This window comes from Butyrivibrio sp. VCB2001 (genome assembly GCF_000423965.1).
Taxonomy (GTDB): Bacteria; Bacillota; Clostridia; order Lachnospirales; family Lachnospiraceae; genus Butyrivibrio.
Window position 1 is genome coordinate 1 of record NZ_AUIZ01000016.1, and the last position, 98,257, is coordinate 98,257.

General features: G+C 42.5%; 101 protein-coding genes, 1 tRNA gene and 3 pseudogenes. 12 read left to right on the forward strand and 93 right to left on the reverse strand.

Annotated features, from left to right (window positions below):
• Positions 1-175 (forward strand): annotated as a pseudogene (locus tag G589_RS22440) (IS110 family transposase); the annotation flags it as partial.
• A 162-nt stretch (positions 176-337) separates the two neighbouring features.
• On the opposite strand, the gene G589_RS0113320 reads toward G589_RS22440, so the two are convergent.
• The 6 genes from G589_RS0113320 to G589_RS0113345 all read right to left on the reverse strand — a co-directional run bounded on the left by G589_RS0113320 (position 338) and on the right by G589_RS0113345 (position 4,006).
• Positions 338-634, reverse strand: coding sequence for a HigA family addiction module antitoxin (locus G589_RS0113320; RefSeq protein WP_026522485.1), 297 nt, complete (start codon positions 632-634; stop codon positions 338-340).
• A gap of 102 nt (positions 635-736) precedes the next feature.
• On the reverse strand, positions 737-1,174 hold the full coding sequence (locus G589_RS0113325) for a hypothetical protein (RefSeq protein WP_026522486.1): 438 nt from the start codon (positions 1,172-1,174) through the stop codon (positions 737-739).
• A gap of 155 nt (positions 1,175-1,329) precedes the next feature.
• Positions 1,330-1,527, reverse strand: coding sequence for a hypothetical protein (locus G589_RS0113330; RefSeq protein WP_026522487.1), 198 nt, complete (start codon positions 1,525-1,527; stop codon positions 1,330-1,332).
• Between the two features lie 15 nt (positions 1,528-1,542).
• A complete protein-coding gene (locus G589_RS0113335) occupies positions 1,543-1,770 on the reverse strand; it encodes a hypothetical protein (protein ID WP_026522488.1) in 228 nt (75 codons plus the stop codon).
• Positions 1,771-1,871: 101 nt separating this feature from the next.
• The gene (locus tag G589_RS0113340) at positions 1,872-2,549 is read right to left on the reverse strand and encodes a class I SAM-dependent methyltransferase (protein ID WP_026522489.1); all 678 of its coding nucleotides are present in this window, start codon (positions 2,547-2,549) and stop codon (positions 1,872-1,874) included.
• Between the two features lie 53 nt (positions 2,550-2,602).
• Positions 2,603-4,006 carry an RNA-guided endonuclease InsQ/TnpB family protein gene (locus tag G589_RS0113345; protein ID WP_026522490.1) on the reverse strand — a complete coding sequence of 468 codons (1,404 nt, stop codon included), beginning with the start codon at positions 4,004-4,006 and terminating at the stop codon, positions 2,603-2,605.
• Between the two features lie 96 nt (positions 4,007-4,102).
• Here G589_RS0113345 and tnpA point away from each other — a divergent pair, with 96 nt between their 5' ends.
• Entirely contained in the window at positions 4,103-4,588 is a 486-nt protein-coding gene (gene tnpA / locus G589_RS19995; RefSeq protein WP_051192390.1) for an IS200/IS605 family transposase, read from the forward strand.
• A 248-nt stretch (positions 4,589-4,836) separates the two neighbouring features.
• On the opposite strand, the pseudogene G589_RS0113355 reads toward tnpA, so the two are convergent.
• From G589_RS0113355 to G589_RS0113370, 4 genes and pseudogenes are all read right to left on the reverse strand, one after another.
• Positions 4,837-5,154 (reverse strand): annotated as a pseudogene (locus G589_RS0113355) (carboxymuconolactone decarboxylase family protein); the annotation flags it as partial.
• A 1-nt stretch (position 5,155) separates the two neighbouring features.
• Complete coding sequence (locus G589_RS0113360; protein ID WP_026522491.1) at positions 5,156-6,211, reverse strand: aldo/keto reductase; 1,056 nt, start codon at positions 6,209-6,211, stop codon at positions 5,156-5,158.
• Between the two features lie 18 nt (positions 6,212-6,229).
• Positions 6,230-6,772 carry a flavin reductase family protein gene (locus G589_RS0113365; RefSeq protein ID WP_026522492.1) on the reverse strand — a complete coding sequence of 181 codons (543 nt, stop codon included), beginning with the start codon at positions 6,770-6,772 and terminating at the stop codon, positions 6,230-6,232.
• Positions 6,773-6,816: 44 nt separating this feature from the next.
• Complete coding sequence (locus tag G589_RS0113370) at positions 6,817-7,434, reverse strand: TetR family transcriptional regulator (protein WP_026522493.1); 618 nt, start codon at positions 7,432-7,434, stop codon at positions 6,817-6,819.
• Positions 7,435-7,622: 188 nt separating this feature from the next.
• Here G589_RS0113370 and G589_RS0113375 point away from each other — a divergent pair, with 188 nt between their 5' ends.
• Positions 7,623-8,579: a succinylglutamate desuccinylase/aspartoacylase family protein gene (locus G589_RS0113375; protein WP_026522494.1), complete on the forward strand. Its 957-nt coding sequence runs from the start codon at positions 7,623-7,625 to the stop codon at positions 8,577-8,579.
• 18 nt (positions 8,580-8,597) lie between these two features.
• Here the strand turns inward: G589_RS0113375 and G589_RS0113380 are convergent, their stop codons facing one another.
• From G589_RS0113380 to G589_RS0113410, 7 genes are read right to left on the reverse strand one after another with little or no spacing between them, the layout of a single operon-like run.
• Positions 8,598-9,338, reverse strand: coding sequence for a DUF4198 domain-containing protein (locus G589_RS0113380; RefSeq protein ID WP_026522495.1), 741 nt, complete (start codon positions 9,336-9,338; stop codon positions 8,598-8,600).
• Between the two features lie 20 nt (positions 9,339-9,358).
• A complete protein-coding gene (locus tag G589_RS0113385) occupies positions 9,359-10,120 on the reverse strand; it encodes a class I SAM-dependent methyltransferase (RefSeq protein ID WP_051192391.1) in 762 nt (253 codons plus the stop codon).
• Positions 10,121-10,158: 38 nt separating this feature from the next.
• Positions 10,159-10,899, reverse strand: coding sequence for an ABC transporter ATP-binding protein (locus tag G589_RS0113390; protein ID WP_026522497.1), 741 nt, complete (start codon positions 10,897-10,899; stop codon positions 10,159-10,161).
• Between the two features lies 1 nt (position 10,900).
• Positions 10,901-11,623 carry an ATP-binding cassette domain-containing protein gene (locus G589_RS20000; protein ID WP_035776143.1) on the reverse strand — a complete coding sequence of 241 codons (723 nt, stop codon included), beginning with the start codon at positions 11,621-11,623 and terminating at the stop codon, positions 10,901-10,903.
• A 2-nt stretch (positions 11,624-11,625) separates the two neighbouring features.
• Positions 11,626-12,444 (reverse strand): ABC transporter permease, encoded by an 819-nt coding sequence (locus tag G589_RS0113400; protein WP_026522498.1) that lies wholly within the window; start codon positions 12,442-12,444, stop codon positions 11,626-11,628.
• Positions 12,444-13,367: an ABC transporter permease gene (locus G589_RS0113405; RefSeq protein WP_026522499.1), complete on the reverse strand. Its 924-nt coding sequence runs from the start codon at positions 13,365-13,367 to the stop codon at positions 12,444-12,446. Before G589_RS0113405 ends, G589_RS0113400 begins: the two co-directional genes overlap by 1 nt.
• Positions 13,360-14,955: an ABC transporter substrate-binding protein gene (locus tag G589_RS0113410; RefSeq protein WP_026522500.1), complete on the reverse strand. Its 1,596-nt coding sequence runs from the start codon at positions 14,953-14,955 to the stop codon at positions 13,360-13,362. Before G589_RS0113410 ends, G589_RS0113405 begins: the two co-directional genes overlap by 8 nt.
• 180 nt (positions 14,956-15,135) lie before the next feature.
• Between G589_RS0113410 and G589_RS0113415 the strand changes: the two genes are divergently transcribed.
• A complete protein-coding gene (locus G589_RS0113415; protein WP_026522501.1) occupies positions 15,136-16,323 on the forward strand; it encodes a cation:proton antiporter in 1,188 nt (395 codons plus the stop codon).
• Positions 16,324-16,458: 135 nt separating this feature from the next.
• Here G589_RS0113415 and G589_RS0113420 read toward each other — a convergent pair whose 3' ends face one another.
• From G589_RS0113420 to G589_RS21295, 10 genes are all read right to left on the reverse strand, one after another.
• Complete coding sequence (locus tag G589_RS0113420) at positions 16,459-16,965, reverse strand: hypothetical protein (RefSeq protein ID WP_026522502.1); 507 nt, start codon at positions 16,963-16,965, stop codon at positions 16,459-16,461.
• A 168-nt stretch (positions 16,966-17,133) separates the two neighbouring features.
• The gene (locus G589_RS0113425) at positions 17,134-17,877 is read right to left on the reverse strand and encodes a tetratricopeptide repeat protein (RefSeq protein ID WP_026522503.1); all 744 of its coding nucleotides are present in this window, start codon (positions 17,875-17,877) and stop codon (positions 17,134-17,136) included.
• A gap of 11 nt (positions 17,878-17,888) precedes the next feature.
• Entirely contained in the window at positions 17,889-18,308 is a 420-nt protein-coding gene (locus G589_RS0113430; protein WP_155832549.1) for a hypothetical protein, read from the reverse strand.
• A 207-nt stretch (positions 18,309-18,515) separates the two neighbouring features.
• Positions 18,516-19,097, reverse strand: coding sequence for a TerD family protein (locus G589_RS0113435; protein ID WP_026522505.1), 582 nt, complete (start codon positions 19,095-19,097; stop codon positions 18,516-18,518).
• A gap of 31 nt (positions 19,098-19,128) precedes the next feature.
• A complete protein-coding gene (locus G589_RS0113440) occupies positions 19,129-20,181 on the reverse strand; it encodes a cysteine protease StiP family protein (protein ID WP_026522506.1) in 1,053 nt (350 codons plus the stop codon).
• The gene (locus G589_RS0113445) at positions 20,171-21,289 is read right to left on the reverse strand and encodes a phosphoribosyltransferase domain-containing protein (RefSeq protein WP_026522507.1); all 1,119 of its coding nucleotides are present in this window, start codon (positions 21,287-21,289) and stop codon (positions 20,171-20,173) included. Before G589_RS0113445 ends, G589_RS0113440 begins: the two co-directional genes overlap by 11 nt.
• Positions 21,290-21,348: 59 nt before the next feature.
• Positions 21,349-22,314 (reverse strand): HpcH/HpaI aldolase/citrate lyase family protein, encoded by a 966-nt coding sequence (locus tag G589_RS0113450; RefSeq protein ID WP_026522508.1) that lies wholly within the window; start codon positions 22,312-22,314, stop codon positions 21,349-21,351.
• The gene (locus G589_RS0113455; protein ID WP_026522509.1) at positions 22,311-22,958 is read right to left on the reverse strand and encodes an HAD family hydrolase; all 648 of its coding nucleotides are present in this window, start codon (positions 22,956-22,958) and stop codon (positions 22,311-22,313) included. The genes G589_RS0113450 and G589_RS0113455 overlap by 4 nt, the downstream gene beginning before the upstream one ends.
• Before the next feature lie 159 nt (positions 22,959-23,117).
• Positions 23,118-24,119 carry an ATP-grasp domain-containing protein gene (locus G589_RS0113460; protein ID WP_026522510.1) on the reverse strand — a complete coding sequence of 334 codons (1,002 nt, stop codon included), beginning with the start codon at positions 24,117-24,119 and terminating at the stop codon, positions 23,118-23,120.
• Between the two features lie 37 nt (positions 24,120-24,156).
• Positions 24,157-26,370 carry a GH25 family lysozyme gene (locus G589_RS21295; RefSeq protein ID WP_051192392.1) on the reverse strand — a complete coding sequence of 738 codons (2,214 nt, stop codon included), beginning with the start codon at positions 26,368-26,370 and terminating at the stop codon, positions 24,157-24,159.
• A gap of 161 nt (positions 26,371-26,531) precedes the next feature.
• On the opposite strand from G589_RS21295, the gene G589_RS0113470 reads away from it, so the two are divergent.
• Positions 26,532-26,714 carry a hypothetical protein gene (locus G589_RS0113470; RefSeq protein WP_026522511.1) on the forward strand — a complete coding sequence of 61 codons (183 nt, stop codon included), beginning with the start codon at positions 26,532-26,534 and terminating at the stop codon, positions 26,712-26,714.
• A gap of 91 nt (positions 26,715-26,805) precedes the next feature.
• Here the strand turns inward: G589_RS0113470 and G589_RS20010 are convergent, their stop codons facing one another.
• The 28 genes from G589_RS20010 to G589_RS0113615 all read right to left on the reverse strand — a co-directional run bounded on the left by G589_RS20010 (position 26,806) and on the right by G589_RS0113615 (position 64,154).
• Positions 26,806-28,125, reverse strand: coding sequence for a glycoside hydrolase family 3 protein (locus tag G589_RS20010; protein ID WP_081669053.1), 1,320 nt, complete (start codon positions 28,123-28,125; stop codon positions 26,806-26,808).
• A gap of 11 nt (positions 28,126-28,136) precedes the next feature.
• Positions 28,137-29,159, reverse strand: coding sequence for a C-type lectin domain-containing protein (locus tag G589_RS0113480; protein ID WP_026522512.1), 1,023 nt, complete (start codon positions 29,157-29,159; stop codon positions 28,137-28,139).
• A 33-nt stretch (positions 29,160-29,192) separates the two neighbouring features.
• On the reverse strand, positions 29,193-30,131 hold the full coding sequence (locus G589_RS0113485; protein ID WP_026522513.1) for a hypothetical protein: 939 nt from the start codon (positions 30,129-30,131) through the stop codon (positions 29,193-29,195).
• A 17-nt stretch (positions 30,132-30,148) separates the two neighbouring features.
• Positions 30,149-30,310, reverse strand: coding sequence for a hypothetical protein (locus G589_RS21960; protein WP_155832550.1), 162 nt, complete (start codon positions 30,308-30,310; stop codon positions 30,149-30,151).
• Positions 30,307-32,343 carry a hypothetical protein gene (locus tag G589_RS0113495; protein ID WP_026522514.1) on the reverse strand — a complete coding sequence of 679 codons (2,037 nt, stop codon included), beginning with the start codon at positions 32,341-32,343 and terminating at the stop codon, positions 30,307-30,309. Before G589_RS0113495 ends, G589_RS21960 begins: the two co-directional genes overlap by 4 nt.
• Before the next feature lies 1 nt (position 32,344).
• Positions 32,345-34,996, reverse strand: coding sequence for an ATP-binding protein (locus tag G589_RS21300; protein WP_051192394.1), 2,652 nt, complete (start codon positions 34,994-34,996; stop codon positions 32,345-32,347).
• 19 nt (positions 34,997-35,015) lie between these two features.
• Positions 35,016-37,202 carry a hypothetical protein gene (locus G589_RS0113505; protein ID WP_026522515.1) on the reverse strand — a complete coding sequence of 729 codons (2,187 nt, stop codon included), beginning with the start codon at positions 37,200-37,202 and terminating at the stop codon, positions 35,016-35,018.
• Between the two features lie 40 nt (positions 37,203-37,242).
• Positions 37,243-39,516, reverse strand: coding sequence for a lipase family protein (locus tag G589_RS0113510; protein ID WP_196811888.1), 2,274 nt, complete (start codon positions 39,514-39,516; stop codon positions 37,243-37,245).
• 135 nt (positions 39,517-39,651) lie between these two features.
• Entirely contained in the window at positions 39,652-40,842 is a 1,191-nt protein-coding gene (locus G589_RS0113515; protein WP_026522517.1) for a hypothetical protein, read from the reverse strand.
• An 11-nt stretch (positions 40,843-40,853) separates the two neighbouring features.
• Positions 40,854-42,461, reverse strand: a complete 1,608-nt coding sequence (locus G589_RS0113520; protein ID WP_026522518.1) for a TRAFAC clade GTPase domain-containing protein — start codon at positions 42,459-42,461, stop codon at positions 40,854-40,856.
• Between the two features lie 30 nt (positions 42,462-42,491).
• Positions 42,492-43,166 (reverse strand): hypothetical protein, encoded by a 675-nt coding sequence (locus G589_RS0113525; RefSeq protein WP_026522519.1) that lies wholly within the window; start codon positions 43,164-43,166, stop codon positions 42,492-42,494.
• 12 nt (positions 43,167-43,178) lie between these two features.
• Complete coding sequence (locus G589_RS0113530) at positions 43,179-45,038, reverse strand: hypothetical protein (protein WP_155832551.1); 1,860 nt, start codon at positions 45,036-45,038, stop codon at positions 43,179-43,181.
• A gap of 18 nt (positions 45,039-45,056) precedes the next feature.
• Positions 45,057-48,503, reverse strand: a complete 3,447-nt coding sequence (locus tag G589_RS0113535) for a tubulin-like doman-containing protein (protein ID WP_026522521.1) — start codon at positions 48,501-48,503, stop codon at positions 45,057-45,059.
• 39 nt (positions 48,504-48,542) lie between these two features.
• Positions 48,543-50,552, reverse strand: a complete 2,010-nt coding sequence (locus tag G589_RS0113540) for a vWA domain-containing protein (protein WP_026522522.1) — start codon at positions 50,550-50,552, stop codon at positions 48,543-48,545.
• 29 nt (positions 50,553-50,581) lie between these two features.
• Entirely contained in the window at positions 50,582-51,160 is a 579-nt protein-coding gene (locus G589_RS0113545) for a TerD family protein (RefSeq protein ID WP_026522523.1), read from the reverse strand.
• A gap of 70 nt (positions 51,161-51,230) precedes the next feature.
• Positions 51,231-51,851, reverse strand: coding sequence for a TerD family protein (locus G589_RS0113550; protein ID WP_026522524.1), 621 nt, complete (start codon positions 51,849-51,851; stop codon positions 51,231-51,233).
• Positions 51,852-51,853: 2 nt separating this feature from the next.
• The gene (locus tag G589_RS0113555) at positions 51,854-54,532 is read right to left on the reverse strand and encodes a calcium-translocating P-type ATPase, PMCA-type (RefSeq protein WP_026522525.1); all 2,679 of its coding nucleotides are present in this window, start codon (positions 54,530-54,532) and stop codon (positions 51,854-51,856) included.
• 36 nt (positions 54,533-54,568) lie between these two features.
• Positions 54,569-54,886: a helix-turn-helix transcriptional regulator gene (locus tag G589_RS20020; RefSeq protein ID WP_051192395.1), complete on the reverse strand. Its 318-nt coding sequence runs from the start codon at positions 54,884-54,886 to the stop codon at positions 54,569-54,571.
• A gap of 237 nt (positions 54,887-55,123) precedes the next feature.
• On the reverse strand, positions 55,124-55,705 hold the full coding sequence (locus G589_RS0113565) for a TerD family protein (protein WP_026522526.1): 582 nt from the start codon (positions 55,703-55,705) through the stop codon (positions 55,124-55,126).
• Positions 55,706-55,718: 13 nt separating this feature from the next.
• Positions 55,719-56,804 carry a toxic anion resistance protein gene (locus tag G589_RS20025; protein ID WP_051192396.1) on the reverse strand — a complete coding sequence of 362 codons (1,086 nt, stop codon included), beginning with the start codon at positions 56,802-56,804 and terminating at the stop codon, positions 55,719-55,721.
• Between the two features lie 6 nt (positions 56,805-56,810).
• Positions 56,811-59,087 carry a YceG family protein gene (locus tag G589_RS0113575; protein ID WP_026522527.1) on the reverse strand — a complete coding sequence of 759 codons (2,277 nt, stop codon included), beginning with the start codon at positions 59,085-59,087 and terminating at the stop codon, positions 56,811-56,813.
• Positions 59,088-59,089: 2 nt separating this feature from the next.
• Positions 59,090-59,326, reverse strand: coding sequence for a hypothetical protein (locus G589_RS0113580; RefSeq protein WP_026522528.1), 237 nt, complete (start codon positions 59,324-59,326; stop codon positions 59,090-59,092).
• Positions 59,323-59,535 carry a hypothetical protein gene (locus G589_RS0113585; protein ID WP_026522529.1) on the reverse strand — a complete coding sequence of 71 codons (213 nt, stop codon included), beginning with the start codon at positions 59,533-59,535 and terminating at the stop codon, positions 59,323-59,325. The genes G589_RS0113580 and G589_RS0113585 overlap by 4 nt, the downstream gene beginning before the upstream one ends.
• Before the next feature lie 851 nt (positions 59,536-60,386).
• Entirely contained in the window at positions 60,387-60,941 is a 555-nt protein-coding gene (locus tag G589_RS20030) for a tyrosine-type recombinase/integrase (RefSeq protein ID WP_081669055.1), read from the reverse strand.
• Positions 60,932-61,699, reverse strand: a complete 768-nt coding sequence (locus tag G589_RS21305; protein WP_051192397.1) for a DUF5688 family protein — start codon at positions 61,697-61,699, stop codon at positions 60,932-60,934. The genes G589_RS20030 and G589_RS21305 overlap by 10 nt, the downstream gene beginning before the upstream one ends.
• Before the next feature lie 557 nt (positions 61,700-62,256).
• On the reverse strand, positions 62,257-62,868 hold the full coding sequence (locus G589_RS0113605) for a zf-HC2 domain-containing protein (protein ID WP_026522532.1): 612 nt from the start codon (positions 62,866-62,868) through the stop codon (positions 62,257-62,259).
• Complete coding sequence (locus G589_RS0113610) at positions 62,856-63,338, reverse strand: RNA polymerase sigma factor (protein ID WP_026522533.1); 483 nt, start codon at positions 63,336-63,338, stop codon at positions 62,856-62,858. The genes G589_RS0113605 and G589_RS0113610 overlap by 13 nt, the downstream gene beginning before the upstream one ends.
• 165 nt (positions 63,339-63,503) lie before the next feature.
• Complete coding sequence (locus tag G589_RS0113615) at positions 63,504-64,154, reverse strand: hypothetical protein (RefSeq protein ID WP_155832552.1); 651 nt, start codon at positions 64,152-64,154, stop codon at positions 63,504-63,506.
• Here G589_RS0113615 and G589_RS0113620 point away from each other — a divergent pair.
• From G589_RS0113620 to G589_RS20040, 3 genes are all read left to right on the forward strand, one after another.
• Entirely contained in the window at positions 64,133-64,669 is a 537-nt protein-coding gene (locus G589_RS0113620; protein ID WP_255344699.1) for a DUF6040 family protein, read from the forward strand. The genes G589_RS0113615 and G589_RS0113620 overlap by 22 nt on opposite strands.
• Positions 64,670-64,782: 113 nt before the next feature.
• A complete protein-coding gene (locus G589_RS20035) occupies positions 64,783-64,977 on the forward strand; it encodes a hypothetical protein (RefSeq protein WP_035776149.1) in 195 nt (64 codons plus the stop codon).
• The gene (locus tag G589_RS20040; RefSeq protein ID WP_051192398.1) at positions 64,978-65,556 is read left to right on the forward strand and encodes a hypothetical protein; all 579 of its coding nucleotides are present in this window, start codon (positions 64,978-64,980) and stop codon (positions 65,554-65,556) included.
• Between the two features lie 183 nt (positions 65,557-65,739).
• On the opposite strand, the gene G589_RS0113635 is transcribed toward G589_RS20040, so the two are convergent.
• The 5 genes from G589_RS0113635 to G589_RS0113655 all read right to left on the reverse strand — a co-directional run bounded on the left by G589_RS0113635 (position 65,740) and on the right by G589_RS0113655 (position 71,301).
• Entirely contained in the window at positions 65,740-66,918 is a 1,179-nt protein-coding gene (locus G589_RS0113635; protein ID WP_026522536.1) for a cation:proton antiporter, read from the reverse strand.
• A gap of 12 nt (positions 66,919-66,930) precedes the next feature.
• Positions 66,931-67,719, reverse strand: a complete 789-nt coding sequence (locus G589_RS0113640; protein WP_026522537.1) for an SDR family NAD(P)-dependent oxidoreductase — start codon at positions 67,717-67,719, stop codon at positions 66,931-66,933.
• Positions 67,720-67,953: 234 nt separating this feature from the next.
• Positions 67,954-69,171, reverse strand: a complete 1,218-nt coding sequence (locus G589_RS0113645; RefSeq protein ID WP_026522538.1) for an iron-containing alcohol dehydrogenase — start codon at positions 69,169-69,171, stop codon at positions 67,954-67,956.
• Between the two features lie 212 nt (positions 69,172-69,383).
• A complete protein-coding gene (locus G589_RS22490) occupies positions 69,384-69,806 on the reverse strand; it encodes a GtrA family protein (RefSeq protein ID WP_026509192.1) in 423 nt (140 codons plus the stop codon).
• A 7-nt stretch (positions 69,807-69,813) separates the two neighbouring features.
• Complete coding sequence (locus G589_RS0113655) at positions 69,814-71,301, reverse strand: radical SAM protein (RefSeq protein ID WP_022766317.1); 1,488 nt, start codon at positions 71,299-71,301, stop codon at positions 69,814-69,816.
• 162 nt (positions 71,302-71,463) lie between these two features.
• Between G589_RS0113655 and G589_RS0113660 the strand changes: the two genes are divergently transcribed.
• Together G589_RS0113660 and G589_RS0113665 are read left to right on the forward strand one after the other, a co-directional pair.
• Complete coding sequence (locus G589_RS0113660) at positions 71,464-72,048, forward strand: TetR/AcrR family transcriptional regulator (protein ID WP_026509191.1); 585 nt, start codon at positions 71,464-71,466, stop codon at positions 72,046-72,048.
• A gap of 86 nt (positions 72,049-72,134) precedes the next feature.
• A complete protein-coding gene (locus G589_RS0113665; RefSeq protein ID WP_022766315.1) occupies positions 72,135-73,088 on the forward strand; it encodes a M14 family metallopeptidase in 954 nt (317 codons plus the stop codon).
• Positions 73,089-73,106: 18 nt separating this feature from the next.
• On the opposite strand, the gene G589_RS0113670 is transcribed toward G589_RS0113665, so the two are convergent.
• The 21 genes from G589_RS0113670 to G589_RS0113765 form a co-directional block, all read right to left on the reverse strand.
• Entirely contained in the window at positions 73,107-73,847 is a 741-nt protein-coding gene (locus G589_RS0113670) for a DUF4198 domain-containing protein (protein WP_022766314.1), read from the reverse strand.
• A gap of 56 nt (positions 73,848-73,903) precedes the next feature.
• Positions 73,904-74,740, reverse strand: coding sequence for a class I SAM-dependent methyltransferase (locus G589_RS0113675; RefSeq protein WP_255344700.1), 837 nt, complete (start codon positions 74,738-74,740; stop codon positions 73,904-73,906).
• A gap of 28 nt (positions 74,741-74,768) precedes the next feature.
• Positions 74,769-76,400 carry an ABC transporter substrate-binding protein gene (locus tag G589_RS0113680; RefSeq protein ID WP_022766312.1) on the reverse strand — a complete coding sequence of 544 codons (1,632 nt, stop codon included), beginning with the start codon at positions 76,398-76,400 and terminating at the stop codon, positions 74,769-74,771.
• A gap of 32 nt (positions 76,401-76,432) precedes the next feature.
• Positions 76,433-77,197: an ABC transporter ATP-binding protein gene (locus tag G589_RS0113685; protein ID WP_022766311.1), complete on the reverse strand. Its 765-nt coding sequence runs from the start codon at positions 77,195-77,197 to the stop codon at positions 76,433-76,435.
• The gene (locus G589_RS0113690; protein ID WP_022766310.1) at positions 77,198-77,983 is read right to left on the reverse strand and encodes an ABC transporter ATP-binding protein; all 786 of its coding nucleotides are present in this window, start codon (positions 77,981-77,983) and stop codon (positions 77,198-77,200) included.
• Positions 77,984-78,838 carry a nickel transporter permease gene (gene nikC, locus G589_RS0113695; RefSeq protein ID WP_022766309.1) on the reverse strand — a complete coding sequence of 285 codons (855 nt, stop codon included), beginning with the start codon at positions 78,836-78,838 and terminating at the stop codon, positions 77,984-77,986.
• Positions 78,831-79,775 carry a nickel ABC transporter permease gene (nikB, locus tag G589_RS0113700; protein WP_022766308.1) on the reverse strand — a complete coding sequence of 315 codons (945 nt, stop codon included), beginning with the start codon at positions 79,773-79,775 and terminating at the stop codon, positions 78,831-78,833. The genes nikC and nikB overlap by 8 nt, the downstream gene beginning before the upstream one ends.
• A gap of 433 nt (positions 79,776-80,208) precedes the next feature.
• Complete coding sequence (locus tag G589_RS0113705) at positions 80,209-80,346, reverse strand: helix-turn-helix transcriptional regulator (protein WP_022766307.1); 138 nt, start codon at positions 80,344-80,346, stop codon at positions 80,209-80,211.
• 176 nt (positions 80,347-80,522) lie between these two features.
• Positions 80,523-81,098, reverse strand: coding sequence for a hypothetical protein (locus G589_RS21310; protein ID WP_155832553.1), 576 nt, complete (start codon positions 81,096-81,098; stop codon positions 80,523-80,525).
• Positions 81,055-81,348: a hypothetical protein gene (locus G589_RS0113715; protein ID WP_026495860.1), complete on the reverse strand. Its 294-nt coding sequence runs from the start codon at positions 81,346-81,348 to the stop codon at positions 81,055-81,057. Before G589_RS0113715 ends, G589_RS21310 begins: the two co-directional genes overlap by 44 nt.
• A 2-nt stretch (positions 81,349-81,350) precedes the next feature.
• A complete protein-coding gene (locus G589_RS0113720) occupies positions 81,351-82,400 on the reverse strand; it encodes a replication initiator protein A (protein ID WP_026522539.1) in 1,050 nt (349 codons plus the stop codon).
• A gap of 21 nt (positions 82,401-82,421) precedes the next feature.
• A complete protein-coding gene (locus tag G589_RS20050; RefSeq protein ID WP_022766303.1) occupies positions 82,422-82,817 on the reverse strand; it encodes a replication initiator protein A in 396 nt (131 codons plus the stop codon).
• Positions 82,807-83,727, reverse strand: coding sequence for a ParB/RepB/Spo0J family partition protein (locus tag G589_RS0113730; protein ID WP_026522540.1), 921 nt, complete (start codon positions 83,725-83,727; stop codon positions 82,807-82,809). The genes G589_RS20050 and G589_RS0113730 overlap by 11 nt, the downstream gene beginning before the upstream one ends.
• 15 nt (positions 83,728-83,742) lie before the next feature.
• Positions 83,743-84,525 (reverse strand): ParA family protein, encoded by a 783-nt coding sequence (locus G589_RS0113735; RefSeq protein WP_026522541.1) that lies wholly within the window; start codon positions 84,523-84,525, stop codon positions 83,743-83,745.
• Positions 84,513-84,764, reverse strand: coding sequence for a DUF6462 family protein (locus G589_RS0113740; protein ID WP_026522542.1), 252 nt, complete (start codon positions 84,762-84,764; stop codon positions 84,513-84,515). Before G589_RS0113740 ends, G589_RS0113735 begins: the two co-directional genes overlap by 13 nt.
• A gap of 2 nt (positions 84,765-84,766) precedes the next feature.
• Positions 84,767-85,132, reverse strand: a complete 366-nt coding sequence (locus G589_RS20055) for a DUF6462 family protein (protein WP_022766300.1) — start codon at positions 85,130-85,132, stop codon at positions 84,767-84,769.
• A gap of 633 nt (positions 85,133-85,765) precedes the next feature.
• Positions 85,766-86,986, reverse strand: a complete 1,221-nt coding sequence (locus tag G589_RS0113750; RefSeq protein ID WP_022770063.1) for a site-specific integrase — start codon at positions 86,984-86,986, stop codon at positions 85,766-85,768.
• Positions 86,987-87,151: 165 nt separating this feature from the next.
• Positions 87,152-87,334, reverse strand: a complete 183-nt coding sequence (locus tag G589_RS22445; protein WP_334290988.1) for a DUF6462 family protein — start codon at positions 87,332-87,334, stop codon at positions 87,152-87,154.
• Positions 87,249-87,971, reverse strand: coding sequence for a hypothetical protein (locus G589_RS22135; RefSeq protein ID WP_022770064.1), 723 nt, complete (start codon positions 87,969-87,971; stop codon positions 87,249-87,251). Before G589_RS22135 ends, G589_RS22445 begins: the two co-directional genes overlap by 86 nt.
• 245 nt (positions 87,972-88,216) lie before the next feature.
• On the reverse strand, positions 88,217-88,375 hold the full coding sequence (locus tag G589_RS21965) for a hypothetical protein (RefSeq protein ID WP_022770065.1): 159 nt from the start codon (positions 88,373-88,375) through the stop codon (positions 88,217-88,219).
• 401 nt (positions 88,376-88,776) lie between these two features.
• Positions 88,777-90,270, reverse strand: a complete 1,494-nt coding sequence (locus G589_RS0113765) for a radical SAM protein (RefSeq protein WP_022770067.1) — start codon at positions 90,268-90,270, stop codon at positions 88,777-88,779.
• 145 nt (positions 90,271-90,415) lie between these two features.
• Here G589_RS0113765 and G589_RS0113770 point away from each other — a divergent pair, with 145 nt between their 5' ends.
• Positions 90,416-90,964, forward strand: a complete 549-nt coding sequence (locus G589_RS0113770) for a TetR/AcrR family transcriptional regulator (protein WP_022770068.1) — start codon at positions 90,416-90,418, stop codon at positions 90,962-90,964.
• Between the two features lie 107 nt (positions 90,965-91,071).
• Here G589_RS0113770 and G589_RS22345 read toward each other — a convergent pair whose 3' ends face one another.
• The 12 genes and pseudogenes from G589_RS22345 to G589_RS0113825 all read right to left on the reverse strand — a co-directional run bounded on the left by G589_RS22345 (position 91,072) and on the right by G589_RS0113825 (position 96,500).
• Entirely contained in the window at positions 91,072-91,206 is a 135-nt protein-coding gene (locus G589_RS22345) for a hypothetical protein (RefSeq protein WP_022770070.1), read from the reverse strand.
• Entirely contained in the window at positions 91,184-91,357 is a 174-nt protein-coding gene (locus G589_RS22495) for a helix-turn-helix domain-containing protein (RefSeq protein WP_081669057.1), read from the reverse strand. Before G589_RS22495 ends, G589_RS22345 begins: the two co-directional genes overlap by 23 nt.
• 182 nt (positions 91,358-91,539) lie before the next feature.
• Positions 91,540-91,638, reverse strand: a pseudogene (locus G589_RS22450) (metallophosphoesterase); the annotation flags it as partial.
• Positions 91,639-92,331 carry a TVP38/TMEM64 family protein gene (locus G589_RS0113785; RefSeq protein ID WP_022770073.1) on the reverse strand — a complete coding sequence of 231 codons (693 nt, stop codon included), beginning with the start codon at positions 92,329-92,331 and terminating at the stop codon, positions 91,639-91,641.
• A 36-nt stretch (positions 92,332-92,367) separates the two neighbouring features.
• On the reverse strand, positions 92,368-93,102 hold the full coding sequence (locus G589_RS0113790) for a GNAT family N-acetyltransferase (RefSeq protein WP_022770074.1): 735 nt from the start codon (positions 93,100-93,102) through the stop codon (positions 92,368-92,370).
• 4 nt (positions 93,103-93,106) lie between these two features.
• Positions 93,107-93,298, reverse strand: a complete 192-nt coding sequence (locus G589_RS0113795) for a hypothetical protein (RefSeq protein ID WP_022770076.1) — start codon at positions 93,296-93,298, stop codon at positions 93,107-93,109.
• A 33-nt stretch (positions 93,299-93,331) separates the two neighbouring features.
• Positions 93,332-94,129 carry a putative ABC transporter permease gene (locus G589_RS0113800; protein ID WP_022770077.1) on the reverse strand — a complete coding sequence of 266 codons (798 nt, stop codon included), beginning with the start codon at positions 94,127-94,129 and terminating at the stop codon, positions 93,332-93,334.
• A gap of 57 nt (positions 94,130-94,186) precedes the next feature.
• Positions 94,187-94,831, reverse strand: a complete 645-nt coding sequence (locus G589_RS0113805; protein WP_022770079.1) for an MBL fold metallo-hydrolase — start codon at positions 94,829-94,831, stop codon at positions 94,187-94,189.
• 20 nt (positions 94,832-94,851) lie between these two features.
• Positions 94,852-95,406, reverse strand: coding sequence for a thermonuclease family protein (locus tag G589_RS0113810; RefSeq protein WP_022770080.1), 555 nt, complete (start codon positions 95,404-95,406; stop codon positions 94,852-94,854).
• Positions 95,381-95,629, reverse strand: a complete 249-nt coding sequence (locus G589_RS0113815; RefSeq protein WP_022770081.1) for a hypothetical protein — start codon at positions 95,627-95,629, stop codon at positions 95,381-95,383. Before G589_RS0113815 ends, G589_RS0113810 begins: the two co-directional genes overlap by 26 nt.
• A gap of 80 nt (positions 95,630-95,709) precedes the next feature.
• Positions 95,710-96,363, reverse strand: a complete 654-nt coding sequence (locus G589_RS21685; RefSeq protein ID WP_026512608.1) for a histidine phosphatase family protein — start codon at positions 96,361-96,363, stop codon at positions 95,710-95,712.
• A 64-nt stretch (positions 96,364-96,427) separates the two neighbouring features.
• Positions 96,428-96,500, reverse strand: a tRNA-Ala gene (locus G589_RS0113825).
• Positions 96,501-96,626: 126 nt separating this feature from the next.
• Between G589_RS0113825 and G589_RS0113830 the strand changes: the two genes are divergently transcribed.
• The gene (locus tag G589_RS0113830; protein WP_022770083.1) at positions 96,627-97,817 is read left to right on the forward strand and encodes a cation:proton antiporter; all 1,191 of its coding nucleotides are present in this window, start codon (positions 96,627-96,629) and stop codon (positions 97,815-97,817) included.
• Positions 97,818-98,257 lie beyond the last annotated feature (440 nt).

Genomic DNA, 98,257 nt, shown 5'->3' on the forward strand with positions numbered 1-98,257 from the left:
GTTTAACGCCACTATTTACGTCTGCCATTGGGATTCGACATTCAATGCTTACCTTGCAAAAAAGCGAGCCGAAGGAAAGCACTACTATGTTGCTGTATCCCATGCAACGAAGAAGCTCGTGAGACTGATATATCAGCTTGAGAAATCTCATCAGTCATACAACAAAGCAGCTTAACTAATTCCATACAAATCTTCTTTCAAGAGCATCTAAAACGATGCTCTATTTGTCATGCAGTTTTCAAGGTGCTGAATACGATGAATAAGTCATCGTCGCTATATTTAAAACATTTCTGTTTTAAAACATTTTTATTGACTTTCTTTAATAGTTAGTCTTGTGTCAACCTTCTTTTACTGCATTACGAGGAAAAGGAATAACATTTGATGGCTCGTTTTGCTGAGCAATCCATAAAGTCAGTTTCTGTTGCATATTCATCCAGCTCTCTGGAGAGGTATTAGTTGCCTTGCTTATCCTTATCGCCATTTCAGGACTGAGAGATGCCTTCTCATTAACAAACTCAGACAATGCTTTTCTGCTCACTCCAAGCATCCTTGCAGCATCAGTAACTGTTAAATTTAACGGTTTCATTACATCTTCCAAAAACACACTTCCGGGATGTGTAGGTCTTCTAGTCATATCTCTTTCCTCCTTCCTCAGTGATAATCCATATAATCTACGAGATAAGCATCTTCGCCTTCAAAATATAACCCGTAACGTTACAGGTGTCAAATCACCTTTCTATTTTTTCTTTTTCAATTCATTAAACTTATTCATATATACTGCAGCTCTGCAATAGAACTTTAACTGCTCTTCTCCGTCTTTTGTTATCGTGGCTCTCTCAATCCCCTTAGCTGTACCTTTTTTTACTGCTTCATTGAACATCTTGCCAAGGCGTGCCCTAACCTGTGCAGGAGATTCCTTGATATCATTCTCGACAAGAATCTCGCTTACATCAGAAAAAGTTGGTAAATCCGACAATGTAAACTCTTTATCCATTTTCTTGGCTTCCTTGATCATCTCTCCCACTGCTACTGTATAGTCGTATGTAGTTCTCTTACTGAATTTCTCTTCAAGCATCCCATAAATGTAATAGTTAACTGTAATGTTCTCTTTCTTGGCCGCTCCCTCAATGCGATCATATAAATCCTGCGGAAGTGACAGATTAACTCTTGGCATATTTTCATCCTCCTATGAGTGTTGTGCAATACTGTTATAATTATTCTATGAGTGTTGAACACATATGTCAACAATAATTTTTGGCATATAAAAAACTCCTCTTAGGAAAAATCTGTATATCCTAAAAGGAGTCTAATATAATCATGCTCAAACCATCATTTATAATCAGCTGACACATCCAAAAAGTCCCTGTCTCCATTGATATAATCTGCGTATGCTGTCTCTGCGTCTTTTCCGCGGAAAACTTTGCAGAGTCCACACATATCGCAGTCTGCGATGCAGGGAAATCTCTCTTTTATATATGCTCTGCGCTCTTCTGCCGTAGAGTCTTTTATCTCGGGTGCACTTCTCATAGGCCTTAGGTCCTCTTAGTGAATCTGTCTGTCCTGGCGGTACTTCTCCATGTATTCCATGTTGATTTCGCGTATCTCTTTTTTGCCATCAATATAGTCCTGATAAATATCCCACGGACTTCCTCCGCCGAGCCAGCAGGACGAACAGTTCTCGCATCCGCCTCCGCAGTCGAGGGAGTTCTTTATTATCTGTTCGCGTTCTTCTTTTGTTGTGTCTTTTATCAGGATTGATTTTCTTTCCATTAGCATCACCCTCGTGGACATGCCATGAACCTTTAATATGCCTCAGCTTCATTATACCAGCTTTAACCCTGTGTGACACCCTTTACTGTATTATCCCTTCCTCACTTCCTACACTTATAATACGCAATTGATCCATCCGTGTGGCACTCGACCTCAGAGTACAGTTTGTGAAGGACCTTGAGCAGATTCTCTTCAGTAAGAAACGGCGGTGTGAACCAGCCTTTCTTTGTCAGTATGTTTTTTACCAGCCAGTCAGTACGCCCTGATTTTCCTTTGATATAAAAACATCCGATGAAGCTTCCACCCTTTTTCAGGACACGGTACGTTTCACGAAACGCTTTTTTCTTGTCCGGAAAAGCATGAAAACCATTCATGCTAAGAACCACATCACATTTTCCGTTTTCAAACGGCAGCTTTCCTACATCCCCTTGAACAAATGAAATATGGCTGCAGTCACTGAGCCTGCCTTTTGCCTGATCCAGCATATCTTCGCTGTAATCCAGGCAGATGATATTTGCCTTAGTCAGGCTCTTCCACTTCTTCTCTGTAAATACCGCAGTGCCTACAGGAACATCCAGAATCGTTCCGTCAAAGTCTTCGGGAATATATGATAATATCTTGTTTGCAACCTCGATATCATCAGTTCCGCTCCAGAAGAAGTTTATATAAAGTTTGCTTAAAAAGCTGCCCTGGGTAAGTACGTTGTCATAGATATTCTTAGAGGCATGGTATGCGCTCTTTATCCTATCATCCCCAGCTCCAAATACCGATATATTCATACTTTGGCCTCCATGAACTCCCCTCACCGACTCCACGTCGGAAAGGGTTTCTGTTATGCCGCATGGCAGCATGAACCTGTAGGATGCTCTATGCATCCTGCAGAACAGGGCATGTCCACTATGCCCCTATCCCATTGGCTTACCTTTGGGAATACTTTCCTTAAGATGTTTGCAGCTCCATTTATGTCTGCATTTGTTATTGTACCATCGTAGTGCCTGTATAGCCCTCTCTGTATCCTTTTTCCTGAAAAAGAGTAGCTTTCAGGGCTATTCTTTTTATACACAGGGATATAGTCCTTTGCAAGATAGTCTGCCTTGGATGTGTAGCTTTCTTCTGTGAGGACAAATCTTATACCATATTCAGCAAGTTTGTATCTGAGCATGTCTGCAAATATCAGCATTGGTATCTGCACAAAGTTCTGGTTATTGACATGTCCTATACCTATCTCTTGTTTCTGGTATGTATTATGTCCCATCACTACAACGTCCACATGGTTATCCCTTGCATAGTCTGCAAGCTGTCTGCTCACCTTATGGAACTGATCCTTTATCCTCCTGTTCCTCTTTTCAGTAAGAGCATTCATCTTTCTTGTCCTGTACCTGTTGTTACATATCATGGCACAGGAAGAGAGTCTTTTCATCTCTTTGTTGTAAAACTGGTTGATTGACTTGATCCCCCCTCCCTTTATCACAAATGGTCTTGCACCAAAAGTGTTTGCTACAGCAGCTATGTTGTCTGTTCCCGGGTCGATAGCCATCACCCTCAGGTCCTTCAGATCCGCTACCTCCGAAAGCTCAGAGAGGATATCCTTATCAGCCATGGGGATTATCCCTTTATCAGGCACTGAAAGGACTACATCCAGGACAAAACTGTTTCCGCCGGGCTTTATACGTACTTCCTTAAGGCGCACTTCTTCCGAGAGCTGGCCAAGAGACAGCCTATCCTTTGTCCCCGGAAACTTTAGATACCCATCCTTGATCCTGCATATCTGATTAGTCAGGACAGCTGTCTTGAATGATCCCTGTGACATATATCCCGGCATCTTGGGGCGACCAGTAAATGCCCCAGGATTCCTGCCATATACTTTTACAGCTTCAAAGAAAGACTTATAGTCTCTGAGAAGAAGTTTCAATATCTGCTGATTAGCCTGCGCTGGAAGGGCATAGTATGCCTTATCCCTTGTAACCTTCAGCAGATGGTCCAATGCATTGTATGATAGCCATTTGCTATCACCAAGATATTTAGTCCCTGAAAGGTTCTCCCTTACAAGTCTGTACACTATCATCTGATTTGGAAAAAGAGGCTTGAACTCAGCCATTGAATCAACTGATGACGAATACTGCCTTAAGATGAAATTTGCCCTGTTGTACAGAATGGCTGATGATCTGCAGATATCCCTGCAATAGTCATAGAGTATGTGGTTTTTGCTTATCCGGTATTGCCTTGTTCTGTACACGGTTGAAAGTTCCTTATCAGTATTCTATAGTTAGTATTATAGCACACTTTTCAGAAATAAGCAAACGTATGTTCTCTTTAGATATGGAGTAAATTTATGCAAAAATCAATAGCAGAATCAGATATCCTGAACGAGTACAGAAGAGGCTCACATTCCGTATACAAACTTACTTACCATGTGATCTTTGTAACCAAGTATAGGAAGAAAGTGATCACAGATGAGATCGGTGATTTCATGAAGAATTACGCCGCTTACCTCTGTGGACGCATGAACAGCGAACTCATTTCCGTTGAGACAGATGTCGATCACATGCATCTGCTGATCTCCATGCCACCTGATGTGGCTCCTGTAAAACTCATCAACTCGTTAAAATCACAGCTATCCAAAGAAGTGAGAAATACATATAGAACACACGTTGAGAAATACCTCTGGGGAGATTCACCTTTCTGGAGTGCAAGTTACTTCTGTGCCACTACAGGAAGTGTTTCTCTTGATACTGTTAAGAAATACATTGAAGATCAGCGAACAGAAGAACACAAACGTAAATACATTAAGACGGGGAAATACAAAAAGAATAGCTAGTGCGATTCATCCCACAACCGATTTCATCGGAAGGGGTTTTCTCGCACGATGTTTATAATCACAACATGTACCCGGCAATAACATGAGCGTTTTACCGGACATATTCCCCATTTCTTCAAATTGCATTTTTCATACTCCTTTTGGCTTATTAGTTAGCGCATGCTAACCAAAGTATATTTTACTACTTTGACGCCAAATTCCAAGTAGCATAGAGCTATCGTCAGCTCTTTCAGTAACCTTTATTCGTTCCATATCTCTTTTGCCAGGCGGAATACTGCCCATCCCTTCGGCCAGCCAACGTACATGGTGGCATGGGTGATGATGGCTGCGATCTCTTCCTTGGTAACGCCGTGTGCCTTGGCATTCTGAAGATGGTACGAAAGAGATGAATCCGTGATACCTGAAGCCATAAGCGAAACTACAGTGATTATGCATTTTGTCTTAACATCAATCGCTTCTTCATTCCAGACTTCCCCAAAAAGGACGTCATCATTTAAGTGCGCAAACATTGGTGCAAACTCACCAAGCTGCTCTCTTCCTGCTGTCTGTACGATTTTCTCTGCCATCTTATTTCTCGCCTCCTAATATTTTCTGTGCGCCTGTAGTCCACACGTGTTTTTTCGACGCATCAGTTCTTTTATTCTGTGCCATAACACCTGCCAGCGAATGAGGAACATATGGCTCTTCAAGGTACTTAAGTTCCTCGTCTGAAAGTTCCAGATCCACTGCCTTTGTTGCGTCTTCGATGTGGTGAAGCTTGGTTGCTCCGCACACAGGAGCTGTCACCTTGGTCAAGAGCCACGCCAGCGATACTTCTGTCATTGTGACGCCATGCTTCTCTGCAAGTTCTGCCACGCGACCTATGATCACTGCATCCTGCTCTGCTGTAGTATCATATTTAAACTTCGCATAGGTGTCCTCAGCTGCGCGCTTTGTATTGCCTTCGCCGGGCTTTCTTGAAAGTCTTCCGCTTGCCAGTGCACTGTAAGGAGTAAGCGCGATATTCTCTTCTTCACAATATGGAACCATCTCGCGCTCTTCTTCACGGAAAATAAGATTGTAATGGCCCTGGATTGAAATAAATTTAGCAAAGCCCTCTTTTTCTGCCAGCGCATTAGCCTTGGCAATCTGCCATGCAAAGCAGTTTGAAATGCCGATATATCTTGCCTTACCTGCTTTCACGATGCGGTTTAAACCATCCATAATGTCATAGAGGTCTGTATTCCAATCCCACATATGATAGATATACAGATCCAAATAGTCCATTCCAAGATTCTGAAGGCTTGTGTTTACCATGTTCTCAATATGCTGCTGGCCGGATATTCCTTTTTCAATTTCTTCCGGTGTTCTGGGAAGAAATTTTGTGGCAACAACTACATCTTCACGCTTTGCAAAATCCCTAAGAGCACGGCCGACGAACTGCTCGCTGGTTCCGCTCTGATAAGCTATCGCGGTATCATAGAAATTAACGCCCAAATCGAGACCTCTTTTGATGATCTCTCTGGAATGCTCTTCATCAAGTGTCCAGCTGTGCTGTCCCTTTGTAGCATCTCCAAATCCCATGCAGCCCATGCAGATACGTGATACGTTTAAGTCTGAATTACCAAGTTTTGTGTATTTCATCGTCGTGCTCCTTTCTGTCTACTGCATCTTTCCACAGTTTCCGACCTTGTCTCCGGTAACGAAATACTCATAGGTCGGGAATTCAAACAATACCGGTTTAAAGACATGGTAATTGATCTTGTCCTGTTCATTCAAAACAGCTTCGTCTGCATATGTCGCAAGAATCTTGCAGATAAAGTTGTCAAAGTTTTCCAGTTCATAGTTTCCATCGACTTCGCATTCAATGGATACCTTTGCTTCATCAATGATAGGAGCTCCATTTTCACCCATAGTCCATGCAAAAGCTTCGGACTTATCTTCTTTGTTTCCGCTGATTGTTCCCATCTTGTCTGCCTTGGCAAGCCATGACTCATCAACTACATTTACGGAAAGCTTTTTGTTCTCGCGGATACCATTGTTGATATAGTGAGCCTGTACCAGAGATACCATCAGGTGACTGTGCGCTACTGTTCCGGCATGAGCCACAAGGGTCCATGTAGGTTTATCATTTACCATTGCCCCAACTACGATCACAGGGCTGGGATATAATGCAAGTGTTGCTCCAATATTTTTCTTTGACATATTATTCTCCTTTTCTTTGTTGTTTTGCATGAGTTTGCCTTGCTTTACAAAAGCTTCAGCAGACAGTTATTGGTTATCTCAAAAACGGACTGATATACATAGTCCACATTTGCCTGTTTCATGGCTTCCTGCTGCTTGTCTGTTACAGCAGTGTATGGATATATACCAAACATAAACGGGAAAAAGACATATATGATATCCCGGATCTCTTTTTCCGATTTCTCAGGACAGAACTTGGTAAGTATCATGCCCACGTTCTTCAGTGACTGACCATAAGCCACCTTAAAAGATATGAGAAGTTCATGCCTGCTGTTTGCCTCCATGTCGTAATTGTTCATGGCAAGGAGCTTTAAGAGCTGTATTCTGTTTGCGAGGGACGATGCAAGTTTCTCAGCGATCTGCTCCTTCGTAAGGCTTTCATTGTCCTGAAGGATAGACTCAAGTTCCTCATTCCATCTCACATACTCACGTTCAAACAGCGCAAGGAATATCTCCTCTTTTGTCTGGAAATAGTTATATATGGTGGGTCTTGAAAAAGAGGTTTCGCTCCCGATCTCTTTAAGTGTTATGTCCTTAAAGCTCATGGTTTGATAGAGTTTCTCGCAAGCGTTTATGATTTCTTCTTTTCTTGCTGCGGTTCTTTCTGGGGATCCTTTTGGCATATCTGTACTCCATATTTCCTATTCTGACACCGTGTCAATTTGAATTATATAGTTATTCTGACATCGTGTCAAGATACATCCCTAAAGTTTATTCTCTTTTTATAATCTTGCAAACAGCAACCCCCCGGGGGGCTTGAAAGCCCCTCTCATATCATGATAACCTTGCCTCTGAAGCGAGGTTTAAGACTATGGAAAAAATCAGTATAGCCGGACACGAACTTACCTCCGGCAAGACGATAAAAGATCATATACATGTCGGCGGAACTGAGATACACATTCCCCACATCATCATCTGCGGAGAAAAGCCGGGCAAAACCGTTCTTGTCACAGCTGGCATTCACAACGCAGAATATGTCGGCATTCAGGCAGCTATTGAGCTCTCTAATGAGATTTCTCCCAAAGACCTTTCAGGAAATCTTATCATCATCCCCTTAGCCAACAGGTCAGGTTTTGAAAACAGAACCATGTCCCTTGTTTATGAGGATGGCAAGAATCTCAACAGGGTATTCCCGGGAGACAAGGATGGTTCAGCCGCCGATCGCCTGGCAAGCCTTCTGTTTGATGTTTTTATCAAAAACGCTGATGCTTACATTGACCTGCACAGCGGAGACGGATACGAGACTCTTATCCCCTACGCATACTACGTGGGAGCTTCTCCTGCCAGCGATATTGCAAAAAAGATGGTAGACTGCGTCAACGCCTCCTACTGCGTAAAGAGTACCTGCACCACCGAAGGCGCCTACAACACAGCCTCCATGGCCGGAATCCCCAGTGTTCTAATAGAGCGCGGTCAGTTAAGCCTGCTTCCAAAGGATGAGGTACAGGCAGACAAAGAGGATGTGCTGAACATTTTGAAATTCCTTGGTCTTATTGAAGGAGAGTACAAGACATATCCCAAGACAGAACTCAGAGAATTCAGTGATGATGCCCCATTCACCGGCTGCTGGTATCCGGAGAAAAAGGTGGGAGAGAAATTTTCAAAAGGTGATATATTTGGTGAGATAAGGGATTACTTTGGAAGCCCCCTTCACACAGCCATTGCCGATACTGACGGAGTTCTGATCCACCAGTGCTCGTCTCTTAGCATAATCAAGAATGGTCCCATGGTGACCTACGGAGTAATACAAAAACAGGATGCATGTTAAACGCATCCTGTTTTTGTATTACCTTTTAACGTATGTGAATGTTGAAGCTATCTCTTTGCTGTCATAGATTCCGGGAATCCCTTCCGCCAGCGGAGTTCTTGTAACGGCCATATACACACCCTTTTTCTCCACTGAGAAGAATATCCTGCCTTCCTCATCTGTGTTCAGGATTCTCTCAAAATACTCTTTTCCATCATAGAACACAACAACTACCGTGGATCCCCTAAGCGGGAATTTGTCGTGAATAAGCTTTAAATGAAGCACATCGGTGTCTGCTTCCCAGGGATCGGGAACGAAGCTTACTCTGGACTCATGGATAAATTCGGGAGTTCCCTTCTTATCTCCAACGGTTATGTTTGTCACATATATCTGAGGATAGTTCTTGGCATCAAGAATATCAGGATATGTCCTTCTGTCGCCCTCGTAATACACGTCTTTTTCATCTCTTACATAATTGTTGTCATAGATACACATAAGGGTGTAAATGCCCTCAGAAACTGGCGTAAAGCGAAGCTCATAGTAGTCTCCCTGCTCATCGCCCGGGCCCTTTACCGGTGTTATTGCTATTCTGTTTCCTTTTTCATCTGTGGCAAAGGCTCTTATCTCATCAAGGCGAAAGAATCCGTCCGGCCTCATGTGATGTCCCCACCTCATTATTCCGCAGACTTCTTCCCCCGGCTCATATACACTCTTGTCAGTGATTATCCAGGCTTCGTGGCCATATACCATCATATCTGTAGTATCAATTCCTCTTCTCATCTCAAACTCCATTCATATTATTAGACTATTGCTTTCTGCGCCTTTACCAGAAACATCCTGTCAGGCATATAAAACTGGTCTTTCTCGCTATAGAGTCTGTCTCCCGCCCCAAGATCAGTAACTATATTTTCATAACCGATTTTTTCAAGCGCAGCTTTGTCCCACTCCGGTCTGTCCAAAGTGCTGATAGATAACATGTGGTAAATATTGTGGCACTCCTCTACCATGGCGTCGGTCACATTTTTGTGGGCAAGGTTTTGCATCTGATCATAGTGATGAAATCCCTTTGCATACTCCGCATCATACACAAGCAGCATTCCTCCCGGCTTTAACACTCTGTGCCACTCCATGTAGGCTTCCACCGGATGCGGAAGTGTCCATACAAGATTTCTATTTATCACCAGGTCAAAAGAGCTATCGGCAAAATCCAGTTTTTCTGCGTCCATAACCATAAGGCGCGCCTTTGCTCCATGGCGCGAAAGCAGCTCTTTTCCCTTCTCGATCATCTCAAGCGTAAGATCCACCCCAGTCACATCAAAATCAAAATCCGACAACACCATTTCGAAAAAGCCGGCTCCGCATCCAACGTCCAGAACAGACAACTTATCATCAGCTGAAAAGTGCCTTAAAAACTCCGCCTGCCACAGCTGTTTTTTCCTGCTGTGGATCTCCTCGTGTTTGTGCTCACTAAAGCTCTCAGCTCTCTTTGACCAATAGGTCACTACTTTATCTTTGATATCTTCAGCTTCCTCCTCAAAAGGAATCTGCATAAGTTTAGTCATATTACTACATATACCCCAATTATCTTTCTAATACTAAGTTATTCGATCAGATTCTCGAGTAGTTCTTTTGTGTACTCATGTTGTGGATTCCCGAGGACTTTACCGGTCTCTCCCTCTTCCACACACTCTCCGTTTTTCATTACCATTATCCTGTCGCACAGCATGCTCACCAGAGCAATGTCGTGGGAGACAAATATGATCGACACCCCTTCTTTTTCCCTCAGCTGCTGCAAAAGAGCTACTACCTGGGCCTGAGTTGTAACATCCAGCGCACTTGTTGCCTCGTCGCACAAAATAATCCCGGCATCAGAACACAGTGCCCTTGCAATTGACATTCGCTGGCACTGTCCTCCGGACATGCTTCCTGCCTTTTTCTCCAAAAGACTCTCATCAAGCCCAACGGCCTCAAGGATTCGTGACAGTTTTTCATGGTCACAGCCCTTTGTAGCTTCCACAACGGCTTTTTTCATCTTCATTCTTGGGTCAAAAGACATCTGGGCATCCTGAAATATCATCTGCAGAAAAGTTCCGGCAAAGGCCGGCGACTTACCTGTATACTCTGTTCCCTTATAATAAAGATTTCCACTATCAGGCTTTTCCAGGCAGCTGACATGACGAAGAAGGGTGCTCTTTCCACTTCCGCTCTCGCCGACGATTCCAAGGATCTCTCCATTTTTCAGGAAGAAACTCACATCCTTTAAAGCCTGTAATTTTTTGCCTTTATCAACGTAGCTTTTATTTAGATTTTTTCCTTCTAAAATTATATCTGAATCCGGCATATCAGCTCACCTTCAGTCTTGGTACGGCCTTCAAGAGATTCTTTGTGTACTCGTTTTGTGGATTCTCCAGGATCTCTTTTGCAGGGCCATACTCAAGCATCCTGCCACTTTTCATGATTCCAATGTAATCAGCCATTTTGGATGCAATACCCAAATGGTGGGTAACCATCAAAATGGTAGTACCCTTTAGTTTGTTGATCTCAAGAAGCTGCTCCACAACCATCCCTGCTGTTTTAACATCCAGGGCGCTTGTAACCTCATCGCATAATAAAATTCCCGGCTCCAAGAGCATTGTTGTGGCAATGGCCATACGCTGGTTCATGCCCCCTGACAGCTCATAAGGCCTTGATGCAAGCGCTCTTTTAGCATCATTAAGTCCCAGGATTTGGAGTGTATTCTCAACTTCATCTATTTTAAAGTCGATGTTATTACTTTTTAGCGCCTCCATTATCTGTGCCTTGTAAGTCCTTATGGGATTAAAAGATCCACCGGGATTCTGAGGCACAATGCCAAGTAAAATGTCTTTTTTAGTCTCTATACTTCCGCATGTTTTAGTCACGCCTCCAAAGCCATGAATAGCCTTAAGAAGCGTAGATTTACCGCTTCCGCTCTCGCCGACGATACAGACTCTTTTACCTGCTTCCACATCAAAAGAGATATCATTTATAACACTCTCATCGCCATAGCCGGCAGAGAGATTGTTTATCCTAAGTATTGTATCCATGCTTAATCCTCATCTCTATATTCCATGACGCAGTCCCCAAGATAGTTAAATACTATGATGGTGACTATGGTAGCAATTGCCGGATACAGCACAGCCCAAGGTGCTATCTGTATATACGCCCTGGACTCATTGATCATTGATCCCCACTCAGCAGTGGGTGGCACAACTCCAAGCCCCAGAAAAGACAGGCCCGAGATACCTATCATAGTGGTTCCTATCTGTGTAAGGGCATTTGTAAGAAGTGGTGCTATTATATTGGGAAGTATGTGGGCCATCATTATAGCCGGCCCACTCTTTCCCGCCAATTTCGCAGCCTGCACGTAGGGGCAATTCTTTATGGCAAAAGTATGACTCCGTGCAAGTCTGGCAAAACCGGTCCACATAGTTATTCCCAGCGCGATCATGGCACTTGAAAGTCCTCCTCCAAGAATGCCCGCAACCGCGATGGCTACTACCATCTGAGGAAATGCCAGCATAATATCGGCAATCCTCATCATAATTTCATCCAATATTCCGCCATAATATCCGCTAAGTACTCCGATAAAGCTTCCAAGGATAAAAGAAATCGCAACCAATATAAATGTAGCTGCTATAGTTGTCCTTGCTCCATATAAAACTCTTGAAAACACGCATCTTCCCAGGTTATCTGTTCCAAACAGAAATTCCCCGGACGGAGCTGACCTTATGGCTGATGCGCTTGTTGCATATGGGTCATTAGGTGCGATAACACTTGCGAAAAGAGCTATAAGCACCCAAAGCAGTGCAACACCTGCAGATATTATTACTTTTATTCTGTTAATCTTTTTCCGTTTATGGTTCATTAAAAAGACCTCGGATCCAAAAGCCTGTAGGTAATATCAACTATCAGATTTATAACAACATAGATTGTTCCCATAATAAGCACAAAGCCCATGATCACAGGGTAGTCCCTGGCTGTTATGGAATCCATCACAAGTTTGCCGATACCCGGCCATCTGAATATATTCTCAATAACAACACTGCCTCCCATCAGGGTTCCGATCTGAAGGCCGATTATTGTAAGTATATGTCCAAGGCTGTTTCTAAGGACATTGTTTATAAGAATAAATCTGCCCTTAACCTTTCTGGACTTCATTCCCACAACATACTCTTCTCCAAGCTGATCCAGGAGTTCGCTCCTAATCTGTCTTGTAAACCTTCCTGCCATGGGTATTGCCAGAGAAAGTGCAGGCAGCATAAGTCCTTTGATACTTCCATCTGCAATTACAGGAAATACCTTGATATGTATGCAAAACAGATACATCAAAAGTACTGATATCAGGAAATTCGGAAGGGAATTACCTATAAATGAAAGGAGCCTGACGATATGGTCTACCAATTTCCCTTTTTTGACCGCTGACCATATTCCCAGTGGAAAAGAGATTATAAGCGCCAAAAGCAGACTGGTTAAAGCCAGTCCACATGTGTTCTTAAGCCCTTTTATCAGTTTTGGTGCAACGGGAAGATCATCCTTAAAGGAAACACCAAAATCTCCCCTTAGAACATTCGAAAGCCACTCCGCGTACCTAACGATAAAGGGGCGGAGGAGGCCAAGCCTCTCCCGCTCCGCTTGCAGTATTTCTTTTGTGACCACCACACCCTGGGAGGTGAGTCTCTTTTCCGCAGGGTCACCGGGAGCCAGATACATTATGCCAAACACAAGAAAGCTCAGCACTAAAAGTATCAGGGCAAGTCCCAGGATCCTTTTAAGTATTTGTTTAGCCATTAATGTCAGTCTCTGCATCTACTCCATAGAAATCGAAAGGAACATACTCAGCAAATCCGCTTACGCCCTTGCGAAGAACTGTAGTGTTATTGAAAAGTCCAACATATCCGAATGCATTGTCATCTATAGCAATCTGAACAATCTTGTTGGCAAGCTCTGCTCTCTTTGCAGTATCTGTCTCAGTTCTGAGCTGCTCAATCATGCTCTGGCATTCAGCACTCTCAAATCCACCCACATTGTAGTAAGCTCCATCTGAAAGAGTTGAGTCAATGAAATAGAGAGGATCACCTGACTTATCAGCGATCATGCAGTAAAGAGCAAGATCAAAGTCTGCGTTAGCAATGTAAGTAGCATCAGGATCTTCCTCAACTCTAAGTGTTGAATCAATGCCAACAGCCTTAAGCTGCTCCTGGATCAGGATTGCAAGAGTATCAAGAGATCTTGCTGCATAGTATGCAATGCTGATGCTGAGCTTATTACCATCCTTCTCGTAGATGCCGTCTGCTCCAAGTGTATAACCATCGGCCTCCAAAAGCTCTTTTGCCTTGGCTGTATCTACTGCAGGAACATTTACCTTGCCATAAGCAGCTGATGTTGAGAATGGTCCAACTGCTGCAGATACTGTACCTGAAAGGTACTCTGCAATCTTGTCCTTATCAACAGTGAGGTTGATTGCTTCTCTCACAGAATCATCAAGTGTATTCTCATTGAGAATGTAGAACTGGAGACGTGCACCTGGAATTGAAACTACATCGTACAGATCAGGACTCTGGTTATAAACCTCAAGAGCTGCTGATGAAACGCTGTTGTAGCAGTCAATCTCGCCGCTCTGCATAGCAAGGAGCTTGGGATCATCCTCCTGCATGTAGTAGAATACAGCGCCGTCGAGCTTAACATCTCCGCCCCAGTAGTTTTCGTTCTTTGCTACTGTTACGTCTCCCTCAGGGATAAACTCTGTAACAACAAATGGTCCTGTGCATACAGGTGCGTTGTCAAAATCTGTTGTTGCATCAAGATCGATCATTCCGCACTCGGGGCTTGCAAGGTCGTTCTTAAGAGTAGGATAAACTTCCTTTGTATCGATAACGATTGTCTTGTCATCTGTAGCAGTCATTTCAAAATCGCCAAGATAAGCAAATCTGCTGTTCTCTGCAGCAAGACGCTGAAGGTTTCTGATGACCATATCAGCTGTCAGAGGGTTTCCGTTTGAGAACTGAACTCCATCATTAAGTGTAATTGTCCATGTGCTGCCATCTGCAACTGCGTCCTTAGCAAGGCATGGAACAGCGCTCATGGTCTCGTCGAGCTTAAACAGTGCCTCTGAAACTCCATAAATAGATGTGTACCATCCATAGTATTCCTTGTGTACATCAAGACTTGGATAAGCAAAAGATGCTGCAGCGTGAAGAATCTTTTCACCTGTAGCTGTAGACTGACTTGCGTCAGCTGTCTGATCATCAAATGTTGTCGCCTGTGTTTCAGTAGTTGTCTCAGTTTCTGTTGTCTGTGTGTTTGCACCTGAACCACAAGCTACCATTGATAGTGTCATGGTTGCAGCAAGAAGTGCTGCTAAAAACTTTTTCTTCATAATATAGTATCCTCCATTGTGCCTGAATTACCTCACACAATGGAAAGGATAGCATTGTGAAATCCGCTCCACAAGCCCCCTGGGGGGTTATTACTACGTTGGTTATAGTTTTTTAACTTGATTTTGAGACGAAAAAGTATCATACTCATTTACTAGCGTTATCAATAAGGAGGTATATATATGGATACAATTCAGATACTCAGAGATCTTTTTATCATAATCGTCATGGCAAAGTTATTCGGACTGATCGCCAGAAGACTCCATGCGCCACAGGTTGCCGGTGAGATCATCGCAGGTCTTCTCATAGGTCCAACATTGCTTAATCTTGTTAATCCCAGTGATTTCCTGTCGGGCATGGCCGAAATCGGTGTGATTCTTCTGATGTTCAGCGCCGGACTGGAAACAGATATCGATAAACTCAAAAAATCCGGCCTAAAGGCAACAATCATTGCATGCACCGGTGTTGGAGTTCCGCTTGTTCTTGGAACGCTCCTGTACATGGCCTTCTATGGCGTTGCAACTCCCGGATCAACCGAGTTCATAAAAGCACTCTTTATAGGAACTATTCTTACAGCTACTTCCGTGAGCATAACAGTTCAGGTTCTAAAGGAACTTGGAAAGATTTCCACAGAAGTGGGAACAACAATCATGAGCGCCGCAATCATCGATGACGTAATAGGAATCGTGGTTCTTACAGCTGTTCTTGGTCTGAAAGATCCAAATGCCAATCTTGCAGCTGTTTGCTTAAAGACCGTAGCCTTCTTTGCGCTTTCGGTTGTTGTGGGAATTATCATCTTTAAGATAATGTCAAAAGCAGAAGCTAAATGGCCTCATACCAGAAGAATCCCGATCATGGGTCTGGCACTTGCCTTTGCGATGTCTTATGTTGCCGATAAGTACTTTGGAGTAGCTGATATCACCGGCGCCTATGTTGCAGGTATTATTCTCAGCTCTCTGGACAACTCAGAGTATATAGACAGAAAGATGGACATAAATTCATATATGTTATTCGGCCCCGTATTCTTTGCAAGTGTGGGACTTCAGACAAACCTAAGGTCTGTTGACATGACAATCCTTGCATTCTCGGCAGCATTTGTTGTCGTTGGACTCCTCGGAAAGGTTGTAGGCTGTGGCATCGTAGCTAAGCTCCTTAAGTACAACACTTCTGACTCGTTAAAGATTGGTGTCGGTATGATGACCAGAGGCGAAGTTGCACTTATCGTGGCTCAGAGAGGGCTAAAAGCTGATATCGTTGACAGCAGATACTTTACCGCAGTAATCCTGTTGATAATATTAAGCTCAATTCTGACACCTTTACTATTGAAGGCTTTATATGCCTCAGATGACAAAGCTAATTCTCCTACTTGAGTTAATCGCCTATAGAACTGATATTGTACTAAAATAAAAAGGTCCGCTTTCTATTAAGAAAACGGGCCTTTTAATTTCAGTTTTAACAAGCAATGCTATCACTTTACTCTTCTTCTCTAACGCTTATCTTTTTATTCACCCAATAAAACTTATGACCAATCCCACAAGAGCCGCAGGAATCAGTGCAAATACCAGTCCAGGAAATATGGCCCCTTTTAGATGAAACCACTTCTGATGGTAAGCTTTATCCATATGTTCTGTGCCCTCAAGCCTGAACATCTTCATGTTTGCAAATAGTATCCAATCAAGGAAAAAAGTATCATACGCTCCAATCCATACCATTAGTCCAAAAGCAATGGCAAACCCCTGCCAAAATGTAACTGCTCCGGCCAACTTCGCACATATGATAAGAATTACAGTGAATAGTATTATCCCGCAAGATTTTGCCATCACTACCTTTTTTGACTTGTAGGATACATCCACCCTTTCGTGAGTCTTAAAGTATTCCTCCTGTATATCCGGTGGATAGTTATGGATGCATGCAGGGCTGTATATCCTATCCCCATGATATGTTGCAAAAAGGATTGTCGTAAATAATACCGCAAATACTATCGCCTCAACTACAAATACGTACCAGACCATTCACACACTCCACCTATGTTTTCCTTCTAATACATGATATCACTTTTTGTTAGCCAACGTTAACTTCATGTTGTAAAAATATCTGTATGCTTCATTGTGCTTCTTCCTGCTCTTTTTCAGACTGCTGATCCTAATGGGTGACCTGTCATGCATCTACTTCGGTATTTTTTATATTGATATGTATCCATCATCAAGTAAGTCTTCTAATCGTTCTATATCCTGCTCCTTTAATCCAACAGGTACTCCCATCTTTTCAAGCATTACCCTAGCGCGCGAATCCTTCTTGTTAATATCCGCAGCTAAACGATATAAACTGATTGCCATATCTTCGTTTTTTTCTACATAAATCCCCTGAGAGTACAATACTGCCAAATTACAAAGACCGGAATAATGATGTTGTGATGCCGATTTCAGCAACCATTCCCACCCTTTTTTCCTTCTCTTCTCATCATAATGTTCACATAAATCAGGGTCATCTTCGATACTAACCTGGCCTCTCAGATACATTGTCCCAAGACTATTCTGTGCATGCGGATACCCAAGCATGGCTGAATCACGGAACCATTTAAACGCTTCGTGCTTATCTGCACCCACATATTTTCCATGGAGATAATGATATCCCATTTGAAACTTGGCATCGATGCTCCCAACTTTCGCGGCCCTATGAAACCATTCAAAGCAATCCTTAGGAGAAATATAATCTTTTTCCTGATCATGTATGATTCCGAGCCAAACCATCGCATTTATTTCACCTTTTTCTGCCTCTTCAACCAGGATATTATATGCCTCTTCCCTACTAAGTACTGATTCATCGTTTTCAAATGCTTTTAAGCATTCCTTCACTTTAGCATCATTTCTATACCCTCTGACTTTATACTCAGTATTAAATACATTCTCGTCGGATTTATTCAATGTTGGCCTCCTCACCTCAATATCTTATGTATAACATCAGAACAAGCCACTAACACCACATAGATACAATCAGCAAGCACTTTAATATAATTGATTCCAGCTGCACTCAAGAAAAAAATGTTGAAATTGCTCACAAAATAAAAAAACATGAATACGCCGATAAGAAACATATAGGCCTTTATTCCTGAAAACTCAGCCTTATTTCTGTCATTATCCAGGCATTTTCTATAATCGATATAAGAATAAAATTCAACAATCGGGAACAGTTTGACCCCCAGCTCCATTGCTTTTGCACCTTTATCGATGGCTGTAACTACCGATTCAGATATACTGAGCAATGCCCCTAAAAGATGACCAAATAATAATCCCAGAAAAAGCAATAACCATGTTCCTTTGATACTTTGATAATTAAAGCAAAAGAAAATGAACATCTACCATCACAGGGGGACAATCACTATTTCTAAAACATATTGAGAGCATTGATTGCAACCGTAATCAGGAAGTATTATAACTACTAAGGTAAAAAAGGGTGCTCTCAAATTAAAGCACCCTTCAACCTTCATATGTGTCATTTTTTCAAATAATACTGCATAAATATATCTTCCCTATGAAAAGCATTTTTTACAAATCTCAAATGGCTAATGTCTTCTTTTTCTAATAACATTTATTATATCCTCTTTCTTTTTGACATCATTTAAAGCTTTTAATTCATGTACATAATAGTATTTCCCTTCATTACAGATTATCTTTCCAATACTAATAGCTTTGTCACCCATGCCACTAAATGATTTTCCATACAATTCTGTCTTACTTTCACTATCATTGATACTAATTGATATATGTGATAGTTTACCGGTCTTCACCTGATTTTTATCCTTGAAAGTATCTAATGTAATTATAACTGCGTCACCTTCGGATAAACCACCTAGATTGACGCTAATCTGTTCCTTTTCTCCTCCCTTTACTGCATTATCACCATGATGCACAATTACGCTATTAATCCCAGTGGGATTTTCATAGTTAATTACCTCAATAATATCAAACATTTCTTTATTATTTTTCTTTACTAAAAAAGCTGATGTGTCGCAATCAATATCACCACTATCCTTATTAAGTAGTCCCGTAAGCATACCTCCAGCACGTTGACGGTCGTATTGGTTCCAATTAATGCTAATAGTAATAGTTCCTTTACTATGAAGCTCTACCGCTGTTTTATCCATTACTCTATCACCTCTTATAAACTCTATACTGCTATACATCTGATAATTGCTTAATTAAGCCACAACACTTATAATTGTTTAATCTAGTATAATATATCGCCACTTTTTTTTCCAATGCTAACTGCAGTATATGCTTTAGCTCCTCGCATTCCTTATATCGCTCATCAATAATGATTTTCCATGGAACTCGACGCAAAAGAACTCTCGTCGTTTCTCCAATGCCTGGTTTGATATGGTTTACATCGGCGATCCCAAATTTTTCTGCAATACTCCTGATATCATCAATTGCCTCATTAGTTGTACTTTCTTTTTCTCCAGCTTCGGGATTACTACGAAACAGCTCTTCAATACGGTGTATAAACTCATATGTGCGGTCTTCTTCGATGAGCTCTTTATAAAAAAGTGCGCCATGGAATTCGTCAGCTCCGATAATGTCGCTTCTTAAAAACGTTCTACTAATTAAACCACATACTGTACTGTTCAAACAAGAACTAGGAATCAGTATGTCGTCATGCGTTCCACATAGATCAGTTATATATGCTGGATCTGCCACCACAGCCAATTTACCCGAAACGCCATGGAAAGAACTGATTTCTTTTTTTAATTCATTGTAAATCACTCCCTTTCCGGTCCATCCATCAACAAACTGAATACTAGCGGCACAATGTTTCTTCAATATGTATTCCATGGCGTTTCTGTCAATTCCTCTATCTCTAATGATTGAAATCGAGTAATGTGGACAGACATAAGCATATTTTTTTCTTATATATCGACTAATCAGAACTCCAATTGGAGTTCCGGCCCTGGCCAGGGATACGATTACTACGTCATTTCCCTTTTCATTCACTATTTTTTCTGAAACCCGAACAATCGCATCGGCTACAGTCTGACCAAAAACATCCAAGGACCTAGTGTAAATCCTTATATACTCATCAGACGGCTTATATTCCAGTGGAAGCATCTCAGAATAATGAATACCGCTTTGTATTTTCTTCTCTCTCTCTTCGGTTGGAAGCGGCTCAACCAAGCCCGTGATATCCTTGAGCAAAAGCTCTACATCTACATCATTAAAACTACTTCTCATATTCACATCCATAAACGTAAACAGATTTGTTTCCAACACTCTTAATGACAGATACCAAGTTCCTTATTCCATCTCCTTCAGTAATTCCGTCAGTAACAACAATGACCTTATCATAATGCGCCAGGTTATATATATATGTTACCCTGTCCTTCTCATAAAAGCTAATCAGTTTATATCTTGAATTTAATGGGTAGCCCTCCTGAGATGATGGTATTATCGGACTTCTAGTCGTTGAGTGTATCTTGACATCGCCGACAATTCCACTTTGAATAAGGTTCTTTCCAAGACATATGGTCAGAAACATAAATTCCTCGGTTCCTATTATACAGACCGTATCATCTTCATCAAAATCGCAACCTCGTATTATTTCGTCAGTAGCTGCCTGCATGTCATTTAGATACATTTCCCACAGCACGGGTTTCCTCGGATTTATCGAGAGAGAGACACATCCTGCAGCTATTTTGTCATCATTACTGTCATACTCACAATCAGGATTACTGATCTCATCTACCTTTTCTGCCAATTCAGCCTTGTACTCATGCGGTATTCTGATCACGTATTCACACTCAATACCACGGCTCTTTAGTTCAGTGATCCTCTCATCAGTCATGCTGTTGACAAAAGAGGCAATGATTAATTCTCCCGAAAAGCTGTATTTTTCTTTTATCTGATCTATCAGCTTGCAGACAGTATTTCCCGTTGTGATCTCATCATCTATAAGTATGATCATATCGACAGAGGACACAGCTTTATCAAGTCCATCCATATCAAGAAGCTGAGCCTTTGCATGACTGTGAGATTCTGTGAAGTAAATGTATTCATTTGTATCCCGGTATTCCCTAGTAGTATGTTCAAAAAAAACGACATTATTGAGATATACGCACACTGCTGCCGAAATGCCCGTTGCCGTCTCTGCAAATCCTATGACCATTTTCCGCTTATCTGAATAATCTTTGTTTATTTCCTCCGCCAAGCATTTGCAGAGCCTGTCGACCTCCTCCGGATTAGCAGGGATATGCTTCCCCTGCAGAGGGTTTACAAATAAGTAGGACCTCTTCCTGTTCTTTTCTCTTTTTGCTATTCTTACCAGTTCGTCTGTTCTATACATCTCAAATTACACCATGTTACGCAATGAAAAACACATCAGGTGCCACCCTCCATCTCCTATCAGCTTATTCCGTAAATCTTTGAGAGCATCACTGTCTTGATTGCCCAGTTTCCATGAGTTTTAACCTCATTCATCCTTTCACCGTTATAGCTCTTTCCCACCAGCAAACCTCTCTCATTCCAGTTCAGGATCTCTTTTGCATCTTCATAGTCCTTTTGCGACACCTTAAGCGCCTCATTGACGACACCTATCTGTTTTGGATGGATAACTGTCTTGCCAATGAAACCATTCAGGCGGTCCAATTTGAGCTCATTCATGAGGCCTCTCTTCCACTCCTCGTTATCACTTGAGAAAAACTCCCAGACAGGCCCTGATACGACGTATTCTCTTGAAAATACGGTGAGAATATCTCCGAGAAGCTGCCCGATAGGCAGGATATCATATATCGTTTCATCATAATGCCTTCTGGCCGCAAACTCATTTGAGAAATCATTGCCGCCCACCCTGATATTAAGAACATATTCCTTAACTGAATCTATTTTAGTCTTTACTTCCTCAAGGACCTTGTGCCTTGTGGAATAGTTGATAAGATCTCTGCTTTCAAGTATCGGCATCATGTAAAGAGTCTTTTCCGAAGACTCATTTATTCTCCTGACAGCCTCATTATATGCATCAGCGTTGTCGACGGAATACTTTGGAAAAATGAAGCCGCTAATCACATCCACACATGGCTTTAATTCTCCGCAAAGCTGATTTAACTGTTCACAGCTCCTTACCCGTATAAAAATCTTAGGCAGATAAAACTCCTTTTCTTTTCTCTCCTCCATTATCTTCTTCAGAGTGTCTGTCAGCTGTTTCTCTGCAACTTCAACGCTGTCATCTGATATTGTGTCTTCAAGGCACAGTGCCAGCGAATACGGTTTTGAAAACTTCTCCGCAATGACATCCTCCGCGATCTTTATGCTCAGTGCAGGAGTGTAAAGCAGCGCTCCTACACTGTACTTCTCTTCAATGTTGTCAATCATATCCTCTTGCCTTTCATATTGTATTCTTCCAGAAACCTGCATATGGGAAAAGAAATGTCGTCTCCGTCAAGTTCAATCCCCGGTGCAGTGACATACTTAAGAATTTCTTTTGGCGCCAGCGCATAATCCGCTTCGTTGAGCATCGGTATATCGATCCGACAATCACCTGCTGCAATTACGCGATCAGCTGAAAACCTCTCCACATATCTTTTTACTGCGGTCCCTTTATCTATGCCCCTGATAAACAGGTACACTTTTCTGGCATCATATTCAGAGACTATCTCGTCTGAACCGATAGCATCTACAAGCAGGTCATAAACAGCCTTTGGATCGTCTGCCGTGGCGTAGCACATATATATCTCAGGCCTCTTAATGTCGCCTATGCTGCCGATTGACGCAAATATCTCTATGGCCTCTTCGAGATATTTTTCGTATGGCGCCACCATTTCATAAGTCTCGTCTGTCCAGCTTTTGTCTTCATTACCATCGATCAGCAGCTTGCCACCATTACAGATGATGGCATGCCGGGCGTGCAAAATATCCATGAAAACAAGCCTTCGATACTGCGCCTCACTCCGTGTGCTTACCGGCACAAATCTAATTCCGTCCAGATTAATAAGAGAGTTATATGTAAGCAATGTCATATAACTCTGTTCTCTGCCTCTTAGATATTCTATTGGAATTTTCTCCCCAGTCAGCTCATGCCTATGGGAATAAATCAGTGTATTGTCCAGATCTGAAAAAAGTATTTCCACTACCGTTACCCTCGGCCGTCTCTATTTTGGATTGAATGATCTGCCACATCATTCTATCACTATAGGCGTTAAAACCTGAGAAACCATCTTTCTTTCACAGTTATTCTGCCATGATACGCTCTCACCAAGCAGTTCCCGCAGAGCTATCTGCGGAATGTTAACGTCGCTGGCATGGCAGGACATATGTATCCCTCCGGACATTCTGGTGTTGACTTCAAGAAAATACGGAACGCCGTTGTAGTACTTGAACTGTATATTATAGGGACATCTCAGCTGTGCCTTCTCTTGGAAGCGCTCACAAAGGGAGATGATGTCCTGATCATATTGCAGCACTTCATATTTTTCGTAGCTCTTGACTCTGGGCAGAGTTATCAGCCCCTGTCTGGTGTTAAGACAGTCGACACTTACCTCTTCATCAGGAAGGAACGGCATTATCATCACAGGCGCAAAGATTTCTCTCTCAGAGAGAGCGTCTACTGCGTCATCCAGAGTCATTCGCGTGTTCTGCTTTTTAAACAATGCGGTGTAACCCTTTCGCTGATTATCTATAAGCCTGAAGCTTTTTCCACCCTCATCTTTTACGAACTTAAAACACACCTGTGGATGATCCTCAAGGAGCTTGTTATAGGCATCAATAAACGCATCGACATTGTTGACAATATAGTAGTCGGGCACATTGCCGATGCCGTTATCCTTGTAATATCTGTAGGCCTCTTCCTTATGATTAAGCACATTGACGATGCCAAAGTCATCCAAAAGCACCCTGATGCCTTTATCTTCAAAGCGCTTTTTGTGTTCGGATATTTTCAGCATTCCCCTGCGGGGCATGAACACATCGATGCTGTGTTCTTCACAGAATTGCAGGCAGTAATCAACATACGCCTCGTCTTTCAGTACCGGTTCTGTGTACCATTCGTCGCAGTAGTTTCTTATCACCGAATACTCATTCTCATTGGTTCCTACAATATATACAGGCAGGTCATCCTTTCTGAGTAAGCCGATGATATTTACTGCCGTGCTGAACCAGTGGTTCATCCAAATCCTTGTCATTTTCACCCCAACCGGCCACTTTGATGACCGCTTTTCCTCAATCATATTTCTTCAAAAACTGGATATCAAGATCCACCTTTGGTCCGATACCTGGAATATTGCCGTTGTTAGCATACTGCAAAAATTCGCAGCGGAACGGCGGTTCCTCGTTCAGGTCATAATCTCCGTACCAGAAAGTATATTTGTCCAACTCTTCAAACACAGCTCTAAACTCTACCCACTGATCCTTGTTAAATGCGACTGCAGGCTCATATCCTGTGGCAATAATCGTTTCACAGAATGCCACAATATCTTTTGATATCTGCTCATTGCTGAGGTTGTTGGCCCTGCCATCTCCATTCACTCTGTTCACCGCTTCGATTGCGATCGGCAATTCGATGGAATATGGCTCAATAGCTTTGAGAACAAATTCAGCCTCTTCTCTGGCCTCTTCTTCAGTAATTGCCTGTGAAAAGAAATAAACGCCCACGTCAATGCCTGCAGCCTTGGCATTTCTTATATTATCTTCAAAATTCTTGTCCAAGCTGATATTGCCTTCTGAGCCATATCCTCTGAATCCGGTTCTGATATAAGCAAATTCGATCCCGGCATCCCTGACCTGCTGCCAGTCAATGCTTCCCTGGTAATAGGACACATCTATGCCAAGTCTTGAATAATAATCTGCGTCATCATACACAAGTGAATCGCCGGAACGTGTAAATCTGTTTATGTTGTATTGTCCGGCATCTGGAAGGTATGCGTCAAAGCTGTCCGGGAGGGTCCCTTCGTTTGTTACTGTACCTGTATCACCTTCAGTTGCATCAGCTGCACTTGCATCACCAGCATTCCCGACATCAGTTGAATCTGCAACTTCGATATTGTTATCTCCCGAATCATAGTCTGCAGTGTCGTCTATGGTTGTATAGGTCCACATAGTAGAATCAATAAACAAATATATACCATAGCCGATGAAAATCGCAGCCAGTACACCGACAAAAATAAGAAGTGCTTTTACATTAAACGGCTCCTTCTGCCTTTGATACTGATAAGGCTGTACCACTTCATCCTCTTCCATGTCCTTGAAAACCGGAGCATTTGAAGGTGCTCTCTTGGGTTCATTTTTCGGAACAGGTTGAGGAGCAGGCGCAGGTTGAGGCGCCGGTGCAAGGCTAACTACAGGTGTTTTCTCTATCTGTACTGTCTTAGGTTCAGGCATAGGAGCAGGCGCGGGAGCTTCAGCCTCAGCGCGTTTCGAAGCCGCCCCTGAAGCAACGCCGTTTTCACCATTATCCCTGTTCTTCTTAAGGTCAACTTTGGAGCCGCTGTCCCCGGTTTCATTTGCGGGAACCGGAGTAATATCTTCCGGCTCCGGATTTTTTATTTCTTCTTTCCAATCTGTGATCTGAGTTCCCCTGCTCCACTCTCCGCAATGCTTAACATCGCTTCCCGAGGTTGAAACAGAGAATACACAGCCGTCACCATCGAAGAGTCCGTCAGAAAAATCTCCCACATAGAGCTCTTTTCCATTGTGAGGAGAGTACAGCAGTCCCTTGCCGTTTGCTTCGTCGTTCTTCCAAACTCCGATATATATTGAGCCATCCAGGTATTTGTACAATCCAAGGCCTTCCCTTGAACCGTTTATGAATTCACCGTAGTAGACGCTTCTGTCCGAATAGTACATTGCTCCTTTGCCGTTTCTGACGCTTTCGTCCCGATAACGGCCATAAAACAGTACACGATTTGAATCATTCTTGAGGATAAGTGTTCTGACTTCTGAGGATTCTTTTTCCAGATTACCAAGAACGGTTCCATCGAGACGGACTATCACGCCGCCGTTGTCCTGTCGGCTGTTTTTCCAATAGCCGGAGTAGATCCTTCCGTCAGGCCATGAAAAAGAGCCTTTTCCGTTGAAGAGCTCACCCTTCCAGTCGGTCCATTTGCCGCAGAATATCTTCCCGTCTTTATGAAGGCCTATGCCGCGTACCGGCTTGTTTCTCTCAGAGGTTCCCCAGTATAAAGAAAACGGATCTCCCTCGGGCTTGATGATCACGCCCTCATCGATCTGCTTGTTGTCCGCCCAGACACATATGCGGATGCGTCCGTCGTAATAAACATAGGCACCAAATCCGTCAAAAGCTCCCTGTCTCCAACTTCCGTAATACATCTCGCCATTTGGATAAAGCTTTAAACCGATGCCGTCATAGTTCTGACCCAATACATCCAGATTCCCGTAATATATTTCTTTTTCCGATACCTTAATAAACTGCTTCACTAACTCTTCCTTCTCAACTAACGATTAAGCCCTTGTCCCCCACAGCAATTGCTTCATCAATAGTATAATAACTTGATATTTCTTTCTCAAGGTGTAAACTATATTTATGTTAGTAAGTTACCAGAAAATGTGTATGAAAACAAGAAACGGGGGAAAAATGTATGGGAATGTCAAATGATGAGTACAACAATTACAAGCGCCGGATTCAGGACTGCTACTATCATGGGACAAGAGAAGACTGCGAGAGAATTTATTCTGAGATAATTGCCCGCTATGGCTACTGCGATGACCTTTATGACCTCGATAAATATCAGGGACACTGGACAATTCTTCCACCCAGATAATTCTTAAGAGCAATAAAACTAATAAAACTACTATGCGTATCTGATGCTCATATCATCATGCACATAGTAGTTTTTTATTCACAGTAGTTTATCAGCTGTCTGCAGCGATCTTTTTTGAGATGATCCTTCTGACGGAATCATCGATTCTCTCTTCCGAGATCTCTCCATCCCTGACTTTTTTCAAAATCACGGCGTGGTACACTTTAAAGTCACCCGGCGTCAGGATCAGGTCAACTCCTGCGTTTACAGCAAGAACGGCAGCCTCTTCATTGGTGTAGTTAACTGTGATCGCTGACATGTTCATTGCGTCTGTAATGATCAGGCCTTCATATCCCAGCATATTTCTGAGCACATCAGTGATCATGTAATGCGAAAGAGAGCATGGAGTATTGTCTCCGAGAATCTCCGGTACGGAAATATGGGAGACCATCACCATATCTGCCCCGTCGCTCTGCGCTTTAGAAAACGGAAGCAGTTCCACCTCCATCATCTCATCCAGAGTCTTGTCTGTACCGGAAAATCCGGTATGAGTATCCCCGCTGGTTGCCCCATGTCCAGGGAAATGCTTGTAAACACCCAGCACTTCATTATTGTGTAGCCCTTCGAGGTACTTCCTTGAATATTCCGCAACCACTTCGGCATCACTGCCAAAAGAGCGATCGCCGATCACAACATTGTCAGGGTTGGTCAGCACATCGCTGACCGGAGCAAAATCCACATTAAATCCCAGTTCCGACAGGTAACTACCAATGACATTTCCTGCTTCATAGGCCTCTGCGGCATCAGCTATCTGAGCCACCGGCTTGGTCTTCTGTACAGTGAAAGAAGGATTACCTGCTATCCTGGCTATTCTGCCTCCTTCTTCATCAACACATAAAAACAGAGGCACCCCCTCTATCTCCATCCCATAGGTCCGGACTACAGCCAGCATGTTTTTGGTCTGCTCTGGGTCCTGAATGTTCGGGCCAAAATAGAGGATCCCGCCTACAGGATACTTTTCCAAGCAGTTCCTTGTACGCTCTCCGGCACTTGTGACCTGGCCGACACCGGTTAACTGCTCCGGATTAAGCACAAACATCTGGTATATCTTTTCTTCGAGCGTCATCTCTGACAAAATCTTCTCTACTTCATCCGACTTATCATTTTCGGCGACTTCAGCTGCTGCCTCATCAATGTCTTCTTCCAGTGCCTCAGCTTCTTTAGCATCACGCTCTGTGGCTTCCAGCACATCCGATTCGACATTTTCCGGAATATCAGGTTCTGCGACTGAATCTAATTTCTGTTCCTCATATACCGGATTAGGTTCAGGTGTCTGCTCCAATTGGTTTCTCACAGCAACTGCCATTACCAAAAGCAACACAGACATGCATACTAAAGCGATACATACTCTTCTAATACTTGAATATCTCATAGGAAATGTCTTTACTCAAACTCACAAATATATGCCAGTCTTCCTCTGTAATAGCTTTCAGACAATGATAACACGTCGTTTGTAACATCGTTCCACACCCAGGTCTTAAGTGATGCTGGGTAGAGTATCGACATATATGACTCAGTTATTTCTTCACCGTTGACGTTGTCCCTAAAACTGGGCTCGCCAGGCAACCAGTACGCATTGAGTTCGCCGTTGTTAAGTACCTCGTCGAAGGGTTCTTTATCAATGTCAACCCAGTGATATTCCTTCGAATCGGCATCCCTCAGTCCGCCAAGGTATGCCACTCCTTTGAAATCCTTGGCATCCAGAAGCGCCTTTACCATTTCGCTCTCTTCCTCAGAATTGATCCTGCAAAGATAACCGCCTCTTCTTATACAATCCTGAAAGGCCTCTTCCCAGGTCACATCAGCAACAATTACCTCGTAATCATGTATGGCGGTGTCATCAGTTTTTGCAGAAGTAGTAACTTCCTGCAACGACGTATCAGAATCACCGTTTTCCGGCGATGTCGCAACATCATCCGCAATGGCGTTGTCAGTGTTTGTAATATCGGCTGACACTTCTGCTGCGTCTGCCGACTCAGTATCGCTTACCTGCGCCACAGTATCTGAATCTGACACATAGGTTTCATCCCCGCCACCATTCACATCGCTTTTGCCACTTCCCCTGAAAGTGGATACAGCTACGATGATCAGAATAATTGCAAGTATCGGTATCAGAAACCCCAACATCAGTATCTTACTCTTCTGGCCACTACTGCCGGTGCGGTAATCATCCTCACGGACCGGCAATGGGCCTGCTCCAGTGCTGTAATTATTCTCACGGGCTGGCATTGAACCTGTCCCTGTGCGGTTTGATCCGATTCCACTAGTTTCGGTCACGCCTGCAACAGAGGCGTTTTCCCCCTTGGACAGATTTACTTTCCTGCGAGGTAAGGGTCTCTTTGACAGATTGACCTTTTTAGACAGACTAACTTTATCTTTTTTTTCTTTGTTTAAATCTATAGCCATTTTGTCTCCTTCACAATTAGGATGTGATCAGGCTCATTTAATCTTCAAAAACAGTCTGATCACCACAAACAGGATCAGCAGCCCCATCAACAGAGGATAGATCAGCCCTGCGCCGATAAAGCATATAATAATTGCTATCTTTTTGCTGACCGGAGTTCTCTTTACCAGACAAAAGCCGCCTATAAGCAGGAGCACTATACCTGCCAGCTGCATCCTTGGATTATTCGTAGTCGTCAGCGTGCCTCCTCTTCTATCTGCGGCTGGGCCGTTATCTGTCTGAGTGTTTTCGATAGAAGTTGACCGGTCATTACGTCTTGATCCGCCCGATATCCCACCGGCCAATGCCACGACGGAAAGAACAAGGAGCGCAACCACAAGAAGCGTGATCAGCCTTACTGCCATGGCAGAGAGGGAGAACCTTGATTTCATTGTAAAGCCGTAGTTCGAGCCTTCAATCTTGTTCGCAAGGATAACCCCATCGTGCATCTTCTTTCCATGGACTATAACCGGTGTATTGTTGGTCAGAAACGAATATTCCACGTTGCCGTAATACATAACGGAATGACCGCCTACACCTGCGCCAGAATACGCGTCCTGGGAAAAAAGCGAGAACACATACTGGTTGCTTGCCGAGGAATACGGTATTCCATGCAGCAATGCATTAAACCATCTCTCTATAAAACTTCCATGAACAGGATTGGTCATAAGGTTCTGGACTATGCCTGAATATGTTCCGCCGCTGCTCCTTTTTTCTTTCTGCTGTGCAGTATTTCCCCCAAATGGATACGGATCAAGAGCGCCAGTATTATTTTTGGGTCTTATCTGCGGATTATTGCCATTGCCCAGATAATCCGGTTTTGGTTCTTGTGGTTTTAAGTAATCCGGAACGCTCTGCTTCATCTGACATGAAATACAGATCTCACCAGGCTGATTCACGAATGCCTTCTTACATATAGGACACTTTGTACTCATATTTTTCCCCGAATCTTTTATCTTCTTTCTTTTAATGACTCCCTTGCTGACTTCACGTCAGCAATAAACTTTTCAAATACTTCGTTTAATTCTGCGGGCATATTGGGATCATGGATCCAATTGCCCTCCCCATCCGTTGAGATGTACTTAACCAGTTCATCCGGTGGCATTATTATCATCTTTTCACCTCCTGATATTTCTCATATACTCTTCTGGCAAATGCTCTGGGATTCTTTCTTGTCTCTACTTCGGATATTGCCTCGGCAAAACACTCGCCCCAGTCACTAGCGCCGTATATACTGATGTTCCTTGCAAGATCTCCCGAACTTATATCCAGTTCGTTCATGCTCTCACGACACATGTTTGTAACAATGTCGTTTTCATCATATGCCCTGCACAGATCGTCATAGGCTGCTCTGTCCTTCTCTCCTAATTCGATGCCTCGTTCTTTTGCCAGCATCTGCAAATGGAGAATGTGGCCCATTTCATGTTTTAATATCGCATCCTGTCCGTGTCCTGAGAACCATGTCTCACCCTTCCAGTTGGGTGTCTCCATGTTGCTCACCTTAAACTCCATACCCCGATGTCCAAACTCATCGACACTGACATTTACTTCTGTAGCATATCCGTTTTCAGTCATACGAGGGCCTGCACAGGCAAAGACTCCCGGTTTTAGCTTTGCGGCACTGATCCTGGTGATGTAGCCCTTCAGTTCCGGATAACTTGCACACATTTCTTCAACATCCCGTGCGATTACTTCCTGGTACTTATCCAGAACTCCATCGAGTTCTACATCTGTGATACCACAGTCCTCCAGTCGACGACGAATGACCTCATTTGTAGGTGCCAGCTCTTTGAGTCTCTCAAGGCCAAAGAGTTCCTTGTCGGCGTCATCTGCCGGAGCTTCTGTCTGTTCTGCAGTGACCACTTCTGAAACCTGTTCGGGAGCGCCTTCCAGGACTTCTATATTTTCTTCCTGAACCACATCAGTAACCTGTTCGGGAATGTCTTCAAGAACCTCTATCCGCTCTTCTTCAGAAACCACTTCTGAACCTTGTTCCGGAGTGTCTTCCAGGACCTCTATATCTTCTTCAGAAACCGCATCTGTACCCTGGTCTGGAGTATCTTCCAAGACCTCTATATCTTCTTCAGGTCCCATTTCTGCAGCTTGTTCGTGAGCGTCTTCCAGAACTTCTATCTCTTCTTCTGAAATCGCCTCTGCAGCCTGCTCCGGAGTGTCTTCCAGAGTTTCTATCTGTTCTTCTTCCAGGGTTTCTATCTCTTCTTCCAGAGCTTCTATCTCTTCTTCAGTAACATCCTGTGGTATCTCCGGCGAAACCTCCATAGAGGACTCTTCCATGGAGCTGGCTTCATCTGACAGATCCTGCGCCTGCTCAGTGCTCTCCTCGGCATTTTCAGACGCTTCTCCTGTACCCACCCGTCTGACTACAATTTCTTCAGGTTCAATGTACTCTGATTCACCGGAACTGTCTGTTTCAGTTGTGCTTTCCGCGTCATTTTCGTAGGTGGTCTCTTCCACCTCGCCTTTTTCAAGGTCCGGGTCCTCAACCTCAACAACTTCTCTTCCGACAACTTCAGCAGATCTGGGAACAGTCGCAGAGATTTCGGCATCTTCATCGTTTATGTCGAAATCGCCTTCTGCAACCACCTCTGAATCAGCCTCCATCTCAAGATGGACCGTGCCCTTTAGTTCTTCATCTTCCGTAAACTCAGCGCCTTCCGGATCATTTATGTCAGATTCATCTCCGGTCTCAGGTTCATCTCTTACCCAGTCATCCTCTCCAGCACTATCCGCAGCACTGTCCACAGCATCACCGACAGCCTCTGCACCGTCCCTGAACCAATCATCATCTCCCGAGCTGTCATCTGCGCTCTCGTCCGCTTCATAAGCATCCCTTACCCAATCGTCATCTTCCGGACTGTTGTCAGAAGCATCTGAGCCTTCCATGCTTCCTCCATTCCTGTACTTCTCATATTCTCTGACCATCTCCTGAAGCACATCGGCTCTGCGACGGGCACCTTCCCTTATGACAGTCTCCTCGTCATACCCCTTGTCACGCAGATCATCCCTAAAGAATTCTGCCGCAGTATCTGACGCATTTAACGCTCTTTTATACCACTCGGTCTCGTTAAATCCAGGGCCTGAAAATCTGTTTAGAGTTTTCGGTTTATCATAATCTCCAGGTCTCATATCAGTCCCTCCACGGGCGTTTAGCCATCCAGTAGACAAGGATCATTCCAACCTGTAATTCATCATCCAGCCCAAGGCACTTCATGACCTTCCCTATCATGCACGCCTTGCTGCTGTCATCTTCAATCGGAATCCCCAGTTCCTTACACATATGTCTTGTAAATGATTCCAGTGACGCAATATTCAGCCCTTTTTCCAAAAATCTATCCTTGTACTTACCCGGTCTGAATTCCTCTATTGAGTCAAACACCTCTTTTTCAGGGCATTTTTTCAACTCGCAATATGCACATGCCATTGAACAATGCTTCTTTTCTGAAACTGCACCTGAAAGACTGCTTGCGATCTTTTCATTTATGGATCTTATTATCTCTTCTCTGGTCTTCGTGCCTTCAGTCCTTACCAGCGGCATTCTCACAAGCTTGGGTCTGTTATCACCTTCGGCAAACACCGCAGCACATCCCCTCTGCAGAGATGACAGGAAGTTGATCTGCGACTCGGTCATGTGCATCGAAGCACCTATGCAGTTTCTGTCCTCTTCCATAACCGTGCGATGGACAATCTTGAGGTTAGTATTCTTTATCGTATCATTGGCAAGTTTTGTGGGAATCTGATCGGCAATGATGATTCCCTGACCAAAGCTTCGGATCTCAGCAAGCATATTGCAAAAGAACTCAACGGCCTTTGCCCTGCTGTTGTTTCCATCTCCTTCAGATACGTTTTTCAGCAGTCGGTGCGCTTCCTCTATTACAAGAACTCCCTTAAGGTCAGGGGAGGATCCGCAGGATTTTCTGTACTCATATAACTGAACCAGCAAAATACCAATCACGAATGCCTTGGTGTCATCATCGCCGATATCTTCCAGCTCAAATACAGTCGGATTGTCGAGAAGCCACGATATAGGAATACTCTTGGGAACATCCAGAAGGGCTCCTTTTCCTCCTATACGAAGCGAGTTGATCCTCGTCTGCAGGGCAGCCTTCACATTTGACTGAACCTCTTCGGCGTATCCCAATCCATTCATCACAAAAGGGATCTTATAATACAGCTGTTCAAGGGTAGGATAATCTGAGAATCCGCGCTTGTTTTCGCCAGAGTACAGGTCCCATCCCTTGTCTTCATAGACTTCATAGACCGCTCTCTCAAGTATCTGCGGCATGGGTGCATACATCTCAAAAGAAGCGTTGAAGGTGGACAGGAGATAATCTATATGTGTCTGAAGAGCTATCCCCGGCATCACTTCAAAGGGATTCAGTCTGTACTTGACTCCCTGGCTTGTTTCATTGCCCAGAGTAAAGACTTTCAGATCTTCATAATTCTTTTTCGCATTGGTGTTTATCTTGGAATTGACGAGCTCAATGTATTCTCTTTTGGCGGATTCGATGACCAGAAAGGGAACCTGATTTCTGCACCAGATATCATGAAGAATGGCCTTCATGGTATTGGTCTTACCACCGCCGGTTATTCCTATTATGAGAGCGTGTCTGGACAGATCGTTAAACGGAATTGCATAGTCTGCCCCGCATGATGAGCCGTTCCGGCCTGGGTTAATGATGGTTCCGACGTACAGACGGCGGCCATCGATCCTGTTTCTCATAACAGAATCAAACTCTACATAGCTGTCTACGTATAAGCCCTGAATTTCCTTTTTGGGGAGCATGAAGTACTTTCCCAACTCCCTGCTGCTCATGATCGTCTGATATGCGTGATTGTAAAAAGGGAATCTTTCAGCCACACGATACAGTGGATGAAGCTTTTGACTGTCATCTTCCTTCACGATGGAAGGTACACAGTAATCAAATATTCCTGCACTCTGATCAAAATCGATACATGTAAGTTTCTCAAGCCGTCCTAAGGTATTGCCCAGATAGTTGGCAAGGACGCTGTTTTTTATGCGCAGAAGATCACTGTTGTTATCTGTTGAATAGTAATAACTTACGGACCACAGTCCGCAGCCGAAGCCGTCATAAAGCAGCTTCTGAACACGGGATAAGTGATCCTGATACTGTTTCTTTTCCTCATTGGTATATGATATAGACTGCCCTAATTCGTTGGTCCTCTGGGCATTGATCTTGCTGCTGTTGTCCACCAGCATCGCATCCACCTGTCCCATAGCCAGATTGGTCAGTTCCTGCGGCATGCGATCGGCGATGAGCATCAGACTGAAGCTGCTGCCCATCATGGCGCGGCAGAGTCTGTCTATTGGCAGCATCTGGGAGGCCAGCGCCTTTTTCCCGCTTTCCACATCATATATATCAGGCACGCCTGCTATCACGCCTGAATATCCCCTGCTTATGGGGATGTCGGAGAACTGTATATTATCCGAAATATCAATGCCGGGAATGGTCGAAATGAGACTGCCCTTCAGCATCGAGAGCAGATCCTCATCATCGGTTATTCCATAGTAAAACTCTATGCCTCCGTTGGCCGTGCCGGTTACGATCAGACCCACAGTGCATGAAGGCACCATACAGCCACTGAGCACATTCTTAAAAAGCTCAAGATACTGTTCATCATTGTAGTCATTCGCAAAATCCGTGATGCCGCGAATCCTGAACCACCACAGATCTTTACTTTGAAAATCACTTTCGAAAACTTCTATCGTAGAGTTTTCCTGAAGATATCCCCTGCACAGAATATAATCGTCCTGATTCATTGATATTCCTCGCTATCGATCATTGTAACACAACAGTCAGGCTGCCGTTCATGGATAGATACATGGTCTCAATTGTTGCAGAAATCTCTGCCGGACCTGATGAAGGGAAGAATCTTGCGGTGAAAAGAATTTTTCCTTTCCCATCACCTTCGAAATTCATAAATTCCATTCCCTCACTCAGCCAGGCGTCTCCTGCTTTATGCATGATTCCCTTTGGCAGCTGAATGAAAGTCGACCCGGGAATGTATTCAAGTGCTTCCGGCAGTTTTACAGTTATCTTTAAGTCCTGCTGACTGGCGCTGTTCGTAAAGTCGATCATAATGCTGACCTCCTGGCCAACATCTGCTCCTATGCTCTTCTCCTGCCAGCCATCTGGCGAATTTCCGAATACGCTGATCGATATCCTGCTTCTCTTACGCTTCTTATCTGCTCCCGGCAATTCCTGATTCATCAGGCTTTGGGCATCGCTTTCGGTGCCGGATGCAATGTTTTCTTCCATCTGCGACACTTCAGGCATCTCAGGCATTTCAGGCACTTCAGGCTCCTTTGGCGCTTCATTTACCTTGGGGACTTCAGTTTTCACAGTGCGGGTAAAGGACGGGCTTGCACCATCTCTTTTTCCGCTTGAATGGATCACAAAAGTCACGTATCCTTCATCACCTGCGCGCAGAACTCCATCTAGTGCGTCCGTTCCCAACAACACTCCGTCTTCAGAAAAAAGAGTATGCGGCAGCACATGACCATTCATTGCTCCATTACCGGCGATCCTCGCAGAAGCGATCTTATAGCTGATGGACATATTCTCGTTGGCCATAAGTCTGATCCCATCCCATACTACCGGGGTATCGGAGTTTTCCGAAAGAATCATCGCACTTACTACTCCAGGCTGACCCATGGAAATCTCTTTTGAGTAGAAAGCCTTTAATTTAACTTCATTGGCAACCCCGCTTTCATTTGTAGAGTCATTGTGATAAAACAGTCTGACTTCATAGTCACAGCCCGGATTTATCTGGATTTCTCTGCTATAGGCATCATTCTCATCCGCACGGATGCCTACAAATCTGAATTCATCTTTTCCTGCAAATGAATCCACTGAATTGATGGTCGCGGCTTCAATGGAATCCCCCATGCTGTATACCTGTCTGTCAGGGCCGGGGGAATCAATGGATTCCAGCACAATGTCCGGCACTCCAAGCTTCCAGGACATTTTGCTCCTGGAGCCATCAGCCTTCACGGTTTCACCCTCTCCATCCTTCAGATCTGCGCTAAAGCTGCCGATGTAAAACTGGCCGTCGCCAAGATTAAGCAGCCCGTATCCGGATTTTTCTCCGTTTTCATAGGAGCCGGTGTATATGAAATCCCAGACTCCTTCTTTTCTGCAAAGCATACATCCTTCGCCGTGGAACCTGGAATTTTTGAAAATACCGACATAACATTCGGTAGAATCCGCAGTCACTTTCAGGCTTATTCCCTGTCCATGAAGGCTTCCGTTCTCCCAGTTGCCAAAGAGCATCTCTCCCTCAGGGGTGCGATAAAGACCGTAGCCACTCTTCTGGCCGCCTACCATCTCACCTGAAAAGAATTCCACACCTTTGTAAAAAAGAATTCCATCAGCATTTCTTACCTCTTCATCAGAAGCCTGTCCGTAGAAGAACTGTTTTTCTGAATCCTGAGGCCATGACTTGGCTTCGAAACCCTTTCTCACATTGCTCAGAGTCCCTACCAGCTTACCGTCTTCTCTGTCGGGTCTTCTGATAACTCCGCCTATATCTGTGCCGCCCTTTTTCCAATGTCCGGCGTAAATTCGCTGGTTGGCCCACATTAAAGCACCTTCACCGTTAAAGTCATCCTTCTGCCACTCATTGAAAATACCGCTGTACATCCTTCCATCACGGCAGATCAGCGTGCCTTCACTTGGCTTGCCGGCTTCCATGGTACCGAAAAACAAGGTAAAAGCACTTCCCGCAGGCCAAACAAGTAAAAACAGCTCATCAGAGGCATCTTCTGACCATGTGCCCACCTTAAGAGCGCCGTCGGGATCTCCAAGCATGCCAAAACCGTTGCGCAGACCACCAGTCCATCCTCCGTAGAAGAGCGACCCGTCGCGTTCTCTTTTCAATCCCATACCATTGATTGTGCCTGTATCAGACAATTCTCCGAAGCACCATTCCTTGTCTGATAAAATATGCAGATCCTTATTGCTCATTTGATACTTCCTTCCGTGATAAATTGACTGGAATAAGCTGTCACTTTCTTTTCAGCTTTTTGCCGCATCCCATGCAGGTGCGTATTCCTATTGGATTTGAATATCCGCATTTTGGACATATAATATCACCTGACACTGATATTCCGCTACCCATAGTATTATTCTGCGGCTTAGTCTGAGACAGATCACTGCCATACCCATAGGTCGGGGCGGCCACAGTGTCCTGCTTTTTCGCTTTACTCCTGGTTCTCTTAACCAGTATCACAATTATTGCTAAAACTATTATTCCCAGTGCAACTAATAGTACTACCAGCCAGTTGATTTTTGCAAGCCATGCGGACAGGCCCGTCTTCTCCGAAATCTCCTGTCCATCCTCCATAACTTTAGCTGTGGGATTACCATTGCGATCGACCACATAAAGTTCTGAGCTGATGGTCTTATTATCCTCCGGACTCAGTACTACATGGTCTTCAAAAGTTTTTCCCTTTTTTAATTCCACATCATAATATGCCTTACAGTCGTACGCTTCACTGCCCAGCATATCGGTTTCGACGGCGGCATAAGTCATGGTGCCGCTGTCGCTTCCTGTCAGCTTTACTGACAGATCTACACCATCTTTGATAAAGATCAGTTTTTCGCTCCCCTGATTCAGTATAACAACATCTCCCAGTGTGGATTCATGGTAGTTTGGAACACCATCCACAACCGAAGCGACTATATTTCCTGATGAGTCTGTAATCTCTACATCAACCGGACACAAGAAGAACAAGAGAATGCCTTTTATTGCTGTGAACAGAACTGATAAACCAATGGCTGCCTTGGCAATATTTGACTTGGTGACAACGCCTTCCCAGGTTTTCATGTCACCATCGCCCAAAGGATCCCCTCTGTGTTCATGCATATATTCCACATACTTCTTTTGATCGTGAAGCGAGAAGTCCATCCCCTTTGAGTCGACTTTATCCCAGTCACTGCTGAACCAGTAACTGCGCCCAAACTTACCCCAGTCTGTTAAGGGAGCTGACATTCCATCACCGGATGCTCCCTGGATCTTTACGTCAGGGTTGTTAAATAAAGAATATATGTCAGTCGCGGTGTCGGAGGCATTTCCAAGCATGTCTCCCAGAACTCCCGGAATCCATGCAACAGGGTCGTTGGCATTGGCGACATTAAAAATGTTGTCATGATCACCCAGCCAGTTCCAGCCTGTTCCGATATTGCGCGCAACATCCGGACACGCAAAGTTGTAATCATATACGTTAAGCTTTGGGACACCGTTATCAGATATCAGTACCGAAACAAGATTTGCAACGCCGGCGCCTCTGCTGTGCCCCGTCAGAACGTAGAATGTATTGTCTTTCGGCAAAGTGTCACCGTATAATTCCTGAAGTGTCTTAAAGACCTCCTTGGCTGCTTTGTCAAAGCCTTTGTGCCATGATATTCCGGTCTCAGCTTCTCCAAGATTGAAATTGCTCCTCCAATCCTTGGAAGAGATGGAATCATTATCAGCATAAGAACCCCGGATGGTTACAAGTATCATCGTTCTTCCATCCCAGGTCTGCTTCTTACCTATGGTGTAAGCGACTGAATCATCACCGTAGCGCTTGTCATCCCAATCCAGGTAATAGTTGTAAGTTTTGACATCACCTCTGTCAAATCCGAGGTGATCATAGTTCTCCAGGGTGCACTGCTTATAATATGCACCGCATGACAGCGACATCAACATGTCAGCAAGTCTTGGGTTATACACTGTTGAAGCTGTCTCAGAACACAGCTCTTCAAGGCTGTTGTGAAACTGCGCTTCAGTAAACTGAGGACTTGCTCCTTCCTTTAGATCCTGAAACTCATCCTCGTCGTCATGCCCATTCTTGTCTGTATACAGAAGCGGTTCCATCTGCGGCGGATCGGCATTCATATACTCAAGAGTTTCCTCGTATGTAGCCAGCGGCTTCCAGCTATCCTCATGGGGGTATTCGGAGAGATTGGCATAGACCTTGAAGTCCGTCTCCATTGAACTTGCGCCCTTAAGCAGGCCAAGAAGCTGATAGCCAGCCTTCCAGTAAGAACTCCAGTCAACAGGTGTCAATGTGGCCTGCAGCGTCACTGTTCCGCTTCCTTTTTCAACTTCCTGACTTGCATATAAGCTGTAAGAGTGCGGTTCTTGCGTATTAAAGCCAAGATACACAATTCCGTGGTCGCGGGACTCTAGATTATATTCAACAATCGCAGTAAAAGTCATTTCTGTAGTATAAGATCTATAATAATTAGGACTTATTGCGATTATCTTTACATAATCATTATCCGCTGAATGCACAGTAAAATAATCCATTCTTAGTTGAGTCAAAAGAATAGAAAGCAATAGGATAACTGATAGAAATCGATTCAATACTTTATGGTACTTATCTTTCATTCTTTTATATCTCGCTTTTTATATGCAAGTAAAACACTATTATAGAACCTTATTAACAAGTGTAACAAAATCCTCTGTAACAGCTCCTTCAAGCCTGTTTCTCATCACGCTCTTAACTTCGTCTCCAAACTTGATCCCGAGTCTCTCTGCATTATTAAGGAATTTTATAGCCGTACTTTCCCAGTTTTTTGAGTTACTTACCGGTAAAACCATCCAGCTGTATATAATCCCTGGCAAACGGTCTGCCTTTTCATGTTCTTTCGTTAATAAGCTGTATGAAAGATTTATCACTTGCATGGTATTTAACTGTGTATCTCCCATAATTCTCAGACATGTTTCTATCGCATCATATAATGCTTTCTGGTTTCCCTTATGAATAAACTCCATTATTTTCTCTATAAATGGATTTCTGTCTCTTATTCTTTTTTCTACCACATCAGACATTACATTGTTTTCCCCTGTAACAGGGTTTATATATGGCACACCATCCGGTGTTTCATAACAAAAAATCATCTTTGAATTATGTTGCTCCAAGTGCAACAACGTTGAACAATTCAGCAAGGGTCGCATTGAATAAGGTACAGCAATATATGTCAAATACATTAAATTCCATGCATATTTCTCAGATCCGTCTGTTTTGATATAAAGATTTTTATCTGTGTTAGTTGCAAGTAAATGTGAATACACTGCCAACATATACTTCATGTAACTATTGTCATCCAAACCGCACGTTTTTAGTGATTCTTCTACACCGAATGGTTCTCTAAGTATTAATTCTCCATAAATATCATCTGGAACAGCTCTTTTGATAAGCTCACGATTTAACTCTCCTGGTGTTGATCTTATCGCAGCTTTCTCCTCATCAGAAATACGCTTATCTGAAAAATTTGCACTACTTATGCGCAGAATATTATTAGGATTTTTCAAAATTTCATAGGCATTAGTAAAAATATATCCATGAGAAAAAGAAATTGGTCGTCCCTGACTGTCTGAGATACTGTACTGTGTCCTTACCAGGCCAACAGCATCATTTCTGCAATAAATCTCAAACATACATGCAGGGTTCTCACTTGCCCCCATGGGTACAGTCTTATTCGAAGACAATCCAGCATTTGTCCGCTCTACAAGCGAAAAATCCTCAACCAGTGATTTTGGTGTGTCCGATGATATGTTGACAACTGCCCACCCCGTATCAGGATGGGCATAGCAAGCTTGATAATAATCACTCATTATTATTCACCTTATATTTCATACATTAAACTTATCAGATAATCTTCCGGTGGTTCAATTTGTGTTTGTTTCACAATTTTTTGCCCACTGTTCTCTATCTTTGGTATGTCACTAGCTTTTACCCTCATTACTTCTTTGTGGAAAAGCTTCGTTTTAATCTCTATTTCATACCAGTCTTCAGGAGGATCCTGAACCGGTTTTAAAATCGGTGAATGCGACTTAATATATCCCAATTTGCAGAATATCCAGAAAAGAGGCTCAGCTATACGCTTAGGCGTTGCAGGTCCCACCAGATATTGATACAACTCACCGCTTGCCTCATCCACCCTAGTTTCAGTGCCACATCCCGTTGCAGAAAAGGCAAAGAAATTGTATGTGGAAAATCCTACACGCAGGGTCGCCATAAGCGGTCCCTTGGTCAATTTTCTTATCTCCTGACTAAGCTTATTGTATTCATCCGCATTAAACTCCGGAATATAATCCTGAGTCCTTTGGTCTCTGAGCGGTGTCATGTCACTGTCCACTATCTTATTTGCATCTGGATCTTTGATATACGCAAGGAACGTATCGCTCTTTGAGACACATACAGCCAGTGGTATAGAACACTTTTCATTGCTCGGCAGCTTAAGAAATACATTGTGTATTGTGTCCAGCACAACCTGCGGCGCCATTCGCATTCTGCTGTCAACTGGAACATTTTTGGATTTCAGATCCAGCTGTTTTTGTGGATCTATGAGGAGCAGGATAGCATTTGAATTCTGTACAAATTTGCCATATTTCACCATTGCCGTCGGACTCTGACAATCTTCTCCCGCAATATCATATAGAACAATAGTTTCGGTCTGAACAGAGGTACTGGTAACCGAACGGGACAGGTCATATACCATGGGCTGTGAGAATCTACCTTCCACGGATGCCGGCGGCAACGGCCTACCCTCTTCCACAGGATTGCTCATAATGAAATTGGCAATATCCGTTGTTGCGGTTGCAGTCATATTGAGATTTGCCACTGCCTCCTGTATTCCGCTGAGGAGTTGAGACAGATAAACTGTTTTTCCCGATCCGGTAATTCCAATTACGGAAATAAATTTCACATTGTTCTTTCCGTAATTTATCGGAAGAGGATTGTGACAGTGAGGGCATACTCTTCTTCTCGTCTCCTGCCCAAATCTGTCTACTGCAGAAACAGCCATTCCATCTCCATCAAAGCCTAAATACTGATCAACACCTGAAGCCTCTGGATTAACTACCTGAAGTGATTTCTGATGTTCGGGATTTGATGGGTTAAGGATTGGCAATTGATACACCTTGCAAGGAAGCTTAGAGTCTATTCCATACGCCTGCTCAGTTGTTTCGCCATAGTTTTTCCACCACGCAACATAAAGCGGATCATCCTTTATAAGGAATGGCTTTCTCTCCGCTGTCTGCTGCATAAGGCGTGGCTTATCCTGATCCGGAACGACTCCGGGCGTCTGGAAATCTTCTTCCTGATACCCCTCATCATTTAAGTTGTTCTGATCAAAGTAAGACTCCATCCTGAAATGAACTTCTTTGTGTGAAAAGGTTCGAAAACAATATGGACAAACAATTGCCTGCTTGTAATCAGTATAAATATCCATCAGTTGACCTCTACTATTCTAATTAGCTTTTTAATTTTTCCTCAGTTCAAGTCCGGACACCATGGAAAAGAACCTTGGCATTCCGGCAGCGCCATCGATGTAGAACTTCCCGTTTTCTATAAGCTTACCTGTTACAGGATAACTCCATTTGTCATCATCAAATCTGTAAACAATACTTCCATCCTGATAATTGGGTATCTGATCGAATTCAACTGCGTAATACATGCGGTTTGGCTCTTTTTTGCCAAAGAATCTTGGCGCCCCGCCCCCATCGCTTACCTGTGTGATGCGATAGCCCACTGTAAGCGCAATGCTTGCAGTGCACGACATTTCATCATTTGGAATGTAAATGATATATTTACCATTCTCTTCGTTGCATCCAAACAGCGTATACTCAGCTATCTGGCTCGGCAGATCGATAGCATAGTCGTTAACTCTGTATTCACTCCATTCGATCAAAGAGAAGTAAGTTCCCTCAGTAAGCCTTTCATTAGAAGCATTTATCAACCTGTCCTTTTTGTCGATCAAAGCTTTTTGTATATCCGGATTATTCAGATCCACCTTGCCACTGGGAACGCGGGAAATCAGCAAAAAATATTCACAGTCCTTCTCATCAAACTTCAGTGTGAAAACTTCTCCGCGCCTCTCAATTCTCGGGTTCTTCGCAGTTGCTGTTCCGTCGTATTGGCGAAATTCTATATCCATCTTTGAAGCTCCTTATGTAAGATTACTTTGCTGACATTCATAGAATTGCAAAATCTTAATGGTATTGTTGTTGCTTGAGTCAAAGAAAACATTATTAGAATTCTCAGAGACGTTCTGCTTTATACTTCGAAAAAGTTCAGTCTCATTTCCATCACTGTCTTTCTTATTGACAATGGTAATCTGCTTCTTTGGATTCAATGACAACGAAGTCTTTAACCTTATTTTTTTATCGAGGTCGGTATAAAGCGTGTTGGTGATCTGCTTATGTATGTCATCAGGGTTTTGCCCCATTCGACTTACCATTTCCTGCTCTAACGGCATCCTGAAGACCGCCTTGGCGGAAAAGATTTCCTCTGCGGCCTTTTTAAGGCTGTCCAGGATTTCCGACCGCTCATTACCATTTGAACCTATACTCTCTAAAAGCCTGTCTCCAAGACCGCTGGAAGCACTCTGAAGCGCATCTTTTGTGATTTCCGAATAATACTTCTCCAGATCTTCATCATCACGATAGTATCCCTGCTGGAAATCCTGAAGAATGTTTTCAAATTCTTTTGTGCTGGTTACCGACTTTTTCTGCAATGACCTAAATTCTTCCTCACATATAGGAAGTGCCCAGTTAACAAAATCAGCATGAATCTTCTCATAAATATAGAAATCTATTTTTTCTTTTCCTTCGGGCTCAACGGGCCTTAGATTTCTCACCAGTTCCTGGACGTTGGACACTGTGAACACATTGGAAACTGCTGCTGTCGACAAATGCTGCTTAACAAATTTCTGTACATAGTCCTTAAGTTCTTCCTTAAGCTCGTTGTCAAAGAGGTCCAGGGAAGAAATGAAAGTCCCGCAGCTGCCCAATGTTTCGGCATCCACTGAGGAGAAGCTCTGAGCTGCCAGGTCGAATCCTCCAAGATGCTGCCTTGGCAAAAACCTTATGTCCGCAGCAGTTGGTATCTTCTCAGAAATCTCATCACGGAAAAAGCTCTCCAAAAACTCCGCCTTACCGTTCTCAACGCCTAGTGCATCGCACAGGTCATCAAATGAAAGCGTTGCGGCAGATGTACTGCCTTTATTGGCAGATTGTTTGTCGATCCATTTAAGAATCGAATGAAGAACAATGTCACATATTGAGTCATTGGGCCTGTTTATTTCTGAAAAAGCAGCTGTCAGATAGCATCCCTCTCCCGGAGGATAGAACAAATCCATATCAGGAGCATATCCTGCTCCTGTACCGTTCAGCAGTACCATTATCCATCCCGCCATGGAATAATTCTCAAGCATCCTCTTACCACCGAGCAGACTTCCGTTGCTGAGTCTGTTGCTCAGAAGGAATGTCGATTTGTAAGGGCGTGAATCATTTGCCAGCATATCAGCTAAAAAGGCTCTTATCTCTGAAGCGATCTTCTTACACTTTGTGGATTCATCCAAAAACAGGATACTGGTAGTCAAAATGCCGTCAGATATCAGATCTTTGAATATGCTGATGCTTTCAAATCTTTCCTTAAACTGGTCGATACTTTCACAGGATGTAGTGCTGTGCAGCATTACAACGCAAATGTTGTCCATTTCACGGAAAGTATTGTCAGCCGTATACATGTTGTCTATCCGTTCCTGGACATCGTCTTCACTTAAGCTTTCATTCGAGTCAGCATCCAAAAAGCTGTTTCCATCCATGCATATCTGAACAATGTCATTTTTTCTGTTTCCCCATGAATGCTGTAAGATCGTATCAATCTCTTTTTTAGCCTCTATCGCGTCAGTATCAGCATAGACTATCATCATGGGTATGCGGGGCATATTGTTAATATTGCCCCGCCGAAAACTCTCTTCCAACTCGTCTGAAAGAACCGCTTTTAACTCTTTTAAGTCTATCATTCGTTTACCCTTTGCGCTTTACATAAGACCATACATAAGCTTAAAGTTTTCTATTCCCTGTCTGAACTCCAAAAGAAGATTAACAATTTCATCTGTCTGTTCAGGAAGCTTCATTGCCTGCTGCTGCATAAGGCCAAGATATCTGTCAGAGAAGGTTTCAAGTAACTTGTCGCAGCTGTCCTGCATAGCTGCCTGCCATGCGCCAACATCGCTGAGCCTTGCATCTATCAGATCATTTATCTTGCCCTTCTCCTCATCAGTCATAGCTTTATATGTAAGATATGCCTGATAAAGCGGTACATACTTACCTGCTGGCTCCATCTTGGGATCACTCAGAGCCACTTCGTTGGTCATTCCGAACTTCATCTCAGTATATGAGATCTTAGGAATATTTACTGAGATGACGCCTGAATACAAACCATTAAAGAAGTTTTCTTTTGTGCTCACTGTGCTCTGAACATTCTTCTTGCCATGTTCGAGTTCTACAATGAGACTGTCAAGTTTCTCTTCTTTTGCCAGCTCATTGCTGATGGCATCTGACATCTCTTTTGAGTCAATCACATGATCTTTACGAACCTTCTCCTCGTGGCCATATGATCCGTCATTGGCAATTGCAGTGATGGTAGCAGGCTCTCTGTTCGCCTTGAACTCAGCAATCTGAGTAGAAACCTGTTTCATTTTGTTGACATCGCCACTTGAAATAGCTGACTCTGCAGCGCTTACAAGTTCATCTATTGCGGGCCATGTAACCAACTGGTACTCACTGCTTGACAGAGGACTCTGTCTTACTATGCCCTTCTCAATTGCCAGGTCATAATTCTTTGCCCTGGTCTCGATCTCTTCTGTTGTATCGTTGTTGGTGCTGTAAGGCACAAGATCCGGAAGTGTTCTCCAGTCTCTGGCATCTCTGTCTGTCAGCTCATAGAGATGCTTACCAATGGTCTTATCAGCGCGGTACTCCTTGCTGTAATCATTTACTCCGTTATAAGCATAGATCGGAACTCCGCATAAGCACTTGAGCAGGAAGATCCTGTCCTTCAACTTGCTGGGACACTCTGTAAGATATGATTCCGCATTAACAAGCTTATCGGATGCAGTCAGAATCACAGATGCTGTATCCGGTATGGAAATATATCCAAGCGGCTGTGCAACCGAAATATCAAAGCCTGCTGATTTCCAGAACAGTGCTTCTGCCTTGTTCTTAAGAGGCTCCAGAATATCCTTGTAAACGAAATTAATGAGCTTGTCCTGATCCTCAGTATTAAATCTGATCTTCAGGTAATCAGTCAATGTTTTGCCTGTGTATTCATCAAATACACCCACGAGGTACTTGGAAACTTCCTTGGAGATCTTGTGCTCATCGCCGTTGTTCCAGATCTTGGGCTGATCAAAGAGGAACGTATGGAAGTTCTGCGCCTGGACCTCTGACTTTATGGATGCAACTGCCGCATCCAGTGATTCCTTCATGTCCTGTACTCTCATAAGAGGAAGTACGAAGGGATCAGCAATGGCATCAGTGAGGTCGTTATTAGACAATGTCAGATAATTCTCATGGAATGTATCAAACAGATTGCGGCTTACAGTCTGATAAACTTTGAAATGATCGTCATAAAGCTTGATAAACTGTTTGATCATCACCGGCATCATGGCAACCATCTGCTCAAGCACCTGGATGTAGCTGTCAGTTGTGAAATATGCTGCTACTGCAGCTATAAACTCCTCAAAGTTTTTCTTCTTGTTGGATAAGATTCCGCCATGAAGGAATTCATGCCTTGCAGTCTTTGCAGCCTGAATTCTAAGGGTGATATCACCACGTACTGAGTTCAGGTCATTTTCAGCCTGCTTCTGAATACCCCTGAGGTGATTGACCAGGTTTGTAGCCTGTGCTCCGTTAAGTACATCTGCGGCATAGAAAGGTCCATACTGCGGATCAATAAGAAGATTTCTCAGCGCAAAGAACGCTCCTACTACCTTGGAGGCGCTGGTCTGATCTTTCTTTATCTCATCGATTGACCAGTCATTGGTCATTGCGTGGTAATTTGTTGTTACCTGGTTGAGCATGTTTGACTGAAGTCTGTCGCGGTATGGCTTCATGATAATATCAGGAAGAATAATTGTTGTAGGAAGCGCCAGATCTGATTCGTCCATGCTGGTGAACTGCTTGTAATCAAGATCTATAGGAGGCATGCGATAGTTGGTTCCTGAGAGAAGCGAATCCTGCAGCTGCTGATATGTCAGACCGGTTCTCTCTGCAAACTGTGCAACTTCCTGATCTGTAGGCTTGTGCTGGTTAACTCTGGACATCTCTTCAAAGAGCTTACTTGCAAGATATGTAGTAATCTCCTTCATTGGAACGATGGCGTTAGAAGCACCCAGTAAGCAGTACTGATAATTGGCACCGGCTGTCTTATTAACCATTTCCATGGACTTGAAATAGTTGGCGATATGTGAAGTCATTGTAAGAGCGTCTGCACTGCCAACAGCGTCCGGTTTTACCAAAAACTGCATTACAAAATCAGATACAACATTCATTGCATAGGCGAAACCGTTTTTCAATGTGGTACCTGTAATGTCATGTGCAGAAACAAGATGGCATACTTTTACAGGAGTATCCTGAACAGGCCCGATATGGAAACCTTTGTACTCCTGATCCCACTGGCCGTGGTTATTGTGGAAGTTCATGCAATAATCCAGTTCCTTCATTGCAGCAAAGCCGTTGGCCTTGATATATCTGGAAACCGCACCACCTTCCTCAATGCTGGGATTGCTTAAGTTTACATCCGGAAGGAAAAAGTATCCGCAGGTAAGAGCTTTTCCTTTTAATGCCAGCCTGTCAAGAGCCTCCTGAACGAGGTAGCATACATCAAGAAATGTTCCTGAACCTGTTCCGCCGCCCATACCGCTGAATATATGAATGATTATCTCGCTGTCACCGGGCAGCTCTCTTGCTGCATCCTGAACAATACGCTGAATTCGAGAGATGAACTCTGCAGATTTTTCAAGTATAAGCAGACGACCGATCTGTCTGACACCGCCCGCACCGGCAGTTGCAGAAAGAATCGAAAGGCCGCGCTGTCCCTTTTCTCTGTTTTCTGTCTTGAGCCAGTTACACTCAGGTGTGTTTGCCAAAGTCTTGGTCTTGGATAAAAGACCATTTATATCTCCGGTAGAAATAGAAAAGAACTCCGTAGTCTCATCAAGAGAATTAAACGCCCCATCTGCCCCAAGGGAACTCTTGTCAGAATCAACAGCAAGAAAACGAATGTGTGAATACTGAGGGATTGTTGCCTCTGGATCATCAGGCTGTAACCTGCTGTAAATCTGTTTTTTCAAGTTGCGCAGGCATGCCACACCTGTTCCGCCAAGTCCAATAGCGATGGTTGCACATTTGTTCTGCTCATCCTGTTGAGAACCACTGATAACTCCTCCTCCGGTACTTAATAGTAACTGTCGATATGTTGCCATACCCTGCCTCCTTCTCTGTTTTTCATCTTGTGTCTATTCTCAATACCCCAAAGCATTGAGTTTGTCGCTTTTAAATACTACCATGATACCTTTTTCCATTTTATCATCTCCGCAGATCCTGACTTCCATACCGTCTCCGCGGATTCTGAACTTCTTAGTAGGGCCAACAGCATAATCTGTATATACAGGCTTCTTACTGATGAACCAGATTTGTGCGTTACCTCCGTCGCACTGGAATTTACATCCTTCAGGTAACGAGGACAGATCAAGACTGAATTGTGCCAGTGGAATCTGGCCTCTTCCATGATCTTTTATCTGAGGCGGATACCTTCGTGACTTGTCAAAGTTAGAAACAGCCAGTGTACCTATAAGAGCTTTCCCCATTGCGATGCGAATCACTACGATAACAGCTACTATAGCGATCAGGATTCCGACTAACGCTACTATTGCCATGATGATTCCAATGTTTGTAGATGTGAATCTCACGTCAAATGTGCAATATGCCCCATAAGGATCTGCCCCCTTGACGGTAAATGAGCCTTTGGGAATACTGAATTTGTTCACAGTGAGCTTTGTTCCGTCAAGCGTGTAGTCTTCTTCATTGAATGCAGAAGATTCAATGGTATATGTTACAGCCTGCCCTTCCGGATCTGTTGCAGCATCTTTAAGATCAAGGCTGGCCGTTCCGCCGATTACGGGCCAGATATTTGCATGAGCAGACAGCTCTTTTTCCGAAGCAACAGGTGCTGTATTGTTCACGCTTATCTCAAATTCTTCGTCTGCAGCAGCCTCCATATCATTATTGGCAGCTTTTACGGATATATAGTAAGTTCCCTCTTCGGAAACATTCATTTCATATTCAAAACCGTTCTGGCCTATCCTCATGGGATTTTCTTTTACCTGGTCACCATATTTAACGGTCGCGGTGGCAGTCATATCGGTATATCTTGAAGTATCCGAAACAATTCCTGCCGAAGTACCAATCTGTGCTATAACTTTGACGGTATCTCCAAGATGAACCTCACTTGGAGCATCCATACTTGCCACAACATAGAAATTGGAATTGTAAAGAAGTCGCAAACTGATGACCGTATCAGGATCACCAAATGCTACTGCCTGCCATCTGCCTCCGACAGGCTCCTGAACCTTGATCAAAAGGAAATCAGCACCATTTACAAGTACTGCGCCATCTGTTCCCCCCTTGTAGTGCTTGCCGCTTGGATCTACAAGTTCACAATCAGCAAGGCTTCCCTGGAACAGTACATTTATTTCCTCGACGCCGACACCCGGGATGTCAAAGTCTGTTGACACCGTGCCATCACTGCCGATCACCAGCTCAAGATTCGCAAAGTCCATGTCCTCAAAAGAATTGAAGATCAGCTTGTTAAACATGGTCTCGATGTCATTGAGGTCCTCCGCCGATGTTACTTCAGCGAATTCTCCTCCGGTAGCTTCTGCAATCTGTCTCATCTCTTTCGAATCGGCTGCGCCATTGACATTAAGGCAGATTGTGAAGATCTTGTACCCGGCCTTTCTTGCCCTGTCAATTGCATCTGCTTTCATTGCAATTGACTCATTATACTGCTCTTCATCCGGCATATCTGTGTTTCCGTCTGTAAGGAGGATGATTGCCGAATCAAGATCTTTATTCCTTCCGGAATCCAACATATTAACAGCTTCTATCAGTCCTCGTCCTATATTTGTATAGTTTGAGTACTGCTGATCTGATATGTCGGCAAGCAGCGCATCCTTTGCCACCTGTCCGTTTATGGCTTCAATATTACTCGAGTCCACAAGCTGCTCACCAAAGGACACGCTCCCGACATAATTGCCTTCATTAGCCATTTCACCCAGGAAAAGGCGAATTGCCTCATATCTGTTGTTATTAGGGTCTGTTTGTTTCATGGATCCGCTTTCGTCCGTAACAAACACGACATTACTTCTATGCAGGAACTGATCCAGATCTTTATCATCCGCATAGACATTGAGATTAAATCTGCTTAATAGCAATAAAACTCCAATGACCACTGCTGCAATTCGTTTTCTCATTTTCTTCTCCCAGGCAAATCACTCATTTTTCACTCGGCATCAATACCATAGTTAGCACAAACGGATGCAAGGCCTCCCTCGAATCCCTGTCCCAGTGCATGGAACTTCCACTCACTACCGCTTCTGAAGATCTCTGCTGCCAGAACTGCGGTCTCAGTGGAGAACTCTTCCTCAAGGTTGTACTCGATAACTGTTTCGCCAACTTCATCATCAGCATTATTGATCTTGGCTACACGAACGTATGCATCCTTAACCTGGCCGAAAGTAGGTCCCTGATCATAAATGGTTACAACGATTGCAATCTTATCTACATAAGCAGGAACTTTGCTGAAGTCAACAACGATCTGCTCGTCGTCTCCCTCTTCGCCGTCTTCCACGTTGTCGCCTCTCTCGTCACCCTTTGAGAAAACTGCTCCGCTGGGGTGTGTAAGGTTTCCATAAAATACAAAATCCTGGTCATTTGTGCAAAGACCGTTGGGTCCTAACAGGAAAGCAGAAACATCAAGGTCAAACTTTGCTCCCCAGCCAAGCCCTATAAGTGCCATCTTCATGCTCTTTTCAAGAGACACCTTCTGTCCTTTTGTAACTTTCTGTAAATTAACTGCCATTTCTTGTACCCTCCTCGAAATATAGATTTATTTTATTTTTAAGAAATTACGATTCAGCGTCATTCAAGGATCACGCAAAGGATTGAACAACTTCTACCAGTGATTGAACCCTTGCATGAGAACCGTCTGTGACGAATTCCCATCCTGCGTCAGTCCTTCTTAATGCGCCTGCGATCAGAGCAGTTTCGTTGTTGTAATTCTCATTCAGATCGAACCTGCACAGCTCTCTTCCGGACTTGGCATCAACAACTCTGATAAAGGCATTCCTGAGCATTCCAAAGTGCTGATTTCTATTAAAGGCCTCATAGATATTAACAGCGAAGACAATTGAAAATACATCTGCCGGAACTCTGTTAAGATCCACAAAGATCTGTTCATCGTCTCCCTCACCGGCGCCCGTGAGATTGTCACCCTGGTGAACAATCGATTTGGACGGATCCGAAAGATTGTTGTAAAACACCGTGCACTGCTTGATATCTCTGAGCGGAGCGTTCAGAACCTTGCCGTTTGCAGCAAGCATTATTGCGAATGCATCGCAATCGATGTCCATGGGCTTGCCGCCAAACAATGTAGCAAGGAAGCCCTTGTTCTTCTCAACCTCGTCCCATCCGAGTCCTACCATTACCTGTGACAGTCCCGCCTGCTCCTTGGATAAATTAATTTTTTGCCCCTTTGATAAACTTACTGACATACTTATCCCTCCTTTGCTGTTCCCATTATAGTTTTACGCAACAGATCTACCGGAATCATTGTAAATGCAATCAGGAATACAACTCCCCATCCCACTATTCCAAACGGAGTGCAACTGAACATTGAGCTAAGGAATTTAAACAACAACAGCGGGATCAATGCTGCATTAACAATCAAAGCCTGTGCTACTACTATAGCGAGCCATACTTTCATAAAGCCCGGATTATCTTTTAATCCCTTAAAAATACCGAAGCCGTCATCTCTTACATTGAAGCCGTTAAACAGCGCAGCCACAACAAACAATACAAAGTAAGCAGTGTAATGCTGTTCACGTGTTCCAAACAGATTAGCCATAGTAGGTGATTTCAGGAACCAGAAGCTGACAATAGTCATCCACAAAGCCATTATCAGTATCTGAGCTGCCATAGGCTTGCTTATGATGCTCTCGTCTCTTCTTCTTGGCTTTTCCATCATATACTTTTCAAGAGCCGGCTCGTTACCAAGCATGATAGCTCCAAGGCTGTCCATTACCAGGTTTACAAACAGAAGGTGAGTAACCTTAAGCGGTTCTACAATGCCAAAGAAAGGACTGATGGCACTTACGATTACTGCGGCCACATTTATAACCAGCTGGAACTTGCAGAACTTCAGAATATTGCGATAAATGGTTCGCCCATAGAGAATCGCATCCTTGATGGATCTGAAGTTATCGTCAATGATAACAATCTCACCGGCTTCCTTCGCAGCCTCTGTTCCACTGCCCATGGCAAATCCAACGTCAGCACGCTTTAATGCAGGTGAATCGTTTACTCCATCGCCGGTCATTCCAACAACCAAGTTCATTTCCTGGCAAAGCCTTACCATTCTTGATTTGTCCGTCGGCAAAGCACGGGCTATAACCCTGATATCCTTAATGATGGCCTTGACCTCATCGTCGCTCATGGAATTCAATTGAGCAGAAGTCAGTGCCCTGTCACTGTCTGACTGGATAAGTCCGGCATCCTTGGCGATTGATACCGCTGTTTCAAGTCTGTCACCGGTTATCATAACTACCTGAATACCGGCAGTCTGTACTTCTTTTATTGCCTCTTTAGCTTCAGGTCTTACATCATCTCTGATAGCAACAAAACCGATAATCACAACATCGTCATTGATCTCATTCTCGGTAAAGGGCTTTTTCGAATAGCCAAAAGCAAGTACACGCATAGCTCTTGAAGCATATTCATTGATCTTCTCATTTACAACATCCGGGAACAGATCAGTTTCAGTTCCATCGGTCTTTAAACCTTTTTTGGCAACTGCCAAAAACTTCTCGGGAGCCCCTTTATAAAATACCTGACCCAGCTCTCTTATCTCAACCTGACTGAACTTGTTGGCAGAATTGAATCCCTGTGACAGCCCAACACTGTAATCAGTTGCTTTGTCTGTACCATTTGCAAGGAAGTTATAGGATTCTTCTCCCAGGAATCTCATGAGAGCCTGATCTGTCGCATTTCCTCCAATAACCCTGTGCTGTCCGTCAAACATGGACGCTGTGTTCTTGCCTATAGCAATATCAACGAGGGACTTAACTTTTCCATAGTTCTTGATGTCTGCCAAAGGTATGTTGGCACCGTCCGGTGTGAAGAACTCAACTACTTCCAGACTGCCTTTTGTAATAGTACCTGTCTTATCACTGAAAAGGATATTCAATGAACCTGCTGTCTCAATACCAACTGCCTTTCTTACAAGGACGTTGTGATCGAGCATTCTGCTGGTATTCTGCATAAGAACCAGAGAGATCATCAAGGGCAGTCCTTCCGGTACTGCACATACAACAATCAGAATCGCAAGGGAAACTGATTCGATGACGTTCATCAATATGTTGCTCCAGCCCGTTGCAATATATGCACCAAATCCACCTGCTTTAAAGATGAAGTAAGCCATATAAAGAACAACTATTACCACTGCTGATACATAGCCGAATACTGATATCTGGTTGGCCAGTTTTGAAAGCTTTACCTTAAGTGGAGAATCAGGTTCATCTTCCTGCATGTCCTCTGCCATCTTGCCCATCATGGTTCCAAGGCCGACTTTCCTGACATCAAGGACGCCTTCTCCATCAAAGACAACGGCCCCTCTGAACAGAGAGTACTTATCAACAAACACTTCACCCGTAAGCTCCTCGGGAAAGACTGTCTCAATTGATGTGGCTGTCTTCTTGCACTCTTCTGCCTCACCGTTCAGGACTGAGTTATCGATTCTCAGATCACCATCCACAAGAATTCCATCGGCGGGAATCTTATCACCGGACTGGAGGATTATCTTGTCTCCAACAACGACATCATCTACCTCAACTACCGTTATAAGACCGTTTCTGTATACCTTACAGGTGTCCTTTTTTGTGCTGTCTTTCAGCTCTCTATACTTGGTATCACTGGCAACTCCGGTCTTCGCGGTAACAAATGCAACGATCAAAACAGCAACGATAGTTCCTATCGGTTCGTAAATCTCCGCATGACCAAGGAAAAACATGACAAGCATTATCACTACTATCGCAAGCAGTATCCTGATCATCGGGTCATTAAATGTTTCCTTGAACTCCTCCCAAAAAGTTGTCGGTTCTGAATCAGGAATCACATTCGAACCATGTTTCTTCCGTGACTCCTCAACTTCTTTGTCCGTCAAACCTACAAATTTCATATCCTTTTATTCCATCCTTTCATTTAGCCGGTTTTTTTAATCCCGGTTGCTTTTGTTTAAAAGATTCTTAAGCGAATCCGGAAAAGCTCCTATGTTCTGGAGCATAGGACTGGTCTTTTCATTGTTGTCGAAGAATAGTATCAGCGAAAGAAATGTTCCCCATGTCATTCTTCTTTTTTTGGTTTCTATTGATGAATATGTCTGCCTTGAAACCCCAATAATATCACTCAGTTCTTCTTGTGACAGCCCGATTTTCGCGCGCAAAACAGGTAGTTCTTCCGATAGTATATCGATCAATTTGTCCCTGTCCACATCTGCTACGCCAACTTCTTCATATGCAATATTATTCGTCATTCTTATACCCCGTCATATCGAAAATGCGCACTGTGGCGGATTACATTACCATATGCTCATTATTTTACACTTTGTCCAATGGATATTCAATACGATCCACATATATTTTAGTTTTTTTATCACATTCATGATTTTAGTTGTAACAATTGCACAATGGCAAAAAACATCTTCCAATAAAAAAAGCCAGAGAGTTTATCTCCCTGGCCTTTACCGTTCATAAATATTCATGATCAGTTATCAGTTTGCATCTATGCCGTAATGAGCACACAGCGCTGACAATCCGCCCTGGAATCCGCTTCCTATCGCATTGAACTTCCATCCGCCGTTGTATCTGTATAACTCTCCGACAACAACAGCTGTTTCTATAGAAAACTCTTCTCCCAGATCATATCTGATGAGCTCAGTATTAGTTGTCTGATCTACGATACGAATAAAAGAGTTGGATACCTGTCCGAAATTCTGCCTTCTCTCCTCAGCCTCATAGATAGTAACTGAGAATGCCACCTTCTCTATATTAGCCGGAATTTTGCTCAGATCGATCATGATCTGCTCATCATCGCCTTCACCCTCACCGGTCAGATTGTCTCCCATGTGAGTAACCGAACCGCTTGAATGTGAGAGGTTACCATAGAAGATAAACTCATTTCCGGAAGGACACAGACCATTGGCACCTGTCATAAATGCCTCTGCATCCAGATCAAACCCTGCACCGGTATCAAACGAATTGACATCCCATCCCAGTCCTACCATGATTCTTGACAGACCCGGATTACTTTTTGTCAGATCAACCTTTTGCCCCTTACTTAAACTTATGCTCATTTTAAATCCTCCTTCATTGAAGTGTTTGTTCACTCATTACTTCTTTATTATACTCTGATTTTATAAATTCCAGCTTATTTTTATCTTCCAGCCTTTTCTCAGCCAGGCTGTTCTGAAGTTCTTCCGTCTCACTTATTCCCGTCGTTATTGTCTTCCAGGAGCTTTCAAGCGCATCCAGATTTTTAACATTCATTCTTTCAACATTCATGTCGCGAGCATTCTGTGACAGTCCCGAGGGATTGTTCTTCGCCATCTCCCTGGCTTTTTTCTCCAGCCTTTGCATTGCATCAGACTGTATTCTATTTTTCTTTAACATGATAGCCTGTGTAAGCGACTGTTTGAATACCGGAAGAGTAACGATAAAAGCCGCATCGATCTTTTTGATCAGGTTGGAATTATTGAGCTGCATCGTCTTTATCATAGGGATCGATTGCAAAGCCACCGTCTCAGTCAGCCGCAGATCATGAATCCTGCGTTCCAGCATGTTCAGAGCAGTTTTTAAACTTGCGATATCAAACTGTATTGCTTCATTTCCTGTCTGCCGCAGCTCCGCTTCTTTCTCGCCAATTACCGCTTCAAGTTCTTTGCATCCCTGCTCACCGGCCAGGACATATTTCACCAGCTGGTGATAGCTCTGCACATTGGCCTCAAACAGATCATCCAGCAACCGGTTTGCGCGCTGTATTTCTTTTTCATATTGCCTGAGCTGAACGTATATCCTGTCCACTTCATCTCCCAGGCCATAATACTTTGCCAGCAGCTTTTCGATTTTATTCGAACCATTACCAAATATCTTTGTTAAAAAACTATGGTCTTCTTTTATCTCCGATATATCAAAACGGGACATTATTCCGGCCAGAGTCTTAAACAGTTCACTTGGAACACCTACAGTGGAGGATCCCAGGCTTTTTAAGATATTATCAGAAGACTTGGAAATTGCTTCTGCCGCCTTAGCTCCGTATAAGGTGATCGATTTAAGATTGAAAACCTCTATCTCAGAAGTCATTGTTTCAAGCTCATCCGATCTTTCGAATTCGCTGCTCAGGCGTCGTCTGTCTTCCATTATATCGTAATTTTGCGCAAGCAACATCTCATCCATAGCGAGTTAACCCTTTTTAAATATGCGATTTATCCAAAACGTACCATTCTTGTGCTGTGCAGATTCAATATCGGGAACCGACAGATCATACAGATATTCTCCTATCTGGTGCTCCTCAAACATTTTAACATTAAAAAACTTTTCAACAGTCTGATATCCCGTCGGCACAAACATCAAAACGTCAAATCCCACCATGCTCAAAAAGGCGATGAGGATGGAGTCCTCAAGGCTGATCACTGTTTCACCGACATTGATATAGATCAGTTTGGGATTCTTTTTTGTAAAATCAAATTTGTGTATAATCCGCAGCAATTCCTTGTCAAGATTCAGTACAGTGGCAACTGTTGTATACTCTGTACCATTTTCACCAGTCCCCTTCAGAATCTTGCGGTCAATAAGTAACTGTAACTTGTTCAGCAAATGCTCCTGCATCTCTTCCCTGAGGAAACCATACGGGTAATTTTTATAGTTCTTAATCTTCTCTTTCTGAAGCTTGCCGTTTCTTAAGAACTCTGTAGCAACAGATTTGAGAAGATTTGGTGCATTATGCTCTATAAAAGGAACGTTTTGGATCAAAAAAACATCGTCTCCGGTCAGTTCTTTAATGCTGCTCCAATACTTATTTATATCAGCATTTTTTACCCCTGATACTTTTGCGAATATGACAGGAATATCCACCACATCATCATTTACTGCAAAACCCTGTCTGTACTTCTCCTCTTCATTCCACAGCAAGGGTATCTCTTCATACATTGTTCGAAGAATAATGGCATTGGCCTTTCCATACTGCTGATTTCTGTACATGCCTGAATCCCTGTACATCAGTACATCCAGCTCACGTTCTGCCTGATAGGCCGATGTGCCCACCTGGAACAGGGTTGTGTCAACAGGGAATCTTTTTACCTCCATACTCACAGGCTTTTTAATTTCCAAAAGTGCCGGGTCTTCAACAATACACTCATCATTCAGATTTGGAACAAAAATTATTGTGTCTAGCGGCAAACGAGACAGCATCCTCAAAAACAGAGCTTCATTCTCCTTTGTGCAGCCGCCAAGGTATAGAAATGAATTGATATTTGGCATTTTCCAATTGGAAAACAAGCTGAAAATATAGCGATTTATCCAACAGATCAGATAGACTCCTTTGCCTAAAAGCTTATTCAGATTCATGTTCTCCATTCCAGACTCCATGATCATGATATCCAAAAAAGCTTTTGTGACAATCCTCTGAAGTTCCGCACTCTGGGCAAATCTGATATTCTGGACCAGATCCTGCAGCAGATCTTCCTGTCTTGTATATGAACTTTTTCTTTGAACCTTGGCTATTTCATCTATAGTCGGTACCGGAATCCCATCTTCCACTACCGTGACTGCTCTTCCGCTATCTTTTAACCCTTTGTAGAGGTTGTATAGCTCATTCAGATATGTACAACCATCACCAGCTCCATAAACCACGGAAAAGATATTGTAAAAACACGCGCCATCGTTCCCTCTCCCGCTTGGAGAAATCAGCGCTGCCTCAAACACATTTTCATTAGAGATCCATGTATTTGTACAATTATGAAATGCAGGAGCTTCGCCATATAATCTGTCTATGCGCCCCTGTTCCAGCACTTCTTCTCTTACACGTTTCAGGCTATAATTTTCAGGAAACTTAGTCAGTCCATTCCCCAGAATCACGTCAGAGTACACTGAATCAGGATCAATCTTCAGATAATTCGAGTCCCCGTTATATTGAAGGAGCAGAACATCACAGCCCGCTTTTGACAGAATTGAAAAAAACATTAATTCATAATTACTAACATCGCCTTCATATAATACTTTGGGCACTGCAGCATTTCCAATCTTGGAAACTACGCCCTCAAACTTATAGTATAACCAGCACATAAATTTGATGAATGCATTCTTTAAAATATTATCATTCTTCCCCTGAAAACGAAGTTCATTCAAGCACTCAAATATCGCCTCCGCAATAGTTCCTGCCTGAATATCGCTTAACCTTGGCATCCACTTCTTAAGAGCAGGCGAAATAAAAGCCGGGCTCATCTGAAAATCTCTTCCCATAGTCTCCGTGTAATAGGCAAGGCTTTTATCATCGGGATTCTGTATTTTGCCTTCTATTATTATGCCGTTTTTCTGGGCTGCCATGAAATACTTATGGATAAACCGATCCATTTCCTCATTATATCCATTGATCCGATAAAAATATACGCCGCGTTCCGGTCTATCATTAAGACCGACAAAAAAATCATCAATAGTCTTAGCTTTCACATGCTTTATCATTATTAATCCTCTGTAAACTCTTGGGTTACAACACTTCCGTAGACATGTCTAAACTCATCTATACCTTCTCTAAATTCCTCAAGAAAAGAGACAATTATTTCTGTTGCCTCAGTCAACTTCATCGCCTGTTGTTTCATCACCTCAAGATACCTATCGCTGAAAGTTACCGATAGCTTGTCACAGCTATCATTAATCACATCTCTCCAATTTGTGAGATCATTCACTCTTTCCTCTGTCAACCCAATAATCTCTTTTTCTCTTCTTTAGACAAACCAATATAAGTAACGAAAGCCTGATATAAGGGTACATACTTACCTGCAGATTCCATTCTGGGTTCTATTCCTGTGATACCAAGACCAATCGCTCCACAATTATTCTGTTCATCTTGTTGCGAAGTAGAAAACACTCCTCCACCATCGCTTAACATAAGTCTTCTATAGCGTGACATTATGCTTCCTTCACCAACTATACAACCGCGTCAAAATACATTATACCACTTGGGAGCCTCATAAAACCTTTTCCTTCTTCTCTATTAGTAATGTTTTTCATCATAACATTGTTATATTTCCATGCGCTTGCACTTCAAAAAATATCTCACAGCGTTTTTTGAGTGGTTCTAAGATGTCATTATTAATTCAGGATTATTCTTATGTAAAAACTTATATAAAATCAATTCTTTTAACACACCAGAGGGGCTTTCTGACAGTATTAATAATAGTAGGTTCAATTTACAATTGAGTTATATATTGTTTGCCTTAATCCAATAATGTAAATTTCCACGCATCAGAACGATGAGTGGAGCCACGAATCAGAAGTGTGGCGCGGGGAACAGCCCCCTGAATCAAGAATACGAGCGCAAGTACTGCCAGAAATACAGGCGCGCCTGATAATCAAGAATACGGGCGCCACGAGGGCGCCCGAAAATTTGCACAAGAAGGTTTTCCAACCATCTACGCATATCCTAATCAATAGTAGATTTATCAATTATTTTGAAGACTTCAGAGTCGGGATTTTTTCGACCGCTTAAGCATCTGGAAGCATTTGAGATCATATACGAGCATCTATCTTCATTACTGTACTTTTGGGGTTACGCATTTGAGAACATCTACGTTCATTTGACTTCCCCACAGATTTGTCAGCTGTTTGTCAAAGGCTGTATCAGTCACGATATTTCGTACTTGTTTCAGCGTATACTTTCCGTAGACTTTTGCGCTTTTCCTTTGAATAATTATGCTCGTTTGTCAGAATGTTGTTTTGTCAATTTTGGTTTGTCAGAAAAATTCTTTTCGGAGTACCATTTTAGAAAACGCCATTAAGCTTTGCTGCAAGCTTATTGATTGATTCTTTGTTTCTCCGATCTGACGAATCAGCATAGATTTCATATGTAGTAGAAATCTGTCTGTGTCCCATCACTGCCTGGATCACTTTTGGATTGTCCTCCACCTCACAGAGCCTTGTAGCAAACGTACGTCTCAGATAGTGGCATGTGAAATGCGGAAGTATTATCGGTTCCCTATCTTCCCTAACAGCATCAATCTCTTCCTCATGATTGTAATCATTGTAGATTCTTTTAATTGCTTTATTAACTGAGGCAGCGCTCATTACTGAGCCATACTTGTTTTGGAAAATAAATCCCGAATATCCGTCTACTACAGTCTGATTGTACCCCTTGCCTGCAAGTTGGTTTTCCTTTTCAAATTGGAATGCTTCTTTAACAGCATCCATCATAGGGATTATTCTACAACCTGCTTTGGTCTTAGGTGTTGAGATCCTTAGCTTTGATGTGCGTGAACCCTTCTGAGGGTAGTACGACAGTGTATGATTAACATCTATCCATCCCTCTTTCAGATCGATGTCCTGCCAACGAAGGCCAGTGCATTCTGACCTCCAACTCTTTCAGAAGCCTTGTCCATGAAATCCTCATAAGCCAGAACTCCGGCTCCGTGAACGTTTCCTTCTACAGATGCAACAAACATCTGCTCCTGCTCAGGTGGAATGTTAAGACCAAGCATCTCAAGGTCCTCAACTCCCATCTGCTTGGCAAGTACTTCTGCCATGCCCTCGATAACAAGAGGTCTGATCTCAGGAGCATTCTTCACAGCATCCTCATGGAGCTGGTCTGCAGTGATTCCGTAATTATCAATCATCTGATTTGTCACAAGGATTGTTCCTGTGCCCTGGGCTGTATCTCCGATCACGAAGCGATAAACCACTGACATGTCCTCAATATCCTTATGAGGAACAGTCTCAAGCAGGTCCGCATTTCTGTCTTTGGAAACAACCTCCATGGCAAGTGAATCCTTCATCTTGCTGTAATCACTGAATGCATCCACATCAAACTCAGGTCTGGACTTAAGAGCGTTGTCCGCCATATCAGCAGCTCCCTCTACAATAGAATCGTAAGATCTTCCGTCCTCATACTCCTTGTAAAGAGCTGTTGCGTTAAGATTTACTCCGATGATGCTGTCCTCCGGCTTTACAGTGATTGCCTCGTAGGTCTCGTTCATCTTATCTACAGTTCTGGTCTCTACCAGTGTGTCTCCACCGTTTCTTGCATCAAGCGCTTCCTTAACGTCCCTTACCAGATTGTCCTTAAATGTTTCAAAATCCATGTTGTTTTCCTCTCTCTTTTCAAATAATTTTTGACACGAAAAAAGCACCGGTCATGACGCATTCGTCACAACACAGTGCTGGAACATAAAACATATTCTTTTGCAAAAGAAAAACGCCTCGTGGTTCGGACTTCATTTTGTAATCCGTATCACTTGGCGCATTATAATAATATCATGCCTAAAATCGATTGAAAAGTGACGCGAGGGGTAAACTTGGGGTAATATCAGGGTAAACTTGGGGTAAAGTTGAGGTAAACTTTTTCAAATCTCAACAACTAACTGAATTAAGCTCGCTATCATCTGGTTCATATATCATACGAATATCTTTACGCCTGCTCCAGATCAGTAGCCAACTGGAAAACATAGCAATTGCCCCGCCAATTGTGACGCGCCATCTATAATCAAGAATCTCACCAAGAACCCCCATCAAAAGTGAAAAGACACTTGCTCCAACTGTGATCAGCACCCCTTCGAAAGCATTACCGAATAAAAAATGTATTCTACATAGCCAATAAGCATATGTCGCAGTACCCTTTACATAAAACATTGCCAATAATTTACTCAGCTACCCCATATATAACTTCGATATTTGTAGTCTCTATTTCCAGGCATTGTGCAGCAATTTCTCTGATCCTGCTTTTCATCTCAGCATCTTCAATGTCGGCTTTACTAACAATATAAATGCATGCTTCGTTTATACTATTATCATTAGCATTGCAAGCCATATCCAACCGTATATTAGTAATATTATCATTATCCAGAGCCTTAATCTGCTTTTTCAATTCTATCTCTTTATTATGCAATTCGACAACTTCAGCTGACGCCCCAGTTTTATCAGAAAACTCTCCTGAAACCATATCCTGTTTCATAGCGTCAACAGTGCTGAACAGTGCCACAACGGCAATGAGTGTGACTATTATGACTGCAACACCAACTGCTATATTTCGTTTTCTACGTATTTCCTTTCTTATAGATTTTATTATTTTCTGATCATGCCGGGATCTTTCAGCAGTAAGTGTAGCCCCATCTTTAAGCTGACTATAGTATTTCTTACAGCCTTCACATTCAGCTATATGATTTTCGACTATTTCTTTACTGTCATTCGAAAGTACATCGTCCACATACAGTGGAATAAGATCTCTTACAACGTTACAGGTTATTTTTCCCATTTCTGCATTTTCTCCTTAATAATCAGCCTTGCCCTATGATAAGTGACACGTGCCCAGCTTTCTGTTTTACCAAATAATTCTCCAATATCAGAAAACGGCAACTCTCCAAAAGTCCTCAGTGAGAATACTTCTTTGTATGGTTCTTTCATATTATGGATAATATGATGCGCTCTTTTCGAATCTGCTCTGAAAAGAATCCCCTCTTCTATTGAAGTTACAGGTTCTCCATATTCATCCGGCAATTCCTCAAGTCTTGCGTTGGCCTTTGTATAATTCAAATATGTATTCTTAGCAATCTGGCACAGCCATACTTTTATACTCGAGTCACCGCGGAAACCATCTATCTTTTCCATTGCCTTAAAGAACGTCTCCTGCGTAATATCCTCTGCCACAGTCTGATTTCTGGAGATGGTCATAATATACTTATATACAACCGAGAAATACTCGTCATATATGCTCTCGATATCCATCGCTTTTTCTCCTCCTGTATATATGACAATCTAAAATGCAAAACGTTACAGCCCTTGGTAATTATTTTTGAGTTTCTCTTATTTCTCCATGCTCTGCTATACAATAAGAACCTTCAGCAAACAATTACTGAAGGTTCCCTGTCTTCCCAAGTACGGGCTTATAGATCATAGATCTTCTGATTTTACATCCTGCAGCCAGTCCATAGAACATAAGTATTCATAAAAAGTCCTGTATTCTGGAACCAGCCATTTTCCTTCGACATACTCTATCAGATCCGAATCGGCACTATACTCTTCATCGATGCACTTCCCATGTAAATACAATGAAGCGCTGCTATCTCCTGCCCAATAATCCCCGGTTTCAACATCAAAAACAAGCGTTTTATACTGTTTTCCCTCGTCAGGCAGTCTATCCTCATCTACAAGATCAAGCACAATAAAGTGGTAGTGCTCGTTTAGAGCAGCTTCTTCTCTAAGAATATCCAGGCTTTTACTCACGCAGCTAATCATATAATTATCTCTGTTTCTTTGAACGTTCTTATAAGTGCGATATATAGCTTCATAATTGTCATTACGCCTATAGAAATCATTTAGGTCATATTTCATGGTGTGCCTGAATATTCTGGAATCCAGATACCACTCTTCCTCCTCCTCATCATATTCTTCTGTCAATGATACAAATGAACATTTGTAAACTTTAGGACATTGAATCTGTTCATCTTCAGAAGAATTTGCTGATAGTGAAAAATTCTTTCCGCATCCAATCAATCCTATGCTCAATGATAATATGGTAATTGCCAACAATACTCGCTTCATACTTTTTCCCCATTAACGCCGAGAACAAAGCTCTAAAATCTGATCTTACCCTAAGCATTATCTACGCCGCTCTCGTGACCCTGCTATCCGCCATGAAGTCTACCGCCTTCGTGGCGGACTTCATGGATTTTCTCGAAAACGTTAGGAACATCGCAGTAAGCTACCTGACTAAGATAACAGAATCCGGTGAATCAGCCGCAGAGATATGCGATGCAATAACCAATCCTGTTATCAGGAATATAATCCATCAGCTGATAGCGTCCCTGGTATCTGCATCGATTATTATCATAACCGGAATAGTACTAATCGTTCTGATAAGCGGATATGCCACCTGGTATAAAAAGAAAATCTTTGATAATATATCGGTACTGATTACGACGTTTACGCTCCTGGTTACAATATTCTTGGCTGACGAAATCAAAATACTGCTACCTGTAAATCTTATAGCCATCAATCTGATCGTACAGCTACTATATAACGGAATAAGAGCCTATATGCCAGCCGATAAGAGCTGAGCTAGCATTGTCTCAGAGCGAAAATATAGTTTGAACTTTCTTTAGTTTTTGACTACAATAAAGTTGAGTAAGTAGGTAAATGAACCGATAAAATAAATGGAGGAGGTGCTGATATGGCTACATCAAGCATTTTTCATAACGTGGTTATAAATGACCCTAAAAAAGCTGATGCTTTTATTTCGGCGATAGAAGCATCTATAGCTGATCCGTATAAAAGGAACGAGAAAACACCAGTTACAAAAGTTGAGTCTGATCCAAAAAAGATATCTCACATCCTTGATATGTGGAAAAAGGAAGCTGTAAACTGAATGTCTCTTGTAGTATTTAACATACTTGATCTTATTGATTTGGGTGGCAGCGATGTTATCGAACACAAGCTTGCCACCTTTTCATCGCCCAAGAATCCTGAAATTGAAGACTTTATCCGTAATAAGGCAATAAGTTTTGCCACAGGTAAACTGTCAATCACATACCTTGTAAATGATGATGACACAGGAAATATTCTTGGATATTTTACATTAACACATAAATCAATAATTATTAACGGTGAGAACCTCTCCGCCACATCCAGAAAAAAGCTGGCAAGATATTCCCGTATGGACGTATCCACCGGCAATTACATGGCCTCATCATTCCTTCTTGCTCAGTTTGGCAAAAACTATGCACTGGATGAAGCTGACAGAATCGACGGAGCAGACCTTATGAAGCTGGCTACAGATGTCCTTGTTAATATCCAACGTCAGATTGGCGGCGGAATCGTTTATCTTGACTGCGAAGACAAACCTGAATTAACATCATTCTATAAAAGACAAAACTTCAAGGAATTTGATGACAGGTTTTCTCCAGAAGACAATCAGAAATACATTCAGTTCATGAGATTTTTCTAACTCGTACTAAAGGGACTATCGCAGAGTTTCACAACTGCGAAGTCCCTTTAGTATATTCAATAAGATTCCCCAACAGCACCACAATCTCATAGTTCGCAACGATCAACCTGTCCACCATTCTTTTCAAGTATTATGAAAAAGCAAATGGTTGATTTTGGTGTAAGTATCCAACTTATTTATAACTCAGGCAGGATCCGGTGCCTTATGGTACAGGAACTTAAGAATAAGCGGTACCGATATACTGGAAATGATTATCAAAAGAATAACTGCTGTGAAGTAAGAAGAATCAATAATATTCATGTTGAGACCCTTATTAGTGATGATCAGAGCAACTTCACCGCGGGTCATCATTCCGACTCCGATCTTAAGGCAGTCGATCCACTTAAACTTCAATGCTTTTGATGTGAGTCCGCATCCTATGATCTTGGTCAGCATAGCGACCAGCACAAATGCAACAGAGAACACTACCATGTCAGCGTGCACCTGGCTGAAATCAGTCTTAAGACCGATGCTAACAAAAAAGATTGGCGCAAAGATCATATAACTATTGATATTTATCTTTTCATCGATATAAGGAGCATCATGGATATTGCAAAGAATAATTCCGGCTATGTAAGCTCCTGTAATATCAGCTATGCCGAAATAATGTTCAGCAGCATAGGCCATGATAAAACATAGTCCAAGACCAATGATTGGGATCCTTCTTGTATGAGGGAATTTAGCATCAAGTACTTTTACAACACGATAGGTAACGTATCCCACAATCACTGATAACACCAGGAAAAGAGCTGTCTTTCCGAGAACAATAGCTACATTGCTGCTGGGATCTTTCATTCCAAGGACAACTGTAAGAACAATGATACCGATAACATCGTCAATGATCGCCGCACTTAAGATGGTCTGTCCCACATGTCCGTTAAGATATCCAAGCTCTTTAAGCGTTTCTACTGTGATACCGACAGAGGTGGCTGTCATGATACATCCGATGAAAAGAGCTTTAAAGAAATTCTCTGTTCCATAAGGAGTAAACCCATGAATTGCCATGAACATTACTGCTCCACCCACCAGTGGTACAAACACGCCGGCACAGGCTATGAGAAGTGCCTTTAAGCCTGATTTTTTAAGCTCTTTGATGTTGGTTTCAAGACCGGCTGAGAACATGATAAGAACTACGCCTATTTCAGCCATTTGAGCAGTAAATTCACTTGGCGCTACTATGTTTAACAGACATGGCCCAAGAATAAGTCCTGCCAGAATCTCACCTACAACGCCAGGTGCTTTGAACCTCTTGGCTATGATGGACATAAACTTAGCCACAAGAATAATAATGGCAAGATCCTTCAAAATCAGATAGTTTTCCATTTTAGTCGCTCCTCACTTCATTTTTTTCTTTTGTTGTCTTGAAACACTAGCGATATAAAGATTTTGCGGGATAAAACGTCCCGCACTTATTGCTACTTTCATCAGCGCTGTAGGAATAATGACTACTTTTCGCTTTTTCATCATATCCACAGCATAATTTGCACAGTACTCAGCCGTAATCCCTTTCAATGCAAATTCAACGTTAGCATTTTCGTTGAACTCGGTGTCCACAGGTCCCGGGCAAAGGCATCCGATATAGATTTTACTTCCCGTCTCAGACAGTTCTCTTGCTATTGCCCTTGTAAGGCTGACAACATATGACTTCGTTGCATAATAGGTTGCCATAAACGGTCCAGCCGGTATTAATCCTGCCGAGCTGGCAACATTGAGAAGATATCCTCCGCCCTGATCACTGAATTTACGCAGCATCCTTTTTGTAAAATAATGCATTGCCTTTATGTTCAGGTCTATCATATCCAGGTCCTTATTTAGATCTGTCTCTGTAAACTTTCCACAATCGCCGAATCCTGCGTTATTTATAAAAATGGAGACAGGTTCTTTCTCCAGTCTGTCTGCAAGCTCTTTACACTGCTGAATATCGCCCAGATCCTTTGGAATAACCAGGCATTTGGCATCACTATCCATCACCTTTTCCAGTTGCTTGGATAATTCCAGCAATCTGTTTTCACGCCTTGCCACAAGCACAAGGGAATATCCTTCTTTCGCAAATCTTTTGGCGAACTCCATGCCTATTCCTGAACTGGCACCTGTTATTACCACAAAGTATTTAGAATGTTTCATGTCTATCACACCTTTTGGTCATAATCTTTCTTACGCATAGAAAACGCATATACATACCAAATATTTACCCCCAATTATGGGAAAAGTAAACCTTCGGTATGAATATGCGTCACCTTGGCAAAAAATAGATTAGCATACTTTATTCATCGTTTTAAGCCCCCTAGGGGGTTGTTACAACTTAGTCTCTTTTTATGCCAGCTATTCTTTCAGATTGAATTCAAAATTCTTCTATTATCAGAAATCAACTTCTGTATCGTAGTAACAGCACTTAAGGAGCTTCTCCATCTCTTCCTGACTAGGCTGACGAGGGTTAGATCCTGTGCAGGCATCAAGAATTGCATTAGCTGCAATGTCGTGAAGTCTTTCAAGGAATACATCCTCAGCAACGAAGCCCTGATCTGCAGGAAGTCCGTCTGCTCCGTAGTTCTTGATGCAATGAGGAATGTTGAGATCATCATTCATCTTGCGGAGGTAATCGATAAGAAGCTTAACCTTCTCGTCGTCACTTGATCCACCAAGATTCATGTAATCAGCGATCACGCCGTAGCGCTTCTTGGCTGTAGGATCCTTAGCATTAAATGCAATAACCTTAGGAAGGTACATAGCATTAGCTGCGCCGTGGATGATGTGTGCACCCTTATCTGCAAATGCAGCACCGGTCTTGTGTGCCATTGAATGAACGATTCCAAGAAGAGCATTTGAAAAAGCCATTCCTGCAAGACACTGCGCATCGTGCATAGCATCTCTTGAATCCATATCACCGTTATAAGACTTAACAAGATTAGCCTGAATCATCTCGATAGCGTGGATTGCAAGGCCATCGGTGTAATTGCAGTTAGCTGTTGAAACATATGCCTCGATAGCATGTGTGATGGCATCCATACCAGTGTGAGCAACAAGCTTAACAGGCATTGTATGTGTAAGCTCAGGATCAACGATAGCAACATCAGGTGTGATCTCAAAATCAGCTATAGGATATTTGATTCCCTTGCTGTAATCTGTGATGATTGAGAAAGCTGTAACCTCTGTAGCTGTTCCTGATGTTGAAGGAATAGCGCAGAAATGAGCCTTTGTGCGAAGCTTAGGCAGGCCAAATACCTTGCACATGTCTTCGAAGGTTGTCTCAGGATACTCGTACTTGATCCACATAGCCTTAGCTGCGTCGATAGGTGATCCGCCGCCGATTGCTACAATCCAGTCAGGCTGGAACTTCTGCATAGCCTCGGCGCCCTTCATAACTGTCTCAACTGAAGGGTCTGGCTCGATACCCTCAAACAACTCAACTTCCATACCAGCTTCCTTAAGGTAATCTTCTACCTTCTGAAGGAATCCGCCCTTTTTCATTGAGCTTCCGCCAACGCATACGATAGCCCTTTTTCCCTCAAGTGTCTTAAGCGCCTCAAGAGCGCCCTTTCCGTGGTAGATATCCCTCGGTAGTGTGAAACGTGCCATAAGAAAAAACCTCCTTTATTATATTGTTTGTTAATTAACTAACGTAACCCAACAACTATTATATCAAGGATTCCTGGACAGGTCTATCATGATTTACATGAAAACCAAAAAGATCTATCTTCTTTCCATCTTTGTGCATTGAGAACTTATGAGTGTTGCCAGAAGTATATATTTTTGTGGGGGGCAATGGCTGCCTCTTATTAGGTCACATCTCAAGGATGATGTCTATAAATAATCCTTGTACGAAACAGATAATTCCACCCAAATACTATGACTGATGCCATCATCTTTGCTAGCATTTCTCCGATTGAAAATTTGTTTATCAGCAGCCACATAATGATAAGGTTAAGAAAAAGCCCGCTGAAACATGCAAGGTAAACAAGCAGTATCTCACGCTTATTGTTTCCAGATGCCTTAAAGAGTATCATCCTGCCAACACACCAATTCACAAGGGTCGAAAACAGGAGTGCAATTATTGCGGCGATTGGATAATATATCTTCAGCAATTGATTCAATAAGAAAAAGAGTCCCCATTCAACAGCCGTTCCGCTCATGCCTGCGATACTGTATCGCATTATTCCATATAAAGTTTTGCTACTCTTTTTGTGTAAGGTTTTATTATTTACCAAATACATGATATTTTTACGCTCTTTTATGTATAGACCATTGATGTCTGGGTCTGTGCCTAAACGCAACGATATTTAGAGGCTTTTCGTCCTTTTTAGCATAATTCTCATACGCCTTCTTATAATGTTTCTGACCAGCCCAGATATCATCTGCAACAGCCCCCCACTCTTTAGCGTAATTATCGCATTTAGCACAAAGATGTTCAACGGTTTCCTCTGATTCTTCGTTTGTGCCATGGGCACCGGATCTTTCAACCATCTCCCTTAAAAGCTTAGGGTTTTCAAGCATAGGGCAAGGTCTTAAATGGTTCTTATTAAACGGCTGACCTTTGTGATACTCCATGAAAAGAGGGCTTTGAAGTATCCCAAGTATTGAATGAGTATGTATATTTGCATTGGAGAAGTGGATAAATACGCAAGGCTCAGCATCTCCATTTGAATTGATATGGAAGTAGTTTCTTCCTCCGGCTATGCAGCCGCCAACAGCTTCCCCATCGTTCTGGAAGTCCATAGGGAAGAAGCCAATGTCACACTTATCGCTTCTAAGGAATCGTATCTGATCCACCATTTTCCTTCTCTGTTCTACAGTAGGCATAAGCTCAGGAACAGCGTTATTTCCAACCGGCATATAGTGGAAGAAGAATCCGAATCTTGCACCTTTTTCGGATATAAACTTTATAAACTCAGGATCTGTGACTGCTTCAATATTCTGTCTTGTGTAGCAGATAGAAGTTCCATAGACAATTCCATACTTCTTGAACAGATCCATGGCATTCATTACAGCATCATAATGTCCCAGACCACGCCTTGCGTCATTAGTCTCAGGAGTTCCCTCAATAGAAAGCTGGAATGTGAGATTTCCAAGTCTTACAACTTCTTTACAGAAATCCTCGTCAACAAGTGTTGAGTTGGTATAGATAGAAAACTCAACATCATTGTGCTTTTCAGCCAGTTTCAATATATCTTTCTTCCTTACAAGAGGCTCTCCTCCTGTCATCATGTAAAGATATATTCCCAACTCTTTTCCCTGAGTAACGATCTTGTCCATATCTTCAAAAGACAGATTGTGCTTAGGGCCATAAGTACCTGACCAACATCCGGCACAGTGCATGTTACAAGCACTTGTAGGGTCAAAGAGAATAAGCCAGGGGATATTACATCCGTACTTTTCCCTATTCGCTCTGATCATTTTTGTACCTCTGAAAAATGCCTCATAGCCGAGATTGAGCATCATCATCTTTGCAACATGAGGATCTGTCTCATCTATTACTTGGTTCAGGAATTTCACCCATCTGTTATCAGGATTCTTAAATGCATTCCTTACCTTATCAAGGCTTTCTTTCCTGGCTCCATCTTTTCCCCAGAATTTTTCTGCCTGATCTACCAGTTTTAGATAAGTTGCTGTTCTGTTCTCTGATTTATCGAGGTTTGCAAGAAACTTGTCTATAAGCATACTGAACGCCTGCCTTTGTACTTTGTGAGAAATGTTTTTTGCCAATTCCATACTTGTTATACCTCCTCATGTGATGTTATAATTGTTCTGTTGTTACAAGTGTAACACCACAGTATAAAAGCTACAATGCCCATAGCATCGGACATTACAATAATACGTTTACGTGAAATGATGTTACATACTTGTTTTTTTTGTAACGTCAAAGGGGGAAAAGTGAAAAATTCAAAAGATTTATTAACAGAAATGCAGAAAAAAGAAGTTCTGAGAATGAATAACAAAGAGTCCAATCAGCTGACAAGAGAGTGTCTGCAGCTTTCACTTATGCATCTCATGAGTGAGCATCCGTACGAAAAGATTACAGTCAGTGATATCGTGCGCCGTGCCGGAGTATCCAGAACGGCATTCTATCGCAACTATACTGATAAACAAGATATTTTACATGAGCTTGGCGATAAAATGATAAGGCGCATAGCAGACATTAGTTCAAAACCGGAATTGCATGCGAACCCACACCAGTGGTTTGAAGATGTATTCCGTACTGTCCGCGAGGATAAGGATATACTCGCCCTGTTTGACCAGGCCGGAATCCTGCAGAGTGAGCTTTTTTCCGGCAAATCAATTTCAAAGCTTCTTTATCCTACAGCGGATACGGAGATCAATTATATCAGAATCGCCTCCGAAGCTGCATTTTTCCAAATACTAATCAGCTGGTTCAGGGATGGGATGAAGGAGGATGAAAAACAAATGGCTGATATCTGTGTGGATTTCTTTGAGAACAACATGAACAGGCTGCCATAAATAGTTTCCGCACTCAAATATCCCCCCTAGGGGCTTGTGAAGAGGTCTTTGTCATGCTAACCTTGCCAATGAAAAGAGGTATCAGCATGAATAACATTACCATCGCCGGCCATACTCTTGAGCCGGGCAAAACCATAAAGGACCACATTCACGTTGTCGGGACAGAGATACATATCCCCCACGTCATAATCTGCGGTGAAAAACCGGGTAAGACGGTCCTTATTACCGCCGGGATACACAATGCTGAATACGTAGGGATACAGGCAGCCATAGAGCTCTCCAATGAGATAGCTCCTGCTGACCTTACCGGCAATGTGATCATAATCCCCCTGGCCAACAGGTCCGGGTTCGAGAACAGAACCATGTCTTTAGTATTTGAAGATGGCAAGAACCTGAACAGGGTTTTCCCGGGAGACAAGGAAGGTACTGAAGCAGATCGCCTTGCTCATCTTCTGTTTGAGACTTTTATCAAGAATGTGGATGCCTACATTGACCTCCACAGCGGAGACGGATACGAGGCTCTCATCCCCTACGCATACTATGTCGGAGAAGCTCCTGCACATAAAGTGTCAAAAGAGATGATAGACTGTATCAACACTTCCTACTATGTAAGATCCACCTGTACTACCGGTGGTGCCTACAACCTGGCTTCCATGGCAGGAATCCCCAGCGTGCTTATAGAGCGTGGGCAGCTCAGTCTTTGCCCTCCCGAAGAAGTCCAGGCCGACAAAGAGGATGTTTACAATATTCTGAGATGCTTAGGATTACTTGAAGGAGAATATAAGACATACCCAAAGACAGAGCTTCGGGAATTAAGCGACATCGCCCCATGTACCGGCTGCTGGTATCCTTACAAAAAAGTTGGCGATAAGTTTAAAAAGGGAGAAAAGCTCGGAGAAATCCGGGACTATTTTGGAAAGACGATCCACACTGCCATCGCGGAAAACGACGGTGTTCTTACCTATCAGACAGCATCCTTAAGCATCATCAAGGATGGTCCGATGGTAACATACGGTGTAATACAAAAGGATGCAGGCTGACTGCATCCTTTTAGATTTTTACCTTTTTACATAAGTGAAGGTTGAGGCAACTCCCTTGCCCTCGTAAATACCTTCGATACCTTCATCAAGATCTTTTCTTGTTACTGCCATGTAGATTCCCTTTTTCTCAACGTTAAAGAAGATCTTTCCATTCTCATCAGTATTCAAAAATCTTTCAAAATACTCTTTTCCATCGTAGTGGACTACGATGCAGGAAGCACTCTTAACAGGGAACTTGTCAAAGATCAGTGTGAGATGAAGCACATCTGTGTCGCTCTCCCAGGGGTCAGGAATGAAGCTCACTCTGGACTCGTGGATGAAATCTATTGTGCCGCTCTTCTCTCCTACAGTGATGCAGGTCTCGTAAATCTGTGGATAGTTCTTGGCTTCAAGGATGTCAGGGTATGTTCGCCTGTCGCCTTCAAAATACTCGTCCTTCTCATTCCTTACATAGTTGTTGTCGTAGATGCACATCAGAGTATAAATCCCCGTAGATGTGGGAGTAAAACGAAGCTCATAGTAATCTCCCTGCTCATCAACCGGGCCCTTTACAGGGGTGATAGCAATCCTGTTGCCCTTTTCATCTGTGGCAAAGGCCCTTATCTCATCAAGGCGGAAGAACCCGTCAGGTCTCATATTGTGGCCCCACCTCATTATTCCGCAGACTTCTTCTCCCAGCTCATATACTGATTTATCTGTTACGATCCAGGCCTCATGCCCGTATACCATCATATCTGTTGTATCTATTCCGCGTCTCATATCTATATACCTCTTCCGATTTTAATATTCATCCATGCCATTTAGCACAGGCAATATCAATTCTCCCCAGACTTCTGTGCCTTTATAAGGAACATCCGATCCGGCATATAGAACTCATCCTTCTCGCCGTAGAGCCTGTCCCCTGCGCCAAGGTCAGTTTCTATATTCTCGAAACCAAGCCCTGCAAGAACTTCCTTATCCCACTGTGGTCTGTCCAGTGAACTGATAGTGAGCATGTGATAGATCTCATGGCACTCTCTGTCCATTGATTCGCTGACCTTTTTGTGGGCCAGGTTATCCTCCTGATTGTAATGATGGAACCCCTTGGCATATTCCGCGTCATAAATCAGCAAAATTCCCCCGGGCTTTAGAACCCTCTGCCATTCCTTATAAGCTTCTATCGGATGTGGCAGAGTCCAGGTGAGATTCCTGCTGACTACTACGTCAAAGCTCTCATCCGGAAAATCAGGGTGTTCCGCGTCCATGACCATGAGTTTAGCGCTAGAGTCATGCCTTTTCAAAAGATCCCTGCCCCGTTCTATCATGTCCGGAGTAAGGTCAATCCCTGTCACCTGGCAGGCAAAATCAGACAGAACCATTTCAAAATATCCTGTTCCGCAACCCACATCCAAGACAGAAAGCTTGTCCTCTTTAGAAAAGTATCTCAAAAACTCCGCCTGCCAGAGCTGCCTCTTATAGCTGTGGATCTCGTCATGCCTCTGCTCCGAAAAGCTCTCAGACCTTTTTGTCCAATATGATATTACTTTATCCTTGATCTCCTCTGATTCTTCTTCAAAAGAGATTTTTTCTAATTCACTCATATATACAGTTTCCTGTCTATCACAAATCGCATAAACATTGCAAATTTTAATAGAAAAAACAGAGGATGGCAAATGCTATCCCCTGTTTTTCAAACCATCATTAGTTAATATCAAGGTCTGCTGTTACTTCATAGTAGTCACATGCATGTGCTGTCCATCCTGTAACGTTTGACTTGGATATCATGTTCATCTGAAGGAATGAGCAGAATACATAAGCATTTTCGTCAAGAATTGCCTGCTGAAGATCAATTGCAAGCTGAGCACGCTTCGCAGTATCAAACTCTGTTGAAAGCTCTTCGATCATAGCACTTACTTCTTTATTCTCATATGCACCGAAATTATAGCTCATTTCCGGCAGGCAGCTTGTTGTAAAGAAGTACTGAGGATCTCCTGAAGGTGCTGTTACAAGTGCAGATGCGTAGATATCCCAGCTTGTCATATCTGCAAGGAATTCACGCCTGTTCGCTGTACAGTTGATATCAACCTCTATTCCAATATCCTTAAGAGAAGCCTGTGCTGACTCTGCAAGAAGCGGAAGCTCCTGGCGGCTAGGATATGTGAGCCATCTAATAGTAAGCTTTGTACCATTCTTTTCACGAATGCCATCTCCGTCAGAATCAACCCAGCCGGCTTTCTCAAGCACAGCTTTTGCTCCTTCTGGATCATAATCTTCTGTTGTGATCTTATCACCACCGAAGGTTGAGAAACCATCAGGGAAAGCACCATGGCCTACAACACCGTGTCCGTCAAGCAGATTGTCAACAAAGCCCTGCTTGTTGATGCCCATTGCGATTGCTTTTCTTACCGCATCATCCTTTATAATGTCACTTGTCATGTTCATTGAGCCAAAGAAAGCTCTTGATGTCTGGATACTTGAGAACTGATAATTACCATTTTCGAAATTAGGATATGCCTCATAAGCCATACCATAAGCAGCATCAATATCACCTGCCTGAAGAGCTGCAGAAAGTGTGTCACCATCTGAAAGAGTACGGATGGTAAGCTGACTGAGCTTAGGCGTTCCATTCCAATAATACTGGTTGGGTTCAAGTGTGAGGTGATCATCTGTTACCATATCCACAGCAACATAAGGGCCGGTTCCAACAGCCACTCCGGCATCAAAATCAGAAGCATCAACATCAATGATACATCCGTAAGGATCACCAAGATAGTTCATAAGTGCAGGATTAGGTTCTGATGTTGTGATTGTAAGAATCTGTCCCTCTGCCTTAATGTCAGCGATCTTTGTATCACTGGGTGCACGATCGTGGTTCTCAAGAAGGTGTTCAAAGCACTGCTTTACAGCTTCTGCATCCATATCACGTCCACTGGAAAACTTTACTCCATCCCTGAGTGTGATGGTCCAGGTGAGATTTCCATCGTTTTCCCATGCAGTAGCAAGCCAGGGCTCAAGCTCCATGGTATCGGTATAGTGTACCAGTGTCTCGCCTACACCATAACGAATGCATGGCCATCCATTGTAGGTCCTGTGAGGATCTATCGTCTCCTCCCAGTTCTCAGCGTTAAATGTTGTGTCACCTATGACCATAGTCTTGGCAACATCAGATGTCGTCTCTGAAGTGTTTGCAGAGGTATCTGCTGCCACCTCTGTCTGAGCATTTGTGTCAGTGGAAGTAGTGCTCTCCACAGCCGTTGGGGTGCTCTTGCCACAGCCAATGAGCATTGTCATAGTCAGTGTCAGTGTCAAAAACACAGATAAAGTTTTTTTCATCCTTTCTTCCTTTCTTCACTTTTTCATAATATTTACAAAACGCTATCAATAAGTCGTCTTGTATACGCATCCTTCGGGTTCCGGATTATCTCATCCGGCGTTCCCTGCTCTACTAACCTTCCCTTGTAAAAAACAAGTACCCTGTCGCAGAATTGCTGAACCAGCGCAATATCATGACAGATAAATAAAATAGAAAGCTCCTCCCCGTGCTCCATTCTGAGCTTATTCAAAAGCTCAAGTATTTCTTTTTGTATAGTTACATCAAGAGCTGATGTAGCTTCATCGCATATAAGCAGACTCGGCTTTATTGCAAGAGCTCTTGCTATTGCAGCCCTCTGACACTGTCCACCGCTGACCTGATGTGGATAACGGTCCGCAAACTCCTCGGACAGGCCACACTCAGAAAGTAGTTCAATAACTCTTTTTCTGGCATCCCTTTTGGAAAAGTCGTTATTTCTGAGGCTCTCACCTATGCCATCACCAAGTCTGCATCTTGGGTCGAAGGACTCTTGCGGGGTCTGAAAAACCATCTGCATCTTTTTATAAACCTTCCGCAGCTCTCTTCCTGACGCCTTTGTAATATCCTCGTTATCAAGAATAATGGTGCCCTCCGTCGGATCGAGAAGTCTTGATATCATATTTACGATAGTTGTCTTTCCGCTACCACTCTCACCGATTATTCCAAGGCACTCGCCTCTCATGAGCTCAAAGCTGGCATGATCAACTGCCACAAAATCGTCTTTCCCATTGCCGGAAAAAACTTTGGTGAGATTATCAACCTTTAGAATAGGATCCATCTATGCTCTCCTCAACCTGGGTACTGCATCCATCAATTTTCTTGTATATTCTTCCTTTGGATCTGTGATGACCTGTGAGGTATCTCCGTATTCCACCATTTTTCCATCCTTCATAACAAGAACCTTGTCGGCCATAGCTCCTATAACACCGATATTATGTGTCACCAGCACAATCGTTGTTCCAAAGTTATTCCGAGCCATAAGCATTTCGTCAACAACCTGCTTCTGAACAGACACGTCAAGAGCAGAGGTTGGCTCGTCAGCAAAAATAATACCGGGATTTGAAAGCAGGGCAACTGCGATCCCGACACGCTGCTGCATACCACCCGACAATTCAAAAGGATAACTTTCCAGTATCCTGTCTCCATCCTCAAATCCTATCTTGCTGAATACATTGATAGCTCTTTTCCTGAATTCTTCCTTAGTTATGCTCTTGTGTTCAGTCATACTCTCATACAACTGAGCTCCTACTGTTCTGATTGGGCAAAAAGCACTTCCTGAGTTTTGGAATATCATCCCCAGTTCCTGACCATTTAGCTTGCGTATTTCAGCCTGAGAAAGATCTGCCAGATTTATATCCTTATAATAGATATCTCCACGGGTAACAAGGCCTGCATCTCCCAATAGTCCCATAGCCGCTTTGATCAGTGTAGACTTGCCTGAGCCGCTTTCTCCTACAATACCAAGAATCTCTCCCTGATTCACAGAAAAGCTGATATCACTTACAGCCTGCATGCCGTTATAAGAAATATCCACATGTTCGTATCTTAAGATCGGATCACTCATTTATCTACCTCCCCTGCTTCTGGGGTCTGCATAATCTCTGATGGTATCACCAAGAAGATTGAAGACCATAACGGAGATAAAAATAGCAAATCCGGGTGATAGAGTAACCCATGGGGCTGTTGTCAGAAGGCTTCTGGTATCGCTCATCATACTACCCCATTCAGCTGTAGGAGGCTTCGCTCCAAGTCCCAAAAAGCTTAGTCCTGCAAGCTCCATCATCATTGTTCCTATATCAAGCATGGAGGTTACAAGTATGGGACCGATAATATTGGGCAAAATATGTTTAAAGATTATCTTTACGGTACTGCTTCCTGACAGCTTGGCCGCCTTAAGGTATGGCGTTTCTTTTTGCGCCAGCGTCTGGCTCCTGGCTATTCTGGCATACTTAGGCCACGATATCGCAGCAAGGGCAATAATGGCATTTTGCAGACCACCGCCAAGTACACCTGCAACAGCAAGTGCAAAAACCAGTCCCGGAAATGCCAGGAACATATCAGAAATACGCATGAGCACAACATCAATAAATTTGCCATGCCAACCACAGAAAACTCCAACGCAGGTTCCAATGGCTGTTATGATGGCAACCAAAAGAAGTGTTGAATAAATGCTGGCTCTGCTCCCGACGATAACTCTTGAAAGCATATCTCTTCCATAACGGTCAGTTCCAAATAAATGCGCAGGAGTGGGTGCTGCCTTGGCATTGTTAAGATCCTGAATGTATGGATCATAAGGAGTCAGATACTCTGCGAAAATGGAAGCAAGCAATAGAAGTAATGCCAGCACGCCAAATATGATCAGGCGGGTTCGCACTGAGTTTTTTCTGATTTTCTGTTTTCTTACTGTTACTTCAGGCATCTTCACTCACCCCCAGTCTTATACGTGGATCAAGGGCATGATAGAGAAGATCCGTAATAAGGTTTACGCAAACATAAATAATTGCCATCCAGACAACATAAGCCTGAATCAGCGGGTAATCACGCATTGTAATGGAGTCAACTGCCAGCTTTCCAACTCCGTCCCACATGAAAATGCTCTCTATTATTGCAGTACCTCCAAGAAGACTGCCTATAGAAAGTGCCAGAAGCGTAATGATTGTAAGCATCGATGATTTAATGACGCTCTTCCAAAGGATTACATGATTTCTTACACCACGGGCTTTGGCTCCCGTAACGTAGTCTTTGTTCAGTTCCTCAAGAACCGTTGCCCTTACCTGCCTCATATACTTGGCGGACATAGCTATGGCCAGTGTCAGCGTCGGCATGATGGCGCTTCTTAAGGTAGTGCCGTTGGATATAACAGGAAGCCATCCCAGTTTAATCGAAAGCAGCTGCATAAGCAGTAACGCCACAAAGAAATTGGGAAGTGAATTACCTATAAAACTTAAGAATCTGAGAATATAATCAACTATTCTGTCATGATTGACCGCTGCCAATACTCCCAGCGGAATGGAAATAAGAATTGTAGCAATAATTGACAGTAACGTTAAAAGAAGCGTTGCCGGAAGCTTGGCTACAAAAGTGTCAAACACGTTCTTTCCGGACACGTAACTGACACCCATATCTCCCCTAAGCATTCCGGTAAGCCACGAGAAATACTGCTCAATAAAGGGCCTGTCCAGTCCCAGTTCAGCCCTCTTTGCATCGATGATCTCCTGCGCAACCGCGCCTTTATCGCCATACAATTCAGTTATTGCATCGCTTCCTGCAATTCTCATCATAGCGAAGGAAAGCAGAGTAATACCAAACAACACAGGTATAAGTTGAATCAATCGATGAATCACGTATTTTTTCACTATATAATCTCCCTCTGACCATAAATAATCAGCCCATTATGATTATATAATCTCAAAACACTAGCTGTAACCCCGTAGGGGGGTTTTATTGTATTAACAAAATATTAACTTAACATAAACGATATATTATTCCTTAACACATCGCAGAACAAATTAAGTTTGCTGTAATCTTCTCACTCTCAGTCAGCGGTTTAAATGTTCAATTAGCATAAAGCTTGTCCATTACCATCATCGGTATCTTTTCGGATAAGAATCATTCATAATCCGCCATGACCAGATTAGTGCCAGCTTAATACCCCTTAACATATTATTCATTTCATCCTCTAGTAAGGATACAGATTTTTCAGAATGCCAGCTGAAAAATCACGTTGATTGTCACCATTAAGAGAATACCCAAGCATATTGCTGTAAGTGTGGGCTGTAGTCTGCATCTTTAACTATGTGAAACTCCCTTCTCCCACCGGGACACAGCCTTGTTAGTTACTCCCAGCAAATCTCCTAATTCAGTTTGTGTATAACCCTTTCGGATCCGAGCCTCTTTAATGAGCTTTCCAGTTTTCTCTTTGTCCACAGATTAGCCCTCCTATAACAAAGATGCTATATTTCTGTTGAAAGCGCAATCTATTGTAGCGAGAATCCACATTTTAAGCATGATTGGTGTGTTAGATTTAACTCAACAATTCATTAAATATATGCTATCATTTTCGATTTGCGTTTGGTGCAAATTTTATAAATATCCTGTAAATTTTATGCTGCCATTGGCACCTGCCTCTTATGGACGAGCTCATACAGTTCAAATGCCAGCGCCTCTGCAGCCTTGAAGTCCTTTATCTTCTGTCCTCTGACCTGCCATAATCTATAATTGTCACAATATATCCCCCAGCTGTCATATCTCCCTCTCACAAGAGTAATGTATGTCCCCTTGTATTTTTTGCTGTATGTGCCCTTTGCCGGATTATATTTCCAGGGCTTTTTCAGAAAATTCTTCTTGCGAAGAAGCTTGTTCTTAAGGGCATTTTCATTTTTCCTTGGGCTCTCATAATCTCCAGACATCTTCTCCGCACATACACAGCCCACCCTAAGTTCTCTGAAATAACTTTCATGCCTCATGATGTGAACATACCGGATTTTCTCATTTCCGCACATTTCACACTGCTCATAATCAATTTCATCGCTGGACGAAGCTCCATCCCCAACATCAATTACTCCTTCACACTTCCAGCCACTGTGCGGTACTCCCTTAACATCCCATAAATTCATCGCTATCTCCCCCTCTTCTTCAAGACGCCAGTATATTGCTGAGTTTGTCTGTAATATCCTCAATCGCAACACCCACTGCAACCGCGCCAAAAGTCACAAGGAATGCCGCAAAAGAGAATGCAACTCCCATAAACACTGCATCCCACATTTTCATACTAATGTACATCACGATTATTCCCAGCATCAGCAAGTAAAACAGACCAAGAATCAAACAGCCGATCTTGGACAGAACACCTACCCAACTCTTGATAAAGCACATGATCAAAAATACCGGAAACAATGCAATTTTCAGTAAAAGCTTTAAGATAAACATAATCAACCCTCCATCAATTCTTGATTTTCAGTTACGCCGAAGCCATATCTCATACCATGATTGACTTCAGCAGTTATCTGTGCAACGTGTGTTGTAGACACGTTATACAGCATCGTCAGCAAATATGCTCTCGGATTCTTTGGCACCTCAGTAAGGTTTTTCCAGCTTGCTACAACATCCTCGATGAGCATGTTGTTAAGCTTCATGAATCTCCCCTTTACCGAGTTGGTTTCCCTTTCTTCACTTCCAACCCATATCTTTGGGCGGTTTGAAGTGAGAACGTCAACCAAAAGATCCTCTATACCCCTTATTATCCCTTCATCGTCAGGGAATCTCTCACACAGTACATCAGTCCCAATATCCTCTCTGACATAAGCTCTTGTTGCCTTTTCTTCATCCTCTGATTCCATCCCATCCATCTGCGAAGCCATACTGTTACTGGGATAGATACGGATAAGATTATTATTATAATTATTTTTATTAATATTATTTTTATTAATATTATTTTTATTACGTCCCAATTCCTGGTACTCTGGAGAACCAAGACCAGTGACTTCCAAGTCCCGATTCTGACCTCGGCGGTTCAATTCCTGGTATTCAGAAACATCCTCTTTTTGGCTTGAATCACAAATTGTGAACTTATGGGCTTTTTCCAATTTTTGGTTTTCAGACTCATTTGCATCCACGTTATGTTCTGCTTCAACTATTCTCATGACATAAATACGTGATGGCTTTCCCTGTCCCATCTTCACACGCTCTATCAAACCAATCCCTTTTTCAGAATCCAGTTCGTCAAAAAGCTTATATACTGTATTCTTACTTAATCCCGTTGCCTCATGAACATCTTCCCAATCGTAGAAAACATAGGTTTTTCCTTCCTTATCCACCATGTTATTGATTGCAGAAAGCTTCATTCTGTCCAATAGTAACGCATACAGATATCTTGCATTGACCGATACCTTGTTCAGCACAGGATCACTGTGAAAACATTTGGGAATTGCCATATAGCTGTTTGATATCGGTTCCCTCCCATTAAAATACTCAAATTTCATTTTATTTCTTCTCCCCCTTCCCTATTCCAGAGATGCAATTTTTGCACCTCTGGAACAGCTTTCATCATCCTTGTAAATAAAGTTCTTCACGTAGTACAGATTAGGTTTTCCCTGACCTCTTATACAGATATCAATAATTCCGATATCTTCCAATTGCTTCAGTGCTGTGCTGATTGTTCTTGTTGAAAGTCCTATATCTTTATGCATCTGTTCAAGTGGATATACCACGTAAAGCCTACCTTCTTCATCCCGCCAGCCGTTTCTATTTGCCAGCCTTATCCTTTGTAGCAGGATTCCATATACAACCTTTGCTTCTATAGACAGTGGTTCAAACGCATCGTCAATAAACATAAGCAGCGGAATTTCTACCATGGCATACTGGAATGCCTGTCGTCCGTAATGATAATCAAGTTTCATCTGCCATTTCCTCCTGTTCTTCCTTCCACTTTGCAAGAAGCTCAAGGATAATCTTTTCACGCTCCCTTGAAGGCATATGGGAAGGGAAATACTTATTTAATTTTCTTTCTGACAATGAGACCTTTCCGTTTGTTTTAGGCTCAGGCAACGCACTGTTCAAAACCTGTATAACTGGGTACTGTTGCATATTTTCAAGATTCTTCTGCGCCTTAAGTGCTTCTATCTGTTCTGGTCTGAGAATGCCATTTTCTTTTCGGTATTCATAGATCCACTTCTGAACTTCCTTATCAAAGAAAGAAATATCATATCCCATTCCTATTGAAATTACTTTTTCATCAACCATCTGCATCAGTTCAGGAATCAGATCTGTGAGCTTTACATATTTTCTGACCTGCCTATCTCTAAGACCAAATTCTTCACCAACGGCATCGCCAGTCAACTTTCGGCACTCAGTACCAGAAGTATCTTCGAGGTCAGTTCTTCTTCCCTGTCGCTTAACAACATCCATCTTCATTTTCAGTGAGTATGCTCTTTCACTAGGCAAAATCTCTTCTCTTTGTACATTGGAATCAACCATAACTATTACCGATTCATCATCTGTCATTTCCTTTACAATTGCCGGCACAACCTCAAGCCCCACTAATTTAGCGGCATGCATCCTTCTGTGACCTGAAACCATTTCATAACCGCCCTGGTTGTCTGGTCTTACAAGAACCGGAGACAAAATACCATTAGCCTTGATACTCTCTACAAGTTCCGCCATCTTATCATCATCAACCACCTTAAAAGGGTGATCTTTAAATGGATGTATCTTATCAATCCTTATTTCTTCTGTACCATCTTTAATTGAAGGAGCTCCAAGAAGCTCATCTACTGATTCAAAATGTATCTTTTCTCTTTTAGCAGCCATATCTGATTACTCCCTTCATGAATTATCTGCGACAAAATCTGTAAGTTCACTATAGGCACTTGCCACCTTGCCTTTTGGATCATATTCATATATGCTTTTACTCATAGCAGATGTTTCACTTGCTCTGATTGATAGCGGAATCTCTGTAGGAAGGACTCGGAGACTTTTGCCATATACTTCATTAACCTCTGCAATAATTTCCTTAGCATAGTTGGTTCTCTTATCAACCATAGTTAATAGAATTCCTTCAATCTCAAGCTTTGAATTAAGTCTGCGCTTTACTGTATAGATGGTCTTAAGCAGTGCCTGAAGACCCTTTACAGGAAGAAACGCTGCGGCACAGGGTATGAGGCAAGTGTCAGCACAAGCAAGTGCATTTACGGTCATAACACCCAGAGATGGCATGCAATCAATAATGATGTATGAATACTGGTCCTTTATCTGTTCCACATAATCCCTAAGTACCAGTTCTCTGCTCATTACGTTTACAAGTGATACCTCTGCAGCGGATAATCCGATATTTGAAGGAAGAAGATCTACGTTCTCGCTGTGGTGCATGATAGCAAAACCTTCCGAAATATCTTCCTCATTAACAATCTTCTCAATAACATCAACGATAGTGAGTTCAAGACTGTCAGGATCCTTATATCCCATGCAGATAGAAAGGCTCCCCTGTGGATCGTTATCAATTAACAGTACCTTATGCCCCTTGTTGGCAAGTCCTATTCCAAGATTCATAGCAGTTGTGGTTTTAGCTACCCCACCTTTCTGATTAGCGATTGCGATTACTTTGCACATACTTTTTTCCTCCCATCTTTTCCATTTTTCCTTAAGTAGTCCTCAAAGATTGCCCTGTTTATGAGAACCTTTTTATGAAGTTTGTAAAAGGCACCGGACCTGTCTGCCACACGAGTAACTGCCCTGTAGCTCATCTTGTAGTAATCAACGGCCATGTTGTAAGTGATAAAGCTTCTCTGGGCAAACAGAATATCTTCATCATCAATCTGATCAGAGAACTTCCATATTGTTCCGAACATATTCAGCCCTCTCTTTCTTCCAAAACTTTTTTCTCCCGATTACCATTTGTTTGATACATTCCTGCAGGCTGGTGGAATCTCTCAAGATACTCATCAAAGATGTCTCTGTTGATCAGAACGGTTCCTTCTCTTCTGTAAATCGCTCCTGCCTGGTCTGCCATCTCAAGAATTTTCTTATGCTCAAGGCTGTAAACAATTTCTGCATCCCTATATCTGAGCCACTTTTTCCTCAAGGTACGCATCACTACTTTTTCCTGGACTATAACTTCCCGGTTAAATGGACTGTTTTTCTCATTCTCATTTTCAAGTTCGCCAACGTAATCACGGTTATCATCAAAATACGGTCTGTCTTCTTTTTTTCTTTTCATGTATGATGTCCTCCTTATTTTTTATGTGCTGAAGAGCCATCCATGAATTAGCCAACAAAAAGAGCTACTTCTTAGAATTTTGTTTTCTAAAAAGTAGCTCTTATAACCTTTTGTAAAGTTATCGAAAAAAAGTTTTCTGTTTTTAACGGTGCGCCTCTGAGCGCATCTACAAACCTCTAAATTCATCTCCCGTTTGTCAGGAGTTTGTCAAAACATCACCTTGCGTCTCTTAAACCCGCATAAATACTGGTTTTACTGCTTCATGGACTTAAGTGTCGGGAAATTCCTTACTGATTTCACCATACCGTGTCTTAGCATGTCATACACGTTCGTTTTAGAAAGGTCTCGGGACTGACTTTTATCCATAGCGCGTCGTAGAGTGTACCTTATCTGCTGTCCTTTTTGGTGCAGGACGTGCCCTCTTTGGACACCTATGGATAATCTCCATGATGGAGAACCCGATGAATCATAATCGATATCTTTCAATATCTGCTGATGCACATTTCAGTTCGTTTACATCTCTGAACTTTGTACTAAGTTCAGCATAATACTTCCCGATCCATTTGTCATTACCTTTCCGTAAATTTTTAATCCAAATGACGCCTTCCATGTCCAAAGACATACCTGTGTCATTCAGATGATGATCTTGCCTTCAAGATTTGCCATCACTTCCTGCTTCTTTTCTCCGGTACATTCTGCATAGATGTCCATGGTCGTTGAGATGTCATGATGGCCCATGATCGACTGGATGACTTTCAAGTTGGACTCATTCTCGCACAGCCTCGTGCAGAATGTATGTCTGAGATTGTGGGCTGATATCTGCGGTATCATAATAGGTTCTCTCTTCTCCTGCTTTGCTAGTCTTTCCTCCAGCTTGTTGGCATCATCTATGATGCTGTGGAGTGCGCGGTTGACTGCTCCTGCCATCTGTACGGTTCTGCTACCCGTGGAAAAGACAAATCCAGAATAGCCATCAACTTCCTCCTCGCAGAAACCGATGATCTTCTGGAACTCATATTCCATAAGAAAAGCATCAAACACTTCCTGTACCATGGGTATTGTCCTCATTCCGGCGGCAGTCTTGGTTGTAGTCTCAATACGCTTTCTGCAGTCGCCCTCCTCATCAGGTCTGTCACTAAGTGAATGGTTGACACTGATGATACGCTTCTCGAAATCAAGGTCATCCCAGGTAAGGCCGAGACATTCTCCTATTCTCATCCCGGTTCCCAGAAGGATTGTAAAGATCGGAAGCCATCCGTGATACTTGCTGCTGGAGCGAAGGAAATCCATAAACTGCTTCTGCTCCGGAATCGAAAGGGCAAATCTCTTTTCCTTGATCCAGTACCTGCTGTGCTTTATCTCGTTCATTACCCCTTCTGTAGGATTGGTTCTGATAAGCCCGTCCCTTACTGCCATCTGAAAAGCAGGATGGAGCACCGTGTTCACGTGATCAACTGTGGTTGCCTTTAGTCCCTTGTCAATCATCAGGCCATAGTAGAACCTCTTGATATCTGAGTACTTGATATCGACAATCTTACATTTTCCAATCCCCTCATCAATGTACTTGGCACTGTTCCTGTAAGCTCCTCTTGTAGATACCTTAAGGTCATACTTGGTAGCAAGGTAACTGTCAACCATATGGCTCACTTCGATCGTGCCTGCCTTATGAGGGTCGAGTCCATCCTCATAGTCGCGCAGGAGTTTTTTCTTGCGCTCCCTCATTCCAACCAGTGTCTTTGAATAGATCTGATGTCTTTTACCTGTGCGGTCTGTGTAGGCAAAGCAGTATCTGCCGTCTGCTCTCTGATACTCACCGCTATGCAGAACATATCCTCTATTATCTTTTCTTGGCATTTGATTCCTCCATTTATCTAATAAAAAGAGGAATAGCCGGTTCATAAGTTCATTATAATCCGTCATATTCCTCAGTTTCAATCCATATTTATCCTCTTAAAAATCCCAAAAACCGCATAAATGCTGCTATTTGGACTTGTGTGTATCTGTATGGATCCCTATGGATTACTCATCATACTCACAATTATTTTCTATGTGATCATTTACCTTAATCGTATCGATCAGAACACGTCCCTTCACGTAATACCTTGCTTTTGCATCTTTAGCCAGCTCTTCTATAGAGTGTCTCCCCAGAGAATACAGAAGCATCGCCTCCTTGTAGGTTACGTATTTTTTCTGACCCGACATCACCAGTTCCCTCAGTTCTTTTTCCTCCAATTGCTTCCTCATCTTTGGCATTGCACAACTCCTTCCATCTTCTCATCTGTTTTCTTCTTGTATCTTCTATGAATTCTATTGCCTTTTTCTTTACCTTGCTGCGGTTGCGGTAAACCCTTGACTTGGCAGAGTCGTAATAGTTCTTGCTGTCATCCGCAATCTGCTGGAGATCTCTTTCTCCTGTAAGAAGGTCTTTGACTTCATTTCTCTGCTTTCTTGGAAGGATGACCATCGCATCATTGAGGTCCTTATAATCTGTCCTCATATCCTGAAGAGCCTGGATCTGGATGTCGTGCTTCATATCCTCATCCGCCCCCTTCATGGCATCATCAATGTTCCCATCCTGTATATCCTGTATCAGGGTCAGATTTCCTGTCGCCTCCATGCAGGTCGGATCACTCTTCCCTGAGGTCTGGACCCTGATACCAAGATCTCCTCTTGCCTCTCTCCGGTTAAAAGCCTTCTCTTCCTTAATATCATCAAAGAGCCTTCCTTCAAACATATCCGCCAGCTCAAGAAAGTTATCATAGTGTTCAAATATGATATCGATCCTCTTGCCGTTGTCAGATTCCGCATAAATAAGTAGAAAATCATTTTCAGCCGCCATCTTTCCCTCCTTTGAAACGATGAAAACCAAAAGCAATATGTTGTTAGTCTTAAGACTCTTATATAATATAGTAGAAACAGCTTCAAAATCGTCCGATGTTCAGACATCATGTTCCGAGTTTCAGACATAATAAAAGCAGCCATTCAATGACTGCTTTCATCCTAAAAAACTCCCGACCAGATGTCGAGAGTTTATGGTATATCCAACTATAAGAACCAGTTAGGCAAGTTGATTTTCTAAGAAAGTTATGAGCGCCTTTTATCTTCAGGAACCCATGTATGCCATGCTGGTGCTTTAGGCATCTCCTCCCCTGTGATCAGGGACTTGATCACACGTCTGTGGATGAAAAGACATCCACCAAAGAGTATTGCTACTACTGCCAATATTACATTTCCTGACTTCATCTTAAACCTCCTGCTGTTTATTTGTTCAATTGTTTTTCAATGCTTCACACTAAGGTATCCGGCTTCTCTGAAGGTATAAACCTTTCAGCTATATTTCCATCTTTATCAATTTAAACAATTTAATACAATATGATTGTATCACATTCAATTCTGAATTCAAGATATCTTTTATTAATTCTTTGTTTATATTTACAAAGCATTAAGCTGCTTTGTACGGTAAATTTTCAGGGTAAACGCACACTTTTTAATAAATAAATTATCGAACTAAATGCACACAAAGCCAGAGTTTTTCAGCACTCTGGCTTATTTTTTATGCCCTTAACTTCACTGATTCAGGTGAATAATAGCTTCTGACAAATCCAGAGTATTAAGCCGTATTTTGGAAAAACGCTTATCTTTAATCATGCATGTTTTTTGAAATCTTTGGCAAGGCCTGTTTTCTTCTCTTCAAATCTCATAATATTATCATTTTCTATCCTATTAGCCGGTGCATAATTTTCATACTTCTTTTTTTGATGTGGCTGCGATTTCCAAATCTCATCGGCAGCAGGGGCCCACTTGAGAGCATAGTCATCACACTTTGCACATAAATGCTCTACACTCTCCTCCGATTCTTCATTTGTGCCATGTGCTTTTGATCTTTCCACCATCTCCCTTAGAAGTTTTGGATTTTCGAGCATCGGACACGGTCTTAAGTGATTTTTATTAAAGGGCTGTCCCTTATGATATTCCATGAAAAGCGGACTCTTTAGCATTTCCAAAATAGAATTGTCATGTATATTAGTGTTTGAAAAATGGATGAAAACGCAAGGTTCTGCATCTCCGCTTGAGTTAATATGGAAATAATTCCTTCCACCTGCAATACATCCACCTACAGCTTCTCCGTCATTCTGAAAATCCATCGGAAAGAAGCCTGTATCACATTCGTTTGAGCGAATCCATCTGATACGTTCTATCATCAGCTTTCTCTGCTCTACGGTAGGCATCAGCTCCGGTACCGCATTATTTCCAACCGGCATATAGTGGAAGAAAAAGCCAAATCTCGCGCCTTTTTCTGCAATATACTTTATAAATTCAGGATTTGTCACGGCTTCAATATTATTTCTTGTATAGCAAATAGATGTACCAAAGAGAATCCCGTATTTTTTGAAAAGAGACATTGCATTCATCACTGCATCATAATGACCGATTCCTCTTCTTGCATCATTAGTTTCAGGTGTCCCCTCTATGGAAAGCATGAATGTAATATTTCCCAGCCGTACAACCTCTTTACAAAAATCATCATCCACAAGAGTTGAATTACTATATATTCCGAACTGCACATCATTATGCTTTTCTGCAAGCTTAAGTATATCTGCCTTCCTGACAAGGGGCTCTCCACCTGTCATCATATAGAGATACACGCCCAGCTCTTTTCCCTGAGTTACTATCTTATCCATATCGGCAAAAGACAAATTGTTCTTTGGTCCATAAGTGCCTGACCAGCATCCTTTACAGTGCATATTGCAGGCAGAAGTAGGATCAAAAAGTATAAGCCATGGTATGTTACAGCCGTATTTTTCCCTGTTCTTCCGTATAGTCTTTGTTCCCCTGAAGAAAGCCTCGTACCCCAGATTGAGCATGGTCATTTTGGCTATATGCGGATCAGTTTCATCCACTACTCTGTTTATAAAGTTTACCCAGCGGTTATCCGGATCCTTAAATGCACGTCTAACAGCTTCCAGTTTTTCAGGATCAGCAGCCTTCTTTCCCCAAAAGCGTTCTGCTTCATCAACGAGCTTTAAGTATGTTTTGGTGCGGTCATCAGTCTTATCAAGATGGCCAAGGAATTTGTCTATCAGGATACTAAAAGCTTGTCTTTGCGCTGCATGTGAAATATTTGTAAATGTGTTCATATCGTCTCCCAGTATTTTTATGAATATTGACAAAACATCTGTCTGATAATACATTTATATCATCTATACAAATGTCAAACAATATGTTGTGCGTATTTGATACACAATTTTACAAAATGTCGTGACAATACAAATGGAGGCCAAAATGTCCACAGAGCTTGAAAAAAGAAATATACGAAGAATGTCAAATAAGGAGTCCAATAGAATTACTAAAGAATGCATCTGTGATGCGCTGATCGGATTGATGAAAGAGCATCCGTACAAAGATATAAATATGACCATGATAATAAAAAAATCAGGAGCTTCAAGAGCTTCTGTCTACAGAAATTATCCTTCAAAAGAGGCTATCATTCAAGACATTACAAAAAACATAACTGACGAGCTCAGCGCTTCTTTGACAGGACTGTTGCAGAAAAGTAACACGTATGAGTGGTTTTTAAAGGTGTTTTCAAGGCTGCACTCCGATAAAGACATGTGTGTACTTATCCGTAATTCAAATATCTCTTTTACGGATATGTTCTATAATGCCTTATGTATTGCCTCAGACAGCGAATACGCTTCCCATCATGAATATATTGCCAGAGGTATTGCTGCCGGCTTATGGGAAGTGTCGCTGACATGGATAAAAAACGGTATGAAAGAATCTCCTGAATATATGGCAAGGGTATGCTCAGAAACCTTAAGATTGGAATGAAAATTACTTAACGAAACATCCAAAAGTTTTATTCAAGAGACAAAATCTGAAAAGCTTGCCCCATCCGGAAACAAATCCTGATTCATATCATCACGTCACCCTTCATACTATACTGACACGGCATTTCGTCCAAGGATATTGGGTTCGTCTGTAAAAAAAGCAATGATTGTATCCCCAAAGTACTCTGAAAGCTCAGCATAGTATTTCTCATGAGTAAGTTCAATAAACTTTTGCACCTTCATAACGTTTTCCTTTAAATACACGATGCTTTTCAATTTCTCTGATTACAGTTGAATGGGATTTTCCTATCTTTCTAGATATCAGATTAGGATTAAGATTATTATCAAGACCTTCCTGAATATAAATACGATCATCTAATGTCATATGAGACATTTTTTCACCTGTCTTTCATATAATGTGTTGATCATCATATGAACACAAGAGACCCATATTCGAAATACGTCTTGATATATAGAAAAAAAGAATTCTCAGACTAAACGCAACACCTATAGAATAGTGTGCTTTTAATCTGAGAAATACGCGTTTAACTAAATAATTTACAAAGCTGCTTTTCACATTCTTTTTTCGTGATTTCTCCATGCTTTTCCGAATACATCCATTGGTTTGTCTGCCTGAAAAGACAGATGGAGATCTCCAAGTGCATATAGTGCCATTTATTCACCACTATTAACAGTTTTTTTCTTAATAAGCATAGCAACAGCCAGGTAAACGACTACTGCAATGATCGCGCCCGCAGCAATATAGCTGTATTGGTTCTCTAGCATCTTTTCAGCTCCGAATGTATAGATAAAGATATGCGGAAACCTTGCAACAAAAGTGATCAGGATCCATTGGACCACATTTTCTTTTGAATAAAAGCCAAGCCATGCATACGTATCTTTTGGTAATGGTAAAAGCATGAACAGAACATGTACTAATACCGGATTTTTATTTAGAACAAGATTTTCAACCTGTTCCAATTTACTTTTGGGAAAAAGCAGAAGCAAAAAATCTCTTCCAAATTTCTTTCCCAAGAGGAATGCAGTTGTGTTTGCCATAGTTGCAAATATATCACAAATGATTGCTCCCTTAATGCCTCCAAATGCAGCGCCAGCAGCAAGATAAAACGGAAGTCCTGGTATGCAGTTTGAGAGTGTCTGTAAAAAAACAAAAAATCCAAACACTAATAGTCCAAAGATGCCTCTGCTTTTAACATATTCTTGAAATCCATCTGCATCACCAACAAAAGCAATCATAGGTTTTCCAATTAAAAAGTAAATACCAAGCAGGAAAAAAGCAACAAAACATACAATCAGGATTCTCCGCTTATTATTCTTTTGAGATTTGTTTGTGGACTCTGATTGCATCGCATGTCCTCTCCAAAATGACAGTATATGTGAAAATCATTCGAGCCTATCTGTTACAAGTTCTGCCCAGGCCGGTACAAACCCTGAACCGATAGCAACCTTTTGGGAAGCGATATGTCCCATGGAAGTACCGTAATATGGAAGCCTTCCCTTATCAAGGATCTCATTTTTAAGAAGCGCAACAAGCATCTTTCCTATGCCCTTCTGTCTTCCGTTTGGCTCCACATTTATTCCTATCTGCCACATCATAGGACTGTCCATGCTTGCCCCTGCCATACCAAGGATTTCACCATCCTTTATGGCTGCGACACCTACCATGTCAGGTGCAGTTTTGCAGAAGGTATAAGCTTCGCAGAACCTGTTATCTCCCCTAAACTGCTCGATTTCCTTGCCCCGATACCACTTAATATCATATCCGGAAGTGTCTACATCAGATTTTTCCTCGGATATATAAAACGGATGGGACATGCCTATCTGGTATCCATCCTGATGCAGTCTGTCGTTCAGCTTTCGAAGGTTTTTTGCTTCCATAAACCACTCAGAACCATAACTTTCAAAGTTTTCCTGACACCAGGCAATAATATCTTCTCTGCCGGTAAACAGGAGCTTTCCGTTAACACATACAAGCTTAAGGTAGCATTCTTCTTTTTCCTGGTATCTGCGCCTGCCATCTACAGGGCTATACTTAGTAAAGTGGTTTTTATCATCAATTACATCTTCCCGAGAGCAACAGTAATCACGGGATAGCTGTTCACAAAGTATATCGTTCATAGTCCTACTCCATCTCTCCGGTTTCTTTACTGATCCTTATTGTGCTGTCTCCCATAAGCGGCATGATATCCCCGTCTTCTCTGACAAGACCAAGTCCGAAACACCAATACTCCGGATCCTTAAATGAGTTTACAATAACAAGATTATCTGCCAGCTTTTGTTTTAATATTTCTCTGGCTTGTTTCTGATCTATCACGCTAAAACCTCTTCTTTACTTTAAGCTCATTTTTCATTTTCTACTATGATCGCGATGGTCACGGAGGGCAGTCTTAAGACTGTCAAGAACAAGCTCCCTTCCACGATTATGCTCGCTGCTACTATTAAGCAATGGTGTAAAACTTTTAATATTATCTACAATCCTCTTTTGATTGACATTACTTCTTTCTATAAAAGCTCTGCTCCTCTCAATTCTGTTTTTGATATTTTCTGGAATCTCTGCGACTTTATCGTATCTTTCCTGGGCTTTTTCGTTAAATTCGGCGTGGATTTTTTCAACTTCCTCAAGCAGCTGTGAAAGGCTGACTTCTGTCATAGCAAAATCTGCACCGAACAAGATTGCGAAGCATAGGGCAAGAAGCTCATAGATTAGTGGTGGGATAAGCCCTCTTGCAAATGCTATCAGCGGAAGCAGATACTTTATGATAAGAACACCGGCTATCCCAAATGTGCAGCTTACAGGGACGCATATCCTCCCCTGTATATTGAGCGGCATTTTACTGTAATCCCACCATCTGGCATGGAATCTTTTTTCCAGAACCCATGAGGTACCAAATTCTGCTATGGCGCTTCCTATATAACATAGGATAAACAATATCCATACAGGAAAATCAGGTTCCGAAAGCCTTGGAAAAAGTACAAGAACTAATGATGCGCCCACTACACATGAGCCATATATGGGACAGATGGGTCCGAAAAGAAAGCCTCTGTCGGCCCATTTCTTTTCTTTTACAGTGCAGTATATGGATTCCCACACCCAACCCAGAAAGCTGTACAGAATAAATTCGACAAAGTACTGAGAAACAATCATAACTAACCTACAATATCTGCTTTCCTTTAAATATTTCTTTCAGGCGATGCTGAATTTTCATTCGAAATACTGTATCTTCTCTATCACCTTTACAGGAGAAGATACAAGCTTTGCAAATGCCTTCCCATCAGTCTTTTTCCCTACAATACTGCCGTAATGTGTGGGAATTGCATACTCGGGACGAATGATGTTTACGAGCTCTGCAGCTCTTTTAACATCCATCGTATATGTTCCGCCTACAGGGACAAGTGCGATATCACATCTGACTTGCTTTGCCTCTTTTGTTGCGCCGGTATCTCCGGCAATATAGACCCTTTTCCCGTTGATCCGTAAGATATATCCAAGCCATTCTGCCCTTCTTGGATGAAATGGCTTAACTGTATTGTATGCAGGAATCGTTTCAACTTCTAATCCGGATAATTCCTTATAGATCCCTGGTTTTAGGGGAATAATGCTCTTAACTTCTGCAGAGAGTTCCCTGGCATCATCCTCCATTCTTGCCGGGACTACAAGTACTGTGCTGCTTTTTATGACTTTTCTTATGTCCTCGATTGAAAAGTGGTCTGAATGAGAATATGTTATGAAAACGTAGTCAGCATCATGGGGGTCACTTTTCATCTGAAAAGGATCCACATAGATTGTTCTGGTTTTATCTTTTATTCTTATACTGCTTTGCGTAAATACTTCAATGTTATCTAACATTAATTACTATTTCCGTACTTTTAATTAAAAAATCCTGTTCCCCAGAAGCCTGCTTTCTGCTCTTTGGCAATCAGCTCCTGAGCTGCAAACCTCTCTGCGTATTTGGTATTGGGCTCGATCTCCATGGTTTTAGCATATCCGTTTTTTATGAGGAGCTCATTTACCATTGTACTCCCATCGGGGAGGTATACATAAGCCAGAGTTCTTTGGTAGCTGTCAGTTTGTTCCTTGTCATACTCAAGGTAAACACTATTACCTTCAAGGAGGTTTCTGGTATACTCAGATGCCTTATCTCCCTCAGGAGTATTCTCTTTGTAGCCGTCGGAGGCCACGCTTTCCGGAGTGTCTATGCCGATGAGCCTTACATGGACATCGCCACCATCACTTTTAACAATGATCGTGTCACCATCTATGACACTCACCACATCATAAGGGCCATCAAGGTCCTGCGAAACTGAATTGATGGATTGCTTTAAGAGATACGTGATCAAATATATGAGAGCAAGAACTGCCACTGTGGCAATTACGCTCAGAATGTATTTTTTGTTTCTATTCTTCCTCTTCTTCGTCGCCATTAGAAGATGATTCCTTATCTCTTATGCTATCTATTCCGCTTTTGATTGTTTCCTTGATCTTAGCCTTAACTTTTTTCTTGGCCTTCTTCTTAAGAATCTTTAGGACGATCAGAAGGATGATGAGCCCCAGTACGCCGAGAATAATGAAAATATTATCCTTAAGCATTTTTATGGCTTTTTCACGTTGTTTCTTCCTAATGTATTTTTCTATACGTTCTTTCATGACTGTTTCACTCCAGATTCTTTCTATCGATCTTTCCAATATACATATAAGTAGCTCTTTTTATTTTTTGTATCGGCATCTTACTGATCATAGGCGTTGCTGATTAGGTTTTCATCATAATAGACCTTGTCATCTTCTATGAGCTTGGCCTCCCCACCTACGACCTCAATAATGTTTACGCTGCAGTTAGGAGGCGTATGTCCATGCCAGAAAGGCTCATCAGCAGGATAAACTTTTCGGAGCATGGCTCTCAAGGAGCACCCATGCATGAAAATTATTACGTTCTTATCCTGAAGGCTCTTGTCTGAAACAAGTTCATCCCAAAAGGCGCCTGTTCTCTTGCACACATCAAGGATGGATTCTCCGTTTGCTGGTCCTTCATAATGAAAGGGGTCAGAGTAGATCTTCCAAAAAGAGTCGTCACCTATTTCAAAGTTACTTTTAGTACAGCAAAGGCCATCCCATTCGCCAAAGTTTATTTCTTTGAGCCTATCATCTGTGATGATCTTATCAGTTGAGCCGGCTTTGTTCTCTGAAATTATTAGCTGGCCTGTCTCAAATGCTCTTTTTAGAGGGCTAGAGTATGCTGCATGAAAGCAGATATCAGAAAGCTTCTGCCCTGTAATTTTCGCAAGCTCTCTTCCGCTCTCTATCAGCGGTTCATCTATCCATCCCTGGAGCCGCCCTTCGCTGTTTAGTTTTGTTTCACCATGCCTTACTATGTAGATTTTCAATACTCTTTTCTCCTTGAACTTCAATGGGGCAAAAGCCAGAAAAACTCCCTCTAAATATATCAAATGGAGCGTACGGAACTTGACCCCGTGACCTCTTCGCTGCCAGCGAAGCGCGCTCCCAACTGCGCTAATGCCCCATATCATACCTATTATATTGGCTTTTGTCATAAATTACCATATCTAGCGCATGCAGAAAAAACCTTGACTGACTTTGTCAAAAGGAGCATACTCATTCATTAGAATTTACTGAAAGGAGAAAAATAATGGATACAATTCAAATATTAAGAGATCTAGTAATTATAATAGTCAGTGCAAAACTCTTTGGGCTTCTAGCCAGAAAGCTCCACGCCCCTCAGGTGGCAGGCGAAATTATTGCAGGGCTGATCATCGGTCCCACATTGTTTGATCTTGTGGAAGCCGGTGATTTTCTTTCCGGAATGGCTGAAATTGGTGTAATACTGCTGATGTTCAGTGCAGGACTTGAAACAGATATAGATAAGCTGAAGAAATCCGGTATCAAAGCCACAATAATTGCATGTAACGGTGTTGCAGTTCCTCTGGTTCTGGGCGCTGTGTTGTACATGGCTTTTTACGGCTTTGCCGCTCCCGGTTCTACGGAATTTATCAGAGCTCTTTTTATAGGAACAATTCTTACAGCAACCTCCGTAAGCATTACAGTTCAGGTGTTAAAAGAGCTTGGAAAAATATCTACAGATGTTGGAACAACAATAATGAGCGCCGCTATCATCGACGATGTGATAGGAATCGTTGTTCTTACTGCAGTTCTTGGTCTTAAGGATCCTAACGCCAATCTGATTGTCGTTGTTATCAAGACAATTGCTTTCTTTGCTCTTTCTTTTGTTGTAGGAATAGCAATCTTTAAGCTCATGCAAAAAGTTGAACACAAATGGCCCCATACCAGAAGAATTCCAATCATGGGACTGGCACTGGCATTTGCCATGGCCTATGTTGCAGATAGGTATTTTGGAGTAGCAGATATCACAGGTGCATACGTAGCCGGTATAATCTTAAGCTCTTTGGATAATTCTGAGTACATTGACAGAAAAATGGATATTAACTCATATATGATCTTTGGTCCCGTATTTTTTGCAAGCGTAGGACTTCAGACCAATTTAAAGACTGTTGATATGACAATTCTTGCTTTTTCAGCAGCATTTGTAATTGTTGGACTGCTTGGAAAAGTTGTGGGCTGTGGACTTGTTGCAAAACTCCTTAAATATAATACTTCAGATGCGTTAAAGATTGGCGTAGGAATGATGACCAGAGGCGAAGTAGCCCTTATTGTGGCACAGCGTGGTCTTAAAGCTGAAATAATAGACAGCAGATACTTTACAGCTGTAATCCTTTTAATAGTATTAAGTTCAATCCTTACACCGATAATCCTGAAGGCAATGTATGCTTCGGATGAACCCAAAGAAAGACAGACGCAATAATTCCAGTCTGGAGAAATTGGAGCGCATGAAGTTCTCCCCCGTGACCCCCACACTGCCAGTGTGATGCGCTTCCAACTGCGCTAATGCCCCGTATATATCCGTAATCTAAAGCTACAATAGGTGACGACTCTACTTCCGGCCCCAATGATACTCAGCAAACTCTATCTGCTCATGTAGATATGATACGCCTTCTGGTGGGAGCTCATTGATTTTTTGAATGAGGTCTGGAGAAGCAAATCCCATTAGCTCTAGAACACTTATAAATAACTTGCGAGAAAACCCCTCAAACTAGACCCTCAAACCAAACCCTCAAAAACTCCCCATACTAAAAGGGCCTGACCCTCAAGTCCAATGTCATTAAGTTAAGGGTCGCGAATCAATCAAAGATATAATAAAGAGAGACTGATAGCATTATTTCAGTCTCTCTTTTGCTTTTTATG

Bases quoted from the DNA above. Each gene is read 5' to 3' on its own strand.
- G589_RS0113320 (WP_026522485.1), bottom strand. From the start codon at position 634: ATGACTAGAAGACCTACACATCCCGGAAGTGTGTTTTTGGAAGATGTA.
- G589_RS0113325 (WP_026522486.1), bottom strand. From the start codon at position 1,174: ATGCCAAGAGTTAATCTGTCACTTCCGCAGGATTTATATGATCGCATT.
- G589_RS0113330 (WP_026522487.1), bottom strand. From the start codon at position 1,527: ATGAGAAGTGCACCCGAGATAAAAGACTCTACGGCAGAAGAGCGCAGA.
- G589_RS0113335 (WP_026522488.1), bottom strand. From the start codon at position 1,770: ATGGAAAGAAAATCAATCCTGATAAAAGACACAACAAAAGAAGAACGC.
- G589_RS0113340 (WP_026522489.1), bottom strand. From the start codon at position 2,549: ATGAATATATCGGTATTTGGAGCTGGGGATGATAGGATAAAGAGCGCA.
- tnpA (WP_051192390.1), top strand. From the start codon at position 4,103: ATGCAAAAATCAATAGCAGAATCAGATATCCTGAACGAGTACAGAAGA.
- G589_RS0113360 (WP_026522491.1), bottom strand. From the start codon at position 6,211: ATGAAATACACAAAACTTGGTAATTCAGACTTAAACGTATCACGTATC.
- G589_RS0113365 (WP_026522492.1), bottom strand. From the start codon at position 6,772: ATGTCAAAGAAAAATATTGGAGCAACACTTGCATTATATCCCAGCCCT.
- G589_RS0113370 (WP_026522493.1), bottom strand. From the start codon at position 7,434: ATGCCAAAAGGATCCCCAGAAAGAACCGCAGCAAGAAAAGAAGAAATC.
- G589_RS0113375 (WP_026522494.1), top strand. From the start codon at position 7,623: ATGGAAAAAATCAGTATAGCCGGACACGAACTTACCTCCGGCAAGACG.
- G589_RS0113380 (WP_026522495.1), bottom strand. From the start codon at position 9,338: ATGAGAAGAGGAATTGATACTACAGATATGATGGTATATGGCCACGAA.
- G589_RS0113385 (WP_051192391.1), bottom strand. From the start codon at position 10,120: ATGACTAAACTTATGCAGATTCCTTTTGAGGAGGAAGCTGAAGATATC.
- G589_RS0113390 (WP_026522497.1), bottom strand. From the start codon at position 10,899: ATGCCGGATTCAGATATAATTTTAGAAGGAAAAAATCTAAATAAAAGC.
- G589_RS20000 (WP_035776143.1), bottom strand. From the start codon at position 11,623: ATGGATACAATACTTAGGATAAACAATCTCTCTGCCGGCTATGGCGAT.
- G589_RS0113400 (WP_026522498.1), bottom strand. From the start codon at position 12,444: ATGAACCATAAACGGAAAAAGATTAACAGAATAAAAGTAATAATATCT.
- G589_RS0113405 (WP_026522499.1), bottom strand. From the start codon at position 13,367: ATGGCTAAACAAATACTTAAAAGGATCCTGGGACTTGCCCTGATACTT.
- G589_RS0113410 (WP_026522500.1), bottom strand. From the start codon at position 14,955: ATGAAGAAAAAGTTTTTAGCAGCACTTCTTGCTGCAACCATGACACTA.
- G589_RS0113415 (WP_026522501.1), top strand. From the start codon at position 15,136: ATGGATACAATTCAGATACTCAGAGATCTTTTTATCATAATCGTCATG.
- G589_RS0113420 (WP_026522502.1), bottom strand. From the start codon at position 16,965: ATGGTCTGGTACGTATTTGTAGTTGAGGCGATAGTATTTGCGGTATTA.
- G589_RS0113430 (WP_155832549.1), bottom strand. From the start codon at position 18,308: ATGTTCATTTTCTTTTGCTTTAATTATCAAAGTATCAAAGGAACATGG.
- G589_RS0113435 (WP_026522505.1), bottom strand. From the start codon at position 19,097: ATGGATAAAACAGCGGTAGAGCTTCATAGTAAAGGAACTATTACTATT.
- G589_RS0113440 (WP_026522506.1), bottom strand. From the start codon at position 20,181: ATGAGAAGTAGTTTTAATGATGTAGATGTAGAGCTTTTGCTCAAGGAT.
- G589_RS0113445 (WP_026522507.1), bottom strand. From the start codon at position 21,289: ATGTATAGAACAGACGAACTGGTAAGAATAGCAAAAAGAGAAAAGAAC.
- G589_RS0113450 (WP_026522508.1), bottom strand. From the start codon at position 22,314: ATGATTGACAACATTGAAGAGAAGTACAGTGTAGGAGCGCTGCTTTAC.
- G589_RS0113455 (WP_026522509.1), bottom strand. From the start codon at position 22,958: ATGACATTGCTTACATATAACTCTCTTATTAATCTGGACGGAATTAGA.
- G589_RS0113460 (WP_026522510.1), bottom strand. From the start codon at position 24,119: ATGACAAGGATTTGGATGAACCACTGGTTCAGCACGGCAGTAAATATC.
- G589_RS0113470 (WP_026522511.1), top strand. From the start codon at position 26,532: ATGGGAATGTCAAATGATGAGTACAACAATTACAAGCGCCGGATTCAG.
- G589_RS20010 (WP_081669053.1), bottom strand. From the start codon at position 28,125: ATGAGATATTCAAGTATTAGAAGAGTATGTATCGCTTTAGTATGCATG.
- G589_RS0113480 (WP_026522512.1), bottom strand. From the start codon at position 29,159: ATGGCTATAGATTTAAACAAAGAAAAAAAAGATAAAGTTAGTCTGTCT.
- G589_RS0113485 (WP_026522513.1), bottom strand. From the start codon at position 30,131: ATGAGTACAAAGTGTCCTATATGTAAGAAGGCATTCGTGAATCAGCCT.
- G589_RS21960 (WP_155832550.1), bottom strand. From the start codon at position 30,310: ATGATAATAATGCCACCGGATGAACTGGTTAAGTACATCTCAACGGAT.
- G589_RS0113495 (WP_026522514.1), bottom strand. From the start codon at position 32,343: ATGAGACCTGGAGATTATGATAAACCGAAAACTCTAAACAGATTTTCA.
- G589_RS21300 (WP_051192394.1), bottom strand. From the start codon at position 34,996: ATGAATCAGGACGATTATATTCTGTGCAGGGGATATCTTCAGGAAAAC.
- G589_RS0113505 (WP_026522515.1), bottom strand. From the start codon at position 37,202: ATGAGCAATAAGGATCTGCATATTTTATCAGACAAGGAATGGTGCTTC.
- G589_RS0113515 (WP_026522517.1), bottom strand. From the start codon at position 40,842: ATGAGTGATTATTATCAAGCTTGCTATGCCCATCCTGATACGGGGTGG.
- G589_RS0113520 (WP_026522518.1), bottom strand. From the start codon at position 42,461: ATGGATATTTATACTGATTACAAGCAGGCAATTGTTTGTCCATATTGT.
- G589_RS0113525 (WP_026522519.1), bottom strand. From the start codon at position 43,166: ATGGATATAGAATTTCGCCAATACGACGGAACAGCAACTGCGAAGAAC.
- G589_RS0113530 (WP_155832551.1), bottom strand. From the start codon at position 45,038: ATGATAGACTTAAAAGAGTTAAAAGCGGTTCTTTCAGACGAGTTGGAA.
- G589_RS0113535 (WP_026522521.1), bottom strand. From the start codon at position 48,503: ATGGCAACATATCGACAGTTACTATTAAGTACCGGAGGAGGAGTTATC.
- G589_RS0113540 (WP_026522522.1), bottom strand. From the start codon at position 50,552: ATGAGAAAACGAATTGCAGCAGTGGTCATTGGAGTTTTATTGCTATTA.
- G589_RS0113545 (WP_026522523.1), bottom strand. From the start codon at position 51,160: ATGGCAGTTAATTTACAGAAAGTTACAAAAGGACAGAAGGTGTCTCTT.
- G589_RS0113550 (WP_026522524.1), bottom strand. From the start codon at position 51,851: ATGTCAGTAAGTTTATCAAAGGGGCAAAAAATTAATTTATCCAAGGAG.
- G589_RS0113555 (WP_026522525.1), bottom strand. From the start codon at position 54,532: ATGAAATTTGTAGGTTTGACGGACAAAGAAGTTGAGGAGTCACGGAAG.
- G589_RS20020 (WP_051192395.1), bottom strand. From the start codon at position 54,886: ATGACGAATAATATTGCATATGAAGAAGTTGGCGTAGCAGATGTGGAC.
- G589_RS0113565 (WP_026522526.1), bottom strand. From the start codon at position 55,705: ATGAGCATAAGTTTAAGTAAGGGGCAAAAGGTTGATCTGACAAAAAGT.
- G589_RS20025 (WP_051192396.1), bottom strand. From the start codon at position 56,804: ATGGATGAGATGTTGCTTGCGCAAAATTACGATATAATGGAAGACAGA.
- G589_RS0113575 (WP_026522527.1), bottom strand. From the start codon at position 59,087: ATGATAAAGCATGTGAAAGCTAAGACTATTGATGATTTTTTTGTCGGT.
- G589_RS0113585 (WP_026522529.1), bottom strand. From the start codon at position 59,535: ATGTCACGCTATAGAAGACTTATGTTAAGCGATGGTGGAGGAGTGTTT.
- G589_RS21305 (WP_051192397.1), bottom strand. From the start codon at position 61,699: ATGGATTTTGAAACATTTAAGGACAATCTGGTAAGGGACGTTAAGGAA.
- G589_RS0113605 (WP_026522532.1), bottom strand. From the start codon at position 62,868: ATGGGAAAAATAACCTGTAACGTTGTAAGAGATCTTATTCCACTGTAT.
- G589_RS0113610 (WP_026522533.1), bottom strand. From the start codon at position 63,338: ATGGATATCGAGAGCATATATGACGAGTATTTCTCGGTTGTATATAAG.
- G589_RS0113615 (WP_155832552.1), bottom strand. From the start codon at position 64,154: ATGAAGCGAGTATTGTTGGCAATTACCATATTATCATTGAGCATAGGA.
- G589_RS20035 (WP_035776149.1), top strand. From the start codon at position 64,783: ATGGCTACATCAAGCATTTTTCATAACGTGGTTATAAATGACCCTAAA.
- G589_RS20040 (WP_051192398.1), top strand. From the start codon at position 64,978: ATGTCTCTTGTAGTATTTAACATACTTGATCTTATTGATTTGGGTGGC.
- G589_RS0113635 (WP_026522536.1), bottom strand. From the start codon at position 66,918: ATGGAAAACTATCTGATTTTGAAGGATCTTGCCATTATTATTCTTGTG.
- G589_RS0113640 (WP_026522537.1), bottom strand. From the start codon at position 67,719: ATGAAACATTCTAAATACTTTGTGGTAATAACAGGTGCCAGTTCAGGA.
- G589_RS0113645 (WP_026522538.1), bottom strand. From the start codon at position 69,171: ATGGCACGTTTCACACTACCGAGGGATATCTACCACGGAAAGGGCGCT.
- G589_RS22490 (WP_026509192.1), bottom strand. From the start codon at position 69,806: ATGTATTTGGTAAATAATAAAACCTTACACAAAAAGAGTAGCAAAACT.
- G589_RS0113655 (WP_022766317.1), bottom strand. From the start codon at position 71,301: ATGGAATTGGCAAAAAACATTTCTCACAAAGTACAAAGGCAGGCGTTC.
- G589_RS0113665 (WP_022766315.1), top strand. From the start codon at position 72,135: ATGAATAACATTACCATCGCCGGCCATACTCTTGAGCCGGGCAAAACC.
- G589_RS0113670 (WP_022766314.1), bottom strand. From the start codon at position 73,847: ATGAGACGCGGAATAGATACAACAGATATGATGGTATACGGGCATGAG.
- G589_RS0113680 (WP_022766312.1), bottom strand. From the start codon at position 76,400: ATGAAAAAAACTTTATCTGTGTTTTTGACACTGACACTGACTATGACA.
- G589_RS0113685 (WP_022766311.1), bottom strand. From the start codon at position 77,197: ATGGATCCTATTCTAAAGGTTGATAATCTCACCAAAGTTTTTTCCGGC.
- G589_RS0113690 (WP_022766310.1), bottom strand. From the start codon at position 77,983: ATGAGTGATCCGATCTTAAGATACGAACATGTGGATATTTCTTATAAC.
- nikC (WP_022766309.1), bottom strand. From the start codon at position 78,838: ATGCCTGAAGTAACAGTAAGAAAACAGAAAATCAGAAAAAACTCAGTG.
- G589_RS0113715 (WP_026495860.1), bottom strand. From the start codon at position 81,348: ATGTTTATCTTAAAGCTTTTACTGAAAATTGCATTGTTTCCGGTATTT.
- G589_RS0113720 (WP_026522539.1), bottom strand. From the start codon at position 82,400: ATGAAATTTGAGTATTTTAATGGGAGGGAACCGATATCAAACAGCTAT.
- G589_RS20050 (WP_022766303.1), bottom strand. From the start codon at position 82,817: ATGAAACTTGATTATCATTACGGACGACAGGCATTCCAGTATGCCATG.
- G589_RS0113730 (WP_026522540.1), bottom strand. From the start codon at position 83,727: ATGGCTGCTAAAAGAGAAAAGATACATTTTGAATCAGTAGATGAGCTT.
- G589_RS0113735 (WP_026522541.1), bottom strand. From the start codon at position 84,525: ATGTGCAAAGTAATCGCAATCGCTAATCAGAAAGGTGGGGTAGCTAAA.
- G589_RS0113740 (WP_026522542.1), bottom strand. From the start codon at position 84,764: ATGTTCGGAACAATATGGAAGTTCTCTGATCAGATTGATGATGAAGAT.
- G589_RS20055 (WP_022766300.1), bottom strand. From the start codon at position 85,132: ATGAAAAGAAAAAAAGAAGACAGACCGTATTTTGATGATAACCGTGAT.
- G589_RS0113750 (WP_022770063.1), bottom strand. From the start codon at position 86,986: ATGCCAAGAAAAGATAATAGAGGATATGTTCTGCATAGCGGTGAGTAT.
- G589_RS22445 (WP_334290988.1), bottom strand. From the start codon at position 87,334: ATGTCGGGTCAGAAAAAATACGTAACCTACAAGGAGGCGATGCTTCTG.
- G589_RS22135 (WP_022770064.1), bottom strand. From the start codon at position 87,971: ATGGCGGCTGAAAATGATTTTCTACTTATTTATGCGGAATCTGACAAC.
- G589_RS21965 (WP_022770065.1), bottom strand. From the start codon at position 88,375: ATGAAGTCAGGAAATGTAATATTGGCAGTAGTAGCAATACTCTTTGGT.
- G589_RS0113765 (WP_022770067.1), bottom strand. From the start codon at position 90,270: ATGAACACATTTACAAATATTTCACATGCAGCGCAAAGACAAGCTTTT.
- G589_RS0113770 (WP_022770068.1), top strand. From the start codon at position 90,416: ATGTCCACAGAGCTTGAAAAAAGAAATATACGAAGAATGTCAAATAAG.
- G589_RS22345 (WP_022770070.1), bottom strand. From the start codon at position 91,206: ATGAAGGTGCAAAAGTTTATTGAACTTACTCATGAGAAATACTATGCT.
- G589_RS22495 (WP_081669057.1), bottom strand. From the start codon at position 91,357: ATGTCTCATATGACATTAGATGATCGTATTTATATTCAGGAAGGTCTT.
- G589_RS0113785 (WP_022770073.1), bottom strand. From the start codon at position 92,331: ATGCAATCAGAGTCCACAAACAAATCTCAAAAGAATAATAAGCGGAGA.
- G589_RS0113790 (WP_022770074.1), bottom strand. From the start codon at position 93,102: ATGAACGATATACTTTGTGAACAGCTATCCCGTGATTACTGTTGCTCT.
- G589_RS0113800 (WP_022770077.1), bottom strand. From the start codon at position 94,129: ATGATTGTTTCTCAGTACTTTGTCGAATTTATTCTGTACAGCTTTCTG.
- G589_RS0113805 (WP_022770079.1), bottom strand. From the start codon at position 94,831: ATGTTAGATAACATTGAAGTATTTACGCAAAGCAGTATAAGAATAAAA.
- G589_RS0113810 (WP_022770080.1), bottom strand. From the start codon at position 95,406: ATGGCGACGAAGAAGAGGAAGAATAGAAACAAAAAATACATTCTGAGC.
- G589_RS0113815 (WP_022770081.1), bottom strand. From the start codon at position 95,629: ATGAAAGAACGTATAGAAAAATACATTAGGAAGAAACAACGTGAAAAA.
- G589_RS0113830 (WP_022770083.1), top strand. From the start codon at position 96,627: ATGGATACAATTCAAATATTAAGAGATCTAGTAATTATAATAGTCAGT.